The organism is Photobacterium sp. GB-1 (genome assembly GCF_003026165.1).
Taxonomy (GTDB): domain Bacteria; phylum Pseudomonadota; class Gammaproteobacteria; order Enterobacterales; family Vibrionaceae; genus Photobacterium.
Map to the genome: position 1 here is coordinate 57,672 of NZ_PYOB01000003.1, position 115,343 is coordinate 173,014.

109 protein-coding genes and 4 pseudogenes (2 of these 113 cut by a window edge) are annotated in these 115,343 nt (G+C 38.6%); 58 read left to right on the plus strand and 55 right to left on the minus strand.

Annotation, left to right across the window (positions count from 1 at the left end):
- A protein-coding gene (locus tag C9J45_RS04540) for a metal ABC transporter substrate-binding protein (protein ID WP_107292211.1) crosses the window boundary here: on the minus strand, positions 1-341 show its beginning. 571 nt of this gene lie to the left of the window's left edge; 341 of the gene's 912 nt are visible here — the first part of the coding sequence; it begins with the start codon at positions 339-341; its stop codon lies beyond the left edge, outside the window.
- Positions 342-535: 194 nt separating this feature from the next.
- On the opposite strand from C9J45_RS04540, the gene C9J45_RS04545 reads away from it, so the two are divergent.
- A complete protein-coding gene (locus C9J45_RS04545) occupies positions 536-1,225 on the plus strand; it encodes an SDR family oxidoreductase (protein ID WP_107292212.1) in 690 nt (229 codons plus the stop codon).
- Between the two features lie 27 nt (positions 1,226-1,252).
- Positions 1,253-1,756 (plus strand): GNAT family N-acetyltransferase, encoded by a 504-nt coding sequence (locus C9J45_RS04550; RefSeq protein WP_107292213.1) that lies wholly within the window; start codon positions 1,253-1,255, stop codon positions 1,754-1,756.
- A gap of 73 nt (positions 1,757-1,829) precedes the next feature.
- On the opposite strand, the gene C9J45_RS04555 is transcribed toward C9J45_RS04550, so the two are convergent.
- From C9J45_RS04555 to C9J45_RS04575, 5 genes are all read right to left on the minus strand, one after another.
- The gene (locus tag C9J45_RS04555; protein WP_199187113.1) at positions 1,830-2,162 is read right to left on the minus strand and encodes an SMR family transporter; all 333 of its coding nucleotides are present in this window, start codon (positions 2,160-2,162) and stop codon (positions 1,830-1,832) included.
- A 419-nt stretch (positions 2,163-2,581) separates the two neighbouring features.
- Positions 2,582-3,517 (minus strand): amino acid ABC transporter permease, encoded by a 936-nt coding sequence (locus tag C9J45_RS04560; protein ID WP_107292214.1) that lies wholly within the window; start codon positions 3,515-3,517, stop codon positions 2,582-2,584.
- Positions 3,518-3,521: 4 nt separating this feature from the next.
- Positions 3,522-4,334, minus strand: a complete 813-nt coding sequence (locus tag C9J45_RS04565; RefSeq protein WP_107206871.1) for a transporter substrate-binding domain-containing protein — start codon at positions 4,332-4,334, stop codon at positions 3,522-3,524.
- Between the two features lie 29 nt (positions 4,335-4,363).
- Positions 4,364-5,182 (minus strand): amino acid ABC transporter permease, encoded by an 819-nt coding sequence (locus C9J45_RS04570; RefSeq protein ID WP_107292215.1) that lies wholly within the window; start codon positions 5,180-5,182, stop codon positions 4,364-4,366.
- 7 nt (positions 5,183-5,189) lie between these two features.
- Positions 5,190-5,930, minus strand: a complete 741-nt coding sequence (locus C9J45_RS04575) for an amino acid ABC transporter ATP-binding protein (protein WP_369917496.1) — start codon at positions 5,928-5,930, stop codon at positions 5,190-5,192.
- 451 nt (positions 5,931-6,381) lie between these two features.
- Between C9J45_RS04575 and aroG the strand changes: the two genes are divergently transcribed.
- On the plus strand, positions 6,382-7,434 hold the full coding sequence (gene aroG, locus C9J45_RS04580; RefSeq protein ID WP_107206874.1) for a 3-deoxy-7-phosphoheptulonate synthase AroG: 1,053 nt from the start codon (positions 6,382-6,384) through the stop codon (positions 7,432-7,434).
- Between the two features lie 95 nt (positions 7,435-7,529).
- Here aroG and C9J45_RS04585 read toward each other — a convergent pair whose 3' ends face one another.
- A complete protein-coding gene (locus tag C9J45_RS04585; protein WP_045082326.1) occupies positions 7,530-7,718 on the minus strand; it encodes a hypothetical protein in 189 nt (62 codons plus the stop codon).
- A gap of 278 nt (positions 7,719-7,996) precedes the next feature.
- On the opposite strand from C9J45_RS04585, the gene C9J45_RS04590 reads away from it, so the two are divergent.
- From C9J45_RS04590 to C9J45_RS04610, 5 genes and pseudogenes are all read left to right on the plus strand, one after another.
- On the plus strand, positions 7,997-8,470 hold the full coding sequence (locus C9J45_RS04590) for a hypothetical protein (protein ID WP_107206875.1): 474 nt from the start codon (positions 7,997-7,999) through the stop codon (positions 8,468-8,470).
- Between the two features lie 452 nt (positions 8,471-8,922).
- A pseudogene (locus tag C9J45_RS21725) lies at positions 8,923-9,216 on the plus strand (transcriptional regulator); the annotation flags it as partial.
- A 475-nt stretch (positions 9,217-9,691) separates the two neighbouring features.
- Positions 9,692-11,172 (plus strand): annotated as a pseudogene (locus C9J45_RS04600) (aerolysin family beta-barrel pore-forming toxin).
- Positions 11,173-11,391: 219 nt separating this feature from the next.
- Positions 11,392-11,985: a rhomboid family intramembrane serine protease gene (locus C9J45_RS04605; protein ID WP_107292217.1), complete on the plus strand. Its 594-nt coding sequence runs from the start codon at positions 11,392-11,394 to the stop codon at positions 11,983-11,985.
- Positions 11,986-12,036: 51 nt separating this feature from the next.
- On the plus strand, positions 12,037-12,384 hold the full coding sequence (locus C9J45_RS04610; protein WP_107206879.1) for a DUF1840 domain-containing protein: 348 nt from the start codon (positions 12,037-12,039) through the stop codon (positions 12,382-12,384).
- Positions 12,385-12,388: 4 nt separating this feature from the next.
- On the opposite strand, the gene C9J45_RS04615 is transcribed toward C9J45_RS04610, so the two are convergent.
- Positions 12,389-13,006 carry a DJ-1/PfpI family protein gene (locus C9J45_RS04615; protein ID WP_107292218.1) on the minus strand — a complete coding sequence of 206 codons (618 nt, stop codon included), beginning with the start codon at positions 13,004-13,006 and terminating at the stop codon, positions 12,389-12,391.
- Between the two features lie 177 nt (positions 13,007-13,183).
- Here C9J45_RS04615 and C9J45_RS04620 point away from each other — a divergent pair, with 177 nt between their 5' ends.
- Entirely contained in the window at positions 13,184-13,390 is a 207-nt protein-coding gene (locus C9J45_RS04620; RefSeq protein ID WP_039871979.1) for a DUF2986 domain-containing protein, read from the plus strand.
- Between the two features lie 147 nt (positions 13,391-13,537).
- Positions 13,538-15,031, plus strand: coding sequence for a DEAD/DEAH box helicase (locus C9J45_RS04625; RefSeq protein ID WP_107206881.1), 1,494 nt, complete (start codon positions 13,538-13,540; stop codon positions 15,029-15,031).
- A gap of 136 nt (positions 15,032-15,167) precedes the next feature.
- On the opposite strand, the gene C9J45_RS04630 is transcribed toward C9J45_RS04625, so the two are convergent.
- Both C9J45_RS04630 and C9J45_RS04635 read right to left on the minus strand, forming a co-directional pair.
- A complete protein-coding gene (locus tag C9J45_RS04630) occupies positions 15,168-16,226 on the minus strand; it encodes an endonuclease/exonuclease/phosphatase family protein (protein WP_107292219.1) in 1,059 nt (352 codons plus the stop codon).
- 78 nt (positions 16,227-16,304) lie between these two features.
- A complete protein-coding gene (locus tag C9J45_RS04635) occupies positions 16,305-16,928 on the minus strand; it encodes a PolC-type DNA polymerase III (RefSeq protein WP_107247273.1) in 624 nt (207 codons plus the stop codon).
- 97 nt (positions 16,929-17,025) lie between these two features.
- On the opposite strand from C9J45_RS04635, the gene C9J45_RS21875 reads away from it, so the two are divergent.
- Entirely contained in the window at positions 17,026-17,109 is an 84-nt protein-coding gene (locus tag C9J45_RS21875; protein ID WP_370445778.1) for a colicin E1 family microcin immunity protein, read from the plus strand.
- A gap of 38 nt (positions 17,110-17,147) precedes the next feature.
- Positions 17,148-19,133 (plus strand): penicillin-binding protein 2, encoded by a 1,986-nt coding sequence (mrdA, locus tag C9J45_RS04645; protein WP_107206884.1) that lies wholly within the window; start codon positions 17,148-17,150, stop codon positions 19,131-19,133.
- Positions 19,134-19,244: 111 nt separating this feature from the next.
- On the opposite strand, the gene C9J45_RS04650 is transcribed toward mrdA, so the two are convergent.
- The 3 genes from C9J45_RS04650 to C9J45_RS04660 form a co-directional block, all read right to left on the minus strand.
- Positions 19,245-20,975: an ATP-binding protein gene (locus C9J45_RS04650; protein ID WP_107206885.1), complete on the minus strand. Its 1,731-nt coding sequence runs from the start codon at positions 20,973-20,975 to the stop codon at positions 19,245-19,247.
- A complete protein-coding gene (locus C9J45_RS04655) occupies positions 20,975-21,511 on the minus strand; it encodes a heme NO-binding domain-containing protein (protein ID WP_107292220.1) in 537 nt (178 codons plus the stop codon). The genes C9J45_RS04650 and C9J45_RS04655 overlap by 1 nt, the downstream gene beginning before the upstream one ends.
- Positions 21,512-21,673: 162 nt before the next feature.
- On the minus strand, positions 21,674-22,195 hold the full coding sequence (locus C9J45_RS04660; protein WP_107292221.1) for a hypothetical protein: 522 nt from the start codon (positions 22,193-22,195) through the stop codon (positions 21,674-21,676).
- 265 nt (positions 22,196-22,460) lie between these two features.
- Here C9J45_RS04660 and C9J45_RS04665 point away from each other — a divergent pair, with 265 nt between their 5' ends.
- Together C9J45_RS04665 and C9J45_RS04670 are read left to right on the plus strand one after the other, a co-directional pair.
- Positions 22,461-22,916, plus strand: coding sequence for an Ivy family c-type lysozyme inhibitor (locus tag C9J45_RS04665; protein WP_107292222.1), 456 nt, complete (start codon positions 22,461-22,463; stop codon positions 22,914-22,916).
- Between the two features lie 435 nt (positions 22,917-23,351).
- Positions 23,352-23,990 carry a glutathione S-transferase family protein gene (locus C9J45_RS04670; protein WP_107292223.1) on the plus strand — a complete coding sequence of 213 codons (639 nt, stop codon included), beginning with the start codon at positions 23,352-23,354 and terminating at the stop codon, positions 23,988-23,990.
- A 361-nt stretch (positions 23,991-24,351) separates the two neighbouring features.
- Here C9J45_RS04670 and C9J45_RS04675 read toward each other — a convergent pair whose 3' ends face one another.
- On the minus strand, positions 24,352-25,143 hold the full coding sequence (locus C9J45_RS04675) for a nitroreductase family protein (RefSeq protein ID WP_107292224.1): 792 nt from the start codon (positions 25,141-25,143) through the stop codon (positions 24,352-24,354).
- 367 nt (positions 25,144-25,510) lie between these two features.
- On the opposite strand from C9J45_RS04675, the gene C9J45_RS04680 reads away from it, so the two are divergent.
- The 5 genes from C9J45_RS04680 (at position 25,511) to C9J45_RS04700 (ending at position 28,906) form a co-directional block, all read left to right on the plus strand.
- Positions 25,511-26,137 carry a hypothetical protein gene (locus tag C9J45_RS04680; protein WP_107292225.1) on the plus strand — a complete coding sequence of 209 codons (627 nt, stop codon included), beginning with the start codon at positions 25,511-25,513 and terminating at the stop codon, positions 26,135-26,137.
- A 147-nt stretch (positions 26,138-26,284) separates the two neighbouring features.
- Entirely contained in the window at positions 26,285-27,016 is a 732-nt protein-coding gene (locus C9J45_RS04685; RefSeq protein WP_107292226.1) for a hypothetical protein, read from the plus strand.
- Between the two features lie 28 nt (positions 27,017-27,044).
- Complete coding sequence (locus C9J45_RS04690; protein WP_107292227.1) at positions 27,045-27,728, plus strand: hypothetical protein; 684 nt, start codon at positions 27,045-27,047, stop codon at positions 27,726-27,728.
- A 266-nt stretch (positions 27,729-27,994) separates the two neighbouring features.
- The gene (locus C9J45_RS04695; RefSeq protein WP_107292228.1) at positions 27,995-28,204 is read left to right on the plus strand and encodes a DUF3955 domain-containing protein; all 210 of its coding nucleotides are present in this window, start codon (positions 27,995-27,997) and stop codon (positions 28,202-28,204) included.
- 315 nt (positions 28,205-28,519) lie between these two features.
- Positions 28,520-28,906 carry a lysozyme inhibitor LprI family protein gene (locus tag C9J45_RS04700; protein ID WP_107287921.1) on the plus strand — a complete coding sequence of 129 codons (387 nt, stop codon included), beginning with the start codon at positions 28,520-28,522 and terminating at the stop codon, positions 28,904-28,906.
- Between the two features lie 116 nt (positions 28,907-29,022).
- Here C9J45_RS04700 and C9J45_RS04705 read toward each other — a convergent pair whose 3' ends face one another.
- The 3 genes from C9J45_RS04705 to C9J45_RS04715 form a co-directional block, all read right to left on the minus strand.
- Complete coding sequence (locus C9J45_RS04705; protein ID WP_107292229.1) at positions 29,023-29,655, minus strand: SDR family NAD(P)-dependent oxidoreductase; 633 nt, start codon at positions 29,653-29,655, stop codon at positions 29,023-29,025.
- Positions 29,656-29,913: 258 nt separating this feature from the next.
- On the minus strand, positions 29,914-30,600 hold the full coding sequence (locus C9J45_RS04710) for a hypothetical protein (RefSeq protein WP_107206902.1): 687 nt from the start codon (positions 30,598-30,600) through the stop codon (positions 29,914-29,916).
- 163 nt (positions 30,601-30,763) lie between these two features.
- A complete protein-coding gene (locus C9J45_RS04715; RefSeq protein ID WP_107292230.1) occupies positions 30,764-31,627 on the minus strand; it encodes a LysR family transcriptional regulator in 864 nt (287 codons plus the stop codon).
- Between the two features lie 196 nt (positions 31,628-31,823).
- Between C9J45_RS04715 and C9J45_RS04720 the strand changes: the two genes are divergently transcribed.
- The 3 genes from C9J45_RS04720 (at position 31,824) to C9J45_RS04730 (ending at position 33,756) form a co-directional block, all read left to right on the plus strand.
- Positions 31,824-32,429 (plus strand): glutathione S-transferase family protein, encoded by a 606-nt coding sequence (locus tag C9J45_RS04720; protein WP_107292231.1) that lies wholly within the window; start codon positions 31,824-31,826, stop codon positions 32,427-32,429.
- 305 nt (positions 32,430-32,734) lie between these two features.
- Positions 32,735-33,211, plus strand: a complete 477-nt coding sequence (locus tag C9J45_RS04725; protein WP_107261360.1) for a DUF3291 domain-containing protein — start codon at positions 32,735-32,737, stop codon at positions 33,209-33,211.
- Positions 33,212-33,309: 98 nt separating this feature from the next.
- Positions 33,310-33,756, plus strand: a complete 447-nt coding sequence (locus C9J45_RS04730; protein WP_107206906.1) for a GNAT family N-acetyltransferase — start codon at positions 33,310-33,312, stop codon at positions 33,754-33,756.
- Here C9J45_RS04730 and C9J45_RS04735 read toward each other — a convergent pair.
- Both C9J45_RS04735 and C9J45_RS04740 read right to left on the minus strand, forming a co-directional pair.
- The gene (locus C9J45_RS04735; RefSeq protein WP_107291329.1) at positions 33,734-34,903 is read right to left on the minus strand and encodes a YibE/F family protein; all 1,170 of its coding nucleotides are present in this window, start codon (positions 34,901-34,903) and stop codon (positions 33,734-33,736) included. The genes C9J45_RS04730 and C9J45_RS04735 overlap by 23 nt on opposite strands.
- A 76-nt stretch (positions 34,904-34,979) precedes the next feature.
- Entirely contained in the window at positions 34,980-37,103 is a 2,124-nt protein-coding gene (locus tag C9J45_RS04740; RefSeq protein ID WP_107292232.1) for a bifunctional UDP-sugar hydrolase/5'-nucleotidase, read from the minus strand.
- A 199-nt stretch (positions 37,104-37,302) separates the two neighbouring features.
- Between C9J45_RS04740 and cutA the strand changes: the two genes are divergently transcribed.
- Positions 37,303-37,620: a divalent-cation tolerance protein CutA gene (gene cutA, locus C9J45_RS04745; RefSeq protein WP_107247284.1), complete on the plus strand. Its 318-nt coding sequence runs from the start codon at positions 37,303-37,305 to the stop codon at positions 37,618-37,620.
- 251 nt (positions 37,621-37,871) lie between these two features.
- Positions 37,872-38,894 carry a methylenetetrahydrofolate reductase gene (locus tag C9J45_RS04750; protein WP_107206910.1) on the plus strand — a complete coding sequence of 341 codons (1,023 nt, stop codon included), beginning with the start codon at positions 37,872-37,874 and terminating at the stop codon, positions 38,892-38,894.
- A gap of 106 nt (positions 38,895-39,000) precedes the next feature.
- Here the strand turns inward: C9J45_RS04750 and C9J45_RS04755 are convergent, their stop codons facing one another.
- The gene (locus C9J45_RS04755; protein WP_105062438.1) at positions 39,001-39,300 is read right to left on the minus strand and encodes a hypothetical protein; all 300 of its coding nucleotides are present in this window, start codon (positions 39,298-39,300) and stop codon (positions 39,001-39,003) included.
- A 271-nt stretch (positions 39,301-39,571) separates the two neighbouring features.
- Positions 39,572-40,075, minus strand: a complete 504-nt coding sequence (locus tag C9J45_RS04765) for a cyclin-dependent kinase inhibitor 3 family protein (protein WP_107206911.1) — start codon at positions 40,073-40,075, stop codon at positions 39,572-39,574.
- Between the two features lie 169 nt (positions 40,076-40,244).
- Between C9J45_RS04765 and C9J45_RS04770 the strand changes: the two genes are divergently transcribed.
- The gene (locus C9J45_RS04770; protein WP_107292233.1) at positions 40,245-40,790 is read left to right on the plus strand and encodes a flavodoxin family protein; all 546 of its coding nucleotides are present in this window, start codon (positions 40,245-40,247) and stop codon (positions 40,788-40,790) included.
- Between the two features lie 15 nt (positions 40,791-40,805).
- Here C9J45_RS04770 and C9J45_RS04775 read toward each other — a convergent pair whose 3' ends face one another.
- Positions 40,806-41,672, minus strand: coding sequence for a DUF2974 domain-containing protein (locus C9J45_RS04775; protein WP_107206913.1), 867 nt, complete (start codon positions 41,670-41,672; stop codon positions 40,806-40,808).
- Positions 41,673-42,002: 330 nt separating this feature from the next.
- On the opposite strand from C9J45_RS04775, the gene C9J45_RS04780 reads away from it, so the two are divergent.
- Positions 42,003-43,700, plus strand: coding sequence for an SgrR family transcriptional regulator (locus C9J45_RS04780; protein WP_107292234.1), 1,698 nt, complete (start codon positions 42,003-42,005; stop codon positions 43,698-43,700).
- A 65-nt stretch (positions 43,701-43,765) separates the two neighbouring features.
- Here the strand turns inward: C9J45_RS04780 and C9J45_RS04785 are convergent, their stop codons facing one another.
- From C9J45_RS04785 to ltaE, 6 genes are all read right to left on the minus strand, one after another.
- Positions 43,766-43,984, minus strand: coding sequence for a helix-turn-helix transcriptional regulator (locus C9J45_RS04785; RefSeq protein WP_005364730.1), 219 nt, complete (start codon positions 43,982-43,984; stop codon positions 43,766-43,768).
- Positions 43,985-43,993: 9 nt separating this feature from the next.
- Positions 43,994-44,545, minus strand: coding sequence for a DUF2975 domain-containing protein (locus C9J45_RS04790; RefSeq protein ID WP_107206915.1), 552 nt, complete (start codon positions 44,543-44,545; stop codon positions 43,994-43,996).
- A 212-nt stretch (positions 44,546-44,757) separates the two neighbouring features.
- Positions 44,758-45,219 (minus strand): hypothetical protein, encoded by a 462-nt coding sequence (locus C9J45_RS04795; protein WP_107206916.1) that lies wholly within the window; start codon positions 45,217-45,219, stop codon positions 44,758-44,760.
- Positions 45,216-46,178 carry an ABC transporter ATP-binding protein gene (locus tag C9J45_RS04800; protein ID WP_107287915.1) on the minus strand — a complete coding sequence of 321 codons (963 nt, stop codon included), beginning with the start codon at positions 46,176-46,178 and terminating at the stop codon, positions 45,216-45,218. Before C9J45_RS04800 ends, C9J45_RS04795 begins: the two co-directional genes overlap by 4 nt.
- Positions 46,178-47,020 carry an ABC transporter ATP-binding protein gene (locus C9J45_RS04805; RefSeq protein ID WP_107206918.1) on the minus strand — a complete coding sequence of 281 codons (843 nt, stop codon included), beginning with the start codon at positions 47,018-47,020 and terminating at the stop codon, positions 46,178-46,180. The genes C9J45_RS04800 and C9J45_RS04805 overlap by 1 nt, the downstream gene beginning before the upstream one ends.
- 278 nt (positions 47,021-47,298) lie before the next feature.
- Positions 47,299-48,306, minus strand: a complete 1,008-nt coding sequence (ltaE, locus tag C9J45_RS04810; protein WP_107287913.1) for a low-specificity L-threonine aldolase — start codon at positions 48,304-48,306, stop codon at positions 47,299-47,301.
- A 245-nt stretch (positions 48,307-48,551) separates the two neighbouring features.
- On the opposite strand from ltaE, the gene C9J45_RS04815 reads away from it, so the two are divergent.
- Positions 48,552-48,845: a hypothetical protein gene (locus C9J45_RS04815; RefSeq protein WP_107292235.1), complete on the plus strand. Its 294-nt coding sequence runs from the start codon at positions 48,552-48,554 to the stop codon at positions 48,843-48,845.
- Between the two features lie 93 nt (positions 48,846-48,938).
- Here the strand turns inward: C9J45_RS04815 and C9J45_RS04820 are convergent, their stop codons facing one another.
- Genes C9J45_RS04820 through C9J45_RS04830 form a run of 3 tightly spaced genes read right to left on the minus strand, consistent with a single transcriptional unit; the run spans position 48,939 to position 51,164 of the window.
- A complete protein-coding gene (locus C9J45_RS04820; RefSeq protein ID WP_107206921.1) occupies positions 48,939-50,276 on the minus strand; it encodes a sensor histidine kinase in 1,338 nt (445 codons plus the stop codon).
- Complete coding sequence (locus C9J45_RS04825; RefSeq protein ID WP_107206922.1) at positions 50,266-50,925, minus strand: response regulator transcription factor; 660 nt, start codon at positions 50,923-50,925, stop codon at positions 50,266-50,268. The genes C9J45_RS04820 and C9J45_RS04825 overlap by 11 nt, the downstream gene beginning before the upstream one ends.
- A complete protein-coding gene (locus C9J45_RS04830; protein WP_233217632.1) occupies positions 50,922-51,164 on the minus strand; it encodes a PepSY domain-containing protein in 243 nt (80 codons plus the stop codon). Before C9J45_RS04830 ends, C9J45_RS04825 begins: the two co-directional genes overlap by 4 nt.
- Positions 51,165-51,516: 352 nt before the next feature.
- On the opposite strand from C9J45_RS04830, the gene C9J45_RS04835 reads away from it, so the two are divergent.
- On the plus strand, positions 51,517-51,843 hold the full coding sequence (locus C9J45_RS04835) for a peptidylprolyl isomerase (RefSeq protein WP_107206924.1): 327 nt from the start codon (positions 51,517-51,519) through the stop codon (positions 51,841-51,843).
- Positions 51,844-52,068: 225 nt separating this feature from the next.
- Positions 52,069-52,731 carry a tellurite resistance TerB family protein gene (locus C9J45_RS04840; protein ID WP_107247291.1) on the plus strand — a complete coding sequence of 221 codons (663 nt, stop codon included), beginning with the start codon at positions 52,069-52,071 and terminating at the stop codon, positions 52,729-52,731.
- A 56-nt stretch (positions 52,732-52,787) separates the two neighbouring features.
- Here C9J45_RS04840 and C9J45_RS04845 read toward each other — a convergent pair whose 3' ends face one another.
- The 3 genes from C9J45_RS04845 to C9J45_RS04855 form a co-directional block, all read right to left on the minus strand.
- Complete coding sequence (locus C9J45_RS04845; RefSeq protein WP_107206926.1) at positions 52,788-53,108, minus strand: hypothetical protein; 321 nt, start codon at positions 53,106-53,108, stop codon at positions 52,788-52,790.
- 161 nt (positions 53,109-53,269) lie between these two features.
- Positions 53,270-53,551, minus strand: a complete 282-nt coding sequence (locus C9J45_RS04850; RefSeq protein ID WP_107206927.1) for a hypothetical protein — start codon at positions 53,549-53,551, stop codon at positions 53,270-53,272.
- Between the two features lie 164 nt (positions 53,552-53,715).
- A complete protein-coding gene (locus C9J45_RS04855; protein WP_107206928.1) occupies positions 53,716-54,768 on the minus strand; it encodes a hypothetical protein in 1,053 nt (350 codons plus the stop codon).
- A gap of 392 nt (positions 54,769-55,160) precedes the next feature.
- Between C9J45_RS04855 and C9J45_RS04860 the strand changes: the two genes are divergently transcribed.
- Entirely contained in the window at positions 55,161-55,439 is a 279-nt protein-coding gene (locus C9J45_RS04860) for a hypothetical protein (RefSeq protein WP_107206929.1), read from the plus strand.
- Positions 55,440-55,442: 3 nt separating this feature from the next.
- Here C9J45_RS04860 and C9J45_RS04865 read toward each other — a convergent pair whose 3' ends face one another.
- From C9J45_RS04865 to C9J45_RS04885, 5 genes are read right to left on the minus strand one after another with little or no spacing between them, the layout of a single operon-like run.
- Positions 55,443-56,384, minus strand: coding sequence for a hydroxymethylglutaryl-CoA lyase (locus tag C9J45_RS04865; protein WP_107292236.1), 942 nt, complete (start codon positions 56,382-56,384; stop codon positions 55,443-55,445).
- Positions 56,368-57,171, minus strand: coding sequence for an enoyl-CoA hydratase-related protein (locus tag C9J45_RS04870; protein WP_233217633.1), 804 nt, complete (start codon positions 57,169-57,171; stop codon positions 56,368-56,370). The genes C9J45_RS04865 and C9J45_RS04870 overlap by 17 nt, the downstream gene beginning before the upstream one ends.
- Positions 57,172-57,187: 16 nt before the next feature.
- Entirely contained in the window at positions 57,188-58,795 is a 1,608-nt protein-coding gene (locus tag C9J45_RS04875) for a carboxyl transferase domain-containing protein (protein ID WP_107292238.1), read from the minus strand.
- Positions 58,796-58,805: 10 nt separating this feature from the next.
- Positions 58,806-59,966 carry an isovaleryl-CoA dehydrogenase gene (locus tag C9J45_RS04880; RefSeq protein ID WP_107206933.1) on the minus strand — a complete coding sequence of 387 codons (1,161 nt, stop codon included), beginning with the start codon at positions 59,964-59,966 and terminating at the stop codon, positions 58,806-58,808.
- Positions 59,967-59,997: 31 nt separating this feature from the next.
- Positions 59,998-60,381, minus strand: a complete 384-nt coding sequence (locus C9J45_RS04885) for a MerR family DNA-binding transcriptional regulator (RefSeq protein WP_199188099.1) — start codon at positions 60,379-60,381, stop codon at positions 59,998-60,000.
- Between the two features lie 203 nt (positions 60,382-60,584).
- Here C9J45_RS04885 and C9J45_RS04890 point away from each other — a divergent pair, with 203 nt between their 5' ends.
- The 4 genes from C9J45_RS04890 (at position 60,585) to C9J45_RS04910 (ending at position 65,096) form a co-directional block, all read left to right on the plus strand.
- Positions 60,585-61,853, plus strand: coding sequence for a thiolase family protein (locus C9J45_RS04890; protein ID WP_107206935.1), 1,269 nt, complete (start codon positions 60,585-60,587; stop codon positions 61,851-61,853).
- A 40-nt stretch (positions 61,854-61,893) separates the two neighbouring features.
- Positions 61,894-63,093: an enoyl-CoA hydratase/isomerase family protein gene (locus C9J45_RS04895; protein ID WP_107292239.1), complete on the plus strand. Its 1,200-nt coding sequence runs from the start codon at positions 61,894-61,896 to the stop codon at positions 63,091-63,093.
- Positions 63,094-63,194: 101 nt separating this feature from the next.
- Positions 63,195-63,953 (plus strand): SDR family oxidoreductase, encoded by a 759-nt coding sequence (locus C9J45_RS04900; RefSeq protein ID WP_107206937.1) that lies wholly within the window; start codon positions 63,195-63,197, stop codon positions 63,951-63,953.
- A gap of 261 nt (positions 63,954-64,214) precedes the next feature.
- Entirely contained in the window at positions 64,215-65,096 is an 882-nt protein-coding gene (locus tag C9J45_RS04910; protein ID WP_107206939.1) for a VirK/YbjX family protein, read from the plus strand.
- A gap of 84 nt (positions 65,097-65,180) precedes the next feature.
- Here the strand turns inward: C9J45_RS04910 and C9J45_RS04915 are convergent, their stop codons facing one another.
- The 5 genes from C9J45_RS04915 to C9J45_RS04935 form a co-directional block, all read right to left on the minus strand.
- Entirely contained in the window at positions 65,181-66,524 is a 1,344-nt protein-coding gene (locus C9J45_RS04915) for a TrkH family potassium uptake protein (RefSeq protein ID WP_233217642.1), read from the minus strand.
- A gap of 20 nt (positions 66,525-66,544) precedes the next feature.
- Positions 66,545-67,207 carry a TrkA family potassium uptake protein gene (locus C9J45_RS04920; protein ID WP_158259293.1) on the minus strand — a complete coding sequence of 221 codons (663 nt, stop codon included), beginning with the start codon at positions 67,205-67,207 and terminating at the stop codon, positions 66,545-66,547.
- A 1,014-nt stretch (positions 67,208-68,221) separates the two neighbouring features.
- The gene (locus C9J45_RS04925; RefSeq protein WP_233217634.1) at positions 68,222-68,518 is read right to left on the minus strand and encodes a VanZ family protein; all 297 of its coding nucleotides are present in this window, start codon (positions 68,516-68,518) and stop codon (positions 68,222-68,224) included.
- A 175-nt stretch (positions 68,519-68,693) separates the two neighbouring features.
- Positions 68,694-69,452: a hypothetical protein gene (locus C9J45_RS04930; RefSeq protein WP_107292240.1), complete on the minus strand. Its 759-nt coding sequence runs from the start codon at positions 69,450-69,452 to the stop codon at positions 68,694-68,696.
- A 465-nt stretch (positions 69,453-69,917) separates the two neighbouring features.
- Positions 69,918-70,445: an NADPH-dependent FMN reductase gene (locus C9J45_RS04935; protein ID WP_107292241.1), complete on the minus strand. Its 528-nt coding sequence runs from the start codon at positions 70,443-70,445 to the stop codon at positions 69,918-69,920.
- 115 nt (positions 70,446-70,560) lie between these two features.
- Between C9J45_RS04935 and C9J45_RS04940 the strand changes: the two genes are divergently transcribed.
- Both C9J45_RS04940 and speG read left to right on the plus strand, forming a co-directional pair.
- Positions 70,561-71,463, plus strand: a complete 903-nt coding sequence (locus C9J45_RS04940) for a LysR family transcriptional regulator (RefSeq protein ID WP_107206945.1) — start codon at positions 70,561-70,563, stop codon at positions 71,461-71,463.
- A 139-nt stretch (positions 71,464-71,602) separates the two neighbouring features.
- Positions 71,603-72,127, plus strand: a complete 525-nt coding sequence (gene speG / locus C9J45_RS04945; RefSeq protein ID WP_107206946.1) for a spermidine N1-acetyltransferase — start codon at positions 71,603-71,605, stop codon at positions 72,125-72,127.
- Positions 72,128-72,185: 58 nt separating this feature from the next.
- Here the strand turns inward: speG and C9J45_RS04950 are convergent, their stop codons facing one another.
- Together C9J45_RS04950 and C9J45_RS04955 are read right to left on the minus strand one after the other, a co-directional pair.
- Complete coding sequence (locus C9J45_RS04950; protein ID WP_107261388.1) at positions 72,186-74,516, minus strand: phosphocholine-specific phospholipase C; 2,331 nt, start codon at positions 74,514-74,516, stop codon at positions 72,186-72,188.
- Positions 74,517-74,687: 171 nt separating this feature from the next.
- Positions 74,688-75,332, minus strand: a complete 645-nt coding sequence (locus tag C9J45_RS04955) for a glutathione S-transferase (RefSeq protein WP_107206948.1) — start codon at positions 75,330-75,332, stop codon at positions 74,688-74,690.
- A 203-nt stretch (positions 75,333-75,535) separates the two neighbouring features.
- Between C9J45_RS04955 and C9J45_RS04960 the strand changes: the two genes are divergently transcribed.
- Both C9J45_RS04960 and C9J45_RS04965 read left to right on the plus strand, forming a co-directional pair.
- Entirely contained in the window at positions 75,536-76,954 is a 1,419-nt protein-coding gene (locus tag C9J45_RS04960) for a coniferyl aldehyde dehydrogenase (RefSeq protein WP_107206949.1), read from the plus strand.
- Positions 76,947-77,375 (plus strand): RDD family protein, encoded by a 429-nt coding sequence (locus C9J45_RS04965; RefSeq protein ID WP_107206950.1) that lies wholly within the window; start codon positions 76,947-76,949, stop codon positions 77,373-77,375. The genes C9J45_RS04960 and C9J45_RS04965 overlap by 8 nt, the downstream gene beginning before the upstream one ends.
- 97 nt (positions 77,376-77,472) lie before the next feature.
- Here C9J45_RS04965 and C9J45_RS04970 read toward each other — a convergent pair whose 3' ends face one another.
- Positions 77,473-78,045, minus strand: a complete 573-nt coding sequence (locus C9J45_RS04970) for an alkylphosphonate utilization protein (protein ID WP_107206951.1) — start codon at positions 78,043-78,045, stop codon at positions 77,473-77,475.
- Between the two features lie 377 nt (positions 78,046-78,422).
- Between C9J45_RS04970 and C9J45_RS04975 the strand changes: the two genes are divergently transcribed.
- Together C9J45_RS04975 and C9J45_RS04980 are read left to right on the plus strand one after the other, a co-directional pair.
- Entirely contained in the window at positions 78,423-79,430 is a 1,008-nt protein-coding gene (locus C9J45_RS04975; RefSeq protein WP_107206952.1) for a trypsin-like serine protease, read from the plus strand.
- A 165-nt stretch (positions 79,431-79,595) separates the two neighbouring features.
- Positions 79,596-80,834 carry a trypsin-like serine protease gene (locus C9J45_RS04980; protein ID WP_107261397.1) on the plus strand — a complete coding sequence of 413 codons (1,239 nt, stop codon included), beginning with the start codon at positions 79,596-79,598 and terminating at the stop codon, positions 80,832-80,834.
- A 482-nt stretch (positions 80,835-81,316) separates the two neighbouring features.
- Here the strand turns inward: C9J45_RS04980 and C9J45_RS04985 are convergent, their stop codons facing one another.
- Complete coding sequence (locus C9J45_RS04985; RefSeq protein ID WP_107206954.1) at positions 81,317-82,309, minus strand: lipoate protein ligase C-terminal domain-containing protein; 993 nt, start codon at positions 82,307-82,309, stop codon at positions 81,317-81,319.
- 340 nt (positions 82,310-82,649) lie between these two features.
- On the opposite strand from C9J45_RS04985, the gene C9J45_RS04990 reads away from it, so the two are divergent.
- The 3 genes from C9J45_RS04990 (at position 82,650) to C9J45_RS05000 (ending at position 86,805) form a co-directional block, all read left to right on the plus strand.
- Positions 82,650-84,629 (plus strand): methyl-accepting chemotaxis protein, encoded by a 1,980-nt coding sequence (locus C9J45_RS04990; RefSeq protein ID WP_107206955.1) that lies wholly within the window; start codon positions 82,650-82,652, stop codon positions 84,627-84,629.
- Between the two features lie 2 nt (positions 84,630-84,631).
- Complete coding sequence (locus tag C9J45_RS04995) at positions 84,632-85,978, plus strand: ABC transporter substrate-binding protein (protein ID WP_107247931.1); 1,347 nt, start codon at positions 84,632-84,634, stop codon at positions 85,976-85,978.
- A 161-nt stretch (positions 85,979-86,139) separates the two neighbouring features.
- Positions 86,140-86,805 carry a response regulator transcription factor gene (locus tag C9J45_RS05000; RefSeq protein ID WP_107206957.1) on the plus strand — a complete coding sequence of 222 codons (666 nt, stop codon included), beginning with the start codon at positions 86,140-86,142 and terminating at the stop codon, positions 86,803-86,805.
- Between the two features lie 75 nt (positions 86,806-86,880).
- On the opposite strand, the gene C9J45_RS05005 is transcribed toward C9J45_RS05000, so the two are convergent.
- Positions 86,881-87,516, minus strand: a complete 636-nt coding sequence (locus C9J45_RS05005; RefSeq protein WP_233217635.1) for a hypothetical protein — start codon at positions 87,514-87,516, stop codon at positions 86,881-86,883.
- Between the two features lie 199 nt (positions 87,517-87,715).
- Between C9J45_RS05005 and C9J45_RS05010 the strand changes: the two genes are divergently transcribed.
- The 3 genes from C9J45_RS05010 to C9J45_RS05020 all read left to right on the plus strand — a co-directional run bounded on the left by C9J45_RS05010 (position 87,716) and on the right by C9J45_RS05020 (position 92,726).
- Positions 87,716-89,119 (plus strand): sensor histidine kinase, encoded by a 1,404-nt coding sequence (locus tag C9J45_RS05010; protein WP_107206958.1) that lies wholly within the window; start codon positions 87,716-87,718, stop codon positions 89,117-89,119.
- 471 nt (positions 89,120-89,590) lie between these two features.
- Positions 89,591-91,774, plus strand: coding sequence for a catalase/peroxidase HPI (gene katG, locus C9J45_RS05015; RefSeq protein WP_107292242.1), 2,184 nt, complete (start codon positions 89,591-89,593; stop codon positions 91,772-91,774).
- 148 nt (positions 91,775-91,922) lie between these two features.
- Positions 91,923-92,726 (plus strand): RecX family transcriptional regulator, encoded by an 804-nt coding sequence (locus tag C9J45_RS05020; protein ID WP_107292243.1) that lies wholly within the window; start codon positions 91,923-91,925, stop codon positions 92,724-92,726.
- Positions 92,727-92,758: 32 nt separating this feature from the next.
- Here C9J45_RS05020 and C9J45_RS05025 read toward each other — a convergent pair whose 3' ends face one another.
- From C9J45_RS05025 to C9J45_RS05040, 4 genes are read right to left on the minus strand one after another with little or no spacing between them, the layout of a single operon-like run.
- Positions 92,759-94,789 carry an acetoacetate--CoA ligase gene (locus tag C9J45_RS05025; RefSeq protein WP_107292244.1) on the minus strand — a complete coding sequence of 677 codons (2,031 nt, stop codon included), beginning with the start codon at positions 94,787-94,789 and terminating at the stop codon, positions 92,759-92,761.
- A gap of 47 nt (positions 94,790-94,836) precedes the next feature.
- On the minus strand, positions 94,837-95,466 hold the full coding sequence (gene maiA / locus C9J45_RS05030) for a maleylacetoacetate isomerase (protein ID WP_107291377.1): 630 nt from the start codon (positions 95,464-95,466) through the stop codon (positions 94,837-94,839).
- A gap of 36 nt (positions 95,467-95,502) precedes the next feature.
- Positions 95,503-96,489 carry a fumarylacetoacetate hydrolase family protein gene (locus C9J45_RS05035; RefSeq protein ID WP_107206963.1) on the minus strand — a complete coding sequence of 329 codons (987 nt, stop codon included), beginning with the start codon at positions 96,487-96,489 and terminating at the stop codon, positions 95,503-95,505.
- A gap of 23 nt (positions 96,490-96,512) precedes the next feature.
- Complete coding sequence (locus tag C9J45_RS05040) at positions 96,513-97,649, minus strand: homogentisate 1,2-dioxygenase (RefSeq protein ID WP_107292245.1); 1,137 nt, start codon at positions 97,647-97,649, stop codon at positions 96,513-96,515.
- A 271-nt stretch (positions 97,650-97,920) separates the two neighbouring features.
- On the opposite strand from C9J45_RS05040, the gene phhA reads away from it, so the two are divergent.
- From phhA to C9J45_RS05095, 11 genes and pseudogenes are all read left to right on the plus strand, one after another.
- Positions 97,921-98,721, plus strand: coding sequence for a phenylalanine 4-monooxygenase (gene phhA, locus C9J45_RS05045; RefSeq protein WP_107206965.1), 801 nt, complete (start codon positions 97,921-97,923; stop codon positions 98,719-98,721).
- 13 nt (positions 98,722-98,734) lie between these two features.
- Positions 98,735-99,076 (plus strand): 4a-hydroxytetrahydrobiopterin dehydratase, encoded by a 342-nt coding sequence (locus tag C9J45_RS05050; protein WP_107206966.1) that lies wholly within the window; start codon positions 98,735-98,737, stop codon positions 99,074-99,076.
- Between the two features lie 280 nt (positions 99,077-99,356).
- Positions 99,357-100,694, plus strand: a complete 1,338-nt coding sequence (locus tag C9J45_RS05055) for a paraquat-inducible protein A (protein WP_107206967.1) — start codon at positions 99,357-99,359, stop codon at positions 100,692-100,694.
- A gap of 30 nt (positions 100,695-100,724) precedes the next feature.
- A complete protein-coding gene (pqiB, locus tag C9J45_RS05060; protein ID WP_107292246.1) occupies positions 100,725-102,368 on the plus strand; it encodes an intermembrane transport protein PqiB in 1,644 nt (547 codons plus the stop codon).
- A complete protein-coding gene (locus C9J45_RS05065; protein ID WP_107206969.1) occupies positions 102,368-102,940 on the plus strand; it encodes a membrane integrity-associated transporter subunit PqiC in 573 nt (190 codons plus the stop codon). Before pqiB ends, C9J45_RS05065 begins: the two co-directional genes overlap by 1 nt.
- Before the next feature lie 137 nt (positions 102,941-103,077).
- Positions 103,078-103,482 carry a GFA family protein gene (locus C9J45_RS05070; protein ID WP_107292247.1) on the plus strand — a complete coding sequence of 135 codons (405 nt, stop codon included), beginning with the start codon at positions 103,078-103,080 and terminating at the stop codon, positions 103,480-103,482.
- Between the two features lie 42 nt (positions 103,483-103,524).
- On the plus strand, positions 103,525-103,875 hold the full coding sequence (locus C9J45_RS05075; protein ID WP_107247939.1) for a MerR family transcriptional regulator: 351 nt from the start codon (positions 103,525-103,527) through the stop codon (positions 103,873-103,875).
- Between the two features lie 2,487 nt (positions 103,876-106,362).
- A pseudogene (locus C9J45_RS21880) lies at positions 106,363-109,443 on the plus strand (glycosyl hydrolase family 18 protein); the annotation flags it as partial.
- 489 nt (positions 109,444-109,932) lie between these two features.
- Positions 109,933-111,579: pseudogene (locus C9J45_RS21885) on the plus strand (hypothetical protein); the annotation flags it as partial.
- Positions 111,580-111,883: 304 nt separating this feature from the next.
- Positions 111,884-112,234, plus strand: coding sequence for a MerR family transcriptional regulator (locus C9J45_RS05090; RefSeq protein WP_107262223.1), 351 nt, complete (start codon positions 111,884-111,886; stop codon positions 112,232-112,234).
- A 52-nt stretch (positions 112,235-112,286) separates the two neighbouring features.
- On the plus strand, positions 112,287-112,856 hold the full coding sequence (locus tag C9J45_RS05095; protein WP_107262225.1) for an NAD(P)H-dependent oxidoreductase: 570 nt from the start codon (positions 112,287-112,289) through the stop codon (positions 112,854-112,856).
- A gap of 122 nt (positions 112,857-112,978) precedes the next feature.
- Here C9J45_RS05095 and C9J45_RS05100 read toward each other — a convergent pair whose 3' ends face one another.
- Positions 112,979-113,728: a LemA family protein gene (locus C9J45_RS05100; protein WP_107208495.1), complete on the minus strand. Its 750-nt coding sequence runs from the start codon at positions 113,726-113,728 to the stop codon at positions 112,979-112,981.
- A 484-nt stretch (positions 113,729-114,212) separates the two neighbouring features.
- The gene (locus C9J45_RS05105; protein ID WP_107208496.1) at positions 114,213-114,956 is read right to left on the minus strand and encodes a sporulation protein; all 744 of its coding nucleotides are present in this window, start codon (positions 114,954-114,956) and stop codon (positions 114,213-114,215) included.
- A gap of 263 nt (positions 114,957-115,219) precedes the next feature.
- Between C9J45_RS05105 and C9J45_RS05110 the strand changes: the two genes are divergently transcribed.
- Positions 115,220-115,343 carry the 5' end (the start) of a glutathione S-transferase family protein gene (locus C9J45_RS05110; protein WP_107261579.1) on the plus strand. It continues 866 nt past the right edge of the window, so the window shows 124 of its 990 coding nt (coding positions 1-124); it begins with the start codon at positions 115,220-115,222; its stop codon lies beyond the right edge, outside the window.

The window sequence follows — 115,343 nt, forward strand, 5'->3', positions numbered from 1 at the left end:
TCAGTTACCGTTACAGAAGGAACATCGTGGAGGTTTTGGAAAAACTTATTAAACCACAGTTCTAAATTTAAACCGTTATAAAGTATTAAATCGGCACCTTGTGCCCGTTTAAGATCGCCAGGTGTTACTTGATAATTATGAATTTCCGCATTGGGTTTAGTAATAGATTCAACAATAGCGGCGTCACCTGCGACATTTTTTGCCATGTCAGCAATGATTGTGAATGTTGTAATTATTTTAAACTTATCATTAGCATGGCTGACTGTACTCATAAACAATCCAACAGATAGCAGTACAGCATTTGTCACGTATCGTAATCGTTGCTTTTGATGAAAGTTCATCCTTTTTATCCCTATAAAGAAAGTAATTTAAATTCTTCAAAGTTATAACAAACGCAATCTTTAAATGCAATTGATAATTATTATCAATAAGGTGTTTCTTGCTTTTGTCGGTTTTTAAGGTTGTTTGTACATATTCAATCGGTATATTGGATTGATAACTAATAGTATTTATTGTTGATGAGTAAGGGGAGACGATGAAAAAAAGCGTATTGATAACAGGAGCTAATCGGGGTATTGGCCTAGGGCTAGTGAAGCAGTATTTATCGCAAGGCTGGTTGGTTCATGCAACCTCGAGAACATTAGAAACAGCGATAGATCTGCAAGATCTTGCTAGCCATAATGCTGATCTCATTATTCATTCATTAGACGTAACCAATTACGAGCAGCTTGATCAGCTAGCCACGCGATTACCAAGCCTCGATCTTGTGATAAATAATGCTGGTTATTATGGTCCAAAAGGCTACGGCTTTGGTCAGACAGATGTTGAAGAATGGCGTCGTGTTTTTGAAATAAATACGATTGCACCCTTAAAATTAATAGAAAGCTTGTACTCATTACTCAAAAGTGGCACTACAAAAAAAATAGCCTGCATATCTTCAAAAGTTGGCAGCATGGAAGAGAACACTTCAGGTGGTGGTTATATTTATCGTTCATCAAAAGCAGCACTTAATTCAGTAGTAAAAAGTTTAAGCAATGATCTTCGTGACGAGGGGTTTACGGTTATTGCTTTACATCCTGGTTGGGTGCAAACAGAGATGGGCGGCCCTAATGCACTTATTGATATAGAAACTTCAGCTAAAGGATTGTTTGATGTTATTGAACATACTTCAGTAAACCATTCAGGGGAGTTTATAAACTACGACGGCACACGTATCGCGTGGTAATTTAATTGAACAAAAAGGAGTGTACTAATGGAAAATATCATTATTCGACATAGCGAAGATAAAGATATTATGGGTGTTAAAGCTATTTATGAATCTGAAATTGCCTATGGCGGTACACTTCAACTCCCATTTCCTTCACTCGATCGTTGGACGTCTCGATTGTCGAATTTACCTCAAGGCTGTTATAGCTTGGTAGCGGAATATGAGGGAGAAATTGTCGGGCAACTTGGACTGTCGGTTTGTGATAACCCAAGGCGCAGGCACGTTGCGAGCTTTGGTATGGGGGTGAAAGAGACATTTCAAGGTAGAGGTGTTGGTGGGCAATTGTTACAGTCGGCATTGATGTTGGCAGATAAATGGCTCAATGTTCAACGTATCGAGTTAGAAGTGTATACAGACAACATTGCTGCAATGAAGCTTTATCAAAAACATGGTTTTGAAATTGAAGGCGAGGCGAAAAACTTTGCGTTTCGTAATGGCGAGTATGCCAATGTATACCATATGGCGAGGCTACGAACATACACTCTATGATTCGATAAAGTGGATAAGTAAAAAGGCAGTAATCATACGCAATGATTACTGCCTTTTTTATTGAAGTGATTTATTAATGGCCGACGGTTTTCGACAATAGGTTAACAATTAAAACACCAACAATAATAAAACCAATACCTACAATTGCGGGTAAATCTAAGCGCTGCCCATAAATAAAAAAGCTAATCGTTGCAACGAGGACAATTCCAGCGCCACTCCAAATCGCATAAACAATACCAACAGGCATGGTTTTAACGGTGACAGATAAGAGAAAAAAAGCGACAGCGTAACCGACAAGTACAACCGCACTTGGAACGAGTTTAGTAAATTGCTCGGCTTTAGGAATGAAAGATGTTGCGATCACTTCAAACACAATGGCAATAGATAAAGCTAAAAAAGGTGGCATAGAAGTTAATAGTTTAAACATTACGATTATCTATCATTAAAAAAGAGATGCGCATTTTAGTGTCAAAGAATACGTTTCACCAAGTGATATTTATACAAATCATTATTACTACTTAGTAACAATAATTACTAACGAGGTTTTACTGTTGATATAAAACGACAAATGAATACTAAACAGCACGACAGCTTAAAGGTATGCTTATTTTTCGTAAGAACTCTATAGTTAGAAGATTGTATTTATCATTATTTTTTAATTATTCGTTATCCGAAATAGCGACAAAAATTGGCATTAAACAAACAAGAGCATATACAAGTAAATGCTGATAATACATTGATCTTAATAGATGAAGTTGTGAGTCAAATAAGCCTGAATACAATGATATATTCATTCAATATGTATTCAGGGCTTATTTGTCATATCTAACGCTGAAGATGACGTAAGCTACGTTTCTCTAATTGGGTGAATAAAAGAGATAAAGATAGGCATAAAATTAAGTAGACAGCGCCAACAAGTAACCAAATTTCAAAGATTAACCCCGATGAGTTCGCCATTTCACTGCCGACGAAGGTTATCTCCTGTATAGAGATCAATGAAATAATTGATGAATCTTTCACTATTGAGATAAATTGACCAGCAAGTGCTGGTACTATGCCTGCGATTGCTTGTGGGAAAATAACAAAGCGGAAACCATCAAGACGAGAAAGCCCAAGAGAGCTGGTTGCTTCCCATTGTCCTTTATCTATTGCATCAAGCCCAGAGCGAATGACTTCAGCGATATAAGCAGCAGCTATTAAGCCAACGCATAGAATGCCAGAAAAAAGGTTTTCCCATAACTGACTATTACCAAAGAGGATATCTTGCAGAAGATTCTCGTTACCATGGTAATTACGAAATAGATTATCGAGTCCTAGCAATGGAACTAATTGGCTAGATATAAAGAAATAGAAAATGAAAACAAAAACCAGTGGCGGGATATTTCTGACTATTTGAATATAAGCATTAGCTGGCAGACGGAAAAAGATAAAAGAAGAACGACGCCCTAAAGCTAAAAGCAGCCCGAATACCGCAGCAAACAGCATACCCCACAAACTTAATCGAATAGTACTGATAATACCTTGAAAGAAATAAGGAAGCTCTCCGTTTTGGCCAGGGGTAAAAACCAAATCAAAGGCTTTATGCCATTGCCAGTGGTAATTAATGCCAACAGATGAACGATAATATAACCACCCGATGAAACAGCTCATTATCACTAAGAGAATGTAATCAAGTGGTTTAAGTTTTTTTAATGAAAACTTAGCAGCCAGAATTTTTTCTGGCTGCGAGAGTGTTTTCTTTGCAGTTGAGCAAGAAGACATTAATTTATTGACCTTCTTTTACCTGGTTCTGCCAATCAACTGTGGTGAACCAATAGTTATAACGCTCTTGTAACCAACCATCTTGAGTTCGAAGTAAAATCCAGTTATCAAAGAAGTTTAACAAGTTGAAATCACCTTGGCGGATAGCAAAACCTTCAGAGCCTTGGCTTAGACGCTCTTTAAATGGTAGAAATAGCTTATCTTTGTATTGCAGAGCCATTTGCTCTGGTTTTGGTGTTGATGCTAATACAGCTTGCGCATTGCCATTTAAAACTTCTTGGAATGCTTGTGCTTCATCATCGAATTGACGTAATTTCGCTTTCGGGAAATATTTCTTCGCCGTTTGTACTGTTACAGCACCGCGACGCACAGCTAGCGTTACGCTACGTTTGTTGTAATCAGCAATGGAGAGCTTATCGCCAGCTAACTCTTTATTGGCGGCAAGTTGAACACCTGAATGAGAGTAGGGTGTTGTAAAAAGAACACTCAGATTTCGTTGTGGTGTTATCGACATTCCGCCAATGATAACATCAAATTTACCTGCTAGCAGGGCTGGGATAATACCGTCCCATGCTGTAGGTATAAACTCTACTTTTACACCCGCATCTTTAGCGACACGTTTAGCGACATCGACTTCAAAGCCAATGAGTTCACCTTGTTTATCACGCATTGCCCAAGGTACAAATGTTGATAAACCTACGCGTAATGTGCCTCGTTCTTTAATTTGTTCAAGGGTACTTTTATCAGCAGCAAAAGCATGGCTTGTGGTGAAAAAAAGAGTGAGTGCGGTAAATAAAACCGCCAAAAAACGCTTCATTATATTTTTCTCCATATCGTTAAAAATCATCAATGATTAGGTGTTGCAAGTTTGTACTCTAGCAGTGTTGCAAAAGCAGATAAAACTAACGTTATACATAAATACATTGCCGCAATAGTAAACCAAACTTCAAATGGCATGGCGGTATCAGCAACAATATCCCGTCCTTGTGTTGTTAGATCAAATATAGCCATGATACTGACTATAGAAGAGTTTTTAACCAAAGAAACGGCCTCATTGGTTAATGGTGGTAAAACTCGACGTAACATTTGCGGCAAAATAATATAGCGATAACTATATATTTTACTTAACCCAAGGCTTTCAGCTGCTTCAAATTGACCTTTAGGTATATTGATTAAGCCAGAGCGGAAGATTTCTGCAGTGTATGCTCCTTGAAATAAAGATAATGCCAGCACTGCTGTTGTAAAACGTTCTAACCCTAATACAGGACCAAAAACAAAGTACAGTAGATAAATTTGTACGAGTAGCGGTGTGTTACGAATGAGTTCAATATACCCCCGTGCAAGACCACGACCGATAATAGAATGAGATACGCGTAACAGTGCGGTTACCAAGCCAAATATGATTGTAAAAATCAGGCTAATGGCTGAAATTTTGAGGGTGACAAGTAGGCCATCAATAAGCTCTGCAGAAAACCATTCTCCGTCTTCTTTAAAAAACAAATATTGAGGAATACGGTACCATTGCCAGTTGTAGTTCATTGCATCAGCACCACTATTGAGTAACCATATAATGGCGAAAGTAATGACGGAAATTTGCAGTAAACCACTGAGTACTGGTTTCAGTATTCTTACTATTGTTGAAGGTGACTGAGGTTTCGCTATCATATTTACCTCAGTAACTTAGAATTTTTTTAAGAAACGCCTGAGTACGTAGGCTTTGTGGCTGATCGAATAAAATTGCGGGCGGTGCAATTTCAACAATTTCACCTTCATCCATAAATACAACCCGATCTGCTACTTTGCGAGCAAATCCCATCTCATGGGTTACGCATACCATTGTAATGCCTTCATCTGCTAATTCTTTCATGACATCAAGTACTTCATGGATCATTTCAGGATCTAGCGCGGAAGTGGGTTCATCAAACAAAAGAATATCAGGCTTCATACAAAGAGAACGAGCAATCGCTACACGCTGTTGTTGCCCTCCTGATAATTGCCCTGGGTATTTATTCGCCTGATGCCCGATATGCACACGTTCTAGATATTGATTCGCTAACGCTTCAGCATCTGTTTTTGACATACCCAATGTGCGTCGGGGAGCAAGGGTTAAATTATCTAATACCGTCATATGAGGAAAAAGATTAAAGTGCTGAAAGACCATACCAACTTTGCCACGAACGGCTTTTAGGTTGTTAGGATCTAATAAGTGATTTCTTACTCTAATTTCGCCTGAATCATATTGCTCAAGCCCATTAATACAGCGGATAAGCGTAGATTTTCCTGAACCGGAAGGGCCACAAATGACCAACCGTTCACCTTTATGAATGGTTAGGTTGATGTCTTTTAATGCATGGAAATCGCCATACCATTTGTTCACATGCTGGAATGCTATTATTTCGTCTTTAGCCAACAAGACGTACCTCGACTCATAAATTAGTAGCTTTTCATAATACATGATAAATACCAATGTATTGATGTAATAGCTTGTACCTATTAAAAATAATTAATCATTTCAATACTATATAACAATGAACTTTTAATTTTTAAAAGTCATCATTTAAATAAATAATCTATGTCTATGTGAGTGATTATTACCCATTTATTTATCAACTTAATAGCGATCTATATCATAAAAGTATTTGCTTTGTGAGGTAATTAGGGTGGGTGTAATTATTTTGTTATGGCACATAATACGTATTATTACGATTAATGAAGTGAAATGGTTAAAAAATGTCGACTTTACAGCCATAACCCATTGCACAAAAGGGGTTAAGGCGATAAGTTAAGAAATGACTATTTGGAGATAAGTACACTACATCGATTGACCGACATAGACGTAGTGTAGCGATACGGGAAGTATAAGCATGCATAAAACAGATGATGTCCGCATTAGCGAGATCAAAGAACTATTACCACCAGTTGCAATACTGGAAAAATTTTCAGCTTCAGAAACAGCTTCAGAAACAGTATATCAAGCTCGAAATGCCATTCATAATATCTTAAATGACGAAGATGACCGTCTTCTTGTGATTGTTGGACCTTGTTCTATACATGATACTGATGCAGCAATAGAGTACGGTAAAAAGCTAAAAACACTACGTGATGAGCTTAACGCTGATTTAGAAATTGTTATGCGCGTTTATTTTGAAAAGCCGCGTACAACTGTAGGTTGGAAAGGGTTGATTAATGACCCTTACATGGATAACAGCTTCCAATTAAATGATGGCTTACGCATTGGTCGTAAACTACTTCTTGATTTAGCTGAATTAGGCCTCCCAACAGCAGGCGAATTCCTTGACATGATCACACCTCAGTACATGGGAGATTTGATCAGTTGGGGAGCAATTGGTGCGCGTACAACAGAATCTCAGGTTCACCGTGAACTTGCGTCAGGTTTGTCATGCCCAGTAGGTTTTAAAAACGGCACAGATGGCAATATCAAAATTGCAACAGATGCGATAGGTTCGGCAAGTGCGCCTCACCACTTTTTATCTGTGACTAAATACGGTCACTCTGCGATTGTATCAACGGCAGGCAATGAAGATTGCCATATTATCCTTCGTGGTGGTAAAGAGCCAAATTATAGTGCTGAGCACGTTAAAGCAGTGACAGATCAACTTGAAGGTGCTGGTCACCGTTCTAAAGTGATGATCGATTTTAGTCATGCAAATAGCTTGAAAAAATTTGATCGTCAGCCGCTAGTATCACAAGATGTTGGTGAGCAAATTGCGAGTGGTAACAAATCTATCTTTGGTGTGATGATTGAAAGTCACCTTGTTGAAGGTCGTCAGGATATTGTTGATGGTGTTGAACCGACTTACGGTCAAAGTATTACAGATGCCTGTATTGGTTGGGAAGATACTGAAAAAGTACTTCGTCAATTAGCGTCAGATGTACAAAAGCGCCGCCAAGCGTAACAACTTGTATATTAATAAAAACCGATGTTTCTACACATCGGTTTTTTTATATCTTTTTTATACCCAATCTAGATTTATAAAAGCCAGAATTAAAATCATTTCTCATTGTAATGGCGATAACCATCATTAAATTCAATATCATAGCTTTCATCGTATTGGTGCTTTTCTATCAAGCTTTCACAATGAGGGAATTGACAATAAATAGGGTATGTACGATGTAATCCATTTTCGATGAAGGCTTCAAGAATGCCATGAGTATCTGCAATGAGTGTTTTATCTTCCATATATCGACTCCAAACAAATATATGTGATATCAATATGAGCACTGTATCATAATTGATACGACCTAGTTGTCTTATTGGCAATAAATATGACTGAAAGGGATGTTGTAATTATAGCGGCTTTTGTGATGTACAGATTTATTGACAATGTTTTCGCTATCTAAAAATGGAAAATATCTTTAAATTTAAACGTTTATAAATATATCTGCTATAACAATATAAAGTGATAGGGTAGTTATTGATTGAAACTATGTATACCAATAAGCGATAGGTCGGTGTGTATGAAGAGTTTGATATTAAGCGTTCTGTACGGTGTGTTTTTATTTGGTCCACTGATGATACAAGCTGAAATCGTTTCAAAACCATTAGAGTCAACAACAAGTTTTATTGAAACGGTTGATAGTTACGAATCATCACAAACACAGCAACAGGGAATTACGGTTTATCATCCAGTATTGGGCTATGCGAATTATGAAAATATCGTTTGTGATTCTAACGATAATCATCAACGACAATTTCAACACCTAGTAACAAGCTACTGTTTACAGCACAGCGGTAAACTTGTAGGCAATTGGTGTGTGGACACACAAAATAATATGCCGTTGTTTCATACAGAATTAAACCAGCATAGTATGGATTGTCGTTCAGGCGGAAACGCATCAATAATCCATGTTCTTGAGTTTTTACCTTCAGTAGAACACGATCAGCGAACACAACAGAATTGGTTACAGGTAGCGACTGCTTTTGGTTATTAATCTCTGAATGATGTGCTTTATAACGTTGAATGCATCTATGGTGTATTTTCAGATATTAGGAAAGCATTAAAAATTAGCTGTAGACTCTACAGCTAATTAAAGAGATGGCTCGATGAGAAATAAATGGAAGAACACTATGTTTGTTGTTTTAGATTAAATAATAGATAGCTTCTATAAGCTCTATTTTATCTACAGGCTATATATTATGAAGCGGCTTAATTCTTGTTAACTGCCCATTACTGTTCATCTTTATTAACAATTATATCTAATTATAAATCTTCCCTTACAAATATATAAATGCTGAATTTCTAGTAATGCCTTTGCTTTCTTTAAATTAATGAGATAGATAAAGTTTAAGCTGGATCACACTCAGCTCTATTTATATATGCTAATTATCAATTATAAAATATACATCTATCTTCTCTTTATTGATAAAGTTACGGGGGAGTAACATGGTATTATATAACCCTATAAAAAATACCATTTCTAATCGTAAAAAAATATTAAAAATAGGATATCGAGATTCACAGATTCTTTATCTCTTGCTTAAACACTCTCCAAATGTTGTCCCAAAGAAAGATATTATTAAATTTGCCTGGGGCAGTGAATGTATTGGAGAGACATCATTAGCGAAAAGTATCAGCAAAATTAGACTTTCACTGATAAAGTTAGGTATTAAGGAATCACCCATAGTGACAGTACCTAAAGTTGGATACCGTTTAATTGAAGGCGTGTTATTTGATGAAGTGCTTAATGCTAAAATATTGATAGAGAAAAGCGAAAAAAATAAGGATTTCTCAACTGACTATACACGGCAAAGCAATCATGGAAAGAGATATCGGCCTTTAGTTTGCTCTTTTCTTTTATTTGTCATTTTAATTTCCATACTACTTGTAACAATCAATAAAGGTCATAGCATTAATACAGATCTTGAAATGAATACGTTGATAAATAAACCAAGGGTAAGTTTATTAAACGATTATCCTAATTACAAAATTTTGGAATTAAACGTTAAAAAATTATCTTAATCAAAATTCAGTTTATTACGATAAAGTTTGTTAAAAAAGACTGATTTATCAAATTACAAGTCACTTATAACATGTTGAAAATTATAGTCATAAAATTTCAAGTAATTTCATTGTTACTAAATTTATTAATATGGAAAACTGGCATAGCTCTACTTTGAGTGCATCATCAAATTAATATATATGAGGATTGTTCATGCGAAGTATCTACATAAGTATATTGTTAGCTACTGTCCTTCCAACCTTAACAAGTCGTGTATATGCACAGAAGGTGTACCCTGATCAAATTGTACTGGATCACTTAGGTTCAAATATTTGCCGAGCAGGCTACCATCCTCTTGACCATTATGAAGCTGGGGAGCATGTAAAATCTCTTCTTCCTTTTATGGATGACTGGCAAATCGTCTCGCTAAAAGGTCTATGGGTCGTTATGGGACCGGGTTACAAAGGTTTGATAAAACAACAACCCGCAGGAACTAGCCCTCCCAACACTTTTTGTTATCCTGATGAAAACCACACAGAAATCCCTAACTACACTGCACTTGAGCTACCAGAAGGTGATGAAATCGATGTTCAATATGCACTATTACATGACCAAGATAATTTTATTCGGCCTTTAAGCCAACTTGCTGATTATCTGGGTTATGCATGGGTTGGTGGCAATCATGCTCAATACGCTGGCGAAGATATGAACATTCAACATATCGGTGATGACTGGGTTATCCAAGGAAATGATATTGGAACGTGTACCGGTTATCGGTGTGATGAAAAGGCTAAAATCACAGTAAATAATTTTGCCTATCGTTTAGATGATGACAGTTTCTGGTATGGTGATGTCACTGAGTCGGACAAAAAACTAGTAAAAACCATTACCGCGTTAGCGAGAAACGACAGTGATCAAGATCAGAAAATTTCCGTTAGCTTAAAGTTGGATGAATCAACAACGTGGTCAAAAACTGATAATTACGGGTTTTCTGCAAGAGTAACAACTGAAGATGCTTTCAATTGGCCACTCGTCGGAACGACAAGGCTAAATATTAGCATTGAGGCAAATAAAAACTTTTCACAATCTAAAGGCGAATCAACCAGTGAGCAAGTTTCGTTAGAAGCACAACCAACGGTGCCACCTCACTCAATTATACCGGTCCGCGTCGATTTATATCTCTCATCTATTGCTTACCCTTACCAGTTTTTAATGCAGATATAAGTTACGACGTCAATTTCAATGGATTTCTACGCTGGGGAGGTAATGCGTGGCATACACATCCAGAAAAACGACCATATAGAAGTTATACGTTTACCGTGGGACGTGGCAGTGATAAGCCCGCGAATATTCCTTATCAATGGGAACATCGATATATTCCAAATGAAGTACAGTGGTGGGATTGGAGCTGGGCGATAAATGAAATCGGACTGGGCAATATTCAATCTGCCCTTGGTATGAGTTTGCGTCCTTTCCATTCTTTTGTCTCTGGTGATTTTTCTGCCGAGTCTCAATATGCTGGCACTATGGATATTGGTAAAGCGCAGCCTATAGACAAAAGTTCTCTATCATTAAAAGATAATGTTACGACTCAACGTGCTGGTAATGTAGAGGTAGCATCGAATTTTGATGCTGATGAACTTAATTCATTAGGTTTTACTAATGCAGAATTGAGCGTACATGCAGTAAATTAACGTCATCGTATAAAGCGGTATTCACTGTTTGCCCGTAACTACGTGTTGCGGGCTTTATCGTTGTTAAAAATAATCTGTTTATTATCCATTTGATGCTTTAAGTGTCTGTATGGGGAGATGTATTGTTTTTAGACTATCAATCAGACATAAGATAGTTAGCTATAATAGTAGGGATAATGTTACGTTACATGAATGTTTTATAATCCGTGGTGTATTTTTATGTCTGACTTTAAAAAGAAGTGGCGAGATGTCTTTTTTGTCATTCTATTCTTTTGGGGGATTTCGTTTGTTGCTTTTATTATCAATCATAGTTTTAATGGCGCATTAAATAGCTACGGTTTATTACCTCGCCACGTTAGCCATCTTAGCAACATTGCGTTTTATCCTTTTATCCACGGCAGTTGGTCTCATTTAATTTTTAATCTTACTTCTTTTACACTATTGGCTCTTGGGGTGGGGATTAATGGTGTTGCTCGGTTAATTAATGTCATTTTGTTGTGCTGGTTATTTGGCAGTATCAGTGTCTGGTTGTTTGGACGTATCAGTTACCATGTCGGATTAAGTGGGATCATTTATGGCATTTGGGGCTACTTGCTTATCTATGGTTTAGTCTTAAGAAGTATCATGTCATTAATTATTACATTTTTAGTGCTGGTTTATTTTAGCTCGATGATTTGGGGTGTCTTCCCATTTAATTATTTGGTGAGCTTTGAAAGCCATTTATTTGGTGCTATCGCTGGTGGCTTTATTGGTTACTTTCTTGGCAAAAAAGACCGTGGAAAATTAAATTGCCATTACGATCAGAAACCCTAACAGAATATAATGGTCTAATAGCTATATGAATAAGAAAAGGATAGGTGAATTATGTTAATTACATTTCATAGTAAAGGAAGTAACGATATTACAATGTTTGGTGATATCGCACAGCAATTGATTCATATGATGGGGTTTTGCGAAACAGTCCCTGGTGCTATTCGAGAAGAAGATATCGCACAAGCGCTAACAAACCTAAAAGATGGTATTAATAAAGCTAAACAAGAGAATAAGCAGAGTGGCATTACTGCTGATCCCGCAATAGAGCCAAACCCGCTTGATGCCGATTTAGATGACGCTGAATTTGAGCCAGAAATTTCTTTATCAGTACGTGCTATGCCGTTGATTACCTTATTAGAATCAGCAGTAAATGAAAAAAGTTATGTTATGTGGGAATAGGAAACTATTTAACAATATGTAGCGGAGCAAAAGGATCATCGTCAGGATCGTTTTGCCACAAATATTCTGCTTCAACAGCGACTTTTCGTGCAACATTGTCACCAAATTGGTAGGCAATAACCGCTAATGCCATGTCTAAACCTGACGAACAGCCTGAGGCAGTAAAGATATTGCTGTCTCGCACCCATCGGGCTGACGATTGCCAATCTACATGATGTCCAAGCTTTTTAACCCAATGAAATTGCTTTTTATTTGTTGTTGCTTGGCAATAGTTGAGTAATCCCGCATTTGCTAATAAAGCTGAGCCTGTGCAAACAGAGCAGATTAATTTTTGTTTAGGCGCAATGCGTTTCAACCAAAACAACACCGTGGGATTGTTAATTACCGATTTAATCCCACTGCCACCGGGAATGAGCAAAATATCAGAGCCGAACGTATCATTAAAACTGAGTTGCGGTGTAATCGATATATGTTGTTGGCTTAAGATTGTTTTTCCATCAACAGAGATTGTTTGAGCGTGATAAAGGTCCGGTAACAAGCCGAACATTTGTAACGGTCCAAAAGCATCAAGCAGTTGAAAATTATCAAACAAAAATAGCGTGACTGTTTGTGGCTTTTTCATTGTTATAAAACCTTTTATATGCCTTTTAACGATTAGCATAGCTAAGATTTTGAAACCATTTGTCCGATATTGAGATGGTTTTCGAGGCCTGTTGATGGATAAAGCTTGTTATTCAGCGCTGAACCATTACAATCAGCGCCTTGTTTAAAAATGATGAAAATATCAGCTGGCGCGATTATGAATAGAAAAAAGAAAATTAACGAAACGCTTAAAAAGAGAATGAAAAAGGCGAATGCTAAGTTGCATAAAAGTAATAAGCCTCGCTACATCTCTAAAGCGGAACGTGCCAAGTTAGACGCTGAAGCAGCACAACAAGTGTCTGCCGAAGAAACCATTTCACCATCAGAAACTGAAACTATGAGTACAGAAACAACGGTTTCATAACTACGTATTTATCAGTAAATTTTCAACAGGGAAGGTAAGCATTACCTTCCCTGTTTTATTCTCATTGAACAGCACGTTTGTTCAATGGCTGGCTTAAATTAGCCACTACTATCGCCAAATTGGCGTTTTATATAAAAGAGAGATGCTATGAGTTTTGCCTCTTTAGGCCTATCTGCCCCAATTCTTGAAGCTGTTGCAAAGCAAGGCTACGAAAAACCATCACCGATCCAAGAGCAAGCGATCCCAGCTATCCTTTCGGGTAAAGATGTAATGGCGGCGGCCCAAACTGGTACAGGCAAAACAGCAGGCTTTACCTTACCTTTGCTAGAACGTTTAGCGAATGGTCGACCTGCTCGTTCAAATCACGTACGCGCACTTGTATTAACCCCAACACGTGAGCTAGCCGCTCAAGTAGGGGAGAGTGTTGCGACTTATGGTAAAAACTTACGTTTAAGCTCTGCCGTTGTTTTTGGTGGCGTTAAAGTAAACCCACAAATGCTGCGTATGCGTAAAGGTGCTGACGTATTGGTGGCAACACCAGGGCGTTTAATGGATCTTCATAGCCAGAATGCTGTGAAATTCCGTGATGTTGAAATTTTGGTTCTTGATGAAGCTGACCGTATGTTAGATATGGGCTTTATCCGTGATATCCGTAAAATTTTAGCGTTACTACCTAAAGAGCGTCAAAATTTACTATTTTCAGCAACCTTTTCTGATGAAATTCGCGAGCTTGCAAAAGGCTTAGTGAATAATCCAGTAGAGATTGATGTTAACCCACGTAACCAAACAGCACGTACTGTGAAGCAGTGGATTTGCCCTGTTGATCAAAAGAAAAAACCTAACTTATTAACTAAGCTACTTAATGAGCGTAATTGGAAACAAGTGCTTGTTTTCACTAAAACCAAGCACGGTGCGAATAAACTTGCTACCCACTTAGAAAGTCGTGGAATTTCTGCGGCCGCTATCCATGGTAATAAGAGCCAAGGCGCGCGTACTAAGGCACTTGCTAACTTTAAGTCTGGTAATATTCGCGTACTCGTTGCGACAGATATTGCAGCTCGTGGCCTAGATATTGAACAACTACCACAAGTTGTGAACTTTGATTTACCACACGTAGCAGAAGACTATGTACACCGTATTGGTCGTACTGGTCGTGCAGGTTGTGTTGGTGAAGCGATTTCATTAGTGTCGGCAGAAGAAGCAAAAGATCTTGCTGCAATTGAGCGTTTAACACAGCAAGTGTTTGATCGTGAAATTATTGAAGGTTTTCAGCCAACTAACGCATTACCACAAGCTAAGCTAGATACACGCCCAATTAAACCGAAGAAGCCTAAAAAGCAAAAAACGTTTGTGGCGCGTGAAGGTGCAGCGACAGGTGAAAAGCGTAGCGCAAACAATAATAACGGTGGCGCAAAGCGTAAACCTGCCTCTCGTCGTCCACAGGGTCAGTCTACTGATGCTACAAACAACGAGAAGCGTTCAGAGCAAGGTGCAAGACCTGCACGTAAGCCACGCAATACAGATGCGAAACCACAATCAAATGGTGATAAGCCTCGTCGTCGTTTCAACGATGAAAAGCCGAAATCAGATGGTCGTCGTCGCTCTCCACAGCGTAGTCGTGCACCAAAAGCGACAGCGTAATAACGTTTAACACGTTAAATAAAAACGACTGATAAATACCTTTTACAAAAACGGTATATCAGTCGTTTTTTTATCTGCTTATTTTAGCAAACCGTGGTTATAAGCCGTTATCAGCGAACCGAAAGTTAGCTTTGTACTAGGAGCGCAGTGATAAGGTCACAATAGGGATAGCGTGATCAGTACTGTAGCCGTCAATATCAAAGCTTGAATTGACCAAATGCTTATCTTCAGTGTGATAATGGCTAACTTCAAATAATGAGCCTAAATAACTCGCATTGAACTCCTGTGATAACAGAATGTAGTCTAATACCGATCCTTTGCCATTAAAGTAATGGGTAGAAGGGCGAGTTGTTTCTTCATTTTGTGGATTGACTTGAGTATAAAGCTGCCAACCATCGTAAAGGCAATAGAAGTTAATTAAGCGCTCAGTGTCACTTTCTGACATCCCATAAACACGACTTGCCGTTAACTCTTCTAAACAACTACTCGAAATAACATCGTTATAATCGCCACACAGCACCATCGGATGACTGGTTTGCTCACGTCGCTTGACCATTGCAAGTTGCAGTAATGCCGCTTCAGTGCCCCGTAGCATGGATGAACCCCAATTCCCTAAACGTTGACCAAGAAAAGAAGAAAGCGCACTGCCTGATTTCGCAATTGTCTCAGGTAGTGGATCATCAAATAGAGAACGCTTGGATTTTAAATGAGTGACATAGCAGTCTGTTGCGCCAATATGAGGCATATCAACCGTCGCCCGCAGTGGCTTGCGACTAAATGAAAACTCAGTCCAGCCCAGTAATTGTGCCGCTTCCTTATCGGCTTCAACAGCGATAACTTCAGTGATGGGAAATTTAGAAGCAATGGCGACAACGGGGCTACGATAAATAAAATCGCCTTCTACCTGAGGTTCATCAACGACTGCAAAATAGGGATAGCCAATATCGCGCAATAATGCTTGCAAATCCTCTGCGCTAAACACTTCTTGAAAACCAATAATATCCGGTTGTTGGGCTTCTAAAATCGAAGTTAGCCAATGCTGTTTTTTATGCCATTGTTCATAGCTATAAATATTTTCAAAATCATAATAAGCATTAGGGGGAGCAAGATAATTCAACAAATTAAAACTTGCGATTTTGATCTCCGACTGAGCGATAGGCACTTGGGGGAAATGTTCAGCATCTGACTGTTGCAAAATCGAACTCTCAGTGAAGTTATTAAAAACTGTATAGCTGTTTTAGCATACTTGTTACGTTGAATATACGACTTATTGTTAAGCGTAACGGTGAAATAAGGTATCGATTTTGGCTTTTGGTGTTTTTGCTAGTTTTATCATTAATTCAAAAGAGACAGAGTGAAGATGATATTGTCGCTTAATATCTTCAAGCATGACTAACCATAAACGAGCTGTCATTTCAGAATCGGCTAACGCGCGGTGAAATACACCATTGTGCTCAATGTGTTTGTAATCCACTAACGTGCCTAATTTATGATTCGGTGCATCTTGATATAAACGTCGTGCAATCAGCATTGAACAGGCAAATGCACCTGTATAGTGCCGGCCAATATCCGCCAGCTCTGCGTCTAAAAAACGCTGATCAAAAGAGGCATTATGCGCCACAAGGTTGGCATCACCAATGAAATCAGCAAAGGCATCCATTACCTCATTACACGGTGGTGCAGTGCGTAACATGTTATTGCTGATCCCCGTGTAACCTTCAATAAAGCTACTGACACGAAAACCAGGATTCATGAGCTGTTGGAATTGATCAACAACTTCGCCATTAACTAATTTAACAGCACCAATTTCGATAGCGCGATCGCCTTGATTGGGAGATAAACCAGTCGTTTCGAAATCGAGAACAACCACGCTGTCAGCGGAGCGAGAAAGGGTCATGGTAAAACCTATAGAGAGAGAAGGTGGTCATTTTAATGGTCGTAGAGGGCTTGTAAACTCCTCAAACACATTATATCGCGATAACTGAGGTTAAATTATCGTCAAACAGGCAACCAGTTATTACATTCTAGCGAGAGATCACGCATTATACGTATTGGGTATAAGTACAATTCTTTGTTAACGACGGCACATATGGCCATTGAGATCTCATAAGCATCTATGAAGAAAGAAAGAAGTCAATTTCGTGATCACCAAGCTGAAGTGTCGCTATTTAAGCGTCGAGCGCTTGCAGGGTTTATTGGGATTATCATTTTATCGTTTGTGTTAATCGGTAATTTGTATCACTTAGAAGTGCAAGATTACAGCGAATATACTGCTCGTTCGAATGATAACCGCATTAAAATTATCCCAGTGGCACCGAATCGAGGCCGTATTTACGATCGAAATGGCGTTATTCTCGCAGAGAATATACCGGTCTATTCTTTAGAAATTATTCCAGAAAAAGTCGCACACCTCACTGAAACACTCGACAGTTTAAAAACCTTACTGGGTGTAACGGATGATGAAATAGACTCTTTTATGAAGGATAAGAAACACACCCGTCCGTTTATGCCGGTGACATTAATTGATCAGATGACGGAAAAGCAAGTTGCAGAGTTTTCCGTTAATGAATTTCATTACCCAGGTGTTGATGTTGATGCACATTTAGAGCGCTATTACCCTTATGGCTCAGCATTAACACATACGTTAGGCTATGTGGCTAAAATCAACGATCGTGATATTAAGTCATTAAAAGAACAGGGTATTTATAATAACTATAAGGCCACGCGTACGATCGGAAAGCTCGGTGTTGAACGCTACTATGAAGATTTACTTCATGGTCAATCTGGTTATGAAAAAGTTGAAGTGAATAACCGTGGTCGTATTATTCGTACCTTAGAATATGTTCCACCTATTTCGGGTAAAGATATTAAGTTGACGATCGATCTTAATTTGCAGTTGTTCGCCAACAAGCTATTAACGGAAGAAGTCAAAGATCCCAAAACAGGTAAAATGGTGACGAAAACTCGTCGTGGTGCGATTGTGGTATTAAACCCGCAGGACGACGGCGTATTAGCGATGGTATCAAGTCCTAGTTATGATCCTAACTTGTTTGTGCATGGTATTACGTCCAAAGAGTACAGCAAATTATTGAATAGTCCTGCGCACCCGTTGGTAAACCGAACCACATTAGGGGTATATCCACCGGGTTCAACGGTTAAACCACAAATTGCGGTTGCGGCATTAGCGACAGGGGTTATCACACCTAACACAGTACGTAATAACCCGGGTTGGTGGCGAATTCCTAATTCTAAAAGTCGTAAATTCCGTGATGATGTTCGTTGGGGACACGGTAACGTTGATGTATATAAAGCGATTGAACAATCAGTAGATACTTTCTTCTACCAAGTGGCTTATGACATGGGCATTGACCGATTATCGACATGGATGAACAAATTTGGTTACGGCGAACTCACCGGTATTGATATTAAAGAAGAAACATCCGGTAATATGCCGACTCGCCAATGGAAGCTCGCACATACCAAACAACCGTGGTACCAAGGTGACACCATCCCTATTGGTATAGGTCAGGGTTACTGGACAGCAACACCGATGCAAATAGCCAAAGCAACCTCGGTTGTGGCAAATTCTGGTGTCGTTCATCGCCCTCACTTGCTATATGCGATTCTTGATGGCAAGAAAGAAGATATTGTTAAATTTAAAGACTTTCCAAAAGTCGAGCCTGTGCCATTAAAAGATTGGAAAATTGCACAAGAAGGCATGCACTTAGTGACGACGAAAGGGACGGCACGTAAAGAGTTTAAAAACTTAGCGTATGAAGCCGCCGGTAAAACCGGTACCAGTCAGGTCTATACCATGTCTGATACTCAAAATTACGATGCGAATGAAGTTGCGGAGCATTTACGTGACCATGCATTGTTTACTGGCTATGCACCGTTACATGATCCTAAAGTACTGGTATCCGTTATTTTAGAACACGGTGGATGGGGACGTAACGCCGCACCACTTGCTCGTAAAATCATGGATTACGTGTTAGTTAAACCGACCCTAGATCCTGCCGTGCAGAAGCAGGCGAAGAGTGATAAAACGAAGGCTGAAACGCCTGTAGATGTGTCGAAAACGGCTGAGATAAAGGCCAGCTAGTGACGATAAACGCACATTGATTAAAAAACGAAAAGGTCACGTCAGTGGCCTTTTTTACTTTTTAGCGATGTGATTTTTTAAACCGTAATTTAAACCGTAATAGAGAGAGGATTATTCAATCACACTGCCCCAAATGGTTAAAATATCATGAAGCTCGGAAGCCAAATAAGGTTTACATAAAATGTCATTCATACCCGCTTGAATACAGGCTTCACGTTCAGCGCTCGTTGTACCGGCGGTTAAGGCAATAATGGGTTTGGAATAGTCTTGCTTTCGTAATTCTCTAGTTGCGGTGTAGCCATCCATAATCGGCATTCTGCAATCCATAAACACCACATCAAAGGATTCCGCATTTAATATATCTAATGCTTTTTGTCCGTTATCGACAATGGTTGGTTCAATTTGGATTTTGTTTAGCATCAGCTTAATGATCATTTGATTGGTCTTTAAATCTTCAACCACTAACACTTTTAAATGCTTAATTGGCGTTTTATGCGGTTGTCTCACTTTGGCATTAAAATGAGTATGATCACTTGTGGGTAAGGGTAAGGAAACATTAAAACATGCACCACGCCCGAGCGAGCTTTCAACGCGGATAGAGCCACCCATTTGTTCACATAGCTGTTTGCAGATCACTAAACCTAGCCCTGTGCCTTCATGGCTTCGTTTGCTGGTATTATCCACTTGGCTAAAAGGTTTGAATAACTTGTGTTGGTTTGAGTGATCAATACCACAACCGCTGTCTTTTACCGTAAATTGTAGCTGTTTGTTTTGCCACCAGAACTTAGCGTGCACAAAACCTGCAGGGGTGAATTTAATCGCATTAGAGATCAAATTAACAAATATTTGCTTAATCCTATCTTCATCACCAATGAAAAATCTTGGTAAGTCATGGGAGTAATAAATGTTAAAATCTAATCTTTTTTCGTGGGAACGATGGGTAAAAATATCTTCCAATTTTACTGCTAATAAATGGCAATCAAAGGGTTTTTCAATCAGCTCCAACATACCTGCATTTATTTTGCTGTAATCGAGTAAGTCATTAATGATCGCCCGTAGCAATTCACCTGAATGATTCAATGTGGTTAACAATTTCTGTTGGTCGTTATTAAGCGGTGTATCTTGCAGTAATTCCGCAGCACCAAGAAGCCCATTAAGTGGTGTCCGTAATTCATGGTTGATCATAGCGAGAAAATCACGGGTTGAACGCTCTGAATCTTCTGCCCGTTTTTTAGCATCAATAGCTTGATTAAACGTTATTTGCCTACCAATAGCGGATCGAAATAACTCACCAAACAGCGCCATATGTTTTTGAATCGCTGGCAATCGGTCATCGGTACATATGATTCTGACGGCTAATATACCTATTTGCCCTCTGTTATTAACAATATTTATCCAAAGAGTATGGCCGCCTTTATCCCATAATGAATGGGTCGATTCTAGCTCAGCTGGAGGTGTCCATTGCTGTAAACGGCCGCTGGAGTAGCTCCCTGATATATTAATATTATCGGCAGGGTAAATGGTGATATGACAACCTGATATGTAATTACCATCAACGAGGCTGTCTAACAATTGTTGAATACTTTCCCTCGTCGCACTGTGCTTTAAGAATAATCGGGCATAAAGAAGTAACAAGTTTTCCATTTTGTTCTGATAAGTTAAAAGCTCAGAATCAAACTTCGCCTGCATTTGTAATTTTTCGTACGAATCATTAAGCATTTGATTTGCATTATAAAGCTCATGACTTTTCGCTTCTAATAACTTTTCAGCGGCTAATCTTGATGCATGTTCGCGTTGGAGTTTTTGTTTTAATAAAGCAATATGTTTTTCAGGATCGATCATTAATTATCACTCAATGACAAATGAAAGCGGACACTGTTTTTGCTTGTTGTTGGTACCAGTTCGATAGCAAGATGTTGCTTAAAATAATCGGCACATCCTTCTAATAACCCCAAACAGACATAACCCATGCATCGCGCTGAATGATAATCCACTGTCAGGGTGGTTTCTGTTTCATTAGAGAATTCAAAGCGAGGGGGAGTTGTATCCGGGTAAAGCTTTTTGACTTCTTGATGTATGTATGACTCCACACTGCGAATAAAATCGAAGGTGTTGGAATCGGTAAAGTCATGATTTGGTAATAAAGTGAGTAAGCGAGGGAAAACAGCGCGACCGAAGGTTTGTTGAAGGCTTTCAGCGGAGACACCGGTAACCTTATGTAAACAAATAATCAGCTTGACTAACCGTTGGTGCTCATAGCTACCGACAGAGGTATAAACACCTGGGTCGTCAGCCATATCTAGCATTGACTGGCACACTTCTAGATCGAAAGTACGTTCAACAATATCGAGAAATTCAGTAAAAATGATCCCTTTCATACTCTTCTCCGATGTATTCTAGATACAGACTTTAAACACGTAATAAAGGAATTAAAGTCTGTAATTTAGTATGGCAGAGATTGAAGGTTCGTCAAAAACAACAGGTTAGTTGTTGAAGAAAGGGCTAAATTACGAAGCTGATTATTAGCTTCGTAATCATTTTTATTTTTGGATAATGACAGCTTGCGAGAATTGCTGCGCAGAATGGATAAGGTAATCTTCCATATCTGTAATTAATTGCTGCTGGTTCGGTAATGGCAATGCATACACGTCAGACACCAGGCTATATTGCTCACCATCTTCTGCATGAGTATAAATCATGCCACAAGCGGCCGGTTTACCTTTGAAAAAGCCAACATAAAGCGTCGCTTCTGCATTAGGCTCAAACATAATTTGAGTTAAATACTCAATAACCGCTTCTTTTTCTTGTTCATTTTCCCATTGAGAGGCACGAACTAAAGAATAGCGAATAGTAAGAGGGTGGCAATCAACCGGGTAGAAAGATAAAGAGGGTTCGAGTGTCGGTAACGAAGTATCGATGCAATGCGTAGTTAAATCAGTTTGAGATAGTTGATACAGTTCTAATCCCTTTACACTTAGCGGTGTTGGAAACTCAGCATCAGTAATATGGCTTGCCATCCAAGCGTTTTTTAAAGTAATTAGTTGTTCTGTAATAACCTGCATATCGTCGCTTCTTTTATTTAATTGCTGATACCTTAACTTAATTACGGTAAAGAAGGTATGTTAATTCAAGTAATTGAGTGAAAAACACACACATATGTAAGTGTAACGTCAGTATTTTGCTTGTTTAATAATGTTTGCCAAATTATAGATACTTTTTGCTCTTATATTGGATAGGGTGTGAGCCTAATAAGCGTTATCTTGTAAAAGTATGAGTGCCGCAGGCGTAAAATGATTTGAGCGGTACTCAAATTTAGGACTGAATAAAATGAAAAAGCTATTATTAGCCACATCCATTGTTTTGTTACTTGCAGGTTGTAATGACCAAGCACCTAAAGAGCAATCGCCAAACGATCAAACGCAAACTGTCGCCACAACTGAAACCGTTGTAGAGCAAACCCAATCTGTCGCGCCAGAAACGCAAAAAATCCCTAAATGGGTATCAGAAAATAAAGTGACAGCGCCGCTAGATAATATTGTAGATGGCGATGAAACTTACAAAGCCGTTTCTTATTGTAAGCCGCATGATTGTGCCGGTAACTTTATGATCACCCTAACGGGTAAAGACAACAAAGAATATTCCATGATAGTACACGTTAAAGATACCAATGGTGCTATTACCAAGCCAAGTGAATACGCGAGTTACCAATTTATTGGTAATCCTGATGACAACATGAAAGGGCTACTACAACAAGCGTTGCTACAAAATCCGAACTGGAAATAAATACATTGAGCTAACGTTTGAAGTAAGAATGATAAAACGTGCCGTGCTAGTGACAGCACGTTTTTTTATGCCTGAATTTTTCAGCACGATACGTCATCAATGAAGAGAAGAGTAAGCGCAACATCGCTTTTGTTGGCAACATTCTAAACTCAAATATCGAACCTTATACTCACTCAACAGGCCATGGGTATGATCTTCGTGTGAATGAATGTGTAAACAAGACATTATCCAATCTGCTTTTCATCGATAAATGCCCTTTAATGAGATGCAATCAAGTTGCTATGTTTGTGACAGCTACGCAGAAATGCGATTTATCTCACGAGTTACAACGGGTTATAAAACGATCGTTTCATTAAATTCATGCTTTATTTAGTAAGATAGGTATGTGATTTTTAAAACGAATGATTGTTCTGTTTTACAGGCAAGGAGCCAAGATTGTTCAAGCTTTACTATTACCCCAATAACGCGAGTTTAGCGCCGCATTTTTTACTTCATCATGTAAAAGCGGATTACCAACTATTGCTGGTGGATAAAAAGTCCAACGTTCAAAAGTCAGCCGACTACCTGAAACTCAATCCAGCAGGACGCATACCCACGTTGGTGATAGGGGAGCAAGCGATCTTTGAAAGCTCTGCTATATGTATTCATCTTTGCGAACTCCATCCACAGTCAGGGTTAATGCCTGCAATTGGCAGCCCTTTACGCCCGATGTTTTATCAATGGTTAGCGTTTCTAAATAACACCTTACAAGCTGAATTAATGGTACGGTATTACCCACACCGCCATACCAATGATGCCGCGACGATCCCGAATGTTGTGGCCGCGCAAGATGACAGAATTGCCGATGCACTCTCTATTATTAATAACCAACTTAAACACAATACATATTTGCTTGGTGACAGCCTAACCGCCTGTGATTACTTCTTGTTTATGTTGGCAGAGTGGTCGTTACCAATAAAACAATCACCACTGACATTTCCATATCTTGCAAAGTACCTAACACAGCTTAGTGATAACCCAACCATTAAAGCCGTGTGTGAAATAGAAGGTATCGATCTCACGCCGTTTAAATAACAAACGCCTGTAAATACCTGTGTTTTCTGTACCTAGGCTGACTTGCAGATTGAATTAGCGCGTAACTGTAACAAGATGTTTATGCGCTATATTCAAGTGCTTTTTAAATGAAGTAGTTTTAGATAAAACACCATTCAATTACAAAAAGCGCGCATTAACCATGAAACTATTACTACTTATACCTTGTTTATTTCTGTCGGCTTGTAGCTTAACCCCACATAAGGGATCGCCAATATGTATTCCGATGCCGGTAGGTGGTATTTATTGTGGTAAGTAACAAATTACCTTGTGATGAGAGAGCAAAAGGTGGGGAGAACTGGCGGAAGACTCATTCGTTCCGCCATATTGTTAGGCAAGGGGATCAGTGCTTAATAATCACTTCGCTGTTGTCTACACGATGGCGGTCGCCATAAATGCCGTCTTCAGTACGAGTGCCACAACCAATCACCATTGTGATTTCAGCTTTAGGGTTTAAACCAAGCAGTTGTTTAACGCGCTTAGAATCAAAACCTTCCATTGGGCAGGTATCGTAACCTTCCGCGCGCATTGCGGTCATAAAGGTCATCGCTGCAAGGGATGTGCTTTTATGTAAACACACACGTAAATCCGCTTTACTCACTTCACGTACCATCGGCTTTTTACGCCCTAAATACGCCACAATTACCTTACGAATAGTGCTCATAATGCCAAAGCTATCATTACGGTATAAAAATGGGATCAGCTTTTCATAGTATTTAACGGCACGTTTAGATGTTGCATCTTCACGACCATTAAAGGCATCACGAATTTGTGCCGCATTCATTTTCGCCCGTTGTTTCCACATATAAGGCGTAGTGGTGATAACAATTAACTCGCGTGCTGTTTTTGCCGCATTTTGCCCCATACACAGCTTTGCCAATTGCTCGCGTTTATCGTCACTGATGACACGATGAAATTGCCACAATTGCATGTTTGAACTGTTAGGGGACAAGGTGGCGAGATTAAGTGCACGGGTTACCGCTTTATGATCAAAAGCACTGTCTGCATCATATTTACGTACCGAACGACGGCTATGCACCAACTCGGCATATTGCTCGGCTTTAGATGATGTTGTTAATGGTGAAGATGCTGGTGAATGAGACGCAGAGCGTTCTTGTTCAAGTGTATCGTTCATGTTTTAAACAACCTATGTAATATGAAAATTGTTGAGCGTATTTCTACCTGTTATTGGGTTGTGAAGCAAGTCGGTGATCACAATGAGTTAACTATTCGGCTAACTCATATTTGCCCCATTATCATTCAGAGCAAATACTCATTAATATCGCATTAACGTGATTTTCGATTAGTTTTATTCACATGTTCTTAGGCTAATCAGATTTACTTTCTACATTTTAAATAAACACTTTGAAACAAAATAATGCAATCCAGTTCATTATATTTATGAGTTAAATTGATTATGATTGTCTAAATTTGTGGGCATTCTTTTGCGTGATAGTAAGAATGCTTACTAATAAGGTCTTATGTGCAAAAGAGAATTTATTATGACTTTATACCCTCAGAGAGTTGCTGAAAATCTGCTTCCTCTGTCTATTTCTGGTGAATTATTTGAAGCTCTAAAAGAGTGGTATTTTACCGAAAGAACGGAAGACCATGAAGTAGCAACTGAATCCTGTGAACTCTGTGATCAAGAACAACTAAGATATCATTTTGAAATTGAGAATAAGAATACTCGAAAAAGGCTTTGGGTGGGTTCTTCTTGTATTTTACGTTTTAATGTCGCTGTATTTGAAAATGGGTTAGTTCTCGATAAAAAATCAGCGGAGAAAAAGCTAAATAAACACATTGCAAAAATGCGCCTTGATGCTTGTGTCACCTCGCTTAAAACCTTGTCTGAAAAAGAAAATAATCCAATTCTTGTTAATGCGCTTGACTACTATCAGAAGAATAAGTGCTTAACTCCTAAATTTGCTTTTGTGGTCTTTTGGCGTCTAGATTCCCAAAGAATTGATTACCATCCGTCATTTTTCAAAATCAGTTTAAAGCGAGATAGCCACAAAAAAGATTTAGCTAACATGAGCATAGATAGAGTTCACTTAATCTGGAAAGCATTAAGCCCTAGCCAGAGAAAAATGGCGATAAAGTTTGGGCATACTGCTCCAAGCACATAACAAATAAGGATATGTAATAAATTTAAGCAGATTCGTAACGCCTAATATTATGGGTTTGAATCGACTTAAGTTACTACGGCACAATGGTTTAGGTAAGGTGATAGCGTTGCTCACCACTTAACGCGGCGTTAAATTCCTGAGGTAAAAATGGTCAGAGATTCATTCACAATTGGAAAATTTCAAGAGCTTTCATCAAAAATATCTAATGATGAAGCTATGCATTATCTTAGACAGGGATATGGCATTCGGGCTCTCCAAATCAAGGATACTCATTTTCAATTAACTAAGATTATTGAAAAGTCGGGAGGGAAAAACTTAACCCCCTACGAAACGACAAAGATAAATCTTCTCCTTAACGCTTACTACCTAAACCTTATTGGTGCTATTGATAACCTAGCGTGGGCTCTACATTATGAGTTTAATGTTATTGATGGAGCGAGAGAAAACAACAAGAAAAGAACTCAAATCGGCTTGTTTTCAAAAACATTCCAAGAATCTTTGAAGTTATTAAAGCCTGATGTGGTTAGTCAGCTTAATCAATATAAAGATTGGTTTTTTGAACTTAAGGAGTTTAGAGATCCTGCGGCACACCGTATACCATTGTATTGTGCCCCAGGTGTAGTTAAAGAAGATCATAGGGATGAATATAACAAAGCCATAGAGCACTTTCTGAAACAAGATTACCGAAAAGATAGAGATGGGTATATGAACGCTCAATGGGCTCTTGGTCAAGTAGGGGTATTTGAAGCTATCTTTATCTGTTACACAGAGTCATTTGAGCAAATCATTTATCCATTAAATCGTACTGTTAATGACGATTATCAGCCTTTCTGGGAGGTGTCAGAAATTGTACACCAATGCCTAGACAACAGAATTTAACAAGGCGTTTAGCCTTCAAGGAGAGAGAGTGGAAGAATTAAAAGGTAAGGTTATTAGAGGCAGAAAAGTTCATTTTGCACATCGACGGTTTTATTCAATAGCAAAGTATGCAAGAGATAATGTTCATAATAATCAGGACTTGGCAATTGTATGTTTGACGTACTCATTTAGCACTATCGAAGCATTTATCAATGAGTCCTTATGTTCCCGAGAACTATTTTGTGGCGGTAGGTTATCTGCTAGAGAGAGGCAAATGTATGACAGATTAAAGAGGCTTGTCACAGGGCGAGATGCACATAAAGTTTCTATTTTGAAAAAATATAAAACAGCTAAGAATATCTTTTCACACCAGAAGTTTCGTCCTAACTCTCAACCAGACAAAAATTTTGAAGTTTTGAGGAAGCTGAGAAATGCCGTCATACATCGTGCGCCAGAAGTGATTATGTTTGAGCGAGTGATCGGCGAAAATGGAGTTACGCTTAGCGTAGAGTACCCCCGACCTGAGACACAAATAAAATATTTAGTCAGTATAGGTGTGCTAGAAGCATTCGATGAGGCAGATAGTTGGCTTTATAGCATTGAAACTACGCAGTTTTGTGAGTGGTGTTGTCGTGTCGCGTTGGACGTAACCAACTTTTTTCTTAATTCACTAGAAAACGGCGTGTATAAGGACAAAATCATTGAACAAATGTCCTTGGAAATTGAAGGCTAACAAATAAGGATATGTACCGCGGAGCCGATACCTATCCGAAGTGTTGGACAAGCCCAAGTCACCTTATATAAGTAAATATCATTAGAGGATGATATTAAAAGTCGAACATATCCTTACTTTTCCTAATATCAACTTGTCCAAATAGAGCTGGCTATCTAACAAAGTTTTGTCCAAAAACGAGTTTGCATACTTTTTAAAGTGGATTAAATAAGGTATGCACAATCCACAGTGGGTTTCGCTTGAGTGAATATTAAAGGTAGCCTCAGATGAAATTAATCAGTAGATACAGAGTCACTATCCTTTTGAGCGTTATCGGGTGGGGATGTCTGGCTGTTTACACCTATAAAGGATCTTATGTCGATGACAATGGCGTGTTAATTGAATCGTTTGGTTTTATTCCTCTGTTTTGGCTATTTCAATTATTGGCATTGGTGAGCTTGATTTATACCGCCTTGAAACACAGAAAAACGAGGTAAGGTATAAGGCTCAAATAAAAGCGACGCTGTAATTTATACGGCATCGCTTTTTTATTATCTTTTGTATGCAAATGAAGTGGGTTTTCAACCTTATCGTGACTCGAACGGGTAATAACGATAATTTTCCATACTACAAGTAAGCACTACATCACGACAAATGCCGAGTCATTCACTAGTCACTGGCTGTTTTGTCACGATAGTCATTATTGTGATACCAGATATGTAGCTTGTAATGCTTTTGGATAAAACCATTTACTATCTAATATTCAGTTAGTTAAGATTGTGGTTAGTGATGGGGATGAACAAGGATGTATGATGAAAAAACGGTTTTATTACCCAATGGTTGCGGCTTTCATTTTGCCAACCTTCTTTAACTCTGCGTTTGCCGATTACAGTAAAGAGTTTGATCAGTGCATTGATACGTTAGGAGCCTATAGCCCAGCCGTTGTTAAATGTATGAACGAGGAATTATCGAAAAGGGATAAATTGCTCAATACGGCTTATAAGCAATACATGGCGAGAATCCAAGATTTTCGTAAAGAAGATCTAAGAAAAACCCAACGATTATGGATTCAATACAGAGATGCTAAGTGTGGCATGTTTTATCATAGTGAAAGTGGCTCTGGTGGATTAGAGGATTTACACGACTGCCTAATTACAGAAACTATCCAGCGCACGAAAGAGCTAAATGAAGGTTGGTAGTGTAAGCATGAAAGGGGCTGCAACGTCTTTCTATAATGTTATAAAAAAGCCCGATTTTTTAAATCGGGCTTTTTTTATCTATTCTTTCTAATTTTTATTTGCTAATAACGTGCTGGTTAATAAGGGGCGATGCTTGGATCAATACACTGGAAAATCTGACCATTAGCATCATTTCTTAACAGCAATTCATGGCTTAATCGTGCGACTTCTCCCCGAGTGATCGCGCCATGTACTTCTTTATGTTGTGATAACTCGCCTAGCTGGGTTGGCTCGCCATCTTTCAGTCCGCCAGGTCGTAGAATCGTGTAATTCAAACTGCTGCTTTGTAGCCAAGCTTCAGCGAGTGTTTTTTCACGCACTGCGCTGCCAAAACCTGCTTTTGCACGGTCTGAAAGGTATTGCCAACTATCACCACAACCCAGTGAAGTAATTAACAATAAGTGTTGTGAAGTGCTTTGTTCTAATGCATTTGTTAAGTAGCGGTGGCCAATGTAATCGACAGGCGTATCATAGCGAAAACTGCCCATTGTCGAGATATTAAAGGTGTTGTCGGGCAGTGCTGCTACCGCCGCTTCAACTTGTTGTTTATCTGTTGCATCACAACAAAGGGACGGTATGTTGTGCTCGGCAAGCTTGGTATTTTTATTCGGGTTACGTGCAATGGCGATAACGTTCATACCTTGAGCATAAAAGTAATCTACCATTGCTGCGCCTAATCCAGTTGAAGCACCCCAAATTGCAATATTCATTACGTAAAAATCCATCTCAAATAACAGTAATGATAATAGTTTGCATTATTCTAATGGTGGAGTCATTAGTTTGGTTGATTATCTGTTTGTTATTAGTCGACTTAGAGAATTGTGTAAATGAAAAAACGTTGCCATCTTAGTGATGACAACACTTTGATTTATATACTGGCTTTTGTTTGAAGAAGTCGCTTAGTGCGCTTGTTTAACTCTCTTTGTTGTCAAACAGGGCGTTTGAGTTTTCGGCTTAGCCGCTCAATATTATTCTGTTAGCGGTAGCTCTACCTCACCAGTGGCACTGGTTCCCCAGTTAAAGGTTTTATCGTCTTTCCCTGTAATTTTCGCTGTGCCGTTTGCCAGCCAGCTATGTTGGCTATTGGTATCTTCATCATAATCAAATGGGGTGGTACCTAAAGATTCTGCCGTCCAATAGGTGACATCTACGGTTTTATCGTCACGGAAGAAGCCTCTGAACGATGCGCTATCTGATCCTGTTTCATTCACAATAAAGTGAATCGCGTTATCATCAACAAGGCGATAATTTAATGTGCCATCGCTAATGCTAGCAGCATGAAACTTGACGTTATCTTTGGTTTGAATTTTGAAGTCGGTTTCGCTAGAACGAGTAATATCAAGCACGCCACTGATCAACGAAATGCTAGAAAACTGAGTTTGGCTTACTGCGTCTTTATGATCGGCGATGTTACAGGTAAAGCCTGTCAGCGTCAGGCTAGGATTTTTGTTTGATTCAGCCGTCAAACATTGGCCACCAATATAAATAATCAATGTATTAATGTCAGTTGAGATCTGGGCATAATTTTGTTTTTGTTGGCTCGATAAGCTATCGATATTTAGCCCAACGGTTTCTACAATCGCATCTTCAGCATCATTAGAACCACACCCCAGCAATAAAGCCGATGCCAAAGCTAAAAGACTCCATTTTTTCATAGCATATTCCTATTGTTTATGTATGAATGATCCCAACAAAAAAGTCAGTATCTAAGTAATCGTACTTTTGAGATTAGCTAAAGCTTTTTGATTTGATTGTCTTGAAAGTAATACTGTTATTCAATTAAAGATCATCGTTTCTTATGTAATAGGCACTCGGTATTTAGCACTTTTCTGTCGCAAATTGTTCACACTGGTAGCGATCAATCATGCGGTTGATACTTTCAGGTGAAAGTAAAAGGTGTGGCTTACTCGGCAGTGATAACACTATATCAACCACAGGTAAGCTAGGCAGGTGCGGGGCGGTAAGCTCGATCAGATCATTCGGCATGCTGCATTTCGCCATCGCAGAAATTGCCAAGCCTTGTCTTACTAAGCCTTTGTTTGCTGTTGCACTGCTGCAACAACTGACGAGCTGATAATGGCGGTTACGTTTTATGAAGCCTTCAATGGCGGCATCGTGGAATTTACAGTCGCGTTGGAATAATACAATTGGTAAGGGTTGCAGGTTAACAATGTCGTGATGTGGCGAGCCAACCCATATGCCTTTGTCGGTTTGGAGAAAATAGCCTTCTTGTGAGGTAGGTGAACGGGTAACAATAGCAAGATCAAGTCGACTACTGTCAAGTAAACCTTTTAAATATACGCTTGGCGCACAGGTGATTTGCAGGCTAATGTGTGGGTGTTCTTCACGGAGTAAAGCCACAATGTAGGGCAAGATAGACTCAGCATAATCATCAGGACAACCAAGGTGGATGGTTTGTTGCGGTAACTTGTTTTTAAGTTCTAGCAAGGCTTCATCGTGGGTTGCGATAATTTGGGTGGCATGCGTTGCTAAGCGTTGCCCATCTTCTGTTAATACCAGCATTCGACCATCTTTAGTAAATAGCTGAGTATTGAGTTCATCTTCAAGCTTTTTCATCTGCATGCTAATGGCAGATTGAGATCGAAAGCTTTGCTTGGCTACGCGGGTGAAACTGCCAGTTTCTACGAAAGCTAAAAAGCTTCTTAATGCATCAATATCCATATGACATCCCTCTATTTAGCAATAAAAACATAGCGTTAAATCACTTCCATAACAAGCGGTAAATACTTCAATATTATTGATAGTTGGTATTCGTATTTTACGATAGTCGAATCGTGCTTTGCTGATTACAGTTAACTTTATCAGTGAGGGCAATAAATTGCTTTCAGTTCAAACCCAGACAATACAAGGAGTGGTTATGGTTGTTTATGGCGATTTACAGTCGGGAAATTGTTTGAAAGTGAAGTTGATTTTGTCACTGCTAGGGATTGAGCATCAGTGGCAGCATATTAATATTTTGGAGAACGAAACCCATACGCCTGAATTTTTAGCGTTGAATCCTAATGGAAAAATCCCTGTTGTGGTGTTGGATGATGGCCGAGTGCTGTATGAGTCGAATGCGATTTTGAGTTATTTCGCAGAAGGCTCTGAATATTTACCCCAAGACAGTTTTCTCAAAGCTAAAGTTTATCAATGGTTGTTCTTCGAGCAGTATTCGCATGAACCTTATATTGCGGTAGCACGTTACATTCAAGTTTATTTGGGAATGCCAGCGGACAGAGTTGAACAGTATGAAGCGTTACATGCAAAAGGGTATAAAGCCTTGGATGTGATGGAGCTGCAATTGTCGAAATCACACTGCTTGGTAGGTGACAGCGTCACGATAGCGGATTTGGCACTATATGCTTATACCCATGTTGCTACTGATGGCGGTTATGATTTACGCGACTACCCACACATTAAGCGTTGGTTAAAAGCGGTCGGGCAGTTACATGCCAGTGTCGATCTGAAAGAAGCGGTGTAATGTGTAATTAGAGGGATAAAGGTATGTCACTTGTTATGTCAGATACGTTATTGACCGGATAAAGAGGTGTATTTGAATTTCATCGACGTAAGTGGTTGCCTTTATTGGAAAAGATCAGCGGAAAACATCACGGCTATTTTCTTCCATCTGAGGGTCGAATAACACTGCCTTAGCTTTTGTAGTTCTAAGAGCCTCGCTGCTTATGAACCGTATGGAAGGGATAAATTTGCAAAGCAATAGATCGCATTATCAAATATGAGCGTAGTTTATTATCCGACTTTTTTGAAAAAGGAGAATAACGAATCATGAAGCTGGCACAATTCAATATCGCAAAGGCAAAATACCCATTAGATGCACCTGAGATTAAAGACTTTGTTGATAACTTAGATAAGGTGAATGCGATAGCTGAAAGCTGTGATGGCTTTGTATGGCGCTTAAAAGATGAATCTGGTGATGCGACGAATATTCAGCTATTTGATGATCCTTCTATCATCGTCAATATGTCGATTTGGCACTCGGTGGATGATCTTAAAAACTTTATGTTCCGCACGCATCATAAAGATTTTATGCGCCGTAAAAGTGAATGGTTCCATGGCTTAACGGAAGCTAATTATGTTTTATGGTGGGTTGAAGATGATGAGATCCCCACGCCACAACACGCTGTGTCGCGACTTGAGCATTTGCGTGAACATGGCGAAACGCCTTATGCCTTTTCATTTAAATCCCGTTTTACGCCAGATGACTTATTGTTGCTGGATGAGCTGATTATAAGTAATCGATGAGTGGCGGGTATTAAAAATTCAATCTCAGTTTGTTTGTCAGTTGGCGGCTATGATTGGTATTAATGGTAGAACAATCTAAGCCAAAAAAGGTGTATGTCATGTTTACTGTTAAAGAAGCCACCCTTGATGATTTAACTCACGTTACGCCTTTGTATGAGGCATATCTAACGTTTTATGAAGTAGATTATAGCGAGAAAAACCCACTTCAATACCTGCAACAACGCTTAGGAAATAAAGAGTCGGTTATCTACTTTGTGGTTGATGAACAAGGGCAATATGTTGGTTTTACTCAATTATATCCGCTGTTTTGCTCGCTTGAAATGAATCGTACTTGGTTGCTTTATGATCTGTTTGTAACCGAATCTGCTCGCCAACATGGGGTTGCGCAGTTGCTGCTTGATCGCGCTGATCAGTTAGCGAAAGAAACTCAGGCCTCTTTCATTATGTTAAGTACTGCTATCGATAATTTAAAAGCGCAGAACTTATATGAAAAAAATCACTACGAAAAAGACACTGAGTTTTTTACTTATCTAAAGCATTGTTAACGTTAGCGTTGATTTCTGGTTTTTCATTAGTTTGATGGTTAAAGATCTTACTAGCAATAAAGGCTGTAAATGGAATGGTAAGCACAATACCGATACTGCCTGCCAAACCATGAATAATGCTTAACGCGATCACTGGGGTATTCATAAACTGTTCAACAGGCATTGAAAGACCCCAGACCATCATGATGGTGGTGAGCGAGCTACCTGCAAACGCTAAAATTAACGTGTTTGTCATGGTTCCCATGATGTCTTTGCCTATGTTCATGCTGGCAAGCATCAATTGCTTGGGAGTGAGTTTAGGATTGGCTTGTTGTAGCTCTTGATACGATGAAGCAATTGAAATGGCAACGTCCATCACGGCGCCTAGCGCGGCAATCATAATGGTAACAAACATCAGCCAACGCACTTGAATAGGATTTTCTGTGGCAAGGTAAATGACATCCTCACCTTTATCTAAGTAAATACCTGATAGGTGTGCCCATTCGCCAAAGGTTTGAGCAAAAATACCCGCCATGATAACGCCAACTAAGGTGCCTAATATCGCACACAGACTTTTCTTGTTATAACCAGCAACTAGGATGAAATTAACGACAATTTTTATTGCCATTAATTCGATAGTGACCAAGGCTGGGTTTATTCCGTCAAATATGGCTGGAATTAATACGCCAATGATCAGTGCGGCTGTGAAATACAGTGAAATCACAGCGTTTAAGCCTGCGCGTCCACCAAACAATAAAATAAGCCCAATAAAGACCAGTGCCATGGTGTAGATGGGAGTAGTACGCTGGTGGTTAAACGCCCAAAAATGGCTGCCGTGAATGGTTTCGCGGATCATCAATATGAATTCTGATCCTTTATCCAATAACACGTTATGTTGACGACTTAATGGGTTATTGATTTCAACGGTTTCATTGGCATGCTCACCTTCAAGTACTTTGATTTTTAGGTGTTGTGTACCGCGATATATCCCAGGCGCTAAATCATCTTCAAAGACATTTTCATCGATGATGTTTTCCACTTTTGCGGAGACGAAATGCTGAGATTGTGTTTTATTTGGATGGAAAGATTGGCTCAACAAAGGGGAGTAAAGAAAAATAGCTGTTGAGAGCGCAAAAATCATGATCGGGAAAACGTATTTTTGAAACATGTGGCCTACAGAGATAGTCAGAGAAAAAAAGCGGTAGAGGGTATCTACCGCTTAGGGTGTTGAAAGCTATAAACGATTAGATTTTGTTATTTGGATCAACCGTCCAGCTACAGCCAAGGTTGAGTGCTTCTTTCGTTGCACTGCCGTCTGCTTTATAGGCTTTGTTTTCGAAATAACTGGTTGGATCGTTCATGTTTAACGCATGACTAATACTTGGGTATTTCACGTTATCTGGGTTGATATGAATACACAGTTGTTGATGAGTAAACTGTTTCCAGATATCGCTATTAGCACGGTTCTTTGTGATTTCACCGTTCGGTGCTAACTGCTTAATTTGCCAGTTATTCGTGGTGTTTAGGTGCTCATCGTTGATGCTAATACCGTTATGCTCTGTTACGTAAGCGGTGATCATATCTCGGATTGCTGGAACCGTTGCATCACTTGAATCGTAGAACACATCATCTTTCGTGAACCAACCGTTAGTGACCCCTTGGGTACCAAAGCGGTATGAGTTTAATGCTAGTTTGTATGTTGCATTTGGATCAAACGCTTTGCCGTCAACTAGGGTGATATCAACACGATCACCTGCAGGCTTTGTAAGGTCAACGGTGTATTCAATGGCACCATCGAATAAGTCGTAGTTATACGCTTGAACCTCTGGATTAAATGAAACGGTTAAATCACCTTCTTTGTAAGTATTGAAGTAGTTATATGACCACTCCATGTACTCTTTAAGGTGTGCACCTGTGATGTTTACGCCAATGAGTGCGTTATCGTATTTGTACAGGTTTGCGGAGTCTTTACGTTGGTAGTCTTGACTATCACGTAGGTTAGAAGTGTCGCTAAATAACGCAGCAGCAGAAATTGTCGCCCCTGATTTTTCACGCTCAATGAACTGAATTAAGTCAATCAGTGCGCTGTCTTGTACTTTTGCTTTGTGAATGGTGCTGTATAGTCGCGTACCTAAGTCATCAACAAAGTAGTCATCGTTTGTTGCTTCATCAGCACCGCCACCGTTAACAAAGTCACCGTCTACTTTGCCCAAAGTTTCACGAGCATCTTCTACAGAACGATCATGAATATCTTGGTATTCATCAACCATGTTCTGATTTTCTGCGATCTCTTTGGTATCAAGGTTAGAAAGGGTGGTATCAACGATTTTCCATTTACCTGACGCATCTTTTTCAACGTCAATTTTCGCCATGGCTAAATCTGAACCCCATTTACCCGGTTCAATGATTTTTACTGAACCTTGGCGATTACTGTCGTCGTATTTACCTGATTTTGCTTTGTCTTCAACTAGGCCACTTTTCACACTGATGTCGTTACCGGTAGGCTCGCCTTTTTTCACGGTTTCAATGTAAGTTGCGTGTTCGTGTCCAGCCATGATCACATCAAACTTGTCAGCCAGCTCTGCGGCAATGTTGTATACGCCCACACCTTGATCGGTTCGACCTAAGTGCAGCGCACCAACAATAATATCTGGCTGGTGGCGAGCAATAACATCGTCCACGACTGCACGTGTTGCATTTAGCTCGTCTTCAAACTTTAAGCCTTTGAAATGCTCGGGTGCTGATGCTTCCCAGTTAGGGACATAAGAAGGGGTTAAACCAATAACCGCTACTTTACAGCCGTTAACGTTATAAATCTGGAAGCCACGCAGATAGTTTGCGTTATTTGATTCCCATTTGATGTTGCTAGAAATTACCGCGCCATCAAAGTTTTCTAAGTTACGGTCAAGGAATGAGCGATCAAAGTTAAATTCGTGGTTACCGGGCACCCATAAGTCGTAATTAAGATATTGTAAGGCATCGATCATTGGATGCGTTTCCATATCATTAAATAGCTGTGCTGAATTGCCTTGTACCGTATCACCGATATCTAACAGAATAAGGTTAGGATCTAAAAGGCGTTGTTGCTCTAAGATAGTAGCAATACGGGTTAAACCTGCGTGTTTGTCTTCAGCATCAATGGCATAGTCATAGCCGCGAAGGCGACCGTGTAAGTCAGACGTTGCAGCCAATGTGATGGTTTGTTTGTTTACTTGTTGATCACCTTTACTCACCACTTCTGGAGTGTGGGTCAGTGTTTGTCCATCAATAACTTTATTGTTGTCATCATGGTGGTGGTGGTCATCATTACAGCCAACAAGGGCAATAGAAACAGCTAGGCTTAATGATAGAATTTTAAATTTGCGCACTATTCGAGTTCCTTAACGAATAAAAGATAGTTTCTTGGTAGGGGAGAAACGGCGCGATAATAGGAAGCGAATGTAAGCGTTGTGTCAGCGTTATATGATGCTTCTGTCATTGATTTAAATAATGGGACTTTGCTTGTAAATTCTTATTCTGAATGATTTAGGCTATTAAGATAAAAATATGAAGAAAGGTGAAATAAGTATGGCTGGTCAATATTGTGTTGTTTTAACAACGTTTTCAGATCCCAAGGTAGGGAAAACTATTATCAATGAGCTGATTAGCCAGCGCTTAGCGGCGTGTGTACAGGTGATGCCTATTCAGTCTTATTATCATTGGCAAGGTGAAGTGAATTGCGATCAAGAGCAGCAAGTGCTCATTAAAACCAAAACATCATTGTTTGAAGAGGTTAAAGCCACGATTGTTGCGCTTCATGATTATGAAACCCCTGAAATCATTCAATTACCGATCACCAATGGTTTTGGTGATTATCTTTCATGGATAGACAAAGAATGTCGCTAATTTAACCCAGTAAGTTAAAAACAGTGACTTTTCTTTGATTTATCTATTGGGTTTAGGTAAAACTAAAGCATATATTGTGTTGCTAATTTGATAAATAACATCAATTTTTACCTTAAAAGAGAATGATAAAGTCAGGCAACACACAAGGATGAGATAAACCGTGGCAAAAGACATTGTGACGGTTTTATAAAAATTAAGCAGGTGTTATCTATTAAGGGTAAAGCACTGTGACAACATGGAAGTGAGCATTTATGTCGGATCAATATCAACCCACCCCTGAATCTGAACTGCGTGTCCGTTATAACGACATCACACGCGGTGTTTATTTTATTGGTACAACCCCACCAAAAACCAGTACACCGATTGAAGATGTTGAAGGCATTGCTGATCGTTTAGTTGATCGTATTCGTGATCTCGCGATTGATGGTTTGATTGTTTACGATATTCAAGATGAAGCATCACGTACTAATAAGCCGCGTCCGTTCCCTTTTAAATCGACCCATGATCCTCGTCATTACTCATCACTTTTGAATAAGAAAACCGACCGTCCTGTGATCACTTATAAGAGTGTGGTGCAGTCAGAAACGGAAGCGTTTGATGAGTGGCTAAATGAAGCGTGGGATGAGTACCGTGTACGTGACATGGTATTAGTGGGTAGTCCATCGGCGAAAAATGATGTTTCACTGCCATTATCTACGGCATATCAAACGCTGGCTGAAAACCGTAATGACTTTTTTACCGGCGGTATTATGATTGCTGAGCGTCATGCTAAGAAAGGTAATGAGCATGAACGTTTAATTGAAAAGTATAAGCAAGGTTGTAACTTCTTTATTTCTCAAGCGATTTACGATACTCAGGCGACGATTGATATTCTGACTCGTTACGCGATTGAGTGTAAAGAGCAAGGCTTAAAACCGCAGCGTATTATCTTAACCTTCTCACCTTGTGGTAGTGCAAAAACGTTAGAGTTTATTGAGTGGCTAGGTGTAAGCGTTCCTGAAGCAACAAGTTTGCGTATTTTGAATGCGGAAAACCCACTGCATGAGTCGATTAAGATGTGTTGTAACAGCTTAAATCAGATCTTGGATGCGGTAGTGGAGTATGACTTACCACTGGGCTTAAACATTGAAAGCTTAACTAACCGTAAAGAAGAAATTGACGGTTCTATCTTACTTTACAAGTTGCTACGTTCTTCAATGGATAGCCACTTAGCAAAGCATGAATTCCGTTTGTTAAAGCGTAAAGCTCGCGCGAATAAACTCGCATCTGCTTAACGTGTTCTAGTAACAAAGATTGCTAATAAAAATGGCTACCGACTTGAAAGAGCGGTGGCCATTTTTGTATCTGTTCTATTTTCAAGTTTCTTTGGAGAGAATGCCGTTAAGGTTTAGGTATTTGGCAATTCTTTTCTGAGGCGGGTTCGCAGCCTCCGGTACATAAAATATCACCAAGGTCGTTTTTTATCGCAAAGCCACCATCTTGTTTGGAACACTGGTAGTTATCTTGTCGGTCTTTGATGCATTGCCCTTTACCACATAGTGGGTTGCCGAGTTTATCTGCGTAGATATGACCAAAAGGCGGCGGGCATACATAGTCACCTAAGGTTGTTTTTAGACAGTAACTAGCACTCCATGACGGGAGAGAAAACAAGAGTAATGTTGCTAATAATATCGATCTCACCATGTATTCCTTTTCGCTAGTTTGAAAGCGGTAACGTTATTAAGCTATATGACGTATTAATAGTGGCTAGGCTTATATTTGCTAATAGTGATGTAATTATAGTGTGATTGTGTGAGAGAAGCTGAGACAGATAAAAATCAGGAATAATTCTGATCCTGTGTCTTTGATTAATGCGACACAACGGTAAAAGGAGAAACTGATACGTTAAACAACGAGTAAACGAAAACAGAGATGATCTCTGCTTCCGTTACTGTGCCATTAAAAGGTGTCTTTACTTATTAATAAGAGCAATATCACGAATATATTCAGCTTGCACTTCTTTAGTGAAAGCATTGGGTCTTAATGCTTGAACTTGGCTAATGATGTCTTCTAATTGCCAGTTTTTTTCTAATAATAAGTGGGCTGCAAGTAAACCAGTCCGGCCTGAGCCACCCATACAATGTAGCGCGACTTTTTCCCCGTTATCTAATGCTTGGTGTAATGCAGGGGAGATTGCATCCCAATGCGGTTGAAAGCTTTCATCTGGGGCACAATCATCTTTTATTGGGGTATTGAACCATTGAAGCCCGACTTGCTGAACAACCAGTGGTAACAGACCCACTTTCTTTGCTTCCATTTCTTTGATGCTTAATGCTGTGACAACAATTGTGACACCTTGTGCTTTCAGTTGATCAATGCTGTCAACTAATGGCGTGCCTTTTGTTCCTGGACAAGGGGTTAGTACCAATCCTGCTGATTTATTGCTTATTGGTAATTCCCATGTTGGATGTGTCATGCGGTATATCCTTATCGTCTTTTCCATTTCTAAATAGTTATACACGGTAATTATGACACATATGATAATTCATATGTATTGATTTAAAAAATCTCATTAATGTTTGACCTCAGGTTTACTTGAGGTTTTATCCTATGTTGAGATTTATGAACTGAATAAGGACGTTTTAATGAAAGCGATAGGTATTGTTTATTTCTCGAATACAGGCATCACAGAAGCTTTAGTCGAGGCTTGTTGTGACGAGTTAGTATCAGATCCTGTAGAGATTATTATGCATAAGATAACGGGAACAGAAATTATAGAAGGGCGATTTGTTAATCATGAAATAATGGAAAAACTTCAGCACTGCCAAGCGATTATTTTTGCCTCTCCAACTTATATGGGATCTGTCGCGGCACAGTTCAAAGCCTTTGCTGATGCAACAAGTGATCAATGGTGCGATCAGAGATTATCAGGAAAAATAGCAGCAGGAATAACTTCTGGTGGCTCACCGAATGGCGATCAAACTGAAACGCTACGGTATTTCCAAATATTAGCATCGCAACATGGCATGATTTGGATGGGAATAGATAGCCCTTCAAATTTCAACGCATTGGGAGTGAACCGTTTAGGTTGTCAGGCTGGCGTCGTTGCTACCTCTGAGGACGGTAAACCTGATGCTAAAGATATAAATACGGCAAAATACTTAGCACGTCGTATTTATCAGTTTATTTAGTAACTTGACGTTGGATCAGCGCTTATCAAAAAAGTCTTTATTACGAATATACTTTTGCATGAAGTGATAACTAAAAGGGCGCATGATCCAACTTATTATTGATCGTGATAATCGTATGATGGTGGGAATGTTTTGATATATTTTACCGTTGTGCAACCAGAGCATTTGCCCAACGTGCCAATGCATAAAAGGAATCGCGGGCAGAAAGGTGACAATATCTAGATCACAACAGATACGGTAGGTTTGTTGATGCAATGGGTAGTGTTTTTTAAAACTCCAAAACCCTGTTGCTGGCTGCCCAAAAGTGACTACACGCTTTATTGCATTTGGATAATATTGGTGTAAGTAGTCAGCACTGAGTACCGCCATTGCACCACCAGACGAGTGACCAGTTAAGCTAATGTGCTTACCGGATTCAATTAAGGGTTTTATTACGGCTTGGATCTGTTTAATGATTTCGTTGTAGTTCGATTGATTGCGGTGTGAGGTTAAATATGATGCTTGAAAGATATCGAGCTTTTGGCTATCGCTTAAATCTGGATGGCATTGATGAAAAGCATAGTTACGTTTTATGCTTTTTTGATGTATTAGATAATGATAACCCCAATGAACGTAATATGGCTTAGGTTGTGATTCGATTTTTTTCGGGAAACATGCAAGGTTGAGTAGCCAATCCCATATGTTTTGCGACCCTTTAAAGACTAAGACGACTTCTTTACTCTCGCCCCATAAAATACGAATAATAGTGCGTCCCCAGCGATCGACAATTTCTTCTCTGCCCTCAGGTAAAAAACCATATTGGGTATGATCAAAATCATCAGGGTAAGCCAGCTGACATAAAATCGCATATTGTTCATATTGATAGCGTTTTAGTTTATTCATCGTATTCTTTTTTTAGTTAACTTATCACCAGCATAAACACGGTATTTATCAATCTAATGACAATAAAAGAATACAGGGAAAGTCCAACCTAACACGTTCTGTATTAGGTCGGACTTAAATTAATGAGCACTCAGGGTAAATAAACTCTTTTGGGGGAAAGAGCCTAAGTTAATGTTCATTAAGCTACAAATGGCTTTGTAGACTCATCAATATTTCAATAGGTATCACACTGTAAGTAGAGCAAAACCTGTTTTCATATCGACTGTTATATTTTTACGCTAAAATGAGGAAGTTAAAAGAGAACAATATAGGAAAAAAGGTTTCCTCTTTATGAGCGGTCAACGATTAAAATTGCAATTCCAGCGTCTGTACAACCATTTCTCAGGTAGGAATACTGAGACTAATCTTCATGATATTTCAGAAGTTTTATTTTGTACGCGTCGTAATGTTCGCATGGTCATCAATAAGATGGTCGATAAAGGCTGGATCGATTGGCAACCTGCCGTTGGGCGCGGAAAGCAATCACGCTTAATATTTAATAGCACTGACAGTGAGTTACAATTTATGCAAGCGCGTAAGTTAGTGACGGATGGCAAACTAGAAACAGCCTTGTCTGTGTTAGATAATAATGCTGAAAAACTGGTGCAATTGATCCATGAGCAATTGGGTATTTCGCATGTTCATGGTAGGCAAATTGTGCGACTACCTTATTACCGTAGCTTCGGTAATCTTAATCCTCTCAAGCCGCTTCGCCGCTCTGAACAACACCTTGTTAGACAAATTTTCAGTGGCTTAACCCAATTTAATGAGGAAAAAGGGGAAGTTGAACCTGATATTGCTCATGCTTGGGAAATGATCTCGGTAAGACATTGGCGTTTTCATATTCGTCCAGCAATCCGTTTTCATGATGGGCGGTTACTTGAAAGCGATGATATTATTCAAACGTTTAAGGAATTGAAACAGCAAGCATTGTTTAAGCATATTGATGATGTTATTTCGCCCTTTGCTAATACGATAGATGTGTATTTAAAACGGGATGATTTTCACCTTCCTGCTTTACTCGCGAATATCAGTGCTGTTATTCAGCCTGCAAAGGATCATCGTCGCTCTGATGCAACCGCATTTCCTGTCGGTACGGGGCCTTATAAAGTCACGATTAATGATAAGCAGCGTTTAAAACTTGAAGCATTTGATATGTATTTTGGTTTTCGTGCCTTAACAGACGTGGTGGAAATTTGGATTTTAACGGGTTTTTCTGCTTGTTATTTAAAGCCATCACTAGAGTTAGCGCAGACACAAAGTGCAACCGTATCTAATAAGCTAAGCTTAGATCAAGGCTGTAATTATTTATTATTAAATAAAAATAAAGGCTTAGCTCAACAAAAAGTTTGGTTAGATTATTTTCAATCTCGTTTAAACAGCTTGAGTATTATGCGTCATTTAGATCTTAATAAAGTCTCTAACTTTAAGATGATTAATGCCTATGGCTTATTACCAGGATGGGTTTGTGCAACGGATTACCCACACGATATTGTTGTGCCAACGACTAAACGCTCTGTGACACTGGCCTATCAACAAGAACATCCTATTTATCCTTATATGGCTGAATTGATAGCTGAAATATTAGCGAATGACGGTATTACGCTTAAAGTGATTGAAATTGCTTTTGAAGAGATAATGCAAGGCAAACAAGCCGATAAAATAGATCTCTGGTTAAATGGCATGAGTCTTGGGAGTGATAGAGCCGATGCGATATTGCCGTGGCTATATAACTTTGAACAAATTGAACGCGCTATGCCACCTCAAGCATTCTCGCAACTTGAGATCCTCATAGATAATTGGCGGATGAATATTACGCCTGAATTTCCATTAGAAGAGATTCAGAACTTATTGGTCAATTCAGGCCAAGTATTACCCTTATTCCACGCGTGGTTAGGTGTTGATGGTAACGGTGAATTGGAAGGGATGGCGTCTAATCAATTAGGTTGGTTTGATTTTAAATCGGTGTGGGTAAAACCAAGACACTAAGTGATGCCATTACGTTTTGAAGTGAAAATCACAAGTAGGCGTTAAATAACGCCTACTTATTTTATTTAATTATCGTTGTGATTTTCTTCAAATTCGAGAATATCACCAGGTTGGCATTCAAGTAATTCACATAACTTATCTAAGGTTGAAAAGCGTACTGCCTTCGCTTTACCGTTTTTAAGAATAGATAAGTTTGCCTCTGTCATCTCCATAGCTTGAGCCAATGCTTTTAATCGCATTTTGCGTTTAGCCATCATGACATCTAAGTTAATACGTATTGTCATCGTCGGCTCTTAAATGGTTAAGTTTTGTTCATCCGCAAGAATATAAGCTTCTTTCATTACCCATGAAATTATCAATACGATTAGTCCCATAATAATGGTGATAAAATCTATACCCAAAAAACTAATAGCGATCATTCTCTGTCCTGGTGGATTATTGAAGCTAAGTATGAGCGTCATAATTGGTTGATAGAATATTGAGCCACCGACCCAATAAAATATGCTATAGCCAAGTTTTTGATAAATAGTTGCATTTTCTAAGGTAAAGATATTGTTATTTTCATAATTACGGAAGAGTTTAATTAACTTTGTTAAAGCATACATGATAATTGAGCAATAAATGAGGCTAGCTAACGTTGCGATGAGTCTTGTTGTGAGTGTTAATGGCACTTGAGTAATGTTGTGTAAATCATCATACGATGTTTGTACTATTCCAGTGTTCGTTAAATAGGCATATGGCGTATCAATGGTTAGCCAAAAATAGCAAACTAATATAGGTGTTAAAACGAAAAATAGTTGAAACAGTAAACGAGCTCTTTTACTTTGCTTTTGGATATTAGACATGTATTACCTCTTAAGTTGATGAGGCAAGGATAGAGACTAAACTAGAGATAAGCAATAAAAAATTATCGTTATACGATAATTTTTTGTTTAAATATTTGTGGTTAAAAAGTATTGTTGACTGTAATATTTTGATAGATAAAGAAAAAAAGAGCAATATTCACTTTTCTAGGTGGAAAGTGAATATATACTCGTTTTTAGGTTCCGGATGGGATTTAATTTTTTGCCGAATATTTTAAATTCAAATGCTGCTGTGATTCCATAAAAGCGACATGTAGGTTAATGAGTTGGACACTTTCTTGCTGCCATTGAGGATCGGTTTGATGTTGGCAAAACTCCACCATAGCAACAATGATTCGATCTAGCTTTTTTAAGCTCCAACGCTTTAGCTCTGCGCTATAACTGGCATCACATACCACGGCTTGAAGTTTGGCATAAGAAAGTTGAATGTAACCAAATGCCTGCTCGTTATAGCCTTGATGTTGATAATATTTAGTTAAGCGAAAACACGCATCTAGCCAGTAGGCTAAAGCTTCACTGCCAGTCTCATTGTCTAATTCATCCATCATGCTGCTAGGCGTTTGCTGAATGAGAGTAACCAACTCTGAAAAATCATGGTTATGGTTGGGTTGGTACCACCCTTTAACTGATTCTAACCAGCAGTGAAGTGTCATCATGCGATTTTTTCCTCTTTAAGTGCGTTGACTTCTGATTCATCCCAGTTTGCTACAAAGTGATTGTCAGCAACTTGGCGATGTCCTGAAACAGACTTCAAACTTATTGCACGGATCTTATCGGCGCTCTGTGAATAATCGGGTTCTGAATCCACGAGTTTATTAAAGGGTAGATCAGGATCGGGCACTGCAGAGATTAATAATTTAGTATAAGGGTGCTGTGGGTTACGTAAAATAGAGCGAGTGTCTCCCCATTCAACAATACGACCACGGTACATTACAGCGGTTTCTTCTGCGATATAATGTGCAGTAGCTAAGTCATGCGTAATGTATAAAAAGCCAATACCAATTTTATCTTTCATTTCTTTCATTAGGTTCAACACGCCTAATCGAATAGAAACATCAAGCATTGAGGTGGGTTCATCGGCGAGGATGATTTCAGCACCCACACCAATTGCGCGCGCTAGGTTCACACGTTGACGTTGACCACCACTGAGCTGATGGGGGTATTTATCAAGATCTTCAATCGGTAACTCAACCAATTCCATTAGTTCATTTAAACGCTGCTCTATTGCGTCTTTACCCTTTACTTGTTTATGAATTAACAGTGGGCGAGTAAGGTGATGGCGAATAGTATGAGTGGGATTTAACGATCCAAATGGGTCTTGGAATACCATTTGGACTTTACCGCGATAATTTAATACATCTTTACGTTTACGAATAGTATCGACATTATCGCCTTTAAATAAAATTTCACCTTCCGTTACGCCGTGAACTTTAGTAATGAGCTTTGCACAGGTACTTTTACCACAGCCGGATTCACCAACAAGCGCTAAAGTGCGCCCCTTATAGAGCTTAAAGCTGATATTATCGAGAGCACGAAAGATTTCAGTCGAACCAAAACCACCGCCAGCAGTGAACTCTTTCACCACATTATTTAATTCAATAATTGGTTGTTCCATTACGATATTTCCTCTGCTGAGATAGAAACGTGTGGGGCGTCTTCATGAATGTTAGGGAATGATGCCCATAACTTTTGGGTGTATGGGTGTTGAGGATTGTTACGTATTTCACGTGCTTGATTGACTTCAACAATTTCACCGTATCGCATTACGGCAATGCGATCACAAAGTTGACTCATAAGCGCAAGATCGTGAGTAATAAATAACACAGAGAAATCGAATTCTTTACGTAGTTGATATATTTGCTGCAAAATCTCACGTTGAACAACAACATCAAGCGCCGTGGTTGGTTCGTCCATAACAATGAGTTTTGGGTTGAGGCATAGCGCTATCGCAATAACGAGCCTTTGACGCATACCACCACTAAATTGGTGTGGATACTCGGATAAACGTTCGCGAGGGATATTAACCAGATCTAACAGCTTTTCGGCACGTTCTTTTGCTTGTTCATTGCTGTAGCCAAGGTGGTGGCGCATTACATCAGCAAATTGCTCTTGAATAGGGAGTACGGGATTTAATGAGTTCATTGCACTTTGGAATACCATTGCAATGTCTTTCCAGCGAACAACGCCCATTTGTTGTTCAGTTAATGCGATAAGGTTTGTACCGTTGTATTCAATACTGCCTTTTGTGATAAGTGCTGGCGGCTTGTGTAAGCGATTAATAGCAAAAGCGATAGTACTTTTACCACATCCCGATTCACCCGCTAAGCCGAATATTTCACTTTTACCTATATCAAAATTTACTGATTTTACGGCTTTAAAGTCGCCATTGTCTGTAATGTAGGTGACTTCGAGATCACGTACTTTCAGTATTGGGTCTGAATGAAACGCTTGTTCCATGATGCTCTCCCTGCAAAAATAAAACTACATGATAATGAAAGTGATTATCATTAATATTTAAACAAATTAAAGGAGCAAGAAGAGGGTTGCAAAGGTTCAAGTTAAAGAAAGTGAGGCAGGTATCAAAAAATCATGTAAAAGTTGAGTGTCGCAAAAATATATACCACAAGGGTAATTATTATTTGTGAAAAGATTCCATATGGCAGCAATAACAGAGATAAAAAAGAAAAGCCCACACAAGATCACATTGTAATGTTGTGTGGGGGGGAGGTGAAAGATCAAACAGCGGCTTTTAATGCAGAGATAAAAATATCAATATCGTCTTTTGTAATGTCTAAATGAGTGACAAATCGCAATGGGTTTCCAGTTGAGATCAAAATGTTTTGTGCTTTTAATGTGGTCGCCAATTGGGTTTGATCTATCTTACTATCGACTTTTGCAAATAAGATATTTGTTTGTACGTGACTCGTGTTTACTTCAAAACCATTCACTGTATTTAATTGTTCCGCTAAGTATTTAGCATTGGAATGGTCATCGACTAAACGACCTGTGTTTTCAGTCAGTGCAATTTTACCCGCAGCGGCAATGATTCCTGCTTGGCGCATGCCGCCACCAAGAACCTTACGCCAGCGACGGGCTCTGGCTATTAGTGCTTTATCACCCAGTAATAGCGACCCAATTGGCGCTCCTAAACCTTTTGATAAACAAATGGTGAAAGAATCAAAATATTGAACAATTTCTGTAATATCGACATTAAGTGCGGTGGCTGCGTTATAAACACGCGCCCCATCAAGGTGAAGTTTTAGGTTATGTTGTTCAACAAATTCACGCGCTTGTTGAAGGTAGGTGAGCGGTAACACTTTACCATTGATGGTGTTCTCGAGGCTTAAAAGTGTTGTGCGGGCAAAATGAGGATCGTCTGGTTTAATTGCTGCTATCAATTTTTCGAAAGGAAGTGTGCCATCAGCGGCATTTTCTATCGGTTGAGGTTGGATCGAACCTAAAACGGCTGCACCGCCACCTTCGAATTTATAATTATGTGCCTGTTGACCACATAAATATTCATCTCCACGTTCACAGTGTGCCATTAATGCCAGTAAATTAGCTTGAGTGCCAGAACTACAAAAAAGTGCGGCTTCAAATCCATGGCGTTCCGCAGCAAAAAGCTCTAAATCATTAACGGTTGGATCGTCGCTATAAACATCGTCACCCACAAGTGCTTGGGACATCGCTTGACGCATTGCGGGAGAAGGGCGAGTTACCGTATCTGAACGAAAATCTATCATTTATTATCAACTTCCTATTCTGTTTTATTCACTATATCACTGTGTACTATTTGGTTTCTATAGTCGTAGATCCTTGTTATTAAGCATATGATGACACTATGTTTAAAACAGAATGTTTGATAGTTATATTAATACGGCATTCGCATAAAACATATTCTGTAAAGCATCTACACTTTAATAGTTGGTTGTTTATTATGCAATTATTGAAGAGACTCTGAGTACGGCCACACTAGGAGGATGATGTGATGTTAGTGGAACAACGTGATTTTACCTTACTTGGTAAAGTTCAGCGGCATGCTCATATTAGCGTAATCCCAACGGGTAAGTTACGCGTTAATATTCTTGAGGATAATGCAGAGAAAGAAGCTGAATTCTCGCAATTATGGTTTAGCAAGACCGGAACAAAAACATTATTAGTCTGCCGAGTTGAATCAAAAGTCAATTGGCAACTAGATCTTAGCAACCAAGACGCGAAAGAGCTCGAACACCTTATTGAATCGGCGCAAGAAGATTATGAAATCTTAATGCGTGATTTATAACTATCATCAATCTTGTTGAATGGTTTGGTGGGGCAATTTGTGATTTTGCGATATGAGTGTGTTTAACCCTGCTAGTAACTAGCAGGGTTTTATTCAGTTTCTAGGTTTAGGTAAAATGAGGCTTGCTTTCAAACCGCCGCGCTGGCTTTTACTTAAAATTAAATCACCACGATAGCTATGCGCTAGTTCATTCACGATGTTTAATCCAAGCCCTGTTCCAGGGGTATTTTCATCTAACCGTACTCCACGGTGAAGTACTTGCTTGCATTTTTCTTCTGCAATACCAATGCCGTCATCTTCAATGACAAGGGTAATTTGACCTGATTGGTTCGACTCTTGGTAGACGCGAATCAAAGAGTTAGCCCATTTATAGCTGTTTTCGATTAAGTTACCGATCATTTCATCAAGATCACGGCTTTCTACTGCAACCATCACACTGCTATCAAGCTCGTTAACTAAGATCAGCTCTCGATTTGCGTAGACTTTATCCATGGCTAAGGAGATCGCATCCACTCGACTAGAAACGGCGGTTTTTGCCGCTAGGATATTCACAGCGCCAGCCATACGAGCACGACCTAAATGATAATCGATGTGCTGTTGTAACTGCTGGAGAGCGGGTACTAGCTTGGCTTTTGTTGGTTCATCGAGTAACGCGACTTCATTATTCAAAATAGCGATGGGTGTTTTAAGTGCGTGAGATAAATTCCCTGAATGATTACGTGCACGTAATAGTAGCTCTTGATAGTGGAAGAGTAAGGCATTTAAATCATCAATAACCGGTTGTATTTCAACAGGATATAATCCAGTTAGTTCTGTAGAATGTCCTTCTCGCACTAGCTTTAAATTTCGACGCAATTTACGTAGAGGCCACAGTGACCAGCTGACTTGTAGCGTGGTAAGTGTGAGAATACCAATTGCCATAATGGTTAAAATTAACCATAAACCTCGCGTTAGTTGTTGCAAGGTCTTGAGTAATCGATCCTGATTGACGGCAACGGATAGTTCTACTGGATAATCACTATCAGGCAGTAGGAATTTACGTTTAACCACGATTAAGGATTGTTTATTAGGACCTTCAAAACCCTCTTCGCTATTCCCTGAAATGGTGGTGTCCCATAACGAGCGTGAACGTAGATGTTGTTTGTTGAGTTTGAGTGACCAATACAAACCGCTATAAGGGGAGTTAAATCGCGGGTTTGATAATCGACCATCAAGAAATACACGACCATGCGCATCAATATCGACAAGCGCTGTAATTTGATCAAGGTATAAATAAAGCTGGGTTTTTTCTTGGTCAATAAGGTAGCTTTTAATAAAGCTTGGCACAAGATAACCAGCCGTGAGTGTGATCGCTAATAGCCATATTGCAGAAGCGCTTAATAGGCGATTACGAATACTTGGCTGGCCTTTTTTCCGCATATTAATTCGCATTAATCCGATATCCAAGACCGCGAACTGTTTTTATTACGTCATTGCCAATTTTTCGACGTATACGACCAATGAAGACTTCAATTGTGTTGGAATCACGATCAAAATCTTGCTTATAGATATGTTCCACTAATTCTGTACGTGAAATAACCTTATCAGTGTTATGCATAAGATAAGATAACACTTTGAATTCAAGTGCTGTAAGATCAATGAGTTGGCCTTCCCAAGTCACCTTGGAAGTACGTGTATCAAGGCTTAAATTACCAGCTTGAATAACAGGAGAGGCATTACCTGTAGAACGGCGAAGTTGCGCTCTAACACGAGCGACTAATTCCACCATCTGAAAGGGTTTGGTTAGATAATCATCAGCGCCTGCATTTAAGCCATCGACACGTTGTGTGAGTTCATTACGTGCACTTAAAATAACGACAGGGCAGTTTACATTTTCTTCACGAATACCTTTTAATACGGTAATACCATCAAGTTTAGGAAGACCCAAATCTAAAACAATAGCATCCCAAGGTTCTGATGTTGCACGATAGAGGGCATCAATACCATCACAAGAAAGCTCTGCCACCCAACCGCTTTGTTCTAAACCAGCGATAATTTGTTCGCCTAAAGTTACTTCGTCTTCTACGACAAGAATTTTCATTTTGGAGCCCTGATGACATTTTCTAAATGTCGTCCTTTGATATTTAACATTTGTAAAGATTGAGCTTGATATTCAACTTTTATTATATTGTTTTGATTATCAATAAGCTTTAGTTCATAGATCCACTCACCATTGTCTTCGTTGAGCTCTACTTTAATTATACGTGCTGATAACTGTTGAGAGACTTTATGTTGAAGGGCTGAATAAGGCTTGATTAATCCTTTCTCGACAGCTGTCATTACATCATCGTGATGCTCTTCATCGTGGGTTATCGGCGTTGCTAATGCACAGAAAGTCAACGATCCGAGAAGCCCGACTATATATAAATATCTATGACGTATTTTCATATTTATAATTGTAACGTAACAACCATGAATGGAAAGTGAATGAGACGACTATGATAACGTGTGTAATGCTCATAAGTCGTTAAATTTTTAAGCTTTTATTCGAAAATTATGATCCCGTTATAGTAGAATAAGTATTGCATGAATGGTGTTTTTAAATTTTATTCAAATTTAGTGAATAGCTTGCTAGTTTACGGCATTTATCGCAAAATTGCGCAATAAAAAGTAATGAAATAGGTAACCCACGATGGCTTCTAGCGCACATGCACTTCATATTTTAGTGAAACACAAAGAATTGGCTGATGATATTCTAGAACAGCTTAAAAAGGGTGCAAAGTTTCAAGATCTTGCTAAGAAACACTCAACGTGCCCGTCGGGTAAAAAAGGGGGAGATCTTGGTGAGTTCCGTAAAGGTGCAATGGTGCCGCAGTTTGATAAAGCGGTCTTTTCTGGTAAAGCAATCAGTACCAGTGAAGCGTTAAAAAAGAAAAATAATAACTTACGCGGATTAATTCCAGAACCTGTAAAGACTAAGTTTGGTTGGCATGTGATTAAAGTTCTTTATACCGTTTAATCTATTTATTGAACCAGATTGAATTTATATTAACGCTCTTATTTTAGAGCGTTTTTTTATGCTTAATAGATACATAATAATGTTATTAATGGTATCTATTGGTTGTTATTATTCAATTGTCTGTGTGAATAAAGTGGCTAATTTACATTGATTTACGCTTTAAAGCTGTTTAATTAATCTGTTTTTCCATAGTATTAATATATGCCCTTTTTATGGAGAATGACGATGAAAGGTTTATTCGATCAGCTAATAAATCAAGCTAGTAATTATATGGATAAGGGAAAAACCACATCTAGTTCAAGTACCTCTGATTTATTAAAAGGAGCGACAGCCGGTGGGGTTGTTGGTGCATTATTAGGCAATAAGAAAAGTCGTAAATTAGCCAAAAAATATGGTGGTAAAGCTGCCTTAGTTGGTGGTACTGCTGTGATTGGCACTGTCGCTTATCAGGCTTATAAGAAATGGTCACAAGAGTCATCACATGCTTCTAATACGGCAATGGACTCACAGCAAGCGATTTCCCCAAATACCCAATTAAGAACAAACCAAGACTTGTTAGTTCAAGCTATGATTTTTGCAGCAAAAGCTGATGGTCATATTGACGAGCAAGAAAAAACAGCGATAGCACAATGGATGATTGAAAATGGGATCAGCCATGATGTTGAAACTGTGATTGTTCGTTGGCTAAATGCACCGTTAGATCCCCAAGTCATTGCGGCGCAAGTTAGTGGCTTAGAGCAAGCTTCTGAAGTTTATTTAGTTACATTATTGGCTATTGATGTCGATCATTTCTTAGAGCGTGCTTATCTTGACGCATTAGCCCAAGCATTAAAACTGCCAGTAGGCTTAGTTCAGCGAATAGAAGAACAAGCAAATGTTATGTCGTGATTGATTTAACACAGCTAAGATAGGGGCTAATTAAATATAGCCCCTGATTGTCAATATTATTTTGTTTGACCCGCAGGCATAGAACTATTGATTCTGACTGGACCTAAACCAATAACACATTGTTTATAACCTTTTTCCCAGCCTTTTAGGTAAGCTGCTCTATTTACGGTATCGTAGCTATTTACTATTTCTTTGGATGGTAAAAACTGCGCTTCCATGGCATTTTTACAACCATCGTCATATCCTTTTTTTTCTACTGGCGCCGTATCTTGTTTTACGATTTTTGTGATCACTTGTGGTTCTGATTGCGGTACAGTCTGTGTCGCACAACCTGAAATCAATAAAGTTAAGCCAATAAAGGGTAAATATTTATTCATAATATACTCAGTTATATATTCAATCTTGCTGTGATTACAAAAGCGACAAGCAAAACCATTATAATTCGTTATGAGTATATTATAGCAATACCCTTAATCAAACCGTAACCAATGCCATAGTGGTTGAAATTGTGAGTATTTTAAGCGATGAACTAAATGCATTATTGCTTAAGCGATACAACTATCTCTTTAGAAGAGCGAGTATCACTCCAATTTAATAATTTTGAATAGAAGTATTTTAGTATTATCAGATAGATAGTGATGAGACTGAAACTGGTTATGGTACTAATCCCTTGTTGAAAATGATTATCACCAGAAAGAAGTAATATTAAGCCAAGACTGACACCAAGTGATGAAATCATTAGCCATAGCGGAAAACTAAGCCTGAAAAACTGATAGAAATGGAACAATACAGAGAAGATCACTTTCTTTAAATGAAACATAATGTACTCCTAAGCGAAATTGTTGCCTAGTTGTTAAATTATTCCAGTTATTGATGAGAGTGAAGTGCAGTGATCAGATTTTGTGTCGTTGTTCATGGTTTGATGGTAACGATGAGGCGGTATTTCGCATCATCGTTATAGCCATACCATAATTACTTTTGTGCCTATGGGTGAGTTGGTTTAGGAATATAACGGCCTAAACGATCAATTTTTCTGTTTTTAGAGAAGAACATTTCAAGCTCAATCATGACCCCAGGGTTAGCGTGATAGTTGTATTCACGAGGGAATTCTAGCTGCGGACGAACACCTAGATATAGCCAGTGTTTGTAAATACGTTTATTCCATGTTGCAGATATCCAATAGTTTGTGATTTCTTTATTTTCTCCAGTATCAGCACTGATCCCTGTTGAATATTCGAATAAATTCTTATCATCATAACGATGGAATAATTCAAATTGCTGGAGAAGTTCCCATTTATCGTCTTCTTTCAAGTACTGCGCGCTGGTTGTGGTTTTGAATATTTTCGAATGCTCAGGGTTTATCGCGTAATAGCCACTGAGCTCACTCAGATAACCTAACCCTTTTGAGTGATAATAAAAGACTTGTTGTTCAAGTCGGGTTGTCCAGTTTTCACTAATAGGATCAACGCGTGTAAGTCGCATTTTTGTGAAAGGATCAAGTGGAAGCTTTAATTTAATACCAATATCAAAATCTGAATTCCAGTTGCCAAAGTGGGCATCTTGAAGACGAAATGCACCCACAGTATCGCCTGATGTGGTTTTGTTGCCTGTGGCAATACCACGTTGCTTGTTTTCAAGACTATCGAAGTCGCCGGGCTCGGAATCAATGATTAGTTTCCAGTCTCTTTTTACATGGGGCAGGTCAAGTTTGAAATAAACTTTGAAGTCATTATCAAGTTTGCCACGGTAAGAGTAGGCTAAACGATTACGAATACGTAAATAGCTTCGGTTGGTAAGTGCACTTTCGTCATCGTCTTTCGCTAAACTTTCGTCAAGGTACTCGCCAATATCATGGACGGTGTTGGTAAGTGATTGGTGTGAGTCATCAACCCAATCTGCCATGCTTGATTGATTGTTGGGATCAGTACTCGTATCGCTAACGGGTTCAGCTTGGCTAATACTGGGTATTATTGAGAATAAAAAAAACGGTAAACAAAGCTGTTTATAGCGAGTTTTAAATGAGACTAATGGTTTCAATTTGTTCAAACTTCCTTTTCGAATTCGTCACTATAGTTCTAAATAAACATCAAAATACAGATGTTATTTTTACTGAGAATAGAGACACTTAAATTGTTATGATTTTATGCTAACAAAGCTAATTATCTCAGTTGTTATATTTTCATCACTAAATCATCATCTGAATGATGTGTAATCACACTATACTGAAAATGATTTTTATGCTTACGTCCTCATAGCTAGGATATTATTGATACACAGTATTTATCAATCGCTTTTGAATATTGTGGCTTATTATCACAAAGCTTTTGTGACATGTAGTGTAAATATTAATGGTATGTTCTAGAACTTAATGACAGTTTTAGATATTTCTGTTATTGAATCATATGAAACTAAGTGCGCTCGAGGGATGTATGGATAGTTCAGAGATAGAAAGCATTAAACGGGATATGTCAGTAAAAGTTCATGATATTTTTGATAACTTTGAAGAGCATAATAACCGACTACCAACGATGGAAGAATTTCGGAGTATCTTTCATGATTGTGCTGATCACTATTTAGGCCCATTAGATAAACAGATTGTCGATGGTATTAATGCCAACTTAGAACGTCAACGTATTCGTGAACAACAGTTGTGGGATGCTGTGAACGAGCTTGAATCTGAAGAACGAGTTCGTAGAGACGCAGAATAAAGTTTATGGGCGATGCGCCATAGCTAAAGCAACTTTAGACTGTGGGCGTATCCCCAATTGTTGGCAAAATGTTTGACTAACCAATATGATTTTTTCTAAATCTATGCCGGTATTGATGTTAAGCCCTTGGCATAAGTAAATAACATCTTCTGTTGCTACATTACCACTTGCTCCTGGTGCATATGGGCAACCACCTAATCCCGCAATACTACTGTCTATTGTCGTAATTCCCATTTGCATTGCTTGATAAATATTCGCTAAGGCTTGTCCATAACTATCATGGAAATGGACGGCGATGGCTTTTGATTGAATATGTTGACTTACACATTCTAACATTGCAGCAACTCGTAACGGCGTTCCTGTTCCTATTGTGTCTCCCAGTGACACTTGATAGCAGCCCATTTCGATGAGAGTCTTTGCAATTTCTGCGACTTGTTGCGGTGGTGTTTTTCCTTCGTACGGACAATCTATCACACAGGATAAATAAGCACGTACAGGTATTAAGTGTTGATGGGCTATCGCAATAACAGACTCAAATCGTTGAAAGCTTTCATCAATACTGGCGTGTATATTTTTTTGAGTGAAGGTTTCAGAGCAAGAAGTAAAGATAGCGACTTCATTGGCATTAACGTTAATGGCCGCTTCTAGCCCTTGTAAATTAGGAGTCAGAGCTGAGTAAAATATATTGGGATGACGTTGAATGTGCGAGAATACACTATCTGAATCAGCCATCGTTGGGATCATCTTTGGCGAAACAAATGCACCTGATTCGATATGTGTTAACCCTGTCTGACTCAATTCATTAATCAGCGCTATTTTAAGAGCTGTTGCTTTATCACCTAATGCTGAAAGATGAGGTTCGTTTTGTAATCCATCACGGGGGCCAACCTCAAAAACGGTAATAGCATCGGGTAGCGATAATTGAAGCTTATTCGTTAATGTCATTGGCTTTACTCCAACTTGGTGGGACTTTATCGAAAAAAGCTTGTATGCCTTCTTGTGCTTGTGGTGAACATCGAACTCGGGCGATTAATTCACTGGTATAACGAATTAAACGTTGATCAATGATTTCGACTTCACATTGACGACATAAGGTTTTGACTGTTGCAAGAGCTGCTGGGCTATTGGTTAAGATTTGCTGAATTATTACCTGTTTTTCTTGTTGTATATCATCACAAATATGATGAATTAAACCAAGTTCGAGTGCTTTTTCTACCGTGATTAACTCTGCGGTTAACATAAAACGTTTTGCTTGGCGGATCCCAATTGCACGACAAACATACGGGGCAATTGTCGCTGGCACTAACCCTAACCTTACTTCACTTAAACAGAATTTCGCGTTGATACTGGCGATGGCAATATCACAGCAGCAAATTAACCCTAATGCACCCCCAAAAGCAGCCCCTTGAACGACGGCAATGGTGGGAGCTGGAAAGTGGTTGAGTTGATTGAGAAGTTCAGCAAGTTGAGCTGCATCTTGTTGATTATTTTGCTCGGTTTCTAAAGCCATGTTTTTCATCCAAAGCAGATCAGCACCCGATGAAAAATGTTTACCATTGGCTTCAAGTATCAGGCCGCGTATCTCTTGGTTTGTTTTAAGTTGATTAAGGGCGGCGAGCAGATCACCGATGAGTTCAGCATTAAAAGCATTCGATTTATCGACACGGTTTAAAGTAATGGTCGCGATGTTATTAGATGAAATCGACACTAATATATTTGGTTGTGTTTTCATAATATGACCTAAAATGTTACATGCGGAAAATACCAAATCGGGTCTCTTTTATAGGGACATGCTGAGTAATTGAAAGCGCCTGAGCTAATACATTACGGGTAGATTTAGGATCAATAATGCCGTCATCCCATAGCCGTGCACTGGCGTAGTAGGGATGACCTTGTTTGTCATAGAGCGCTAAAATCGGCTGTTTGATTTGTTGTTCGTCTTGCTCTGTCCAAGGTTTATTTCCTCGTTGGCGGATAGCTTGAGTGATTTGCGATAAGACTTCAGCGGCTTGCTCACCTCCCATGACGGATATGCGCGCATTAGGCCACATCCATAATAGGGTTGGATCATAAGCTCTCCCACACATGCCATAATTTCCTGCGCCGTAAGAGCCTCCGATGATAACGGTAAATTTGGGCACATTGGCACAGGCAACAGCCATCACCATTTTTGCGCCGTGTTTTGCAATACCTTCTGCTTCAACCCGTTTACCAACCATAAATCCGGTGATGTTTTGTAAAAACAACAGAGGGATTTTCCGCTTACAACATAGCTCAATAAAGTGAGCACCTTTTTGTGCCGATTCTGAAAATAGAATGCCATTATTAGCAACAATACCAACAGTGTGACCTTCAATGGCTCCAAAGCCACAAACGAGGGTATTGCCATACATAGCTTTAAATTCATCAAATTTAGAGTTGTCGACTAAACGGGCTATGAGCTCTTTAATATCAAATGGAATACGGATATTAGTACCCACAATGCCGTAGATGTCATCCATGCTGTATTTAGGTGGAGATGCCGTCGAATCATGATGAATACTAGCACTTGGTATATTGCAGCTAGCAATAGCATCACGTGCAAGACTCAATGCATGTGCTTCATCATTAGCATAATAATCAGCAAGACCTGATTTTTTACAATGAACATCGGCTCCACCTAATTCTTGTGCTGTTACTTCTTCACCTGTTGCTGCTTTTACTAAAGGGGGACCAGCTAAATAGATTGTTGCTTGATCTTTTACCATGATAGACACGTCAGACATGGCTGGAATGTATGCGCCACCTGCAGTGCACAACCCCATAACTACGGCAATTTGAGGGATCCCTTTCGCTGACATTTGAGCTTGATTGAAAAAGATGCGACCAAAATGATCTTTATCGGCAAAGACTTCGGCTTGGTGGGGTAGGTTAGCGCCGCCAGAATCAACAATATAAATACAGGGAAGATGACACTTTTCAGCGATTTCTTGGGCTCTAAGGTGTTTCTTTACCGTTAGTGGGAAATATGTTCCACCCTTAACTGAAGGATCATTGGCAATGATCATACACGCATGCTGGTGGATGTATCCGATGCCAGCAATAATGCCAGCACAAGGCACGGCTTCGCTATAGACATTTAGTGCGGCAAAAGGGGCTATTTCTAACCATGGACTGTGTTTATCAAGTAACTGATGAATTCTTTGTCTTACTGGTTGTTTACCTTGTTTTTTTTGATGTGCTAATGCCGATTCTCCACCACCTTGATGGATTACCTCTAGCTGGGTGTTTAAGTCGTCAACCAACAATTGCATCTCATCATTATTGTTTTTGAACCATTGGCTGGTTGTATCTACTTTTGAGGTAAGTTGAGCCATGGCTTACTCCTTAGCGAGCTGATTCTGAGAATAATTCACGTCCAATTAGCATGCGTCTTATCTCTGAAGTTCCTGCACCAATTTCATAAAGTTTGGCATCTCGTAATAAACGTCCGGCAGGGTAATCATTGATATAGCCATTACCACCGAGTATTTGAATGGTTTCTAACGCCATTTTTGTGGCTAGTTCAGCACTAAGCAAAATTACGCCAGCTGCATCTTTACGGGTGACTTCACCGCGGTCACAGGCTTTTGCAACGGTGTAAACATAGCTGCGAGCAGCATTGAGTTGGGTATACATGTCTGCAATTTTGGCTTGGATCAGCTCAAATTCACCAATCGCTTTGCCAAATTGTTTTCGTTCATGGATGTAAGGGATCACGACATCCAAACATGATTGCGCGATACCGAGTGGGCCGGCAGCAAGTACTACGCGCTCGAAGTCTAATCCACTCATTAAGACTTTTGCGCCGTGGTCGACGTCACCCAGTACGTTTTGTTTCGGTACTTTGCAGTTAATAAAAACTAACTCGCACGTATTTGAACCACGCATACCTAATTTGTTGAGCTTTTGCGCAGTAGAGAAACCATCAAATTGTGATTCAATAATAAAAGCAGTGATTGCGTTGGCTGAGGTGCGGGCATAGACCACAAGCGTATTGGCTTCTGGTCCATTAGTGATCCACATTTTATTACCGTTGAGTAAAAAATGATCACCGTGATCTTCTGCTTTTAACTGCATGCTCATAACATCAGACCCAGCATTCACTTCGCTCATTGCCAGTGCACCAATGTGTTCTCCTGTGATTAATGCTGGTAGGTATTGTTGCTTCTGAGCATTATTACCATTTCTGAATATTTGGTTTGCACACAAGTTAGAATGAGCACCGTAGCTCAATCCGATTGAAGCAGAAGCACGACTGATCTCTTCCATCACGATAACATGTTCTAAATAGCCCATAGCAGCCCCACCGTATTGTTCAGCAATGGTGACGCCAAGTAAGCCCATTTCGCCTAATGATTGCCAGAGGTAATGGGGAAATTGATTGTCTTGATCTATTTCGTTAGCGATAGGAGCAATATGTTCAGCAGCATATAAGTTAACCTGTTCGCGCAGCATATTGGCAGTATCACCTAAATCAAAGTTGAGTGGTGAGTATTGGCTATGCATAGTAAAGCCTCCTTTGCGGAACCTGTTCAGATTACTTGTCTTTGTATGATTCTGTTTTTATTAGGGTGTGCATACAGCGTTTTTTTGCGCGTTCAAGTTCAATAAGAGTGATATCAATATCGGCGCGTTGATGGGTCAGTTGTCGTTGTTTTTGGTCGATGATGTTGATCATGGAAAGAAGCTGAGCATGGCTTTTGTTGTCATCGTATAAACTGAAGAGTTCCCCGATTTCTTGTAAAGAAAAGCCTAAACGCTTACCGCGAAGTATTAAACCGAGTCGAATTTTATCTCGTCGTCCATAGACACGATTAACGCCATCTCGTTTAGGTGAAAGCAAACCTATATCTTCATAAAAGCGAATACTGCGTGGTGTTATTTTAAATTCGTTTGCAAGCTCGCTGATTTTGAAAGTCATCACATTGAGTCTCCTGCAACGTTAGATAGGTAAAAACTTTTCACCTATCGGTTAAGCAGAGCAGTGATTTTGAGTATTAAAATCCCAGCAAATGTTTCTTAACGTTTACGTAAATGTTAGTGCTATGCTTACAAAAGCGTCAAGAAATCCCCTAATATTCCTGCAGGCAATGTTTTCTAAATTGACGTAAAGAGGTGATTGGTATGAGTAAGGATATTCTGATCGTTGCTGCTAAAAGAACGCCAATTGGGAGTTTTCAAGGCGATTTACGGCATTTTTCCGCCACTCAGCTTGGTAGTATTGTTATTGAAGCAGCATTACGAGATGTTAAACGTGTTCAGCCAACAGATACGACTTTAGAACATAATAATGAGATAGAGTATGAGCACATTGCACAATTGATTGATGAAGTCTTTATGGGCTGTGTATTAACGGCAGGTGTTGGGCAAGCCCCTGCAAGACAAGCAGCTTTGATGGCAAAAATTCCTGTATCGGTTTCCTGTACTACGATAAACAAAGTTTGTGGCTCAGGGTTAAAATCAATCTTATTGGCTTGCGATATGATTAAAGCTGGAGCGATTCGAACGGCTGTCGCTGGAGGCATGGAAAGTATGACCAATGCACCTTATTTACTCACAGACAGTCGAAACGGTATGCGAATAGGCCATAAAGCGGTACTTGATCATTTATATCTAGATGGATTGCAAGATGCATTTGATGGGCACTTAATGGGCGTTTATGGTCAACAAACGGCAACAAAATATAATATTTCACGAGAAATCATGGATGAATGGGCTGTAAGGTCAATTAATAAAGCCCGCAAAGCGGATAGTCGTCAGGCATTTCACGCTGAAATCGTCCCTATTACCGCTCAGAGTCAAAAAGCATTAGTGACGGTTGAAAAAGATCAGCACCCGAATGAAGTGAATATTAAGAAAATACCAAACCTTCCTCCTCTATTTTCGCAACATGGTGAACAAGGTACGATCACTGCCGCTTCATCAAGTGCTATTGGTGACGGTGCCGCAGCTTTAGTGTTAATGGAAGCTGAACAAGTTCGACGACAAGGCTTATATCCACTGGCATCAATTAAAGGTTATGCCAGTCATAGTCGATCCCCCGATGAATTTACTATTGCACCTATTCATGCCATTAACCAATTATTAGATGATCTTAATTGGTCTATTGATGATGTGGACTTGTGGGAAATTAACGAAGCTTTTGCTGTGGTGACAATTGCCGCGATAGAGCAGCTAGGTATTGATGCTGAAAAAGTGAATGTTAACGGTGGAGCTTGTGCATTAGGTCACCCAATAGGCGCGACAGGAACAAGAGTCGTGGTGACATTAACCCATGCATTACGACAACAAGCGCAAATGTTGAGTGGCACGAAAACGCTAAAAGGTGTTGCTGCTGTATGTGTTGGTGGAGGAGAAGCATTGGCAATTGCGATTGAAGTTGATGTTAAATAGTATGACATTGAAGATTGGAAATAAGTTAAAGGAGTAAGTGATGACAGGAATGGTGAATGTTTCCTATATCCGTTGTACTGATGGACATAGTATTGGTGTACTAGAGCTGGATAATCCATCATCGCTTAATGCACTTACGTTAAATATGCATAAAACGATTTACCAGTATTTACAGCTTTGGCGTGAAGATGAAAGCATTGTTGCTGTAATGATTAAATCGGTGGGTGATCGCGCTTTTTGTGCAGGTGGGGATGTGCGCAGTATGTATTATGCAATGGAAAATGATCCTGCTTTAAAGCATCAACAAAAGCCACCAAAGATAGCGTTAGATCAAATTGAAAGTCACGTAGCTAAGCCGTTTTTAACTGAATATTTCTCCGTTGAATATAGCTGTAACTTACTCATCCATAACTATAACAAACCCGTTATTGCTTGGGGACATGGGTATATCATGGGGGGAGGATTAGGATTATATATTGGCGCAAGCCATCGCGTTGCTTTACCGAATACAGTATTAGCGATGCCGGAAATAACTATTGGCTTATATCCTGATGTTGGTGCGACATGGTTTTTAAACCAGCTTCCTGATGGGATCGGTATGTTTTTGGGCTTAACAGGTGCACATGTCAACGTTTGTGATGCTCGAGATTTAGCAATGGTTGATCATATTGTTGCAAATAGTGCTTATGATAATGTTGTTAAACAATTAAAGCATTACCCATGGTCAACAATATTGGCTGATACGCAAAGTCAGTCATTGGTATCAGAAGCAATCTCGGTCATATTAAATAACGGTGCTGAAAAAGCGCACTCTGTGTTACCTGCAAATCAATTGATGCCATACTTTGCACAAATTCAGGCGGCTTGTTTTGCTCAATCATTACCCACTATTTACGACCAAATTAATGCCATTGATGGTTTGGGCCGCTGGATAGAGACAGCAAAAAAGGCCATGAATGCAGGTAGCCCTATTACCGCACACATTTGTTTTAAACAAATACAAAGCTACAAAGATGTATCTTTACTTGACTGTATAAAAATGGAACTGGGTCTTTCAGTAAATTGTGGTTTGTTAGGTGAGTTCAAAGAAGGTGTCCGAGCGCATTTAATTGATAAAGATTATATGCCTAACTGGATTTATTCATCTGTAAATGATGTTGATAACAAGGTAATTGAGCAAATATTTACACCTATCTGGTCTGAGCATGAGAATCCAATTAATCAGGTCAATATTAGCTAATTATTTATAATAACTTAGATTTTATGAATAGAAATATTGTGATGGATAAATATACGTTAAAGTAACAGAGTTAAACTTTTGTTTTAATTCAGGAGCAATTAATGAATATTGAGAATAGCGTTGTTGTCATTACCGGTGCTAGTCAAGGTCTAGGCCAAATGATGGCTGTAACTCTAGCTCAAATGGGCGCTGAATTGGCTTTAATTGATATCAACTCAGCTGGGTTACGTCAAACGCAAGATCAGTGTCATATGTTAAACAGTAAAGCAATGATCTATGAGGCTGACGTAACAAGCGAAGATGAAGTTGTTCAAGCATTTGCACATATTATTGAAGATTTCGGTCATATTAATGTCTTAATTAACAATGCTGGTATTCTTGATGATGGCTTCCTGGTTAGTGAAAGTAATGACGTATTAACGAAAATGCCGCTAGACCAATTTCAAACGGTGATGGATGTTAATGTTACTGGTTCATTTTTGTGTGGACGAGAAGCCGCTGAAAAGATGATCAAGACAGAATCTCAAGGCGTTATTATTAACATTTCAAGTGTCGCTAGAGCAGGAACATTAGGCCAAACTAACTACGCGGCGTCAAAAGCGGCAGTTGCAACGATGGCTGTGGGCTGGTCGAAAGAGTTAGCAAAATACGGTATTCGTGTTGCTGCAATTGCTCCCGGTTTGATTGATACTCCTTTAACTGACCAATTGAAGCCCGAAGTGCTTGAAAAAATGAAGGCATCAGCACCTTTTGAGCGTGTTGGTAACCCTGAAGAGATTGCCCATACAGTGAAGTATATTATTGAGAATGACTACTTCACTGGGCGTATTCTTGAAATTGATGGTGGTATGCGTTTATAACGTTAATTAACCATAAAACATCGCATATAGTGCCATGCCTCCGCCGACTACAAACATAATCATAGAGACAGTAAAGGCGAATTTAGCAAGGTATGGCATTAATTTTTCCATGAGATTTCTCTGTTCATTATTTCAATGAATGAATATTACCTTTCATCTTCTGTTTAGTGAAGATAATTAAATTTATTAAATATAATTCTATTACTTATTCTTTATACTTGTTTCGTATATAATTGCGAAAAACAAGATTAGAGATATCTTATGAGTATATTAAAGTCTGCAAAGCTCGCTTACAGTCATAAAAATCACGGTAAAACATTATCTATCGCTAAATACGCGATTAGAGCGATGGTATATTCACGCCAATATAATGAACTCGCTCATTTCTTTTTAAATGATCAACGAAAAGAAGTCATTGATCAGCAACCTGAATTTTTAATGCGCTTTACAAAACCCTATTTGGCTACGTGTTTTTCTAAAAATCAAATTGTTGAGGTTTTAAAAAAACATTATAACTGGATGGAAAGCCATTTTTCAGATTCAGCTCGACATACTATTTATACTGATGAATTAGAGCTTTATAGCTTTGATATTGAAGAAAAGTCCTATCAAGTTAAACTAAGTTTTGACCACACTTATCGCCGCGAAGGGGAATTAGCGTTAATACTGACAGATAGCAATGATCACCGTTATTACGCTATTGCATTTACCGTTATTGATAATGATATTTATGTTGGTTGTATGCAAGGTGGTTCTAACGATAATGGATTTAGTCGTTTATTTACGAAAGCTTTTTATGGCTTACGACCAAAGTCTTTTATGGTTGAAACCTTACGTTTATTTGCTAATGATATGAATATTGAGCATATATATGCGGTTAAAAATAGTGCACATGTATACACTGCTAAGCGCTATGGTAAAAAAGCATCAACGATCAACCTTAACTATGATCAATTATGGCAAGAACATAATGGTGAAGAATACAATGATGCTTTTTATTCATTACCATTACATACAGAGCGTCGCGCAATGGAAGATATCAAACGACCAAAGCGTAAAATGTATCGTGAACGTTACGCCTGGTTAGATGAATACGATCAAGATCTTAAAGAACAATTGGATAGTGTTACGATTCAACATTGATTTATTGTAGTGAATGAATCGATTAAGCAATAAAAAAGGCTTGTCACGATACATAGTGACAAGCCTTTTTATGTTTTTCTTATTTTAACCTGCTGCGACGTTATCTTCAGGATATTTCAGCAAGGTTGGTTTAGGACGAGCTAACATGTATGCCAAGGTTAGTGGGCCTAAACGACCGATGATCATGACGACTATCATGATGTATTTACCGGGTTCAGATAAGGTTGCTGTTAAACCAGCAGTAACGCCTACGGTCGCAAATGCTGAAATGGTTTCAAACATTACCTCATAGAATGGGGCTTTTTCCGTGATCATTAAGGCAAACATTGCAATGGTAAGTACAATGCCACTAACCACAATGATGGCTAATGATTTTGTCACCGTTTGGTTTGAAATTGTGCGCTTAAATAGCACTACACGATCACGTTGCTTTAAGAACGACCATGTTGCCAAAATAGCTACGACAAAGGTTGATACCTTAATACCGCCACCTGTAGATGTTGAACCAGCACCAATAAGCATTAATAGCATCATGACCAACATAGTTGGTTCAGTAAACTTACCAATATCAACACTGTTGAAACCGGCTGTACGTGCTGTAGCTGATTGGAAAAAGGCTGCTAACCATTGCCCTGATTCATTAAGTGACCCAAGAGTGTGGCTATTATGGTGTTCTAAAAGCCAAATCATTACGGTACCAACAAATAATAGTATGGGTGTTGCTATTATCATTATTTTTGAATGCAAAGATAAAAAATGGAACCCACGGTGTGCATTTCTTTTGATATCAGAAATAACAGTAAAACCTAAACCGCCTAATATGAATAATGATGAAATCGTAATAATAACAAGAGGATCATCAACATAGCGTGTTAAGCCATCTGAAAATAAAGAAAAACCCGCATTGTTAAAGGCTGAAATCGAATGAAATACTGCAAAGAATAGACCTTGCTCCCAACCCATCTCAGGTACCCAGCGTAGCGACAGAAAAAATATACCGATCAATTCACAAATAAGCACAAAGATAATGATGTGTTTTACAAGGCGGCGAATATTTGTGAATTTATCTTGTCCTAATTGTTCTTTCGTTAATGCTTGTTGACGTAAGCTTAACCGCAAACCAAACATGTAAAGTAAAACGGCAGACAATGTCATTTGTCCTAAACCGCCAATTTGCATGAGTAGCATTAATAACACTTTACCACTAATGGAAAAATGCGAGCCTGTATCTACTACACCTAAGCCCGTTACACTGATCGCAGAAGTTGCAGTAAATAGAGCATCGACAAAACTAAGCCCTGAAACTGAAAATGCAGGTAACGTGAGCAGGATTGCTGCTGGCATTAAAATGGCTAAAAAACTAAAAATGATGATCTTAGGTTCAGACCATCTTTTTTTATGGTTGTCAGTTTTGATAGGGACATACATGCCCCTGTTTGGAATGAAACTCATAGCTTTCTTAAAGTCTCAGTTAATATTTTTTCAGGTCCTGTGATAATTAAAATATCGCCTACTTGTAATTCAGTGCTTGGATCAGGAGCTTTACGTACTTCAGGGCCACGTTTAAGTGCTAATACTTGGGTTTCTTTATGAGCACCACATGGGTGTTCATATATTTTACGTCCCATATTTTTTGCTGTAACGACCACTTCTGCGAGTGAAATACCACTTCCTAGTTCAGAGAACTCAAAAATACGTTTATCTAACATATTGCGAGCTATACGAATCCCCATATCACGTTCTGGACGGATGATCTTATCTGCGCCAATTTTAGATAAGATTTTGCTATGAGGTGTATCCTTTGCTTTAACCCAAACTGTTTTCACTCCCGCCTCTTTTAAAAGAAGAGTAGTAAGAATACTGGCATTAACATCTTCACCAATTGATACCATAACAAGATCATAATCGTCCAATTTTAGCTCAGAAATGGTGGCTTCATTTGAACAATCAGCAACAACAGCTTGAGTTGCGACATCTGCCGCTTTACGCACACAAGTTTCATCAAGATCGATAGCAAGTACTTGAGCGCCACGCTCGCTAAGTTCTTGACAAAGTGACATACCAAATCTGCCAAGACCAATAACGGCAAATTGTTTATCTTCAGGATTCATTGTTTTTCCCCAAACTGTTTTAGTATAGCGTTTTAATTGTTTTGTTGTTGATTCAAAATACATTTTTTAAAATGTTGTAAAGACTATGGACGTGTAAAATTTGTCTTATTCAATTTAAGGTACGTAGTCGTTACACATTTCCAATTATCAAAATAGATCGTGAATAGTGCTAGGATTTTATTTGTAATACAAGATAATTGAGTGTTGGTATAGATCGCACCTGCTACAGAGTATTCTGTAATATTAACTTAATCTATTGATTTAAATTCAATTTATTTTATTACTAGTGCGTTTATTTTAAAAATAGCAATCTTATATTTAGTACAAATCATATAAACTTATAAATTTTGCACATCTAACTGTTGTTTTTTTGCCCATTTATGTGTGCGGTGTCACGTATATAAGTTAGATGAGTGTAAATAACTAATTTGTTCTGCTTTTTTACCTCAAAACGCCAATATTTGCATTGTAATAAAGCTGTTTCCCTTTTCCTTGATTAATATTACTTGATAAGTATCAGACAGGGCATTTTTATGCGTTGTTTTTGATATGTCGTTTAATACAGAACTATTAACACTAAAGTTGACGTTGTTATCGGCAGTGCACTGAACGATTCTATTATACTCGAAGACGAGTAAGTGGTTATATCTACCACCTTTTTTGTGGTTATTGCGTTATACGCATTGTGTTCTATTTTTATATTTTGTTCGGTAATCGCACCTTTAATCTTAGGTGTCTTTGATAAGGAAATTTAGAACTTTCACATCATGAAACTCAAGGATGATTTTCTGATTATCTTGAAAATATTTAGGGCAGGGTAATAAACCGCTCTGCCAATATTGTATGCCATTATTTTTATTACCTCTGTTCGTTATCGGAAAGAAGTAGTTTAAAAACATGTGAATAAATAAAATATTGCCAGCATGTTTGACGTTAACTTTACAGACCTCATTCTGTTCTATGTGGAAGATATATATGATAATTAACTGCCATCATTAATGTGAAAACTTATGGTTACTTTGATAAAAATAGCTTGTAACAAATACGAGAAAGAATAAAGCCTGTGATTAATCCTCCGGTATTTGCAGCTAAATCTAGCCATTCGCCATAGCGATTAACATAAGGCTGGATTAATTCAATTACTCCGCTCCATGTAATACACCCGACAAATAACCAAAACCAATATTTAGGCATTTTTAGGCCAATAGCAAAAATTAATGCGCTATAAGCGATAAAGTGATGTGTTTTATCTGTTCCTGGTACTTGGGGTAAGCTGGGTTGAGGTAATAGTGATAAAACTGTAATTATCATTAGCGTTAGTAAAGTAATAACTTTCCAGTGTATTTCTATAAAACGTAACAATGTAGGCATAAGAAAGGATTGCTTTTATATAAGAGTAATAGGATTTTTCGATCATACGTGTGATTAAGTAATGTTCAAGATACTTATCATTGATAAGTAGCAGGAATAATCCTGCTACTTGAAGCTATTCTAAATTATCGAAATCGGTCTTATCTATTAGAAAAGGGGCATTGAGTAAATAAGATTGGCTGATAAAATGCTCAGCAAGCGTTCTGACCGTCTGTAAGTATAACTCAAAATCCTCTTGGTGTAGTTGACTTATATGTTGCGTTAAAATAAGTCGACAAAGTTCTCCAGTAATCGAGTGTGAAACTTGTTCGACAAGTTTATATGTCGCTTGCTTTGATAGTTGAAAGCCTTTATCAATATCTTGATTCACAATAACTCGACTAAATACAAGGTCGAGACTTTTTGTTATATCCTCTTGTGTTGTAAATGCGTTAATGAGTGATGTGATTTGTTGAATAGATAAAGCAGACATGACCATTTCACATTCAGTATTAAATGTATTTTTAACCAAATCAGTTGTTTCTTTCTGAGTGATGTGGGTCAGTGTTCCACGCCTGTTCGCCGCTTTAATAGCAAAGTCTTGTTGTGATTGACGAATAACCTCAGTCAATTCCTGACTTATTTGATCAAAATTCTGAAAGTTGGCACTAAATCCATAATGGCATTGTTTGCTGATGGTATTAAGAGACGCTCCTTGAAATGATTGCAGAAGTAGATAGAGCGTGTAAGTGATCTTATTTTGAAAGATACACGCATTTTTTTTTGCACTATGGCTATTAGATGACGGATTTAATGCCATAGTGGTTAGGATTTGCTGCACAGCACTTTGAACTTCGAGTTCTAGGCTGGCAGTTTCGCATAACCTTGTGCTCATAAGCGTACTCCTTTAACGCTACTGCTCTTTAAGCATGATACAAGATTATACGAATTTCACGTTTTAAACGTTTAAATGTGAACAATATTATCGAAAAAGCATGTTTTTATAAAGAAAATAGCAAGTTACGACATACTAATAAGGATCTATTTTTTATGATGTATTGTTCGGTAGATATATTTTACGTGTAATCTGCCTACTTTTTAACCGTTTATCTAAACTATAACAGGATTTAGGAGGAGGGCTGTTCAGTTTTGTGAGTAAAGCGTCAAGTGTGATGGTGAAAACTGAATAATGGCAGTGAAAAGAAGATTGCTATATTTAATATTTAGATACAGCAACCTTATAATTTATCATGAAGCTAATTAGAGTGAGTATTCGTGAGTTGTGCGACTGTTGCCACTCTCGTATGTAAAGTGATTTGATTATGAAAAACCATCAACTTAATTTTATTTTTGTAGGCTGTTAACGTTCTAACTTATTAATTAGCACTGTTAATTGCTGGTTTAAATCATCGTTAATTAATGTGTTTTTTTCTAAATCAAAGTTTTCATAGAAACTAGGTATAGATAATGATCCTACCACCTTGGCGTCAAAATAAGGTGCAGACGTAACAGCACTATTTAATACACTCGCAGCGCCACCAGGACCCGGAGAAGTAGCTAGCATGATCACTGGTTTATTTTGGAATACCTTTTGATCTATACGTGAGGTCCAATCGAAAACATTCTTATAAGCCGATGTATATGAACCGTTATATTCTGCAAATGAAATTAAAATAGCATCCGCTTGGCCAATCTTATCGAAAAAGATTTGTGCTTGTTCTGGAATGCCTGAGTTATTTTCACGATCGATACTGTAAATCGCCATTTCAAAATCATTAAGGTCTAAAATTTCAACGTCATCAGCATTAGCTTGTGATGCCGCATATGTCACTAATGCATGGTTGATAGAGTGTTGGCTGTTAGATGCCGCAAAAGCAAGTAGTTTCATTTTTAAATCCTCATCGATAAGTCTTTTAACAACATACCGTTGTTAACCTTTGTACAGAGTGTATATTAGAGTTCAAATGTAATTAATAGGCTAAAAGTGATTAGATAGATTCCATATGGCTAATAATCGATTGTTTGATGGTATCACTGTGTTTGTTCAAGTAGTGAAGTGCGGCGGTTTTGGTGCCGCTGCCGAAGCTACTGGACACTCTAATTCTTATGTAAGTAAAGAAATCGCCAAACTTGAAAGTCGCTTAGGGGTTCGACTCCTTAATCGCACCACAAGGAGCATTGCTTTAACTCCTGAAGGGAAGACTTATTATCAAGAGTGTGTACAACTGATTAGTGATGCAGAGCAAGCCGTTGCGGAAATAACACAAAGTACCGTTGAGCCAAAAGGAACGTTAAAAGTTAGTTGCCCTGTCTGGTTTGGTAAACAGTATTTAGCCGATGTTTTCACAACATATTTATCTCGATACCCTGAAGTTACGCTCGATCTAGATATGAGTGATAAGCCTATTGATGTGATTGCCGACGGTTATGATTTAGTTATCCGCGCTACTGCTAAATTAGATGACTCGAGTTTGATTTGTAAGCGTATTTATAGCAGCAGAATTTGCACAGTGGCATCAAAACAATACTTAAAAGTCTATGGTTACCCACAACATCCTTCGGAATTATCCGCTCATAGCTGCTTTTGTTATACTAATTTGAAAAAATTCAATGTCTGGGAATACCGAGATAAAGCAGGAAACAAAACACTAGTCGAAGTACAACAACGCGTATTGAGTAATAGTACGGAAATGTCACTAGCACTGGTTGATAATGGATTGGGTATTATCCGTGTACCTGAATTTTATATAGAGGCACAACTACAATCAGGTGAATTAACGCTATTATTTGATGATTACATTTTCCCTGAAATTGATGTTTATGCGCTCTATCCAACACGTAAACATGTCGCATCGAAAGTAAGCTGCTTCCTAGATTTAATAACAGAAATAGTGACACCGTTTTAGCTTACTAAGCATTGGCATGCTTCGTCGAATATCTTGTTACAAGTTTTCTTTTTTTTTTGTGATGTAAAGTGGTATTTTTTCTGTATTAGTAGTAAGTCTTCTGTATTTACTGCTTCATTACTATCAAGGGTATAGATAAATGAGCAATGCTATTCGTCTGCGTGCACTAGAGAAAACTGATCTTCGCTTTATTCATCAATTAAATAACAACCGCACGATTATGGCGTACTGGTTTGAAGAGCCTTATGAATCGTTTGCAGAGCTTGAAGAGCTATATCGTAAACACATTCATGATAGTACTGAGCGTCGCTTTATTGTTGAAAATGAAGATGAAGAGTCAATTGGTCTTGTTGAACTGGTTGAAATTAACAATATCCACCGTACAGCGGAATTTCAGATTATTATTGCGCCTGAATTTCAGGGTAATGGTTATGCGCGTACTTTAATTAATCGTGCGCTAAACTATGCGTTTACGATTCTTAATCTACATAAAGTATATTTGCATGTATCGGTTGCGAATGAAAAAGCGATCCACTTGTATGAAGAATGTGGTTTTGTAGAGGAAGGCCATCTAGTGAAAGAAATTTTCATTAATGGTAAGTACTGTGATATTAAGCGAATGTATATCTTACAGGATGAATATTTCTTAAGCCGTAATCAGTAATTAGAAAAACCAGACAAGGTAATGAAGACAATAACTTGTCTGGTTTCTATTTCAAATATTAACTCCGTAAGCTATTTAGCTCACTATCGCAAGAAAAGTTACCCATCTCAGGATCTGTAACAGCTTGAAAGTTGTGTTTGTGATTCATCTCAATACGTCCTGCTGCTTGTAATGAGAAATATTTACAATTATCTGCTGTTATTGATAAATCATACCAACAGTGTTTACAGGTTTTATAAGCGATATGTTCTACTTTCCCCGCCTTTATCTTAACTTCCACAGGATCTTTGCCGTAAATATTATCTGTTATTGTAATGATTTGAGTTTGTTTAGAGCGATTTTCAATTTTAAACGATAGGTGAGGGGTAGCATGACCTGCTCTTGACTCTCTGTGAACGATTGAAACAATTGGCATCTCTCTATGCTCAGATGTAAAACCTTTTACTCGACGAATGAAGCCATTGGGACCAAAGGTCATTAAATCAAAGTCTCTATGATCACCAATTGTCCATTTATCTGAAACTGCAGGTTCAAGCTTATTGGCTCCTTTTGACGCTACACTGTATTGACGTGGCATGGTCATATCATATGGGCTATTTTCTGGAGCGAGAAATTTGTCTTGCTGGGGCTCATTATGGGCAAGGTAGTTATAGGTTTGATATACGATGCCTTGTTTGCCTTGGTTAGCGAACTCAAACATTACGGCATCAGATTTAAATTTAATATCTACTTTAGGCGCATATGGAAGCTGGCAAGATGGGCGAGAACCATTTTGTGTAACCACGGGTAAACCAATTAAACTCATTTGTGGTTTGGTTCTTTTTCCTGACTCATCGTATCCATATTCATGTTCATGACCAGGTTTAGGCAGATGTTTCTGATGCTCTTTTTCTGCTGCCGCTTTTAACTGAAGGGCTTCAAATTCTGATTTACCCTGTGGAAAATCAATTGTGTGACTCCGCTTTTCAAAATCAAAACAAGAGGTGAGGTCGCCACAAATTTCACGACGCCAGGTCGAGATATTTGGCTCTTCAACGCCTGTTACTTTTTCTAAGAAGCGCAACACAGAAGTATGATCAAACACCTGTGAGTTAATATTCCCGCCAATACTCCATGGCGATATTACGTAACAAGGCACTCGTGGTCCTAATCCATGTGAAGCGTTATTTACAAAATTATCGACATTTTCCTCCGTTTTTGAATAATCGGTATCATAATAATATTCATTATGGGTATTGATATTTGACTTACCGTACACCTTGTTATCAGGTGTTTTGTGAGGAACCGACGGTGGTGGCATATGGTCAAATAAGCCATCATTCTCATCGAAATTAACAATGAATACGGTTTTAGCCCAAACGCTAGGATCTGAAGTGAGTATATCCAAGACTTCAGATGTATAGGCTGCGCCTAATGTTGGCGTCGAGCAACCCGGATGCTCGGAGAATTCATCCTCAGTTACAATCCAAGTAACTTTAGGTAAGCCTTCATCACTGTTATAAAGTGCTTTGAATGTTTCGATAGAAGCTTGAGTTTCTGTTCCTATACCATTTAAGTAGAAAGGCGCTGATGGATTATTATAATGCGCATCTCTAAAGGTTTTAAAACCAGCAAGGGGGTTGTCTGTGTAGTTATTGTTAATATTCTGCACTAAACGCCACGATATACCCGCTTGTTGAAGCCTCTCAGGATAGGTTGTCCATTTATAACCGTTTTCGATTTCATCTGGGCTATCAAAGTTTTCATGATTATTATTAATAACAGGCCCATTTTTCTTTGCGTGAGGATCATTTGTACCAGACCAGTGGACGACACGGTTAGGATTAGTACCTGTTTGTGTTGAGCAATAATAAGCTTCACATAAGGTAAACGCATTCGCGAGAGCAAACTGAAAAGGGACTTCTTTTTCTGTAAAATAACCCATTGTTCTATCGGTTTTATTCGGTAGCCATTGGTCCATTTTACCGTGTGCATTTGCATATTGTGCATTATTAAAAAGATGGGGAGTACCTGCAAAAAATTCGTAGCCAATATTTTTGCTGGTATTAAAATACCAAGGTAATAATGTCTTTTTAAATGTACTTTCTTCGTCTGGATTAGAGTTATGCTGATTCCAAACAAAATCCCCATTAGGTTGCCTTAACGGGAAGCGGTCTGCAAAGCCTCGAACACCTGTCATTGTGCCAAAGTAATGATCAAAGGAGCGGTTTTCTTGCATTAAAATAACGACATGCTCAACATCTTTGATACTACCGTGCTTGCGGTTCGCAGGGATTGAAAGTGCCTTTTCAATACTTGCAAACACATTTGGGGTTGTACTTATTGCTGCAGCCCCTGCGCCAACAACGGCAGACTTTTTTATAAATGAGCGACGACTATCGTTTACCATAATAATTCCTTATTAAAACTCAGGTTATTGATTAACCTTAAGCTAATTTGAATAAGGAATATTTCATAACTATTAAGCTATTATTGTTAGTATGGTTATTAACACAGCGCTGACATTCGCTTCGTAAAATTCACCACTAATTCACTAATTTGTCATGGTGAAGTCATTGTATTAATTGGTAACTGTGCTTCTACTATTATCCCATAATGGATACTTTTTCATTGCTTGTGAAAAGATAGGCTCTTGATAAAGACTGCTTAACCATTGCTTTATATTTGGATAATCGGCTTGTCTAAACCATTGACGTTCAACATGCGAAAATTGTCGTATAAAAGGCAATATGGCGTAATCAGCTAAGCTCAATGTATCTGTCATTAAATACTTGTGATTAGACAGACGGCTTTCGAGATCAGATAGAAATGATTCACAAAGTTTACGATAGATTGTTACTTCTGGATTATAATGGCGAGCATCGGATTTATAGTGATCTAAAGCTAATATGTACTTATGATCATTTCTTGCTATAAGGCTAAGCATCTCAGCAAAGAAGTGGGGGGCATGAGTTAACAGTAAATTATGAGGATCATTTTTGTTCAAAGACCAGATCATGATTTCTAAACTTTCATCAATATAGTCACCATTTTCTAATACTAGTAAAGGTACCGTTCCTTTCTGTGTTATGTCTAACATTTCGGCAGGCTTTCGCCTTAAATCAATATCACGTTGCTCAAATTCAAGTTCAGCAAGTGCCAGACTCAACCTTGCTCTAATGGCGTAAGGACATTGTCGTAGTGTATATAAAATAGGTACTGACATATCTAAAACCTTCAACTTATCCCCTTTGTAATTGAGGGTAGTCTAAAATAGAGCATGGTGCGTATATCTATGTAACGTATTGTATTGATTCATTACCATAAGCTAACGAATTAGAGTATAAAGATCTGTGTTTACGATATGCTTACAATACATATAACATTTTAGCCTTGTTTTAATTTGATTCTGTGATGAGAGTAATACGGATGAATGAGCAGTTAGATCAATATATAACACAACAAAAACAGGCATTTTTACAATGTCCAATGCCTGATTTACAAGAAAGATTAACCGATTTAGATAAGATCTCATTATTAATTACGCAGAATCAACATGCTATTTGTCATGCGATTGCACAGGACTTTGGTCAGCGTTCGGCTTCAGAAACAGCATTGCTTGAAATATTTACCAGCATTGAATGTATTAAATATACACAAAAAAATCTGTCTCGTTGGATGAGAGTACAAAAACGTCATACCTCGATATGGTTTCAACCTGCTAAAAATAGAGTGATACCTCAACCTGTTGGCGTTGTTGGTATTATAGTGCCATGGAACTATCCCTTATTTTTAGCTATTGCGCCTTTGGTTGCCGCGATTGCTGCGGGTAATTCAGTGATGGTGAAGATGTCTGAAAACTCCCCAGAGCTCTGTCGATTGCTACAACAGTTATTTACAGATACATTTTCGTTAGAAAAGGTTCGCTTTATTGCAGAAGAAGGCAACACAGGTAAAGCATTTTCAGCATTACCGTTTGATCATTTAGTCTTTACGGGCTCAAGTGCAACGGGCAAAGCTGTAATGGCAAATGCGGCGAAAAACCTTGTACCAGTGACCTTGGAGCTTGGAGGGAAATCGCCAGCCATTATTGCTGATGATTATGATCTCAATAAGGCATTAGAGCGAATTTTAGGCGGAAAAACGTATAATAGTGGTCAAACATGTGTAGCGCCAGATTACCTGTATGTTCCTGAGGCTTTGTTACCAGAAGTTGTAACAAAAGCAAAAAAGATTATAGCTAAGCGCTTTGTCGATATTAACCACCAAGATTACACATCAATTATTGATAGTCAGTCCTTTGAACGATTAGTGACGACTTTAGAAGATGCAAAAGCGAAAGGGGCCGATATTTATAACTTGATCCCCAATTCATCTCCTGATATGAACTCGCGTAAATTCCCACTCCACCTTGTTATTGGAGTGGATGAGAGTATGCAAGTCATGCAGCGTGAGATTTTTGGTCCTATTTTACCCATCCTTGGCTATCAGTCGATAGAGCAGGTTATATCATCAATAAATAAAGGTGATAGGCCACTGGCTCTATATCTCTTTTCTAACAATAAAGATATACAACAAAAGGTTATTCAGCAGACGCGTTCAGGTGGCGTCACAATTAATGATGTAATGTTACATGTGGCGCAAGATGATTTACCCTTTGGTGGTTCCGGCCATAGTGGGATAGGTCATTATCATGGAAAAGAAGGCTTTGAACGTTTATCGAAGATGCGCCCTGTAATGTATCAAGCGTCTTTTTCAGCATTGAAGCTATTATATTCACCGTATTCATCATTAGGTAAACGCATGATTAACTTTATTGTTAATCGAAAGTTTGGAAAGTATGACTGATTGCATTACTAATAACGTAATTTATGTGGGCTTTTGGCAACGTGTAGTCGCGACGATTGTTGATACATTGGTTGTTTCATTAGTCACGGCACCATTATTGTACAGTTTATACGGTGATTTCTTCTCGACTGGGTCGAGCGCTACTTTTGATCCTGCGAGCTTACTCGTTAATTATGGTCTGCCATTTATTGGCGTGATGCTTTTTTGGTTATACAAATCAGCGACACCAGGGAAAATGGCAATAAAATCGATCATTGTTGATGCGACAACAGGGGATAAACCGACGGTTAAGCAATTTATTATTCGTTATTTATCAGCAATCCCTTTAGGAATAGGCTTACTTGCCGTTGGCTGGGATAAACGAAAACAAGGATGGCATGATAAATTAGCCAATACGGTTGTTATCAAGAAATCTAAATAAAAGATCTTTGTTGGATATAAATAACGAGATAATAAAAAGCCCTTAACGATGAGAATGCTAAGGGCTTTCTTTTATCTATGTTCAGCGAAACTAAAAATTATTTCTTAGTGTATGCCGCAATGATAACCATTTGAACGCCGTCTGCACGACCTTGGATATGAAGAGGGTTATCAGTTAGGCTGATGTTACGTACCGGAGTACCACGCTTAATTACCATGCTAGAACCTTTAACTGGAAGGTCTTTGATGATTGTTACGTTGTCACCAGCTTGTAGCTTGGCGCCGTTTGCATCAAGTGTTGGAACAGAAGCTTGTTCTTCTTCAACAAGGCCTTTATCTGCCCATTCTTTAACATCATCTTCTAGGTACATCATGTCAACTAGGTCCATTGCCCAGTCAGTTTTTGAAGATAGACGCTTAAGTTGACGGTAAGCCATTACTTGTACAGCTGGAACTTGACTCCACATAGAGTCGTTTAGGCAACGCCAGTGGTTTTCATCTGTTGTCTCTGGAGCTTCAAGCTGACCACGGCAAGTATCACAAAGGTATACACTACAGCCTGCGCTCTTATCTTCAGACGCTGGAACTGCGTATACAGCTAGGTTATTTTCAGAAGAACATAGTTCACATTTTGATTCGCTACGATCTTTTAAAGCTTGTTCGATAGTCATGGGAATTGTCCATAGAGTGATTGTGGGCACATTATGCACATCAAATAATCATAAGGGAAGAAAACAAGCGTGAGATCACGAAATATATAGTACATCAGACTGTTTAGTGTCCAAAGGAAGAAAAATATCATAGGAAATTATCCAAGAGACAACTAAAAAGTAATCAGATTTTAACCTTTTTAACCAAAGCCAAAGTTATGTTTACGATGTCGTATTTATTTAATGGGCATGATTGCTAAAATTGCTGCTTTAAGTAATAGATATTATTATTTCAGGTTATGAATGGTGTCACTTTTTTACTTCTTACTTCTGCTCGTTTGGTCATAATTTGTTACTTTATAAGCCTAATTAAAAGGAAAATAATTAAGAAGGCTTGTATGAATAAAATGACAACGTTTGGGCTAGCTATTGCGGGAATACTGTCTTTTCCTCTCACTGCAACAGCATCAGAAAGTGATATTAGTGCATATATTATTGGTGGTAATCAGGTTCAAACAAATCCTGAAGAGTTATCAACTGTGTATATTCAAGCTGGGACTTGGGAATGTACTGGAAGTTTAATTGCTAAACGTTGGGTATTAACCGCAGCACACTGTATAAGAACGGGCCCGCAAAATGCCTCATTGCAAACGATACCTACAGAAAATATTAAAATTTATGCAGGTGTAACAGGGCGTTCTGATTTTGAGCCGGACAATACTTATCAGGCTGTTGAAGTTATTGTGCATCCAGATTATTTACCTGAACCTTTAAAAAATGAGGATGGTAGCCTTGATAGTAAAAATAACACTAAATTTGCTTACGATATTGCTTTAATAGCTGTATCTAGAAACATAGACACGGCGAAGATTGTTTCTTTACCTACAGAGCAAGAAGCCTTTGAAATTGAAACTGCGTTAAGTGAAGAAGATGGTAAGTTACTGGCTCAAGGGTGGGGGCGTACAGCAACGAATAATGAAGGTGGATCTGATGTTTTGATGGAAGTAAATCTCAGTTATTTACCAATGAGCCAATGTTATTTGCAATCACCGGGAGAAAATTGGTTCTCTAGCCCTGCAGATACATTAAAGATGTGCACATTTGAGAAGGATGATCTTATGGGGGTATGTTTTGGAGATAGTGGGGGGCCTCTTTATTATCAAAGTACTGCAGGAGAAACTGTTCAATTAGGAATTACCAGTTTTGGTCTACCGCCATGTGGAACTGATTCACCTGATGTCTATACCCGTGTAGGTGCTTACGATGACTGGATTAATAACGTAATTGCAGAGAAAACACCAATACTTAAAGATAATAGCGATAACGGTGGTGGTGGCGGTTCTGTTGGTGCAGGTTTAATGATGTCATTACTGGCAATGGGCTGGTTACGAAGAAAGCGTAGCTAATAACTATTGAAACGAGTTGCTGTGGACTTGATTTAATATTTTCTATGTTTGTTAGAACAAGTTACATAGAAAAAAGAAGCCTGTCGCAACTCGTTTATCTTTCTAAGCAAGCAATGAAGAGTATTCGGTATCATTAAATTAGCTGTATTTTAAAAGGATTTAATGATGGTGAACAAATTAGCTCATTCTTTGAGTGTCTGCATTGCTTTAGGGGTAAGTAGTTCTGTCTACGCTCAAACAGAACAGCAAAAACTCGTTCCTTATATTATTGGTGGTGATGAAGTCGCGGTTGCAACTGAAGATAATTTCATGGCGTCGCTGCGTATGAATAAAGCAAATGAATCACATTTTTGTGGTGCCACCGTTTTAAATGATCGCTGGTTAGTCACTGCAGCTCACTGCGTTGTTGGTGGCGGAGGAGCTGGAGCATCAGGCTTGGCAGTGGTAGCACCATCCGATATAACCGTTACCACAGGCCTTGTTGATAATGCATCAGCAAATATTAAAGATATTTATTCAGCGACTCATGTTGTTGTTCATCCTGATTATAACCCTCTTATTTTACTTCAAGTTTCAACAGATAACGGCGTTGATCTTGAAACCGAGATTATTAATACTGCATTAGATAATGATGTCGCGCTTATACGTGTAAACCGTGATTTTGATGGTGTTGGTAAAGTTACGCTAGCGTCAACCAGCTTAGCCGTGGAGCTTGATGATAAATTAAAGGCAGAGTGGAACGAGAAAAATCTTCCTGAAAATGTCAAAGTCCAAGGGTGGGGGGTAACAGAAGCAATATCAACGTCAGAAGATGAAGAGACGGCGGAAGAAAATAGCTTAGCTTATGAAGGTGATACTTCAGATACCTTGCTAGAAACAATGTTAGCAAGTTTCCCAATTGATAAATGTTATGAACGTTTTGAGTCTCAAGATCCTGCCGGTATTTTTATTGATAGCCCATCAAATACAACTAAACTTTGTACGTTGCCAGCGCGTAAACTTGAAGGCCCTGATTTGCTCGGTCCTGATGCTTGTTTTGGCGATAGTGGCGGACCACTATTAACCCAAGATAATAATAGCAACTGGGTACAAATTGGTATTGTGAGCGGAGGTTCAGCTGGTGAGCCTCAATGTGGATCACTTACACGACCAACGTTTTATACCCGTGTGGGAACTTATTATGACTGGATCAATGAGTCTGTTGCTGTTGTACCAGAACAAGCAATCACATTGCCTGAATTTTTAGCCAAAGAAAAGGCAGACGCAGAAATGAACTGTAATGACAGTATTTCTGCTAATAACTGTAATATCACTGAAGATGATGGTGGAAGTGGCGGCCATATCGGTGCTTTATCGCTTACGTTACTTGGAATGATGACTTACTTAAGGCGTAAAAAGAGCTAAATGACTCACTATTAATTTACACAAACCATCAGTACAAGCTGGTGGTTTTTTATGAATGATATTGATGAAATTACTTAGCATAAATTTATCAAAAGTTGTGTTGAATTATGAGTAATTAAAACGATTTATTCACAGTATTTTTATGTCATAAATAAAGTGAAATTAATAACTATTTAGAGTTAATAATTTCATTTTTTTTATTTAACCTTATGATTCTTATTGTTTAATTTTCATTTGTATAAGTCATTCTTGTTATAAAAATACCCATGGAATACGTATCGTAAGGAGAAACAAATAGTCCCTATTATCCACAGAAGCTGTGTATAAGTCTGTGGGAAAAGCAGATAGGCTAGATTTGGTGCCGCCTCTGCTAAAGTCAAGAAGTTGTTAATGATAAAAATAGTGTAATTGATGTCCAATTGATTTAGTTCAATATATAGACATAAAACTAAATTTTTCCTTAAAAGTTAGCATCTTTACTCTTATGCAATTTCTTGTTGTAGCCATTCAGAAAGTGCCATCAACTCATCATAATCTTCTGAATGCGTGAGCAATAAGCCACAGACAATGGATATAACAGATTTGGCATTAAATGGATAACCAATTGCCGCTTGACTTAGGTCATTCATCATATTGTGGTATTGGGTAGGCGCATCATAGTAGACTTTGGTGATCACTCCAGCATCAACATTCAATTTCAGTTCTACGTGTCCCCATGAAAATTCAGTTTCTAATGATTCAATAAAACTAGGTGATTGACCGTAATTCCAATCCCAACTTTTCAGACGATAAAAATTTGTACTAAATTCGAACCAATCGGGATGCTGGTTATTTACAATAACCGTATTTTCGACATCAAGCTTTAGTGTTTTTTGAATACTGTCACTAATGTAATGACATAATTCATTATGTTCTAATGGACGAATATGTTGGTTAATAGAGGTATAAGATCGTTCAAGGTTTTGATGATTGAGAATAGAATAACGACTGTTCATGTACTTTGATATATCAGCAAGAGAGGTATTTACTCTTAAAGTAGTATGAAAAAATAAATATTCTTCAGAGACTGATAGCGCAGTATTAGAAATTTTTCTATTTTCAACTAAGCATTCAAGATTGTCAGAGACTGCGATATCTATTTTCAATGGCTCAAATGTACCTATTAATATTTTTTCAATTAAGCATTGTGTTAAATAATGAGTAGGGCCAATTAACGCAATATTTGTGTGTGTTAAATCTTGATAGATAGCACCGCCAATTGTATGACGCCTGACAATGTTAATATTTTCACGACGAAGTAGCTTCGGCTTACATACACGCCAAGGATTTTGGTCTTTTCCTATATTAACAGAGCGCTGATTTTGCCATAAAAAAGCAATAATATTGTTGCCATTCGCTTGTTTCAGTAATGTTTCTTCAATCGCTTGATTGAAGCTTGGATCGGTTGATTCTGAATAATAGATAGACAGTTTCATGAAATTATCTCTTATCATCAATCTTTGAATTATAAAAATACATTGTTGCATATACGCCAAGTTTAATTAAGTGAGATAACTAAAAATTAAAAGTATTTATATGAGGTACATCGCATTAGTTATTTTTAAATTTAAAAATACTGTCATTTAATACCAAATTGGAATTTAAACGGGATTTTATTAAAAATAATAAATACCTTTATCACTATTTAAATAATAAAGTGTGATCTTGATATTGATTCTGTTGTTAACTTTTTATTTAGAACCGCGAAATAAGTATATTCATACTTATCTTATTTAATCAGCTGCGGCGTGATTTAATCATAAATAGAAGCATGTTATGTCATTATCAATAGTACAGCGCACCATTGTCGGCTTTATAATAATGTTTATTCTTATTGCCGTAGTTGGAAGTATTAGTTATATCAATACCAGTCGAATCCATGATCGCCTTACTGATGTCACTGAGGTGTCGACACCTATGGTTACATCGGCAAGTCAATTACTCGCGAGCTTACGTGAAAATCAGCTATCAGTTGTTGATTACCGTACGACTCAATCATCGAACTTATTAAATGAGCGAAAAGAGGCGGTATTACAGGCTCAACGTGAATTTAACACTGCAAAACAACAAGCATTGCAATATGCTGTTGATGAGGAAGCGAGACTAAAGCTATCAACGGCACTTGCTGCTGCTGATAAATTTTTTGAATTATCACAAAAAACAATTAATGCGCATAATCAATGGATTGCTGTTAATGACCGATTGACAGAGCTTAATTTGTCGTTTCTTCGATTAGAAGATACTTATCAATGGTCTGCGAATTTATTACTTCAACGTGCGAGTGTAAAACGTTCTTTAAGCAATCGAGCTGAACTTATTACCAGTGGTATTAGTCGTGACTTAAAAAATGTCCGTCGTGCTAATAAAAATACTAACTTTGAAAAACTAAGCCAAGTCCTTGCTAAAGATATTGAATTAGCAAAACAAGGTTTAGAGCGCATTAATGTACCTGAAGATGTGAAAGCGCGTTATGCGCGTAATTTACAACGCGTCCATGATTTAGCATTGGGTAAAACAGGATTACTGGCGGTTATGGCTGAGAATAACCAGCTAGAAAGTCAACTGTCAGCTTTGAATCAACAGTCTAATCAGCAAGTTGTTATTACTCAAACAGCACTTAATGATTATATGCAGTATGCGAGTAGCAATGCATATAATAGTCGAAATGCTGCTGATGCTGCAGCCAACCAAGCGACGTACAGTATTATTATTGCCTGTTTGGTTTCAGGTGTTATTGCTTTAATTATTGCCTTTACTACGGCAAAAAGTATCCACACGCCATTAGCACGTATTAATGCGGTATTACGTAAGATGACAGCGGGTGATATGACTCAACGTACTAATTACCAATCTCAGTGTGAATTTGGTGCGCTGTCTCGCTCAATCGACCAACTGTCTGAAAGTATGGCTGATATTCTCACCAAAATTAACGATGGCTCTTTACAACTAGTAACAGAGGCAAATAAAACCGCTGCTACAAGTGAACAGGCGATGAGCCGTGTTGAAGATCAAAAACAACGTACAGATCAAGTAGCCGCTGCTATTTCTGAATTAGAAGTCAGTGCGAAAGAAATTTCACGTTCATCAGATCTGACTGTGAATGAAGTCAATGAAGTAAATCAGGCTGCGCAACAAGGGCGAGACTTAGTATTTAATAGTCGAAACATCACAGAGCAACTATCGATTGATATTACTGAAGCGGTTGATATCACACGCAAATTAGAAAGCTTTACGGTGAATATAGGTAGTATCTTAGATGTTATCCGCGGCATTGCTGAGCAAACGAATTTATTGGCACTTAACGCGGCGATTGAGGCAGCACGTGCGGGTGAGCAAGGGCGTGGTTTTGCTGTCGTTGCTGATGAAGTCCGTGCTTTAGCAAATCGAACTCAACAATCAACAGAAGAAATAAATGAGATGATCGATAACCTTCAGCACAGCGCTGAAATGGTAACTAAGGTCATGGCGAGAAGTCATAAACAAACGGAGCAATGTGTTGAACAAACACGTTTGACAGATGAAACACTACAAACGATAGCTGATCGTATGCGCGTTATTCTTGAAATGGCAGAGCAAGTTGCTCATGCAACCGAAGAGCAAATTTCAGTGAGTCAAGATGTTGCTGAGCATATTAATGGGATTGCGAGTGTTGCTTACAACGCAGAGTCAGAAGCGCGTGAGTCTGCAAATAGTAGTGAGTCGCTATCTAAACTAGCTGCAGAACAACGTCAATTGATTGAACGATTTAAGGTATAAATATGAAACAGAGAATGGCTTCCCCTTTTTATACAAAGGTTCAATCAACCTTATGTCGCAGTCTTGTTATTAGTGGTATCGCGTTAGCTGGTCTTTCACCACTATCGGTAACTGCACAACAGTATGATTCCTCATTAAAAGGTACTGTATTGGTTGATTCTTGGCGACAAGATGATGCGATTTGGAAAGATAAAATCATTCCAGCATTTAATAAGCATTACCCGAATATTAAAATCACCTATCGCTCACCAGAAGGGTTGACCTCATTTCTTGATGATTTGAATACCAATCTTGCCAATGGTAATGCTGGCGACTTGATTGCCTGTCGTCCATTTGATGGTTCGTTAAAGCTGTTTACGCAGGGGCACCTTAGCGATATTACAGAAATGGCTGGGATGGAGAACTTCCCGAGCTTTGCATTAAGCCCTTGGCAAACTGATTCAGGAGCACAGACCTTCTGTTTGCCTATGGCCTCTGTAATCCATGGTTTTTTCTACAATAAAGATGCATTTAAAAAACTCGATTTAAGTGTACCTAAAACAACGGCTGAGTTTAATCATGTGTTGAATATGATTAAAAACAGTGGTCAGTATGTGCCTTTAGCAATAGGCACGAATGATAAATGGGAAGCCAGTACGATGGGCTTTCAAAATATAGGCCCTAATTACTGGAAAGGCGAAGATGGACGATTAGGGTTGATTAATGGCACTGAGCGTTTTGATTCACCAAAATACCGACAAGTATTTCAGGAATTAGCGAATTGGAATAAGTTTTTAGGCAATGGTTATCAGACACGTAAATATGCCGATTCCATTGAATTGTTCAAAACAGGGAAGGCGGCTATTTATCCTGCGGGCTCTTGGGATATTAGCACCTTTACAGGCCAGCTAGATTTTGGCGTATTTCCACCTCCAGTAGAAAATCGCGGTGATGAATGTTATTTCAGCGATCATACTGATATTGGTATAGGGTTAAATACTAAAGCACAGAATAATCCAGCGGCAAAAGCGTTACTAGAATGGATGACAACGGCGGAGTATGCTGAGTTATTGACTAACTCTATTCCTGGTTTCTTCTCATTATCTAACCATTTCTTTGAAGTTGAAAACCCGATAGCGAAAGAAATGATGGGATGGCGTAATGAGTGTGATTCTACTATTCGAAGTGCTGCGCAGATTTTATCTCGAGGTAAACAGAGTTTTGAGGCTCAAATCGACCAAACCAGTGTTGCTGTGTTAAATGGTACAATGACACCAGAACAAGCTACACAGTTAGTTCAGGCGGGGTTAGATTCATGGTATGTGCCACAAAGAGAAGCAAAAGTTGCAAGCTTAATTTGCCAAGAATAATCAGATAAGCGTATTAAAAGCGATGCTCTAGAGATAGAGCATCGTTTTTTTGTTTGTAGCGGTAAGTTCTTAATTTTTCTTAATAGGATAGATGTTATAGCTATTGTTATCTGTTTAGCAGGTGATTAATATGCACATTCATTGTGTTTAGGTGTTGTATTGTGTCTAAGATATTAGTGGTTGATGATGACGTACAATTATGTGTGTTATTAACTGAAGTTCTCGAAGATGAAGGTCATGAAGTTAGTTGCGTTCATTGTGGTGAATCTGCGTTAACATACCTTCAATCAACAGGTGTCGATCTGATATTGCTGGATGTAATGTTACCCACACTTGACGGTATGCAGGTTGCTCGCCGTATTTGTCAGCGTTTTGCAACGCCAATCCTTATGCTTACAGCACTAGGAGATGAAGCAACGATGCTTGATGGTTTGCAGGCTGGCGCTGATCAGTTCTTGGTTAAACCATTTAAAGTTGATGAATTGCTAGTACGTATATCGGCAATCTTACGAAGAGTGGGACTAGAGCGCCAGCGCCATTGTTTGCCCTCAACATCGGTGGAATTAGAAAGTCAGCTTTCTCGCTTACCGTTAACTGGTACAGAGCTCGATTTACTTAAATACTTAATTAAGAATAACGATATTGTCGTCTCAAAAGCCACATTACAAAAAGATGTTTTGAAGAAAGAGCTTAGCCCGTTTGATCGTAACCTTGATATGCATATCAGTAATATACGTCGTAAAATGGTGTTAGCAGGAATGTCTAAACAGCACATTAAAACAGTGCGTGGGAGAGGGTATAGTTACTCTTCATGTGTTTCGGAGTAATGCGTTTTCTTCAAATATAAAAAATAAGACGATACTCGATCGTCTTATTTTTCGGCTTAGATAATAGAGCCATCATTAATTCTTTAATACACGATTATCGCTAAAAGTGAGTAATTCAAGATTAAAAGGGGTCGCTTGCAGCTTAGGGTACTGCTGAGAAAATAATGTTTCATCACGTTGTTGATCATAACTATGCTGTAAATAGCCATAGCCACTTGGATACTCAAGATTCCAAAGTTCACTTTTCGCTATACGGCTAACGGCAAGAAACTGTCCAATATAGCTGGCTTGGTTGGCAGTAATTGAAAATGTAACATCCATTTTACCTATGTTTTTGGATATCAGCGTTTTATTACCATCTGACCCTTCAAGTTGAATACTGAAAATTTCGTATTGTCCTACAGGTAACTCAATATTAAACAAATGACCGCTAATTGTTGAATCCTCAAAATGTCCATCTTCATTGTTATTGGTGATCGTAATAATATTACCCTCTCCAATACTCAATTTATTGCTACTTAGAGGGCGAATGTTAATCGTTGTGAGCAGATTTTTACCTGTTTTCGGCCATTCGGTATTAGCACCCAGAGTACCAACAAGATAACCTGTGGTTTGGTTATTCTCATAAACAGAATCAGGAACAGAGACTTGTAAACCTGATGAACAACCGACTAATAATAATGTCAGTAAACAAATAATGGTCTTCATCATAGAACTTCCTTTTGCTGTGATGAATAGAGTTAAGAAGCATAATGTTAAATGAGTAAAATGCTAAGAAATAAACGCCATAACTATTGTCATGTAAAAATACAGTATCGTCTATCTGTGACGTGTTTTTTGTGACTAGGATAGGCTGAATTGCTAGTTACTATAGATAAAAAGAGAAGCAAGTGTTTAGGAGTATAAACAAGTGAATGTTTCTAAAGTGATACAAGGAAAGCATCGACTTCCTTTGCATAAGCAAAGCTTAGTTTTCCGACTTTTTTCTTATTTTACCGTAGGCTTACTGGTCATATTAGGGCTTCAGAATTTAGCAGAGGTCGCTTTAGTCAAAACATTGTTACATGTCCCGCAACAGGTTCAGCAAGACATTTTGAAGATGGCAGCAGAAGTTGAACCTTTAGCTGAAAACGGTGATCCGCAGCGACTTGCTGAGTGGGAGAGTAAACAAAAATATTATGCTTTTGTACTTTACAGTGATAACAAAGAGATAAGTACCCGAATAATGCATCCTCATTTTAAGTTTAAACTTAAATATGCTCGACCATTGAATTCAATTTTAGATTCTCGTGTTAATCAACCCATTTTTACGATACCTCTAAAAAATGGTAATAAATTGGTGGTTCAGTTACCTCATGAATTACACCCGGCCAAAAATTTTTCTTTGTATTTTGGTTTAATACAGGTAGTGATTGCGATTCTGATCACCTTAATGTTTTCATTAATTATCGCACGCTATTTGCAGCGACCATTAGATACTTTAAGACACGCGAGTCGTTCTTTAGCTAATGGTGACTTTTCAGTGCGTGTCGCTCATGTTATGGGAGAGAAAGTAAAAGAGTTTAATGAATTAGCGACAGATTTCGATAACATGGCAAATCAAATACAATTGCTAACAGAGAAACAACGGCGTTTAATTCGTGATGTTTCTCATGAACTTCGAACGCCTTTGGCTAGACATAATTTATCATTGCATTTAATCCGAAAGCGTACCTCATCTGAACATTTGCATTTAGTGGATCGGTTAGAGCAAGAATCAGAAGAGATGAATGAACTCGTCACAGAAATCCTTGAATTTAGTCAATTTGAAAATGCAAAAGCGAATATCAAGCTTATTCCTGTCGACGTCCAAACTTTTTGTGATTCAACGGTTGAACAATGTTTACAGCTAAAAGCGCATGGCCAATCGATCATTAAAGATATTGATAGAGCACTGCCAATGGTTCAGACCGATACGCGATTATTAGTACGAGCAATTAAAAATTTAATAGGTAATGCGATTAAATATGCTGGAAGTGAAGCCAATATTATCATTCATACCAGTATAAGAAATAACGCGGATCAGTCTTATGTTGTTGTATCGGTTTCAGATGATGGTGATGGGATCCCTGAGCAACATTTAAAACATATCTTTGATCCGTTCACGCGCATAGAGGGTGCACGAGATAAACAATCTGGGGGTTATGGTTTGGGGCTCGCCATTGTAAAGGAAGCGATGCTAGTCACTGGAGGACAAGTAGAAGCGGGTCGTTCAGTTGAGGGAGGTTTAAAAATATCGTTATTGTTACCGATTATAGAAACAATAAAAAAGTAGCCTCAAGATAAAAACATAAGAGTGATATCCTTTCTGGCTATCACTTTTTTTTATTATAACTTCCAGGACTAGATGTTCAATACCGCACCAAGATTCCTTTGGAGAATAGTGCTGTTGTGTTCATTATCTTTTGATAACCACCATCTATTGAATCAATAGATTTATAGTATTAGCTGTACGCATTCAATTGATTTAAATTTACGCCATTAAACGAGATTGTATTTTGTAAATAAATTTTTTTTGATTTATATCAAATCGAAAGTTTTGTTTTGGTGCAGTTTAATGTTTTAGTTAAAGATGAAGAATTCCTGTTGATTTTTTATTTTAAATCGCTAAAAAGAATTATATCAAATTTTAAAATTTCAAATTTAACGAATCTTTTTAATTGCTTCTCAATACCTAAGAGCTATATTGAATGGAGCTAAGAATTAATGGCAATAATACTAATTAAAATAAAAAGGTGAACACTCAATGTCTAAATGTCCATTCCACAACACGCACGCGGTTAATCCGTCAATTAACCCTGGTAATGGTACGTCTCCAAGTGATTGGTGGCCTAACCAACTTAAACTAGACATTCTTCACCAGCACGATCGTAAATCAAACCCAATGGGCGAAGATTTCGATTATGCCGCTGAATTCAAAAAGCTAGATCTTGAAGCTGTGAAGCAAGATCTACGTGAACTAATGACAGATTCTCAAGACTGGTGGCCAGCAGACTTCGGTCACTACGGCCCTTTCTTCATTCGTATGGCATGGCACAGTGCAGGTACATACCGTACTGCTGATGGTCGTGGCGGCGCGAGCACAGGTAACCAACGTTTTGCACCACTAAACAGCTGGCCTGATAACGTAAACCTTGATAAAGCACGTCGCCTAATTTGGCCTATCAAGCAAAAATATGGCAACAAGATCTCTTGGGCTGACCTTATTATTCTAACAGGTAACGTTGCACTAGAATCAATGGGCTTTAAAACATTTGGTTTTGCTGGTGGTCGTGAAGACATTTGGGCACCAGAGCTAGACGTTTACTGGGGTAAAGAAAAAACATGGCTTGCTGATGACACACGTTACGAAAAAGACAGCGAGCAACGTGATCTTGAAAACCCACTAGCAGCAGTACAAATGGGTCTTATCTATGTTAACCCAGAAGGTCCAGACGGTAACCCAGATCCACTTCTAGCAGCACACGACATTCGTGAAACATTTGCGCGTATGGCAATGAACGATGAAGAAACAGTAGCGCTTATCGCTGGTGGTCACACATTCGGTAAAACACACGGTGCAGCAGATGCAGCACACGTAGGTGTTGAACCAGAAGGTGCATCAATTGAAGAGCAAGGTTTCGGTTGGACATCAAACTACGGTAGCGGTAAAGGTGCAGACACTATCTCTAGTGGTCTAGAAGTTATTTGGACTACAACACCAACAGAGTGGAGCAACGGTTTCTTCAGCAGCCTATTCTACAACGAGTGGGAGCTTGAGAAGAGCCCAGCAGGCGCTTACCAATGGGTATCAAAAGGTGGCGAAGTACACCCAGACGCATTTGACCCAGAGAAAAAACACAAAGCAACTATGCTAACTACTGACTTAGCATTACGTTTCGACCCAGCATACGAGAAAATCTCTCGTCGCTTCTTTGAAAAACCACAAGAGTTCGCAGACGCATTTGCTCGCGCATGGTTTAAGCTAACTCACCGTGATTTAGGCCCAGTATCTCGTTACCTTGGCCCTGAAGTACCAGCACAAGTGTTCACATGGCAAGATCCAATCCCAGCGGTTGATCACGAGCTAGTAAACGATGCTGATATTGCTACATTAAAACAAGAAATTGCTGCATCTGGTCTATCAATCAGCGAGCTAGTATCAACAGCTTGGGCATCTGCTTCTACATTCCGTGGTTCAGACAAGCGTGGTGGTGCAAACGGTGCACGTATTCGTCTAGCGCCGCAGAAAGATTGGGAAGTAAACCAACCTGAGCAACTAGCGAAAGTGCTAAACGTACTTGAAGGCATTCAAGCAAACTTCGAGAAAACAGTATCTCTTGCTGACTTAATCGTACTTGCTGGTGGTGTAGGTGTGGAGATGGCTGCGAAGAATGCAGGCCGTGACATCACAGTACCATTTACTGCTGGTCGTATGGATGCATCACAAGAAGAGACCGATGTAGAATCATTTGCTGTTCTTGAGCCAATTGCTGATGGTTTCCGTAACTTCGAAAAAGCGAAGTTCACAGTTGCAGCAGAAGAGCTATTACTAGACCGCGCACAACTACTAACGCTAACAGCACCTGAAATGTCAGTGCTTGTAGCTGGTATGCGTGTACTAGGTGCGAACTACGACAACAGCGAATACGGTGTGTTCACTGAGCGTAAAGAAGCATTAACTAACGACTTCTTCGTTAACCTACTAGATATGTCTACACAATGGAAACCAACCTCTGTAGACCAAGATGTGTTTGTAGGTACAGATCGTAAGACTGGCGAGCAAAAGTGGATGGCATCACGTGTCGACCTAGTATTTGGTTCTAACTCACAACTACGTGCACTTGCAGAAGTTTACGCATGTTCTGACTCAGAAGAGAAGTTCGTCAACGACTTCGTCAATGCTTGGGTTAAAGTAATGAACGCTGACCGTTTTGATCTACACTGTTAATCAAAACGCAAAGTTTCAATACTAGCCAATAGTATGAAATAGAAACTTAGCAATAAAAAACAAAGAGGCGCTCAATGAGTGCCTCTTTTTCGTTTAAGCATTATAAACTGTTATTATTACGATAACTTCTAGCCACTCCCGATACCGTATGAAAAAACCTTATCCTGCTTCTACTATCCAAAACGTCATTAATAGCGCGATTTATCATTTAAACCTACGTGATCATTCCGAATATGAACTGCGCAAAAAACTTGAAGCAAAAACCGAGAATAAAGCGTGGGTTGAAACTGTACTTGAACAAATGAAAAGCTATGGTTACCTAAAAAGCGACCATGCATTTTCATTACATTTCTGCGAATTAGCCTTTAATAGCCAATATGGGCGCAAATACATCCAGCAAAAGCTTAAAACCAAAGGCATCGATGAACTCACCATAGAGCAAGTCATCACGGAAACAATGCAGCGAATGGCGATTTGTGAGCAATCGATGATCAATACTCGATTGGCACGTTTTAAAGACTTCTCAACCACATCGGCAGAGAAAGTCGTCAATGACTTATTAAAACGTGGTTTTAGTATGGAGGACATTTCTCGTGGTATTTCAGAGCATAGCGCATCAGATACCTTATTGACCAAAGCACAAATCAAAGGCAAGAACGCCAATCTTGAAGCTGAAGTGATCAAACTTGCCAATAAGTTAAAAGGGCGCTCATTAATCGCGCAAGAGCTAAAAATGAAGCATGTTGATATCTCAGAGCTCGATAATGTACTAGATGAACTAACTGAATCAGGCGAAATAGATTTCTACTACAACTGCCAATTAGCTCTAGCCAAGAAACGTTACGATCTCACCGACTTTAAAGAAAAGAGCAAAGCTTATGGTTATCTATCAAGCAAAGGCTTTTCTAGTGATGAAATTAAAGAAGCAATCAATGCTGTGTTAGAAGAATAAAAGATAAACTTACCTATTTCTTGTACGTATTATCACGCTAAGTCTGATCTATTTTTATACTGCTCTAAACTTTCTGGGTTGGCGATAGCACTTGTGTTTACAACATTTCGTTGGTGGATGGCATCTCTCACCGCTTTTTCTGCTATTTTCCCTGATTTAGTTCTGGGTATTGCAGAAACTTGTAATATTTTTGCGGGAACATGATGGGGAGAGCACTGATTGCGAAGTTGCGTGTTGATACGATTGATTAAGATATTATCGAGCGTTACATCTGGTTGTAGCTGAACAAAGAGAACAATTCGAACATCGTTTTGGTACTGCTGTCCAACAACAACAGAATCGACGACTTCATGAAACGGATTGACTTGACGATAAATTTCAGCAGTGCCAATGCGAATACCACCGGGATTTAAGATTGAATCAGAGCGCCCATAAAAGGTGAGCCCACCGTGATGAGACACGCTGACATAATCGCCATGATGCCAAGTGTTGGGGTAGGTATTCCAATAAGCATGGAAATATTTTTCCCCCTTTGGATCTTGACTAAATGCGATGGGTTGATTGGGAAAACTGTTGCAACAGACAAGTTCACCGCATGTATCTAAAATAGCTTCTCCTGCCTGATTAAATACATTAACGTCCATCGCTAAGGCTTTTACTTGGCACTCCCCACGCCACACAGCACCGATTGGATTGCCAATGGCAAAGCAACCACAAATATCGGTTCCGCCTGCAATTGATGAGAGCTGAATATCTTGTTTGATGTGCTTATAGACATAATCAAATTGCTCAGGCGCGAGTACTGAACCTGTAGAGCAAATGACAGCAAGTTGTGACAATGTCACGTTATTCTTAGGTGTGACTTGCATTTTTTCTATGGTCTCTAAATATTTGGCGGAAGTGCCAAATAAGCGTAGGTTTTCTTTGTCTGCCATTTTCCACAATTGATAAGGATCTGGGGATAAAGGCGATCCATCATATAATACGAGTGTTGCGCCTGATGCCAAGCCACTGACTAACCAGTTCCACATCATCCAACCGCAAGTCGTAAAATAAAAAATGGGATCGGAAGGTTTAATATTGCAGTGTAATTGGTGCTCTTTCAGGTGATTTAATAGGGTTCCACCGACAGAGTGAATAATACACTTGGGTTTCCCCGTGGTACCTGATGAATACAATATATACAGCGGATGATCAAAGGGCGTAGGAGTAAACGCTAAATCAGGGTAATGAATAACATCTTCCATTTCTTGCCATGTACTCACAGTGATATGAGAAGGTAAGGAAGGACTTTGTAACAGTAGTTTATCGATAGGATTTTGGTTTATATAAGGATAAACAATTAATTTTTTGACACTAGGAAGGGAAGATAAAGCCTCTGCCAATGTGGTTAAACTGGTTATTGTTTTGTTGTTATAAATATAGCCATCGGTAGTAAAAATAACTTTAGGTCGGGTCTGACTAAAGCGTTCAACAACACTTTCAGTCCCGAAATCAGGAGACGTGGATGTCCATACTGCACCTAAAGAGGTGGTCGCTAGCATAGCAATAACTGTTTGCGGAATATTAGGCATGTAAGCGGCAACCACATCGCCTTTTTGTACCCCTTGTTGTTGTAAATACTGTGCGACTATTGCTACTTGCTGGTGGAGTTGTTGCCAAGATAGTCGCTGCTGGGCATGTTGCTTATCTGTATCTTTAAAACTGTGTTCGTTATAAAAAACAATTGCATCTTGTTGGCTTAGCTTCGTGCTGTAAGCAAGTAAATTTTCGGCGAAATTGAGCGTGGCATCAGGAAACCAGCGTTGATCTTTATTGGGAATAGGGCTGTGTGTTGGACAATAGACAATGTTTTCACCTTGGTTGCCAATTACATTGCAAAATTGCCATAGCTGTTGCCAGAATTGGTCACTATGTTTTATAGACCAGCGATGCAATTGCGTATAATCATGAAATAGACGTTTGTGTTGTTCGCTGATCTGCACCATAAATTGATACAGCAAACTATTTTGAATGCGTTTTCGACTTGGCTTCCAGAGACATTGCTTATAATCATCAGTCATTAGTATGTTCTCCGTCCTTCTTAAAATGCGCTATTTTTGTTGAAGAATTAAAGATGAGGTGCTGCTTTGATGAAAGGCTCAAGCTGGTTACAGTGTTTTTCTATAGCGTTAATGGTTGGAAAATTTGATAAATCAATATTAAAACGTCGGGCGTTATACACTTGAGGGATCAAAAATATATCGGCTAAGGTTGGGGCAAGTCCAAAACAGAACTTTTCAGGATTATTGTTACTGGCAAGCTGCTGTTCTAATGCTGTAAAACCTTGATCTATCCAGTGGTGATACCATTGTTTTTTTTGTTCTGCTGTAACGGTTAATTTGCGCTCTAAATAGTTGAGTACACGTAAGTTATTTAACGGATGGATATCACAAGCGATGGATAACGCAAAGGCTCGGCATTGCGCACTTTCTATGGTGTTACAAGGCAGTAAACTTGGTGTTGGATAACATTGCTCAAGATATTCGATAATAGCGAGAGATTGATATATGTAACATTGGTTATGCTCCAGTGTAGGTAATAACCCCGTCGCATTCATGTTTTTGTAGTGGCGACTGTTTTGCTGATTATCAAGCAGCGAGATCGGCACACAGGTATAATCTAGCTGCTTAATGTTTAAGGCAATTCTTACTCGATATGAGGCTGATGAGCGAAAGTAATCATATAGGGTAAATGCCATAATTCAGCTCTCTTTGAGTAATTAAGGTACTTGAAGTTAATGCTTAATAAAGGGAATAACGGCTTGTTCAATAGCCCCAAAAATAGAATGTTTATCAGCATCAAACATTTCTATTTTTACGCTATCACCGTATTGCATGAAGGGAGTTTGAGGCTCGCCTTGTTCTATCATTTCCAGCATTCGTTGTTCAGCAATACAACAAGAGCCAGATAACCTATCTACGTTAGAAACTGTTCCTGAACCTATGATAGTGCCAGCGGTTAATGGACGACTTTTGGCAGCATGATGAATTAATTGGGCAAAGTTAAATGTCATATCAACACCTGCGTTGGGGTTACCAAAGAGCTGCTGATTTAAGTGAACATAAAGTCGATTATTGACCTTGTTCTCTTTCCATGACTCGCCTAACTCATCAGGTGTCACCGCGACAGGAGAAAAAGCCGATGAAGGTTTAGATTGAAAAAAACCAAAGCCTTTAGCCAGTTCTGTTGGGATTAAATTTCTTAGCGACACATCGTTAACAAGCATTAACAGTTTAATGTGTTTCTCAGCATTTTTTACGCTTGTCGCCATAGGGACATCATCTGTAATAACGGCTATTTCAGCTTCAAAATCAACGCCCCAATTAAGATCTTCAACTTCGATGGGCTGTGTAGGGTTTAAAAACTGATCTGACATACCTTGATATATTAAAGGGTCTTGCCAAAAGCTTTTTGGCATCTCTGCACCTCTTGCTTTGCGCACCAACTCAACATGATTAACGTAGGCACTACCATCTGCCCATTGAAAAGCGCGAGGAAGGGGAGATGCACAATGCATTGGCTGAAAAACAAAACGATGCTCAAGCATTTTTCTATTTAGTGCGTGATAAAGATCATTAAGAATGGGTTCAACATCAGCCCAATGGTCCAGTGCATATTGCATGGTAGGGGCAATATGTTGAGCTGATACCGCCCATTTAAGATCGCGAGAAACGACAATGAGCTTTCCATCTCTACTTTGTTGTAATGAAGCAAGTTTCATTGTTGTTATCCTTACTTTTATTGTTATTCAGGATGTTGATGACGTTGCCATGACGCCACATAATTATGTAATTCAACCTCACTAACATTGGGTGCAATATCGAGAGGGTTTCGAGTATCTATCATTACTGCTACTTCATCGATAAATGTTTTAGGTGCTTGTTGGCTTTTTATTAAAGCGTTAGGGTGTGGACCATGTGGAAATCCGCAAGGATGAAACGTGATCATGCCGGGTTTAATATTGTCTCGACTGAAAAAATCGCCATGGTGATAAAAAATCACTTCATCATAATCATTATTACTGTGAAAAAAGGGCACTTTTAAAGCGTTAGGATCGCTTTCAACAGGACGAGGTACAAAGGTACACACAATAAAATTATCACTTACAAAGGTAGAGTGTGCTGATGGTGGAAGGTGATACCGATGGCTCATGAGTGGGCGAATGTCACGCCAATTAAGTTTTAGTACCGTTAGATTTCCTTTCCAGCCGATGCTATCTAAGGGATTAAACGGGTAGCAAATTGTATTAATTTGGTTACGCGCTTTTAACAATACCTGCCAATTATCTTCTGTTTGTTGTGCTTTAAATGCAGCATTGATTTTAGGGTATTCAAGTATTGCGGGATCAAAGAGGGCATGTTCACCGACAATCCCATGAACAACACTTTTAAAACTGTTATTGGTTGCTTCAATCATCAACAAAGTAACCGTGTTGGGCGTTTCAATTCGCCATGTTGTAGAGCGAGGAAGCACAAGGTAATCCCCTTCATTAAAAGGCAGATGACCATAATCGCAATACAAATCTCCACTACCTTGATGAACAAACAATAATTCGTCACCATCACCATTTCGCACCAGATGATCCATACTTTTATTGGTTTGCCAAACACGCAGTTTAATATCGCTATTGGATAGCAGTAGTGGTGCATCCCAAGGTGTATCCCCGATTTGGGGCAAAGCTAAGGCATCAAATGCTCTTGGTTTATGTTCACCACACCATGAGACCCAACTTGTTGGCGGATGTTTATGGTACATGTGCGTTGCTGGGCCAAAAAAACCTTCTCGACCGCATTCGCGTTCGAAACTGTCATTGGGTAAGTCACAATGTGCTTGTTTGCTTGATAGCCCTTCAATAATTGGAAACTGAAACCATTTATGCATTCCTTGCCTCATTATTTACTCTTGCTATCACTTAACTGTGGTTGAAAGTGCAGAAATCGCAATATTATTGATTAGATGCAGAATGAAAGATGTTCATTCTTGTTTACATTTTTTGCATCATTAATCAGATTAAGTGTTAGTCAAATTAGGCATTAAAGCCTGTTTTTTAGTGATAAAAATGGCTGATAATAAGGATCACTTCTAATATTTATAGAGTTAATAATAAAAATAATAGTGTCGGTTGGTGGTTAGTCTATAAACGGAGGCTATTATGCAAAAGAAACAGAGTAGTAATCCGACAAAGCATTGTTATGTCTCAAAGCCTGTAGATCGTAATGGGGTTATTACTTGGAATGAAGAAGAAAATGCTATTTGGCATCATCTTATAACTCGCCAACTTCATTGTGTGCAAGGCAAGGCATGCGATGAGTATATAGCGGGTTTAGCTGAATTAGATTTACCTCACGATCATATCCCTCAACTAAAAGAAATAAATCGAGTATTACTCGATACCACAGGTTGGCAATGCGTTGCTGTACCTGCCTTAATAAGTTTTGATCATTTCTTTTCTTTACTCGCACGCAAGCAATTTCCTGTTGCCACCTTTATTCGTACTAAGGCTGATATAGATTATTTGCAAGAGCCTGATTTTTTTCATGAAGTATTTGGACATTGCGCAATGCTAACCAACCCATATTTTGCACAATTTACGCATTTTTATGGAAAACTCGGTGTAAAAGCGACGCATGAGGAAAGAGTTTATTTAGCTAGACTATACTGGTTTACGGTTGAATTTGGTTTACTAAATCAAAATGGTAAATACCAAGTTTATGGTGGTGGTATTTTATCATCGCCACAAGAAACACATTACGCGACGGTCAGTACCATACCGCAACGTGTTGCTTTTGATCCTATAGAGGTAATGAGAACGCCATATAGAATTGACATACTACAGCCTAAATATTTTGTATTGCAAAGTATGGAGCAACTTTACCAAGTGACTAACCAAGATATTTTCGGGTTGGTAGCAGAAGCACAGCGAAAAGGATTACGCGCTGCCACCTTTAGCTAAAAGGAAACGATTAATGACGAGTTTAGATAAATTGAAATGTGAAGCATGCCATTCAGGCTCACCAAAATTAAGTGATGATATTTTAGCTGAATACATGGCGACATTACCAGAATGGCAAATTATTAATCCTAACGGTGTAAATCGTATAACTCGTACATTTAAATTCAGTAATTACAAACAAGCGTGGGAATTTAGCAATAAAGTGTCGCAATTAGCAGAAGAAGAATTTCATCATCCGACGCTTGTTTTAGAGTGGGGAAAAGTAACAGTAACATGGTGGACTCACGACATTAAGGGGATTCATTTAAATGATGTTATCTGTGCAAAGAACACTGAAAAATTGTATTTGAGTTAAATCCGCATAAATCGTGCGTATATCATTTGTTTTCTTGTTATAATACGATGTTTTAAATCGGAATTTGCATTAAAAATAAGGCTTTATTTGTTTTTCTAACTTAAAGTTTCTTGCTCTAAATGCAATGAAGGAAGACAATACGCGCCTGTTTATATTTAGTATGTTTAGGTTTTGTCTAAGCAACACTACTTTTACTGTGTCTCGCTGTTTTAACATTTATTAAATGTATTCAACAGTCTGGTACGATTGCAGTAAGAATAGCGATAGAAAGAAATTAACAATGACAACACAAACGCCACAGCAACAAACTCCATCAGAATTGATGATCGCTTGCGAAGAATGCGGATTGGTAGTCGATATCCCAGATATCAAAGATGGACAAAAGGCGGACTGTCCTCGCTGTGGACATACCTTAGCGAAAAGAATCATCATGCCATTTCATCGCCCTTTAGCGTACGGTCTTGCATGTTTGATTATGTTGGTACTCAGCCTTTCTTTCCCTTTTCTTTCATTTAGCGTGAATGGAATGGGGCAACAAATCATGCTGCTGAATGCCGCAGAAACATTACAGCATTTTGAGAATAGCTTCCTTGCATTACTGTTGATGTTAACCGTATTGGTTTTTCCTGCGGTCTACATCATATTAGTCATGTATCTCTATTACCGTGCAGCGCATGTTAAACGAATTGGGTATGTACGCGGTAACCCTGAAACTATAAAGCTGTTGTGCCGAATATTATTTAAAATTCAGCCTTGGCTAATGGTAGATGTATTTCTCATTGGCGTATTAGTCAGTTTGGTCAAAATTTCAGCGTTAGCGCATATTGGAATGGGATACTCATTCTGGGCATTCTGTATTTACAGCGTTTTGGTTGTAAAATGTGTTTCATTAGTTGATCGAACATGGTTGTGGGATCAGTTTTTTGTCATGAAACACATAGAGGGGGTACATGATGGCGACACACATTTATCAAATAATCATGTGGGATGCCATGTTTGTAACCAAATAAATCCTCTGCCTAATAGCCATCATGCCAAATGTATTCGTTGTGAAAGCAAGCTTCATGGTTTTAATCCATCACATTCATTACAGTATTCATGGGCTTATTTAATCGCTTCGATTATTTTTTATATTCCAGCAAATTTGTATCCTATGATGTATACCGTAAGCCTAGGACAAACCGAAGGTTCCACTATCATGGGTGGTGTGGTGATGTTATGGAAAATGGGGTCTTGGCCAATCGCGGTGGTGATTTTTATTGCCAGTATCTTCATTCCTATGGCAAAAATGTTTGCCTTAGCGTGGCTTTATTACTGTGCAGGTAAAAAGCCGAATGACTCAACACGAGAGTCTGTAAAACGTTTGAAAATCTATCGTATGACAGAATTTATCGGTCGATGGTCTATGGTTGATATTTTTGTTGTCGCGATATTAGTTGCACTTGTGCAGTTGAAAAACTTGATGGCTATTTCACCAGGACCTGCTGCAATCTGCTTTGCAACAGTAGTGGTATTTACCATGTTATCGGCAATGAGTTTCGATCCTCGGGTGTTTTGGGGTGAAAAAAATAAAATTAATTATGGTTCAGAGTTAAACACTACTGAATCTAATCAGTAGTCACTAGCCAGTATTAACGAGAAACAGAAAATGAGTGATAACCAGCCAAATGAGGCTAAAGTACAAAACCTGAAGCAAGTATCTGCAATTTGGATCATTCCTGTTGTGGCTTTGGCTATTGGTATTTGGATGTTTGTTCAATATCTTAATAGTAAAGGGCCTGAAATAACGATTCGCCTTCCTAATGCCTCTGGTATTGAAGTGGGTAAAACCGCGATTAAATCTCTAAATGTGAAAGTCGGTGTTGTCACCAAAGTTCAGCTAAGTAAAGACTATAGCTATATAACAGTGACCGCACAGATGGATAATGATACAGAGCGTATGTTGAAAAACGATACTAAGTTCTGGGTTGTTAAGCCACGAATTGGCAAAGAAGGAGTGTCTGGTTTAGATACGCTTCTTTCTGGTGCGTATATTGAAATGCAACCAGGCCAAGGTAAAGATGATAAATATCATTTTAAAGCGCTAGAAGTCCCCCCTGTTGCACCTGCGGATGCGAAAGGATTACGTGTTGTACTGACAAGTCATGAAGCCGGTAAATTGAGTGTTGGTGACCCAGTATTATATGATGGCTTTACTGTTGGTCGCGTTGAGAAAACGAGCTTTGATATCAATAGTAAACTAGCTAATTACCAATTGTTTATCTTTGAACCTTATAATCGACTAGTACGCACAACCAGTAAGTTCATTATGCAATCTGGTATGAATGTACAAATGAGTGCTGAAGGTTTTAACGTCAAGATTGGATCATTGGAATCGTTAATTACTGGTGGTGTCACATTCCAAACACCATCTGATGATCAAGGTATGGCTCAGAATAAACAATTAAAACATTACCGTTTATTCGATAGTGAGCAAGATTATCACGAGAAAATGTACGATAAGTACTTAAACTTTGTCATGTTATTTAAAGAATCCATTCGTGGTTTGAAAGCGGGAGCACCGATTGAATACCGTGGTATTCAAATTGGTACGGTACAGAAAGTGCCATTGCGTTTACCAAACAGTAAAGAAGGTTTTACAAGCGAACAAATCCCTGTACTGGTACGTATCGATTTAGGTCGAGTATATAACCATTCAGATGAAGGTACATTGGATAATCTGCGTGTAAATCTTGAAAAAGAGTTTAAGAACGGACTTCGTGCAACATTGAAAACCGGTAATTTATTAACAGGTGCGCTATATATTGGCACTGATGTGTACAAAGGCGAGAAACCTGAAAAACTGGCTAAATATGATGGTTACGAAGTCTTTCCAACTAAAGCGGGCGATCTTGCTGAAGTGCAGAAGCAGTTAACTAATTTACTCAATAAATTTAATAAACTTCCTGTAGAAGATACATTGAATTCAATGACTGCGACTTTAAAGGCATCTGAGAAAACAATGAATTCAGCAGCGCGTGTTACACAAGATCTTGATCGTATTCTTAAGCAAAAAGATACTCAGACATTACCGTCTGATATTAAAGCGAGTTTGAAAGAGATCCAAAACACCTTAAATGGCTTTAGCCCAAATGCAGCAGCGTACCAAAATTTACAAGGTGCACTTGTACAATTTGAGCAAGTGATGACGGAACTACAACCCGTACTTCGTCAATTAAATGAGAAGCCAAATTCATTAGTGTTTGGTGATGAGAAAGCGAAAGATCCTATTCCAGTTGGAGGCCGTAAATAATGAAAAAGTGGTTATTAATTGCAGCGGTAGCGCTTGCTGGAACAGGATGTAGCTCAACAGAACCGGCATTAAAAACATATATGTTACCGATGCCAACCAGTGCGAATACGGCACATAACATTAGTAATAAATCATTGTTAATTGTGCGCCCTGTTGAAGTTGCGGCACATCTTGCTGGTACTGGTTTAGTGTATCAAACCAGCCCCACTGAAATTGTTGAAGCGCAGCAAAACCTTTGGGGTGAATCACTGAGTACGCAGTTAACGCGTCGAATCACATTTGATTTACGCCAAAAACAAACTAAGTTTTGGGCAACACAGCTAACACCAACATTGTCTACTGCAGGTATACCACGCTTACAAGTGCGTATTAACCAGTTTAATGGTGTTTATAGCGGTGTTGCTGAAGTGGCAGGTGAATGGTTATTGATTAATGGTAATGGCGATTTACAAACCGTACATCCATTTTCATTCCGTGTACCTTTAGCAAAAGATGGTTATTCAGCGCAAGTGGAAGCACTGTCAAAAGGTGTGGATGAGTTAACGACTCAGTTAGCACGCTCTATCAAGTAGTTTTTGAACAGTAGAGTAAATATTAAGCCGACGTTAAATACGTCGGCTTTTTTATTTTTAAGAATATGAGATTCATTATTGTAATTGGCTTATTTAAATACTAGGGTTTTGTCTTTGATTTTAGAGAGAAAGATGAAATGAAAAAACTAAATGGTTCCTGTTTATGTGGCAAGGTGCAGATAGAAGTGCCTGATGATTTTGAGTATATGGGAAATTGTCATTGTTCTGAATGTCGTAAATTTACGGGGTCAGATTACTCATCGGTGGGAGGATTAAGCTCAGAGAAATTTCGCTTTAAAACAGGTGAAGATACTGTGTCGCTATTTCAAAAAAGTGAAGAAACGGAACTCGCTTTTTGTCGAATCTGTGGTTCAAGTTTGTTTTCAAAGAAACTAAAAACAGGCAAGCATAATATTCGTTTAGGAATTTTAGATGATATTCCAACGCATAAGCCGAGTTTTCATATTTTCACGTCATCTAAAGCACCATGGAATGACATAACCGATAACTTAATACAGTTTGAGAAAGGCCCTGTTAAATAGCGTATAGATAGACAAGGAAGACAATTAACAAGGAGGTAACTGATGTATATCGGTGAAGTGTCTAAATTAACAGGAGCATCAGCCAAAGCCATACGCTTATATGAGTCGTTAGGCTTGTTGGGAACAGTAGTACGAAAGGGGAGTTATCGTATTTATGATGATAACCATGTTAGAACCGTTATTTTGATTAAAGATGCACAATCTATTGGGGTTAGTCTTGCGGAATTTAAGAGGCTGCTAGGAGATAAAACAGTGCTAAGTTGGGATGTTGTAAGCATATTTCTTGAGCAGAAAAGTAAAGCAATTGAAGAACAAATTAACCTATTGCACCAGCAGCAATCGATGATCAAAACATACCAAGACAATATTAATAAGTGTTTAGAAACTAATTGACTCTTCCCTACAGGGCAAGGTGTAAACTGAGCTTAAAAAGGGAGAGATATTTATGTGTATTAAGCTTCAATAGAAAATTATATTCTAGGGGGAGTAAACGAAGATTGTAGTGTTAGACATGTAACTAATTCTAAATGAACATAATTACATAGTTATACGTGATCGAAGCAATGAAGTAGTGTATTAGCATTCTAACACCATGAACTTATTATTTTAGACGATGTAATTATTTTCTATATTTTATTTTTTTATACCAAGAAATAGAATCAAAAAATCAGCCAAAAATAAGTGTAGTAGTCAATAAATACTGGTCTTATTTTAGAGGTTTACCAATATGGTTGTCAGACTTATTAGATATTAATCCGCCATTATATTGATGTAGTTGTAATTGGCTAAAATAGTGATATCACTACTTTCATAGAGCTGTTAAAAACAAAAGATCTTAGTAAAAATGTTGCGAATATGTGTTTATATTTCCGAGATTTTCACATTTCATCTAATAGTGTGAGTATACTATCAATAAGAATATTATTTCTTTATTCTGAAATATGACGTGAGTGGCTCATGAAACAGTATATTTCTCTTAATATATTCATATTGGTATTTTTTATAACTGCTTGTAATAATGACAATAGCGTTACAGATACAGTAACTGATAACAATAGCGTGTCAGTTATAGACACAGGAATTGATGACAATAGCGCCTCAGTTATTGATACAGGAACAGATGCAACTCAATCAGGTAAAGCAACCGTCTCTGGTACTGCGGCAGTTGGTGCTGGTTTAAAAGGACATTCTTTGGATTTGTTTGAACTCGATCCAACTAATAGCTCTCAACCGAAATTATTAGAAACAATAACGCTAGATGAGTCGAGTAAGTTTGAAGTTTCAATCCCAATGTCGACGGATACGAGTTCAAGAGTGTTCCTTGCACAAGTTAAAGATTTAGAATCACCTGATACTGTTGTTATCGAGTCAATTATTTTTGGGCAAGACTTTGATAAATCAGTAAAGATAACGCCTTTCACCAATCTCATCGCAAAAAGCCTGCTTAAAAGTGAAACAGCATTAGATTTAGCTTCTATGAGGCGAGAGTACGATCAAGTTGCCAGTAGTGTTGTAGCCATACTCAATCCTGTTGCAGAGGCGTTAGGCTCTTCGCTTGATATTGACTCTCTGTTGTTTGGTGATTTCTTTGTAGAATCAAGTGGTCATGATGAACTAATTGAAGCAGTCACGTTTGATTGTAATGATTCAAATTGTGCTGTTGATTTTGCAAGTGATAAAGTCAAAGAGAAAGTGATCGAGCTAGGGGTTGAAACTGAATTTACTATTAATGAGACATTAATAGATAAACTAACACAGGCGGGCTTTGCTCTTGATGAATTGAAAACTAGCCCAACCGCCGATTTTGACTTTACAGCAAGTATTAAAGAAGCCGGCCCTGTGGTGGTACTCTTTTCATATGATGCTTCTTGGGGCCAGCCAGGTGATTCATGGGCTGGATACAGCGGTAAGATCAAATTGATAAACCTTACCGACACCCCTTTAGATGTGGCAAATAAATCCATAACGATGATTTCAGAAAAGCTGAGCATGAGCGGTGCTTGGGGCGCTGAGCTTCAAGAGAAAAAAATAGATAATAATAAAACCAAATACACGTTTACGATCCCTCATTACGCCCAGCCTTTGCAAAAAGATGAACACCGAGTCATTGGTTTTAATGGTAAAGGCATTGCATCGGAGGTAAATGACTTAACCCGCTGCCGCTATGAAAATGATAGCTGCATCATCAAATACGATGACACATTATCAACTTACGTTGGTGGCAGTTCTTTTGTGATTAGTGTCGATAGTGAAGAAGTTGTTGAAGATGGTGATATCACCGATGACGTTAACGAGAGTGGGGAAAATCTTGGCCGAGAACCAATTGTCGATGACCAAAATACAGTTATCGACATTACCTTAGAAAAATCTGGCTCACCTTGGTCAACGGGGTTTAATGGTGTGATCAAATTCATATCGCCAGTGGCGACCTCTTCTTGGACTTTGACGTTTTTAAAGCCAGCTGATGTGAATGATATTAGCATGTGGTCACACGGAGGGGGATTACAAACGGTGGGTGGACAATCGTTTATCAATGTTAGCAACAAAAGCTGGAATGGCGTTTTGACTCCTAATATTGAAAATTCAATTGGTGCCAGTGTTCAAGGTAAGGGCACTTATGGCGCAATATCGAGTGATAGCTGTACTTTAACGCTTGATAGCACTAATTACCCTTGTCAGTTGATAGCTAACGAAAATGCAACCAGTGTAGAAGATCTTTCTAATATTAATAGTGTTGGTATAACCCCTGCAGTTATCATTGATGATAATGAGACTGTCGATTCAGGTAACGAGTCTATTGTGGTCGACAATACACCCACAGATATTCCTGCTGCGTTGGTGAAAGGCAGTGGTGTGACTCAAAGTAAAACTCCAAAGAATATGACGTTTACTTCACCGAGTGATTTTAAAGGTAAAGTCGTTGCAGGTTATCTATCTGATTGGAGTGTATATGGTCGTGGTTTTGACGTTGAACGCTTACTAAAAGATGATACCTTTCCCTATAACAAACTGGTTTTTGCATTTTTAGCTATTTGTGGTGATCAAGGTTCGCTTTCTGGAAAAATTCGAGCGCAGTGTGCCGCGGAAGGTAAAAAAGATTTTGAGGTGGTCTTTTTAGATCCATGGGCAGACTTTGGTTTAAGCGTCAGTTCTCGCCAAAAGGGTAACCCTTATGTTGATGGTTTTAGTAAGGGGATTATTGAACAGCTCGATTACATTAAAAAACGAGTCCCTAACATTAGCATCTCAGCCAGTATTGGTGGCTGGACTATGTCAGAGCCATTCCATCGCATGGCAGCCAATCCGGTACATATTGCAACCTTCGTTAATTCATTAAAAGAATTACAAGATAAATATGGCTTTACTGGTTTTGATATCGACTGGGAATTTCCTGGTCATGGTGGTGCTTCGGGTAAATTCACATCAAATGATGGTCAATATTTTAAGGACTTGGTCTGTGCTGTGAAGGCAGGCCTTGGTGATGACATTGAAGTATCTAGTGCGGTAGGGGCAACGAAAACATATATTGATCATATCGGCGCATATTATAAAACCATTTATGACCAAGGCTGTCTTGATTACATTTATATGATGAATTACGACTACTTCGGCGCATGGGATGATAAAATTGGTCATCAAACGAGTGTGATGCCGTCCTCTTCACTAACAGGGGGAATACCTAATGACGATGATACACGGTGGAGTGTCAATGCCGCTATCAAGTTATTTGAGCAAGCCGGTTTTAAGCGTGATCGTTTATTGATGGGGATTGCCAATTACGGTCGAGGTTTTAAATCTCTTGATTTAACCATCAATCAGCAAGGTGCGCTTGGCGGGACGAAAACCTCTACATCACCATCGTCAGGTACGTTTGAAAGTGGAGTAGTGGAAGGCTACGATCTTTGGCGCAATGTAGCTGGTGAAGATCTACAGGGGCGTGGCGATTTTGCACTTTATAGCGATTTTGAAGCTCACGCTGATGTATATTTCAATAAAGTCACTGGCGATTACATTTCGATAGACACGCCACGAACCGCCTATATGAAAGCAAAGTTGGCTGATGTTTTGGGGTTAGCGGGCGCTTTCGTTTGGACTATTGAGCAAGATGATGGTCGCATTGTTACCGCAATGCAAGATGGATTTGGCCTTAATGGTGATGTGCCATCTGAGCGTGCGATAACCTACTCCGCCTGCGGTATTCCATTTAAAGATGACGAAGAGAATTTGTGTGCAGAGCTTTATAGTGGACTCAATAATTTCTCATCTGGTAGTGGTTCAGGTAGTAGCATTGCTACTATCCTCAATGCAGCCGTTAGCCTTCCTTCGCCAGGGCAAACTGTTCGTGTAGTGGATGGTATAATCGTAGACATTGGAACTGGAACAGATACAACTCCAGCACCAGATCTAGATCAAAATGTGGTTCCTGATTCTCACATTATTTATCGTTCAGAGCTCAATCAACATCAAACGAATGCAGAAAGTGCATACAAAGAAAGTATTAATGCTGCTAAAAGCCTACTCAGAACACGGGATAATACTATTGTTGAGGCAGTCTCCCCACTAAATACAACTAACCCTGATAACGTCAAGCGTGTTGAAAGCATGTTTAATCAAAGTAATTGGGATGAATTGTTTTCTCACGCTGCGCCTGAATACTCTTATACTAACTTCTTAAAGGCTGTCGCTAAGTTCCCTGCATTGTGTGATACCTACACCGATGGACGTGATAGCGACGCTATTTGTCGTAAGTCACTCGCAACTATGTTTGCTCATTTTGTGCAGGAAACCGGTAAAAACTCTGAATATGATGGTGATACATGGAAACAAGGCTTGCACTACGTTCGAGAGATGGGATGGACTGAAACCTCACGAGATGGATACAACGGCAATTGTGATGTTTCTAGCGATTTTGCCAGTCGAGTGTGGCCGTGTGGTAAGTTTGAAAACGGTGACTACAAGTCCTATTTTGGTCGTGGGGCTAAACAATTAAGTTACAACTATAACTACGGACCTTTCTCTAACGCGATGTACGGTGATGTGTCTATATTGCTTAATAATCCAGAGATGGTTGCTGATACATGGCTTAATATCGCTTCCGCTATCTTTTTTTATGTGTATCCACAGCCACCTAAACCATCAATGTTGAGTGTCATTGATGGCTCTTGGACACCTAATCAAGCTGATATCGATGCAGGTTTAAATAACGGTTTCGGTATGACCATTCACATAATAAATGGTGGGCTTGAATGCGGCTCTGGTAACGAAGATGCGAGAGCTCAAAATCGTATAAATTATTATAACGAATTTGCTAATTACTTATCAGTGACAACTCCAGCCGATGAGGTGCTTGGTTGTAAAAATATGGCTCAATTCTCTGATGTTACCGGTGGTTCCGGCTCTGTTCCTATTTATTGGGAGCAAGATTGGTCAAGCCCATATAAATGTAAATTAGTTAACTATCAAACAGCTTACACAACGTTTGATATAGGTGGGTACGAAAAGTGTGTTAAGGACAAATATCCTGATGTAGTTATTTTGGAGGATGGCGATAGCCCTATTGTTAATGATGACTCAAAAGATACAGAGACTGTAGGTGATGGTGATGCCGTTGGTGATTCAGATGGTACAGACACTGCAGATGTAGGTGATGGCGTTGATGATTCAGATGGTACAGACACTGCAGGTGTAGGTGATGGCGTTGATGATTCAGATGGTACAGACACTGCAGGTGTAGGTGATGGCGTTGATGATTCAGATAGTATAGACAATGGAGACGTAAGTGATGATAATGATTTGAACACTCCTACAAATGCACTGTGTCAATCTTTCAATATTTACCCGAACTGGCCTGCAAATGATCATGCTGATGGTGGAGATATCGTAGTTTATGATGATATTGCTTACAAAGCATCATGGTGGACAAACACAATACCAGGTAGTGATGAATCATGGACATTACATTTACGATGTGACGGCGTAGAGCCCTCGTCACAAACTTCTCTAAAAATGCCAAACCCCAAAGATCCTATTGATCTTAACATGCGACATTGGCCAAATTATCTTTCTATATCGGCACCAAATTTAAATCTTTCAGAAAATATACCAAGTACTGTTAGATTCGAATTACCAGTTTTAAACCAACTTACAGATAGTAATCACTTAACCGATCATTTTAAATCTTTGGCTGAACAATTATTACTTAATGAAGAAAGCAATATTACTATTTTGCTTTCCAGTGATATGTTTGATATGAATTATCAGGACGAACTTTCAACATTAGATAATATTCCTGTAAATTTAGCTCTGACTAACGCTATTGCAGTAAATAATATTCCTTTAGATAGCTCATTACTAAATTCATTATCAGATGATGTCAAAGGTTTACTTAAAGCACATAATTTACTAATTAGTCAATTACTTCCTGATGCAAATATTGGGTGGCAGGTGATAATTGGTGATTTTGCCTATGATCAACACTCTGGTGGTTATCGTTCAGTTTGGAACATGGCTTCATTACCGGTAGTTAATTTGCTTACAGATTACGAACTTTATAGTGGTGAGTACTCTGCTCATTTTGTTGCATTTAGTAAATCATCAATGACTCCAGCATTAGATAACGACCAGTGGGATAATGCTCTTCGATTTATTAAACAAGTCACAGATACTCTGAATGTCCCTGCTATGCTAGCTTCGATACCAAGTAACCAAGCTGGTAATTACTTTTTAGGTTTGACTTCAGCAGATAGAAAGCTTCGACACGCAGCATACCATAATATATTTTCGATTCAGTTTGATACTGTAGATATGGCTTTGCAGAATAAAATAGAATCTTACTTACAAAATAAATTGCCTCTCTACAATTCGGGAGGTGGTATGTCAATTTCGGATAGCACATTAACAAATATTACTTCGTTAAATGACGAATTAATAAGCGTTACAACGAAAATGAACAATCAAGTTCTTCTTTACGAGACGCCGAATAACGGTTGGGAGCCTTCAAATGTATACAAATGGGATGACTTTTTAACTGCTCTTCATACAATGCATAACATTGGTGTCTCTGGTACTAAATTTTGGCTTACTGATATTGATGCAATAGATGAGAAAAATATTCAATATGCCAAAGTAGCAATTGCTGCATTTTTAGCACAATCTATGCAAGAAACCATACAATATGATGCTTGTGATGAAAATAATTGGGCTCAAATAAAATACGGTGCTCCTGTTGATTATCCCATGAGTGCATCATGTGGTCAGTTAGGACAAAAATATGCTGACTACGGTGTTGATAAAAATACGAATCTTGATCATCCTTATTCTTGTCCACGAACACCTAAAATAGAAGTTACAGCAACGACTCACGCTAAGTGGTATGGCGCACCTAGTCCTATATTTGCCGCACCTGATTCTGTTCTCGAGGCTGCAGGCTTATTAGTAAATGGCTCTGTTGGTCGATGGGATTTGTCAAATTCTTGGTGTGACTCACCACCAGTTGAAATCGATCATACCAAACAAGCATGGGAGCGTGATTCATGCAATGTATATGTAGGCCAGAAAGATGGTAAATTCGTATGGGATGGCAGTTCTGAGACATCTGTTGAGGGGTGCGCTTGGTGGGGAAGAGGCGTCATCCAAACAACAGGTCGCAGAAATTTTGGTACCTTGAATCACTTTTTAGGTAGAAGCCATGTTGACCCAAGTACATTTGGCACTACTATCGAAGGCGATACTGTCGTTATGGCGCCTCCAGGTGATCCAATATATGCAAAATTAGACCTTTGCTCTAACCCTCAATTAATATGTACAACTGAAGAATATCCTGAATTGAAATGGATAGCGGGTTTATTTTTCTGGATGACATCCGTTCAAGCCTATAGCAATCCAGGCGGTCCATATGAAAGTTGGAATTATTACGATGAGTTGAAAAAATATGTCGATGATGGCCTTGTTGGAAATAACTTCATTGATGCTGTATCTGGCATTGTAAATAGGGGATGTCCCGCCGATCATTGTGAAACGGGTGAAGTGCATGAAATACAAGGTCGTCGTGATAACTTTATTAAAGTACTCAAAGCACTTGGTCTTGATCCAAAATAATAACGTATCAAGATGATATTTTATTGAAATTTATATTTAGCAGACTAATGTGATACTTCATCTATAACTTTCAATACTAAGTTGTTTGTTTAGGTGGAAAAATAACTATACAAATTTCATTAATTTAGCTATCAACTTTGTTTAGGCTCTTTAGCCGAGAGCCTAGCTATTCATTTTTTCATTTTTATGCCATCTAAAGCACCATGGAATAACATAACCGATAACTTAATGCTGTTTGAGAAAGGCCCTGTTAAATAGGGTATATATAGATAGACAAGGAAGACAATTAATAAGGAGATCAGTGATGTATATCGGTGAAGTGTCTAAATTAACAGGAGCATCTGCCAAAGCTATACGCTTATATGAATTGTTAGGCTTGTTGGGAACAGTAGTAAGAAAAGGGAGCTATCGTATTTATGATGATAACCATGTTAGAACCGTTATTTTGATTAAAGATGCACAATCTATCGGGGTTAGTCTTGCTGAATTTAAGCGGCTGCTAGGAGATAAAACAGTACTAAGTTGGGATGTTGTAAGCACATTTCTTGATCAGAAAAGTAAAGCAATTGAAGAACAAATTAACCTATTGCACCAGCAGCAATCGATGATCCATACGTATCAAGACAATATTAAAAAGTGTTTAGAAACTAATTGACTCTTCCCTATAGGGCAAGGTGTAAGCTGAGCTCAAAAAGGGAGAGGCATCTATGTGCAAGAAAGTATTAGTTATTAATGGAAACCCAAAGGCTAAGAGTTATTGTCATGAACTAGCGCAGAGCTATATCATAGCTAGCGAGAAGAATGATGTCAGGCTGTTAAATTTAAGTATGATGGATTTTGATATCAATTTAGTGAGTGGTTATGAAGCAGTACAACCGCTAGAGCCAGATCTACAGCATTTCCAATCATCACTTCTATGGGCAGATCACGTGGTATTTATTTTTCCTCTGTGGTGGGGAGGAATGCCTGCAAAATTAAAAGGGTTAATTGATCGAACATTTCTTCCCAATTTTGCGTTTAAATTTGAAGCTAAAAACTTAACACCACAGCGATTATTAAAAGGGAGAACGGCCGAGCTGATAGTTACAATGGACTCGCCACCATTTTATTATCGTTGGATTTATGGCGATCCTATTTACAAGCAAATGAAGCGCACTATTTTAGGTTTTAGTGGCTTTGAAAAAGTATCTAAGACCTATATTGGCCCAATAATTAATGCGACGGAAGATAAAAAATCAAAATGGAATCAGCGGGTAGCTCAGCTTGCTAAAAAGTAGCGTAATGCACTAATTATAATAAGAGCTAATGCTAAATAGACAATGCTGTTATTGGCGTCGTCAACGAAGATTGTAGAGTTAGTCATGCGACCAACTCTACAATATAGAAGAAATGGATTTGATTATTTATCTTCTGAAACTTTTGTTTTCTCATTACGGTTTTCAGTTGGAGAGTTAATCTCTCCAGCTTTTGATTTGACGACTTCAACGGCTTTTCCCATAGCAATATCGCCTTGGGCAACCGCTGATTTTACTATTTCAGAGTTTATTGCGCCTTCAATTTTATTTGATGCAGTATCTTTTAAACTATTTGCTGATTTCTTAATAGATTTTGACGATGCATTAATGAGGTTTTTAACAGCTGCTGCATCATCACGAGTAAATGTTGCCAGTTGACTTAATGAATCTTCATTTGCAGCATCATAATATGGTGCTGGTTCAAAACTTAGTTTATTTGCAACAAGCATTGTAGGAAAGCTAGAACGATAGCTGTTATATACTTTAACTATTCCATTATAAGATTCTCGTTTATCTGAAATATTATTTTCTAACTCTTCGAGTTGTTTCATTAACTGTATATAGGTTTCATTTGCTTTTAATTCAGGAAAACTTTGAGAGAGAGCGGCTAAGCTCTCTGTGCTAGCATCTTGGTTCGATGATATTTTTAAATGAGTTAATTTTTCGTGATCACCAAAACCTTGAGCGATATCTAAAACTCTGGACGCAAGATCTCTGCGTTTTTGTAAGGATACTTGCATATTTGACGCTTGTTCAATTATTGATTGTTTACCAGACTGTAATTTATTGTATGTTTTAATTGACCAAATAATAATGACAGCCAAAGCTATGATCAAAATAGTACTTATACCCATGTAACACCTCTAATGATTTATATAAATAATGATGTTGTTAACTTATATTCTTAACGTTTGGTTTAGGTACGGTTTTGACGTTATCTGAAATAACCGTTATACAGGGCCGAATGAAATCGTACAATTTCAATGACTGCAAATATACCTTTCACATTGAAGTATTTATCATGAATACAGCGCTATCATGCCGTTAAGAATATCAATTTTAACACTATATTATCTATATCAATTCATAAGCTAAACCTCCTGCGATAATTGATAGTTATAGTCGTGTACTTCGTCGCATTACTTGCCAACTAGATACATCACTTTCATGTTAACCACGTAATATATCAAGCAGCAGGTTATAAACTCGCTTAGGAATTAAAGGGGATAACGATAAATTAAATATTTTAATGAGTCGCTGACGTTAAAGATAACCTCAACTTCTTAAACATCCCCTTTGATAACAAGGCAGCTTGTACTTTCCTACATCATACTTAAACTACATTCTTAACAGCGTATCTAATTGATAACTAATATCGGAGGGGGATGCATTTCTACTTATACTGAATGAGGTGTATTGATCGCCTCGGGTAGACATAGAACGATCAATTTCAGCAAGACAGTGAATGACAGCGCCATCTAAAATAAAAGATAATTCAATTTCTTTGCTGTTAAAAAATCCGCTATTTCGAAATTCGATTTCTTGATAACAGCCCGATTGTGAAGCAAAGTGTCCGCCTTGTAGAAAACCTTTTTCCACATCAGCTTTGATTAAATTAAAGCCTGCATTCTCAATGCTCGCAATGACACTAGCGATAGCTGGGAGAGGTTTTACCTCGATAAAATCACGATCAGAAGGATCAATAGCGAAATCAATATCTAACGTTGTTTCTAACCATACTTTCGATTGGTTATTTTGAGTGTTAAGTTGGGTGATAGGTGTTTCATCATGCAGTTTAAATTCAAAAGGCAGCGACTTCTCCTCACTGGCATGAATCGTAAAAGGTTGATTAACTTTTATCGTTCCTAACACAAAGGTTTGATAGCTGTGGCCATTTTCTAGTTCTACTTTCATTTCAGTACAAAGCTTTAATGAAATAGCATCAATGACTTGTTCTACATCTCCACCTTTAATATGCACATTTCCTTGTAATATATCTCCCTGATAAAGTGAAGGATTATGCAAAATAGTGTCTACTTTTGCAGAGCCAATACCTAATGAGGCTTTTAATTTTTTAAACATAATCTGCCTTTGTATGTATTTTTAAATGCGCGATGTGAGCAAATTATCACAACAATACCCTGCGATGTAACTTCAAGGTGCGATAAAGACGTAAGTAATTATTTTAACTATTTATTATTGTTATATAGCTCAATGTTTTGTAAACAAATAGAGCAGCACGCCAATCAGGTTGATCAATCACGCTAAGTGAATCGTTAAAGTTTGAAAATAGGCGTCTATGTATTAGGTTGATTAATAAGAAAGAACATTGATGAGAGGGAAGTATGGGATTATTAGTGGATGGGAAATGGCACACTGATTGGTACGACACTAAATCGACGGGAGGCAAGTTTGAACGAAAAGCTTCAAGCTTTCGTCATTGGGTAACGAAAGATGGCCAAGCGGGGC

Excerpts from the sequence above, each read along its gene's own strand:
- C9J45_RS05105 (WP_107208496.1), bottom strand. The coding sequence starts at position 114,956 with ATGTTTAAAAAATTAAAAGCCTCATTAGGTATTGGCTCTGCAAAAGTA.
- C9J45_RS04790 (WP_107206915.1), bottom strand. The coding sequence starts at position 44,545 with ATGTCTAATATCCAAAAGCAAAGTAAAAGAGCTCGTTTACTGTTTCAA.
- C9J45_RS04805 (WP_107206918.1), bottom strand. The coding sequence starts at position 47,020 with ATGGAACAAGCGTTTCATTCAGACCCAATACTGAAAGTACGTGATCTC.
- C9J45_RS04635 (WP_107247273.1), bottom strand. The coding sequence starts at position 16,928 with ATGACCCTTTCTCGCTCCGCTGACAGCGTGGTTGTTCTCGATTTCGAA.
- cutA (WP_107247284.1), top strand. The coding sequence starts at position 37,303 with ATGGCTGGTCAATATTGTGTTGTTTTAACAACGTTTTCAGATCCCAAG.
- C9J45_RS04920 (WP_158259293.1), bottom strand. The coding sequence starts at position 67,207 with ATGAATCCTGAAGATAAACAATTTGCCGTTATTGGTCTTGGCAGATTT.
- C9J45_RS04885 (WP_199188099.1), bottom strand. The coding sequence starts at position 60,381 with ATGACTTTCAAAATCAGCGAGCTTGCAAACGAATTTAAAATAACACCA.
- C9J45_RS04695 (WP_107292228.1), top strand. The coding sequence starts at position 27,995 with ATGAAATTAATCAGTAGATACAGAGTCACTATCCTTTTGAGCGTTATC.
- C9J45_RS04775 (WP_107206913.1), bottom strand. The coding sequence starts at position 41,672 with ATGAATAAACTAAAACGCTATCAATATGAACAATATGCGATTTTATGT.
- C9J45_RS04835 (WP_107206924.1), top strand. The coding sequence starts at position 51,517 with ATGGCTTCTAGCGCACATGCACTTCATATTTTAGTGAAACACAAAGAA.
- katG (WP_107292242.1), top strand. The coding sequence starts at position 89,591 with ATGTCTAAATGTCCATTCCACAACACGCACGCGGTTAATCCGTCAATT.
- C9J45_RS04570 (WP_107292215.1), bottom strand. The coding sequence starts at position 5,182 with ATGATAGCGAAACCTCAGTCACCTTCAACAATAGTAAGAATACTGAAA.
- C9J45_RS04890 (WP_107206935.1), top strand. The coding sequence starts at position 60,585 with ATGAGTAAGGATATTCTGATCGTTGCTGCTAAAAGAACGCCAATTGGG.
- C9J45_RS04655 (WP_107292220.1), bottom strand. The coding sequence starts at position 21,511 with ATGAAAGGGATCATTTTTACTGAATTTCTCGATATTGTTGAACGTACT.
- C9J45_RS05035 (WP_107206963.1), bottom strand. The coding sequence starts at position 96,489 with ATGAAACTTGCTTCATTACAACAAAGTAGAGATGGAAAGCTCATTGTC.
- C9J45_RS04680 (WP_107292225.1), top strand. The coding sequence starts at position 25,511 with ATGACTTTATACCCTCAGAGAGTTGCTGAAAATCTGCTTCCTCTGTCT.
- C9J45_RS04925 (WP_233217634.1), bottom strand. The coding sequence starts at position 68,518 with ATGATAATTACAGTTTTATCACTATTACCTCAACCCAGCTTACCCCAA.
- C9J45_RS04975 (WP_107206952.1), top strand. The coding sequence starts at position 78,423 with ATGAATAAAATGACAACGTTTGGGCTAGCTATTGCGGGAATACTGTCT.
- C9J45_RS05075 (WP_107247939.1), top strand. The coding sequence starts at position 103,525 with ATGTATATCGGTGAAGTGTCTAAATTAACAGGAGCATCAGCCAAAGCC.
- C9J45_RS04950 (WP_107261388.1), bottom strand. The coding sequence starts at position 74,516 with ATGGTAAACGATAGTCGTCGCTCATTTATAAAAAAGTCTGCCGTTGTT.
- C9J45_RS04980 (WP_107261397.1), top strand. The coding sequence starts at position 79,596 with ATGGTGAACAAATTAGCTCATTCTTTGAGTGTCTGCATTGCTTTAGGG.
- C9J45_RS04560 (WP_107292214.1), bottom strand. The coding sequence starts at position 3,517 with ATGTCTTCTTGCTCAACTGCAAAGAAAACACTCTCGCAGCCAGAAAAA.
- C9J45_RS04700 (WP_107287921.1), top strand. The coding sequence starts at position 28,520 with ATGAAAAAACGGTTTTATTACCCAATGGTTGCGGCTTTCATTTTGCCA.
- C9J45_RS04610 (WP_107206879.1), top strand. The coding sequence starts at position 12,037 with ATGTTAATTACATTTCATAGTAAAGGAAGTAACGATATTACAATGTTT.
- speG (WP_107206946.1), top strand. The coding sequence starts at position 71,603 with ATGAGCAATGCTATTCGTCTGCGTGCACTAGAGAAAACTGATCTTCGC.
- C9J45_RS04770 (WP_107292233.1), top strand. The coding sequence starts at position 40,245 with ATGAAAGCGATAGGTATTGTTTATTTCTCGAATACAGGCATCACAGAA.
- C9J45_RS04675 (WP_107292224.1), bottom strand. The coding sequence starts at position 25,143 with ATGAACGATACACTTGAACAAGAACGCTCTGCGTCTCATTCACCAGCA.
- C9J45_RS04970 (WP_107206951.1), bottom strand. The coding sequence starts at position 78,045 with ATGACTATCGAACAAGCTTTAAAAGATCGTAGCGAATCAAAATGTGAA.
- C9J45_RS04845 (WP_107206926.1), bottom strand. The coding sequence starts at position 53,108 with ATGAATAAATATTTACCCTTTATTGGCTTAACTTTATTGATTTCAGGT.
- C9J45_RS04935 (WP_107292241.1), bottom strand. The coding sequence starts at position 70,445 with ATGAAACTACTTGCTTTTGCGGCATCTAACAGCCAACACTCTATCAAC.
- C9J45_RS04875 (WP_107292238.1), bottom strand. The coding sequence starts at position 58,795 with ATGGCTCAACTTACCTCAAAAGTAGATACAACCAGCCAATGGTTCAAA.
- C9J45_RS05095 (WP_107262225.1), top strand. The coding sequence starts at position 112,287 with ATGTGCAAGAAAGTATTAGTTATTAATGGAAACCCAAAGGCTAAGAGT.
- C9J45_RS05090 (WP_107262223.1), top strand. The coding sequence starts at position 111,884 with ATGTATATCGGTGAAGTGTCTAAATTAACAGGAGCATCTGCCAAAGCT.
- C9J45_RS04990 (WP_107206955.1), top strand. The coding sequence starts at position 82,650 with ATGTCATTATCAATAGTACAGCGCACCATTGTCGGCTTTATAATAATG.
- C9J45_RS05005 (WP_233217635.1), bottom strand. The coding sequence starts at position 87,516 with ATGATGAAGACCATTATTTGTTTACTGACATTATTATTAGTCGGTTGT.
- C9J45_RS05055 (WP_107206967.1), top strand. The coding sequence starts at position 99,357 with ATGACAACACAAACGCCACAGCAACAAACTCCATCAGAATTGATGATC.
- C9J45_RS04825 (WP_107206922.1), bottom strand. The coding sequence starts at position 50,925 with ATGAAAATTCTTGTCGTAGAAGACGAAGTAACTTTAGGCGAACAAATT.
- C9J45_RS04865 (WP_107292236.1), bottom strand. The coding sequence starts at position 56,384 with ATGACATTAACGAATAAGCTTCAATTATCGCTACCCGATGCTATTACC.
- C9J45_RS04715 (WP_107292230.1), bottom strand. The coding sequence starts at position 31,627 with ATGGATATTGATGCATTAAGAAGCTTTTTAGCTTTCGTAGAAACTGGC.
- C9J45_RS04915 (WP_233217642.1), bottom strand. The coding sequence starts at position 66,524 with ATGTATGTCCCTATCAAAACTGACAACCATAAAAAAAGATGGTCTGAA.
- C9J45_RS04660 (WP_107292221.1), bottom strand. The coding sequence starts at position 22,195 with ATGCAGGTTATTACAGAACAACTAATTACTTTAAAAAACGCTTGGATG.
- C9J45_RS04765 (WP_107206911.1), bottom strand. The coding sequence starts at position 40,075 with ATGACACATCCAACATGGGAATTACCAATAAGCAATAAATCAGCAGGA.
- C9J45_RS04750 (WP_107206910.1), top strand. The coding sequence starts at position 37,872 with ATGTCGGATCAATATCAACCCACCCCTGAATCTGAACTGCGTGTCCGT.
- C9J45_RS05020 (WP_107292243.1), top strand. The coding sequence starts at position 91,923 with ATGAAAAAACCTTATCCTGCTTCTACTATCCAAAACGTCATTAATAGC.
- mrdA (WP_107206884.1), top strand. The coding sequence starts at position 17,148 with ATGAAGAAAGAAAGAAGTCAATTTCGTGATCACCAAGCTGAAGTGTCG.
- C9J45_RS04705 (WP_107292229.1), bottom strand. The coding sequence starts at position 29,655 with ATGAATATTGCAATTTGGGGTGCTTCAACTGGATTAGGCGCAGCAATG.
- C9J45_RS04870 (WP_233217633.1), bottom strand. The coding sequence starts at position 57,171 with ATGAAAACACAACCAAATATATTAGTGTCGATTTCATCTAATAACATC.
- C9J45_RS04555 (WP_199187113.1), bottom strand. The coding sequence starts at position 2,162 with ATGCCACCTTTTTTAGCTTTATCTATTGCCATTGTGTTTGAAGTGATC.
- C9J45_RS04800 (WP_107287915.1), bottom strand. The coding sequence starts at position 46,178 with ATGGAACAACCAATTATTGAATTAAATAATGTGGTGAAAGAGTTCACT.
- C9J45_RS04590 (WP_107206875.1), top strand. The coding sequence starts at position 7,997 with ATGAAGAGTTTGATATTAAGCGTTCTGTACGGTGTGTTTTTATTTGGT.
- C9J45_RS04615 (WP_107292218.1), bottom strand. The coding sequence starts at position 13,006 with ATGAAAAAGCCACAAACAGTCACGCTATTTTTGTTTGATAATTTTCAA.
- C9J45_RS05100 (WP_107208495.1), bottom strand. The coding sequence starts at position 113,728 with ATGGGTATAAGTACTATTTTGATCATAGCTTTGGCTGTCATTATTATT.
- C9J45_RS04665 (WP_107292222.1), top strand. The coding sequence starts at position 22,461 with ATGAAAAAGCTATTATTAGCCACATCCATTGTTTTGTTACTTGCAGGT.
- C9J45_RS04725 (WP_107261360.1), top strand. The coding sequence starts at position 32,735 with ATGAAGCTGGCACAATTCAATATCGCAAAGGCAAAATACCCATTAGAT.
- C9J45_RS04850 (WP_107206927.1), bottom strand. The coding sequence starts at position 53,551 with ATGTTTCATTTAAAGAAAGTGATCTTCTCTGTATTGTTCCATTTCTAT.
- C9J45_RS05040 (WP_107292245.1), bottom strand. The coding sequence starts at position 97,649 with ATGCATAAATGGTTTCAGTTTCCAATTATTGAAGGGCTATCAAGCAAA.
- pqiB (WP_107292246.1), top strand. The coding sequence starts at position 100,725 with ATGAGTGATAACCAGCCAAATGAGGCTAAAGTACAAAACCTGAAGCAA.
- aroG (WP_107206874.1), top strand. The coding sequence starts at position 6,382 with ATGCATAAAACAGATGATGTCCGCATTAGCGAGATCAAAGAACTATTA.
- C9J45_RS04995 (WP_107247931.1), top strand. The coding sequence starts at position 84,632 with ATGAAACAGAGAATGGCTTCCCCTTTTTATACAAAGGTTCAATCAACC.
- C9J45_RS04550 (WP_107292213.1), top strand. The coding sequence starts at position 1,253 with ATGGAAAATATCATTATTCGACATAGCGAAGATAAAGATATTATGGGT.
- C9J45_RS04900 (WP_107206937.1), top strand. The coding sequence starts at position 63,195 with ATGAATATTGAGAATAGCGTTGTTGTCATTACCGGTGCTAGTCAAGGT.
- C9J45_RS05065 (WP_107206969.1), top strand. The coding sequence starts at position 102,368 with ATGAAAAAGTGGTTATTAATTGCAGCGGTAGCGCTTGCTGGAACAGGA.
- C9J45_RS05050 (WP_107206966.1), top strand. The coding sequence starts at position 98,735 with ATGACGAGTTTAGATAAATTGAAATGTGAAGCATGCCATTCAGGCTCA.
- C9J45_RS04785 (WP_005364730.1), bottom strand. The coding sequence starts at position 43,984 with ATGACAATACGTATTAACTTAGATGTCATGATGGCTAAACGCAAAATG.
- C9J45_RS05070 (WP_107292247.1), top strand. The coding sequence starts at position 103,078 with ATGAAAAAACTAAATGGTTCCTGTTTATGTGGCAAGGTGCAGATAGAA.
- C9J45_RS04965 (WP_107206950.1), top strand. The coding sequence starts at position 76,947 with ATGACTGATTGCATTACTAATAACGTAATTTATGTGGGCTTTTGGCAA.
- C9J45_RS04840 (WP_107247291.1), top strand. The coding sequence starts at position 52,069 with ATGAAAGGTTTATTCGATCAGCTAATAAATCAAGCTAGTAATTATATG.
- C9J45_RS04710 (WP_107206902.1), bottom strand. The coding sequence starts at position 30,600 with ATGAAAAAATGGAGTCTTTTAGCTTTGGCATCGGCTTTATTGCTGGGG.
- C9J45_RS04955 (WP_107206948.1), bottom strand. The coding sequence starts at position 75,332 with ATGTCAGTACCTATTTTATATACACTACGACAATGTCCTTACGCCATT.
- ltaE (WP_107287913.1), bottom strand. The coding sequence starts at position 48,306 with ATGATAGATTTTCGTTCAGATACGGTAACTCGCCCTTCTCCCGCAATG.
- C9J45_RS04860 (WP_107206929.1), top strand. The coding sequence starts at position 55,161 with ATGGATAGTTCAGAGATAGAAAGCATTAAACGGGATATGTCAGTAAAA.
- C9J45_RS04685 (WP_107292226.1), top strand. The coding sequence starts at position 26,285 with ATGGTCAGAGATTCATTCACAATTGGAAAATTTCAAGAGCTTTCATCA.
- C9J45_RS04940 (WP_107206945.1), top strand. The coding sequence starts at position 70,561 with ATGGCTAATAATCGATTGTTTGATGGTATCACTGTGTTTGTTCAAGTA.
- C9J45_RS04815 (WP_107292235.1), top strand. The coding sequence starts at position 48,552 with ATGTTAGTGGAACAACGTGATTTTACCTTACTTGGTAAAGTTCAGCGG.
- C9J45_RS04985 (WP_107206954.1), bottom strand. The coding sequence starts at position 82,309 with ATGAAACTGTCTATCTATTATTCAGAATCAACCGATCCAAGCTTCAAT.
- C9J45_RS04620 (WP_039871979.1), top strand. The coding sequence starts at position 13,184 with ATGAATAGAAAAAAGAAAATTAACGAAACGCTTAAAAAGAGAATGAAA.
- C9J45_RS04830 (WP_233217632.1), bottom strand. The coding sequence starts at position 51,164 with ATGACAGCTGTCGAGAAAGGATTAATCAAGCCTTATTCAGCCCTTCAA.
- C9J45_RS04585 (WP_045082326.1), bottom strand. The coding sequence starts at position 7,718 with ATGGAAGATAAAACACTCATTGCAGATACTCATGGCATTCTTGAAGCC.
- C9J45_RS04880 (WP_107206933.1), bottom strand. The coding sequence starts at position 59,966 with ATGCATAGCCAATACTCACCACTCAACTTTGATTTAGGTGATACTGCC.
- C9J45_RS04605 (WP_107292217.1), top strand. The coding sequence starts at position 11,392 with ATGTCTGACTTTAAAAAGAAGTGGCGAGATGTCTTTTTTGTCATTCTA.
- C9J45_RS04895 (WP_107292239.1), top strand. The coding sequence starts at position 61,894 with ATGACAGGAATGGTGAATGTTTCCTATATCCGTTGTACTGATGGACAT.
- C9J45_RS04820 (WP_107206921.1), bottom strand. The coding sequence starts at position 50,276 with ATGCGAATTAATATGCGGAAAAAAGGCCAGCCAAGTATTCGTAATCGC.
- phhA (WP_107206965.1), top strand. The coding sequence starts at position 97,921 with ATGCAAAAGAAACAGAGTAGTAATCCGACAAAGCATTGTTATGTCTCA.
- C9J45_RS04545 (WP_107292212.1), top strand. The coding sequence starts at position 536 with ATGAAAAAAAGCGTATTGATAACAGGAGCTAATCGGGGTATTGGCCTA.
- C9J45_RS04735 (WP_107291329.1), bottom strand. The coding sequence starts at position 34,903 with ATGTTTCAAAAATACGTTTTCCCGATCATGATTTTTGCGCTCTCAACA.
- C9J45_RS04625 (WP_107206881.1), top strand. The coding sequence starts at position 13,538 with ATGAGTTTTGCCTCTTTAGGCCTATCTGCCCCAATTCTTGAAGCTGTT.
- C9J45_RS04780 (WP_107292234.1), top strand. The coding sequence starts at position 42,003 with ATGAGCGGTCAACGATTAAAATTGCAATTCCAGCGTCTGTACAACCAT.
- C9J45_RS04910 (WP_107206939.1), top strand. The coding sequence starts at position 64,215 with ATGAGTATATTAAAGTCTGCAAAGCTCGCTTACAGTCATAAAAATCAC.
- C9J45_RS04930 (WP_107292240.1), bottom strand. The coding sequence starts at position 69,452 with ATGAGCACAAGGTTATGCGAAACTGCCAGCCTAGAACTCGAAGTTCAA.
- C9J45_RS04565 (WP_107206871.1), bottom strand. The coding sequence starts at position 4,334 with ATGAAGCGTTTTTTGGCGGTTTTATTTACCGCACTCACTCTTTTTTTC.
- C9J45_RS04795 (WP_107206916.1), bottom strand. The coding sequence starts at position 45,219 with ATGATGACACTTCACTGCTGGTTAGAATCAGTTAAAGGGTGGTACCAA.
- C9J45_RS04650 (WP_107206885.1), bottom strand. The coding sequence starts at position 20,975 with ATGATCGATCCTGAAAAACATATTGCTTTATTAAAACAAAAACTCCAA.
- C9J45_RS04960 (WP_107206949.1), top strand. The coding sequence starts at position 75,536 with ATGAATGAGCAGTTAGATCAATATATAACACAACAAAAACAGGCATTT.
- C9J45_RS04730 (WP_107206906.1), top strand. The coding sequence starts at position 33,310 with ATGTTTACTGTTAAAGAAGCCACCCTTGATGATTTAACTCACGTTACG.
- maiA (WP_107291377.1), bottom strand. The coding sequence starts at position 95,466 with ATGGCATTTACCCTATATGATTACTTTCGCTCATCAGCCTCATATCGA.
- C9J45_RS04720 (WP_107292231.1), top strand. The coding sequence starts at position 31,824 with ATGGTTGTTTATGGCGATTTACAGTCGGGAAATTGTTTGAAAGTGAAG.
- C9J45_RS05025 (WP_107292244.1), bottom strand. The coding sequence starts at position 94,789 with ATGACTGATGATTATAAGCAATGTCTCTGGAAGCCAAGTCGAAAACGC.